General features: G+C 54.7%; 80 protein-coding genes and 1 pseudogene. 47 read left to right on the top strand and 34 right to left on the bottom strand.

Annotated features, from left to right (window positions below; genetic code table 11):
* The 5 genes from D1646_RS07260 to D1646_RS07240 form a co-directional block, all read right to left on the bottom strand.
* A partial coding sequence (locus tag D1646_RS07260; RefSeq protein WP_160635831.1) for a glycoside hydrolase family 3 C-terminal domain-containing protein occupies positions 1 to 2,348 on the bottom strand: 2,348 nt, incomplete at its 3' end.
* Between the two features lie 69 nt (positions 2,349 to 2,417).
* The gene (locus D1646_RS07255; protein WP_160635830.1) at positions 2,418 to 5,342 is read right to left on the bottom strand and encodes a glycoside hydrolase family 3 C-terminal domain-containing protein; all 2,925 of its coding nucleotides are present in this window, start codon (positions 5,340 to 5,342) and stop codon (positions 2,418 to 2,420) included.
* 141 nt (positions 5,343 to 5,483) lie between these two features.
* Entirely contained in the window at positions 5,484 to 6,185 is a 702-nt protein-coding gene (locus D1646_RS23140) for a DUF4405 domain-containing protein (RefSeq protein ID WP_160635829.1), read from the bottom strand.
* Positions 6,161 to 6,652 carry a flavodoxin gene (locus D1646_RS07245; protein ID WP_160635828.1) on the bottom strand — a complete coding sequence of 164 codons (492 nt, stop codon included), beginning with the start codon at positions 6,650 to 6,652 and terminating at the stop codon, positions 6,161 to 6,163. Before D1646_RS07245 ends, D1646_RS23140 begins: the two co-directional genes overlap by 25 nt.
* A gap of 150 nt (positions 6,653 to 6,802) precedes the next feature.
* Entirely contained in the window at positions 6,803 to 7,687 is an 885-nt protein-coding gene (locus tag D1646_RS07240) for a LysR family transcriptional regulator (protein WP_160635827.1), read from the bottom strand.
* 186 nt (positions 7,688 to 7,873) lie between these two features.
* Between D1646_RS07240 and D1646_RS07235 the strand changes: the two genes are divergently transcribed.
* The 15 genes from D1646_RS07235 to D1646_RS23915 all read left to right on the top strand — a co-directional run bounded on the left by D1646_RS07235 (position 7,874) and on the right by D1646_RS23915 (position 24,710).
* Positions 7,874 to 8,962: a cyclophilin-like fold protein gene (locus D1646_RS07235; protein ID WP_160635826.1), complete on the top strand. Its 1,089-nt coding sequence runs from the start codon at positions 7,874 to 7,876 to the stop codon at positions 8,960 to 8,962.
* A 17-nt stretch (positions 8,963 to 8,979) separates the two neighbouring features.
* A complete protein-coding gene (locus D1646_RS07230; RefSeq protein ID WP_160635825.1) occupies positions 8,980 to 10,566 on the top strand; it encodes a cyclophilin-like fold protein in 1,587 nt (528 codons plus the stop codon).
* A 13-nt stretch (positions 10,567 to 10,579) separates the two neighbouring features.
* Positions 10,580 to 11,350, top strand: coding sequence for a flavodoxin (locus tag D1646_RS07225; protein WP_160635824.1), 771 nt, complete (start codon positions 10,580 to 10,582; stop codon positions 11,348 to 11,350).
* 191 nt (positions 11,351 to 11,541) lie between these two features.
* A complete protein-coding gene (locus D1646_RS07220; RefSeq protein ID WP_160635823.1) occupies positions 11,542 to 12,078 on the top strand; it encodes a flavodoxin family protein in 537 nt (178 codons plus the stop codon).
* Positions 12,079 to 12,096: 18 nt separating this feature from the next.
* On the top strand, positions 12,097 to 14,037 hold the full coding sequence (locus tag D1646_RS07215; RefSeq protein ID WP_160635822.1) for a flavodoxin: 1,941 nt from the start codon (positions 12,097 to 12,099) through the stop codon (positions 14,035 to 14,037).
* A 26-nt stretch (positions 14,038 to 14,063) separates the two neighbouring features.
* Positions 14,064 to 15,227 (top strand): flavodoxin, encoded by a 1,164-nt coding sequence (locus D1646_RS23920; protein WP_160635821.1) that lies wholly within the window; start codon positions 14,064 to 14,066, stop codon positions 15,225 to 15,227.
* Positions 15,228 to 15,301: 74 nt separating this feature from the next.
* Positions 15,302 to 16,777, top strand: coding sequence for a flavodoxin (locus D1646_RS07205; protein ID WP_160635820.1), 1,476 nt, complete (start codon positions 15,302 to 15,304; stop codon positions 16,775 to 16,777).
* Between the two features lie 45 nt (positions 16,778 to 16,822).
* Positions 16,823 to 17,587 carry a hypothetical protein gene (locus tag D1646_RS07200; RefSeq protein ID WP_160635819.1) on the top strand — a complete coding sequence of 255 codons (765 nt, stop codon included), beginning with the start codon at positions 16,823 to 16,825 and terminating at the stop codon, positions 17,585 to 17,587.
* A gap of 475 nt (positions 17,588 to 18,062) precedes the next feature.
* Entirely contained in the window at positions 18,063 to 18,677 is a 615-nt protein-coding gene (locus D1646_RS07195; protein WP_347565155.1) for a flavodoxin, read from the top strand.
* A 4-nt stretch (positions 18,678 to 18,681) separates the two neighbouring features.
* Positions 18,682 to 19,716 carry an FAD:protein FMN transferase gene (locus D1646_RS07190; RefSeq protein WP_160635817.1) on the top strand — a complete coding sequence of 345 codons (1,035 nt, stop codon included), beginning with the start codon at positions 18,682 to 18,684 and terminating at the stop codon, positions 19,714 to 19,716.
* A complete protein-coding gene (locus tag D1646_RS07185; protein WP_160635816.1) occupies positions 19,703 to 20,065 on the top strand; it encodes a NusG domain II-containing protein in 363 nt (120 codons plus the stop codon). Before D1646_RS07190 ends, D1646_RS07185 begins: the two co-directional genes overlap by 14 nt.
* Before the next feature lie 13 nt (positions 20,066 to 20,078).
* The gene (locus D1646_RS07180; protein ID WP_160635815.1) at positions 20,079 to 20,600 is read left to right on the top strand and encodes a Gx transporter family protein; all 522 of its coding nucleotides are present in this window, start codon (positions 20,079 to 20,081) and stop codon (positions 20,598 to 20,600) included.
* Between the two features lie 40 nt (positions 20,601 to 20,640).
* Positions 20,641 to 21,972 carry an MATE family efflux transporter gene (locus D1646_RS07175; RefSeq protein ID WP_347565154.1) on the top strand — a complete coding sequence of 444 codons (1,332 nt, stop codon included), beginning with the start codon at positions 20,641 to 20,643 and terminating at the stop codon, positions 21,970 to 21,972.
* A 22-nt stretch (positions 21,973 to 21,994) separates the two neighbouring features.
* Complete coding sequence (locus D1646_RS07170; protein WP_160635814.1) at positions 21,995 to 23,113, top strand: aldo/keto reductase; 1,119 nt, start codon at positions 21,995 to 21,997, stop codon at positions 23,111 to 23,113.
* A 25-nt stretch (positions 23,114 to 23,138) separates the two neighbouring features.
* Entirely contained in the window at positions 23,139 to 24,710 is a 1,572-nt protein-coding gene (locus D1646_RS23915; RefSeq protein WP_160635813.1) for a flavodoxin, read from the top strand.
* A 120-nt stretch (positions 24,711 to 24,830) separates the two neighbouring features.
* Here D1646_RS23915 and D1646_RS07160 read toward each other — a convergent pair whose 3' ends face one another.
* Positions 24,831 to 25,361, bottom strand: coding sequence for an SLOG family protein (locus tag D1646_RS07160; protein WP_160635812.1), 531 nt, complete (start codon positions 25,359 to 25,361; stop codon positions 24,831 to 24,833).
* A gap of 116 nt (positions 25,362 to 25,477) precedes the next feature.
* Here D1646_RS07160 and D1646_RS07155 point away from each other — a divergent pair, with 116 nt between their 5' ends.
* The 4 genes from D1646_RS07155 to D1646_RS07140 all read left to right on the top strand — a co-directional run bounded on the left by D1646_RS07155 (position 25,478) and on the right by D1646_RS07140 (position 26,730).
* Entirely contained in the window at positions 25,478 to 25,696 is a 219-nt protein-coding gene (locus D1646_RS07155) for a helix-turn-helix transcriptional regulator (protein ID WP_160635811.1), read from the top strand.
* A gap of 117 nt (positions 25,697 to 25,813) precedes the next feature.
* A complete protein-coding gene (locus tag D1646_RS07150) occupies positions 25,814 to 26,104 on the top strand; it encodes a hypothetical protein (RefSeq protein ID WP_016317916.1) in 291 nt (96 codons plus the stop codon).
* Positions 26,105 to 26,181: 77 nt separating this feature from the next.
* Positions 26,182 to 26,529, top strand: coding sequence for a hypothetical protein (locus D1646_RS07145; protein ID WP_016317915.1), 348 nt, complete (start codon positions 26,182 to 26,184; stop codon positions 26,527 to 26,529).
* 39 nt (positions 26,530 to 26,568) lie between these two features.
* Positions 26,569 to 26,730, top strand: coding sequence for a hypothetical protein (locus D1646_RS07140; protein WP_160635810.1), 162 nt, complete (start codon positions 26,569 to 26,571; stop codon positions 26,728 to 26,730).
* 33 nt (positions 26,731 to 26,763) lie between these two features.
* Here the strand turns inward: D1646_RS07140 and D1646_RS07135 are convergent, their stop codons facing one another.
* From D1646_RS07135 to D1646_RS07075, 14 genes are all read right to left on the bottom strand, one after another.
* Positions 26,764 to 27,111: a hypothetical protein gene (locus D1646_RS07135; protein WP_160635809.1), complete on the bottom strand. Its 348-nt coding sequence runs from the start codon at positions 27,109 to 27,111 to the stop codon at positions 26,764 to 26,766.
* Positions 27,112 to 27,116: 5 nt separating this feature from the next.
* Positions 27,117 to 28,031, bottom strand: a complete 915-nt coding sequence (locus tag D1646_RS07130) for a ParM/StbA family protein (protein WP_160635808.1) — start codon at positions 28,029 to 28,031, stop codon at positions 27,117 to 27,119.
* Positions 28,032 to 28,162: 131 nt separating this feature from the next.
* Positions 28,163 to 29,326 (bottom strand): hypothetical protein, encoded by a 1,164-nt coding sequence (locus D1646_RS07125; RefSeq protein ID WP_160635807.1) that lies wholly within the window; start codon positions 29,324 to 29,326, stop codon positions 28,163 to 28,165.
* The gene (locus D1646_RS07120) at positions 29,326 to 29,526 is read right to left on the bottom strand and encodes a hypothetical protein (RefSeq protein ID WP_160635806.1); all 201 of its coding nucleotides are present in this window, start codon (positions 29,524 to 29,526) and stop codon (positions 29,326 to 29,328) included. The genes D1646_RS07125 and D1646_RS07120 overlap by 1 nt, the downstream gene beginning before the upstream one ends.
* Before the next feature lie 15 nt (positions 29,527 to 29,541).
* Positions 29,542 to 30,249: a PcfJ domain-containing protein gene (locus D1646_RS07115; protein WP_160635805.1), complete on the bottom strand. Its 708-nt coding sequence runs from the start codon at positions 30,247 to 30,249 to the stop codon at positions 29,542 to 29,544.
* Positions 30,239 to 30,523, bottom strand: a complete 285-nt coding sequence (locus tag D1646_RS07110) for a hypothetical protein (protein WP_160635804.1) — start codon at positions 30,521 to 30,523, stop codon at positions 30,239 to 30,241. Before D1646_RS07110 ends, D1646_RS07115 begins: the two co-directional genes overlap by 11 nt.
* Entirely contained in the window at positions 30,523 to 31,344 is an 822-nt protein-coding gene (locus D1646_RS07105) for a Cas9 inhibitor AcrIIA9 family protein (RefSeq protein WP_160635803.1), read from the bottom strand. The genes D1646_RS07110 and D1646_RS07105 overlap by 1 nt, the downstream gene beginning before the upstream one ends.
* A gap of 85 nt (positions 31,345 to 31,429) precedes the next feature.
* Complete coding sequence (locus D1646_RS07100) at positions 31,430 to 31,681, bottom strand: hypothetical protein (protein ID WP_160635802.1); 252 nt, start codon at positions 31,679 to 31,681, stop codon at positions 31,430 to 31,432.
* Complete coding sequence (locus D1646_RS07095) at positions 31,668 to 32,804, bottom strand: CHC2 zinc finger domain-containing protein (RefSeq protein ID WP_160635801.1); 1,137 nt, start codon at positions 32,802 to 32,804, stop codon at positions 31,668 to 31,670. The genes D1646_RS07100 and D1646_RS07095 overlap by 14 nt, the downstream gene beginning before the upstream one ends.
* Positions 32,805 to 32,841: 37 nt before the next feature.
* A complete protein-coding gene (locus D1646_RS07090) occupies positions 32,842 to 33,747 on the bottom strand; it encodes a hypothetical protein (RefSeq protein WP_160635800.1) in 906 nt (301 codons plus the stop codon).
* Between the two features lie 69 nt (positions 33,748 to 33,816).
* Complete coding sequence (locus tag D1646_RS07085) at positions 33,817 to 36,105, bottom strand: ATP-dependent RecD-like DNA helicase (RefSeq protein WP_160635799.1); 2,289 nt, start codon at positions 36,103 to 36,105, stop codon at positions 33,817 to 33,819.
* A gap of 13 nt (positions 36,106 to 36,118) precedes the next feature.
* Positions 36,119 to 36,505 carry a hypothetical protein gene (locus D1646_RS23910; RefSeq protein ID WP_347565153.1) on the bottom strand — a complete coding sequence of 129 codons (387 nt, stop codon included), beginning with the start codon at positions 36,503 to 36,505 and terminating at the stop codon, positions 36,119 to 36,121.
* 2 nt (positions 36,506 to 36,507) lie between these two features.
* Complete coding sequence (locus D1646_RS23905; RefSeq protein ID WP_347565152.1) at positions 36,508 to 36,876, bottom strand: lambda-exonuclease family protein; 369 nt, start codon at positions 36,874 to 36,876, stop codon at positions 36,508 to 36,510.
* Positions 36,854 to 37,006 carry a hypothetical protein gene (locus D1646_RS07075; RefSeq protein WP_160635798.1) on the bottom strand — a complete coding sequence of 51 codons (153 nt, stop codon included), beginning with the start codon at positions 37,004 to 37,006 and terminating at the stop codon, positions 36,854 to 36,856. Before D1646_RS07075 ends, D1646_RS23905 begins: the two co-directional genes overlap by 23 nt.
* A 794-nt stretch (positions 37,007 to 37,800) precedes the next feature.
* On the opposite strand from D1646_RS07075, the gene D1646_RS07070 reads away from it, so the two are divergent.
* From D1646_RS07070 to D1646_RS07060, 3 genes are all read left to right on the top strand, one after another.
* A complete protein-coding gene (locus tag D1646_RS07070) occupies positions 37,801 to 38,007 on the top strand; it encodes a helix-turn-helix domain-containing protein (RefSeq protein WP_160635797.1) in 207 nt (68 codons plus the stop codon).
* A gap of 27 nt (positions 38,008 to 38,034) precedes the next feature.
* Positions 38,035 to 39,198 carry a site-specific integrase gene (locus tag D1646_RS07065; RefSeq protein WP_160635796.1) on the top strand — a complete coding sequence of 388 codons (1,164 nt, stop codon included), beginning with the start codon at positions 38,035 to 38,037 and terminating at the stop codon, positions 39,196 to 39,198.
* A gap of 331 nt (positions 39,199 to 39,529) precedes the next feature.
* A complete protein-coding gene (locus tag D1646_RS07060) occupies positions 39,530 to 40,303 on the top strand; it encodes a CAP domain-containing protein (RefSeq protein ID WP_160635795.1) in 774 nt (257 codons plus the stop codon).
* Positions 40,304 to 40,842: 539 nt separating this feature from the next.
* On the opposite strand, the gene D1646_RS23115 is transcribed toward D1646_RS07060, so the two are convergent.
* Complete coding sequence (locus tag D1646_RS23115) at positions 40,843 to 41,235, bottom strand: alpha/beta hydrolase (RefSeq protein WP_347565151.1); 393 nt, start codon at positions 41,233 to 41,235, stop codon at positions 40,843 to 40,845.
* Between the two features lie 555 nt (positions 41,236 to 41,790).
* Between D1646_RS23115 and D1646_RS07050 the strand changes: the two genes are divergently transcribed.
* From D1646_RS07050 to D1646_RS06990, 14 genes and pseudogenes are all read left to right on the top strand, one after another.
* Entirely contained in the window at positions 41,791 to 42,018 is a 228-nt protein-coding gene (locus D1646_RS07050) for a helix-turn-helix transcriptional regulator (RefSeq protein WP_160635794.1), read from the top strand.
* Positions 42,019 to 42,040: 22 nt separating this feature from the next.
* Positions 42,041 to 45,628: a Druantia anti-phage system protein DruA gene (locus tag D1646_RS07045; RefSeq protein ID WP_160635793.1), complete on the top strand. Its 3,588-nt coding sequence runs from the start codon at positions 42,041 to 42,043 to the stop codon at positions 45,626 to 45,628.
* Between the two features lies 1 nt (position 45,629).
* The gene (locus D1646_RS07040; RefSeq protein WP_160635792.1) at positions 45,630 to 47,123 is read left to right on the top strand and encodes a hypothetical protein; all 1,494 of its coding nucleotides are present in this window, start codon (positions 45,630 to 45,632) and stop codon (positions 47,121 to 47,123) included.
* Positions 47,116 to 51,870 carry an FtsK/SpoIIIE domain-containing protein gene (locus D1646_RS07035; RefSeq protein ID WP_160635791.1) on the top strand — a complete coding sequence of 1,585 codons (4,755 nt, stop codon included), beginning with the start codon at positions 47,116 to 47,118 and terminating at the stop codon, positions 51,868 to 51,870. The genes D1646_RS07040 and D1646_RS07035 overlap by 8 nt, the downstream gene beginning before the upstream one ends.
* 21 nt (positions 51,871 to 51,891) lie before the next feature.
* Positions 51,892 to 52,575, top strand: a complete 684-nt coding sequence (locus D1646_RS07030) for a DNA/RNA nuclease SfsA (protein ID WP_160635790.1) — start codon at positions 51,892 to 51,894, stop codon at positions 52,573 to 52,575.
* 109 nt (positions 52,576 to 52,684) lie between these two features.
* Positions 52,685 to 53,538: pseudogene (locus tag D1646_RS07025) on the top strand (IS256 family transposase); the annotation flags it as partial.
* A gap of 432 nt (positions 53,539 to 53,970) precedes the next feature.
* Positions 53,971 to 54,912, top strand: coding sequence for an IS110 family transposase (locus D1646_RS07020; protein WP_347565150.1), 942 nt, complete (start codon positions 53,971 to 53,973; stop codon positions 54,910 to 54,912).
* On the top strand, positions 54,822 to 55,199 hold the full coding sequence (locus tag D1646_RS23900) for a transposase (protein WP_347565149.1): 378 nt from the start codon (positions 54,822 to 54,824) through the stop codon (positions 55,197 to 55,199). The genes D1646_RS07020 and D1646_RS23900 overlap by 91 nt, the downstream gene beginning before the upstream one ends.
* 497 nt (positions 55,200 to 55,696) lie before the next feature.
* Entirely contained in the window at positions 55,697 to 55,909 is a 213-nt protein-coding gene (locus D1646_RS07015; protein ID WP_160635789.1) for a helix-turn-helix domain-containing protein, read from the top strand.
* Complete coding sequence (locus D1646_RS07010) at positions 55,906 to 56,340, top strand: helix-turn-helix domain-containing protein (RefSeq protein ID WP_160635788.1); 435 nt, start codon at positions 55,906 to 55,908, stop codon at positions 56,338 to 56,340. The genes D1646_RS07015 and D1646_RS07010 overlap by 4 nt, the downstream gene beginning before the upstream one ends.
* Before the next feature lie 470 nt (positions 56,341 to 56,810).
* Positions 56,811 to 57,161 (top strand): hypothetical protein, encoded by a 351-nt coding sequence (locus D1646_RS07005; protein ID WP_243154062.1) that lies wholly within the window; start codon positions 56,811 to 56,813, stop codon positions 57,159 to 57,161.
* 119 nt (positions 57,162 to 57,280) lie between these two features.
* Positions 57,281 to 57,577, top strand: a complete 297-nt coding sequence (locus D1646_RS07000) for a DUF6809 family protein (protein ID WP_160635786.1) — start codon at positions 57,281 to 57,283, stop codon at positions 57,575 to 57,577.
* Positions 57,578 to 57,580: 3 nt separating this feature from the next.
* Positions 57,581 to 58,786, top strand: coding sequence for a site-specific integrase (locus tag D1646_RS06995; RefSeq protein ID WP_160635785.1), 1,206 nt, complete (start codon positions 57,581 to 57,583; stop codon positions 58,784 to 58,786).
* Complete coding sequence (locus tag D1646_RS06990) at positions 58,744 to 60,165, top strand: site-specific integrase (RefSeq protein WP_160635784.1); 1,422 nt, start codon at positions 58,744 to 58,746, stop codon at positions 60,163 to 60,165. The genes D1646_RS06995 and D1646_RS06990 overlap by 43 nt, the downstream gene beginning before the upstream one ends.
* A gap of 354 nt (positions 60,166 to 60,519) precedes the next feature.
* On the opposite strand, the gene D1646_RS06985 is transcribed toward D1646_RS06990, so the two are convergent.
* The 6 genes from D1646_RS06985 to D1646_RS23110 form a co-directional block, all read right to left on the bottom strand.
* On the bottom strand, positions 60,520 to 60,930 hold the full coding sequence (locus D1646_RS06985; RefSeq protein ID WP_160635783.1) for a HEPN domain-containing protein: 411 nt from the start codon (positions 60,928 to 60,930) through the stop codon (positions 60,520 to 60,522).
* Positions 60,923 to 61,264, bottom strand: a complete 342-nt coding sequence (locus tag D1646_RS06980; protein WP_160635782.1) for a nucleotidyltransferase domain-containing protein — start codon at positions 61,262 to 61,264, stop codon at positions 60,923 to 60,925. Before D1646_RS06980 ends, D1646_RS06985 begins: the two co-directional genes overlap by 8 nt.
* Positions 61,265 to 61,455: 191 nt before the next feature.
* Positions 61,456 to 63,867, bottom strand: a complete 2,412-nt coding sequence (locus D1646_RS06975; RefSeq protein ID WP_160635781.1) for a glycoside hydrolase family 3 protein — start codon at positions 63,865 to 63,867, stop codon at positions 61,456 to 61,458.
* 52 nt (positions 63,868 to 63,919) lie between these two features.
* The gene (locus tag D1646_RS06970; RefSeq protein ID WP_160635780.1) at positions 63,920 to 64,762 is read right to left on the bottom strand and encodes a carbohydrate ABC transporter permease; all 843 of its coding nucleotides are present in this window, start codon (positions 64,760 to 64,762) and stop codon (positions 63,920 to 63,922) included.
* Positions 64,762 to 65,658 (bottom strand): sugar ABC transporter permease, encoded by an 897-nt coding sequence (locus D1646_RS06965; protein ID WP_243154060.1) that lies wholly within the window; start codon positions 65,656 to 65,658, stop codon positions 64,762 to 64,764. Before D1646_RS06965 ends, D1646_RS06970 begins: the two co-directional genes overlap by 1 nt.
* Positions 65,585 to 67,126, bottom strand: coding sequence for an extracellular solute-binding protein (locus D1646_RS23110; RefSeq protein WP_160635778.1), 1,542 nt, complete (start codon positions 67,124 to 67,126; stop codon positions 65,585 to 65,587). The genes D1646_RS06965 and D1646_RS23110 overlap by 74 nt, the downstream gene beginning before the upstream one ends.
* Before the next feature lie 235 nt (positions 67,127 to 67,361).
* On the opposite strand from D1646_RS23110, the gene D1646_RS06955 reads away from it, so the two are divergent.
* Entirely contained in the window at positions 67,362 to 68,132 is a 771-nt protein-coding gene (locus D1646_RS06955) for an AraC family transcriptional regulator (protein WP_160635777.1), read from the top strand.
* Here the strand turns inward: D1646_RS06955 and D1646_RS06950 are convergent.
* The 5 genes from D1646_RS06950 to D1646_RS06930 form a co-directional block, all read right to left on the bottom strand.
* Positions 68,125 to 70,530, bottom strand: a complete 2,406-nt coding sequence (locus D1646_RS06950) for a N,N'-diacetylchitobiose phosphorylase (RefSeq protein WP_160635776.1) — start codon at positions 70,528 to 70,530, stop codon at positions 68,125 to 68,127. The two genes, D1646_RS06955 and D1646_RS06950, sit on opposite strands and share 8 nt — an antisense overlap.
* 12 nt (positions 70,531 to 70,542) lie before the next feature.
* Positions 70,543 to 73,185 carry a cellobiose phosphorylase gene (locus D1646_RS06945; RefSeq protein ID WP_160635775.1) on the bottom strand — a complete coding sequence of 881 codons (2,643 nt, stop codon included), beginning with the start codon at positions 73,183 to 73,185 and terminating at the stop codon, positions 70,543 to 70,545.
* Positions 73,178 to 73,972 carry a glycoside hydrolase family 16 protein gene (locus D1646_RS06940; RefSeq protein WP_347565147.1) on the bottom strand — a complete coding sequence of 265 codons (795 nt, stop codon included), beginning with the start codon at positions 73,970 to 73,972 and terminating at the stop codon, positions 73,178 to 73,180. The genes D1646_RS06945 and D1646_RS06940 overlap by 8 nt, the downstream gene beginning before the upstream one ends.
* A gap of 5 nt (positions 73,973 to 73,977) precedes the next feature.
* Positions 73,978 to 74,595, bottom strand: coding sequence for a DUF624 domain-containing protein (locus D1646_RS06935; RefSeq protein WP_160635773.1), 618 nt, complete (start codon positions 74,593 to 74,595; stop codon positions 73,978 to 73,980).
* Between the two features lie 233 nt (positions 74,596 to 74,828).
* Entirely contained in the window at positions 74,829 to 75,797 is a 969-nt protein-coding gene (locus D1646_RS06930; protein WP_160635772.1) for a DUF6076 domain-containing protein, read from the bottom strand.
* 168 nt (positions 75,798 to 75,965) lie between these two features.
* On the opposite strand from D1646_RS06930, the gene D1646_RS06925 reads away from it, so the two are divergent.
* From D1646_RS06925 to D1646_RS06900, 7 genes are all read left to right on the top strand, one after another.
* The gene (locus D1646_RS06925) at positions 75,966 to 76,178 is read left to right on the top strand and encodes a helix-turn-helix domain-containing protein (protein ID WP_160635771.1); all 213 of its coding nucleotides are present in this window, start codon (positions 75,966 to 75,968) and stop codon (positions 76,176 to 76,178) included.
* Positions 76,175 to 76,564, top strand: a complete 390-nt coding sequence (locus D1646_RS06920) for a helix-turn-helix domain-containing protein (RefSeq protein ID WP_160635770.1) — start codon at positions 76,175 to 76,177, stop codon at positions 76,562 to 76,564. The genes D1646_RS06925 and D1646_RS06920 overlap by 4 nt, the downstream gene beginning before the upstream one ends.
* A complete protein-coding gene (locus tag D1646_RS22635) occupies positions 76,534 to 76,764 on the top strand; it encodes a hypothetical protein (RefSeq protein ID WP_201754582.1) in 231 nt (76 codons plus the stop codon). Before D1646_RS06920 ends, D1646_RS22635 begins: the two co-directional genes overlap by 31 nt.
* Positions 76,765 to 76,971: 207 nt before the next feature.
* The gene (locus tag D1646_RS06915; protein ID WP_160635769.1) at positions 76,972 to 77,379 is read left to right on the top strand and encodes a hypothetical protein; all 408 of its coding nucleotides are present in this window, start codon (positions 76,972 to 76,974) and stop codon (positions 77,377 to 77,379) included.
* Positions 77,379 to 79,133 (top strand): MobP3 family relaxase, encoded by a 1,755-nt coding sequence (mobP3, locus tag D1646_RS06910; RefSeq protein WP_160635768.1) that lies wholly within the window; start codon positions 77,379 to 77,381, stop codon positions 79,131 to 79,133. Before D1646_RS06915 ends, mobP3 begins: the two co-directional genes overlap by 1 nt.
* Positions 79,134 to 79,259: 126 nt before the next feature.
* Positions 79,260 to 79,556 (top strand): DUF6809 family protein, encoded by a 297-nt coding sequence (locus D1646_RS06905; RefSeq protein WP_160635767.1) that lies wholly within the window; start codon positions 79,260 to 79,262, stop codon positions 79,554 to 79,556.
* 3 nt (positions 79,557 to 79,559) lie between these two features.
* On the top strand, positions 79,560 to 80,714 hold the full coding sequence (locus D1646_RS06900; protein ID WP_160635766.1) for a site-specific integrase: 1,155 nt from the start codon (positions 79,560 to 79,562) through the stop codon (positions 80,712 to 80,714).
* Between the two features lie 478 nt (positions 80,715 to 81,192).
* Here D1646_RS06900 and D1646_RS06895 read toward each other — a convergent pair whose 3' ends face one another.
* Entirely contained in the window at positions 81,193 to 81,399 is a 207-nt protein-coding gene (locus tag D1646_RS06895) for a hypothetical protein (protein WP_160635765.1), read from the bottom strand.
* A gap of 175 nt (positions 81,400 to 81,574) precedes the next feature.
* Here D1646_RS06895 and D1646_RS06890 point away from each other — a divergent pair, with 175 nt between their 5' ends.
* The 3 genes from D1646_RS06890 (at position 81,575) to D1646_RS06880 (ending at position 82,332) form a co-directional block, all read left to right on the top strand.
* The gene (locus D1646_RS06890; protein WP_243154057.1) at positions 81,575 to 81,718 is read left to right on the top strand and encodes a protein phosphatase; all 144 of its coding nucleotides are present in this window, start codon (positions 81,575 to 81,577) and stop codon (positions 81,716 to 81,718) included.
* A gap of 123 nt (positions 81,719 to 81,841) precedes the next feature.
* Positions 81,842 to 82,111, top strand: coding sequence for a hypothetical protein (locus tag D1646_RS06885; protein ID WP_160635764.1), 270 nt, complete (start codon positions 81,842 to 81,844; stop codon positions 82,109 to 82,111).
* On the top strand, positions 82,108 to 82,332 hold the full coding sequence (locus D1646_RS06880) for a hypothetical protein (RefSeq protein WP_160635763.1): 225 nt from the start codon (positions 82,108 to 82,110) through the stop codon (positions 82,330 to 82,332). The genes D1646_RS06885 and D1646_RS06880 overlap by 4 nt, the downstream gene beginning before the upstream one ends.
* Before the next feature lie 278 nt (positions 82,333 to 82,610).
* Here the strand turns inward: D1646_RS06880 and D1646_RS06875 are convergent.
* Positions 82,611 to 82,883 (bottom strand): hypothetical protein (locus tag D1646_RS06875; protein WP_160635762.1); only part of this gene is annotated, 273 nt, incomplete at its 5' end.

The raw sequence follows: 82,883 nt of genomic DNA, 5'->3' as shown, positions 1-82,883 counted from the left end.
TTGAAGAAGTGGCCGTTCACAACAATAAGAATGCCCTCAGCCATTTCCATAGTACACATACCGCCGGTCATCTTGGCGATGCCCCGGAAGGGCATGTTGTAGTTGAACATCAGATTCAGGTTGGGCTCGCCCTTTTCCATGCTCTTGTTGAGCAGGCGGGTCAAAATTTTGTAGACCAGTCGGGCCAGGCCGCTTTTGGCGTAGTACATCTGGCACAGAGCGTCGTTCATGGTGAGGGTGCCGCTCCAGTTTCCATTCGGGATAGAGCGGCCCAGCAAGGCCGCAAATTCGTGCTCAGGAATGGTTTTGATATTGCCGGTGTAGTAATCGGACAGCAGCTTGCTGTCGTAGGGGTTGGGAGCACCGGTTCCAGCTATGGTCACACCGCTAGACAGCTTAATATCCGCCACGGATGCGCCGACGAGCACTTGGTATTCGCCGCCCTCGATCTCAAACTTGTTGGTCTTGACATTGAAATACCGGAACGCCTTGTCATCCAGGGGGATGGTGACAGTTTTGCTCTCGCCGGCCTTGAGGAACACCTTCGCAAAGCCTTTCAGCTCCTTGGCGGGGCGGAACACCTCGCTGGACAGTTTGGAGACATAGAGCTGTGCCACCTCTGCGCCGTCCACCTTGCCGGTGTTCTTGATGGTGAAAGTAGCCTCTTTGTCGGTGACTTTCAGGTCGGAATACTCGAAAGTGGTGTAACTCAGGCCGAAGCCGAAAGGGAACAGGACGGGGACGTTGGCTGTCTCAAAATAGCGGTAGCCGACGTAGAGAGCCTCCCGGTACTCCGCATTGCGCTGCTTGGCGGGGAAGTAGGGAGCGGAGGACACGTCCTCATACTTGACGGGGTAGCTCTCCGCCAGCTTGCCAGAGGGGTTGATTTCTCCCATGAGAGCTTTCAGCATAGCGGAAGCTCCTGCCTGGCCGCAGAGGTAGCCGTGGATGACCGCCTTGCACTTGTCCAGCCAGGGCATCTCCACAGCTGATCCGGCGGACATCACCGCCACCACATTGGGGTTGACGGCGGCGACAGCCTCCAGCAGGTCCACCTGATTTTGGGACAGCTTCATGTGGGCACGGTCCAGGCCCTCAGACTCGCTGATCTCGTCCAGACCAATGTACAGCAGGACAATGTCGGCTTTTTTCGCCAGCTCCACCGCCTTGGTCTGCATGGAGGGGTCGCCCTTGCCGGTACGGGGATAACCCGGCTCAAAACCGGCCACGTTCAGGTCGAAGTTGCCGATGATATCCATAGCGTTGTCCACCTTTGTGGCGTTGACCACCGAGGACCCCGCCCCCTGATACCGGGCCTTCTGGGCGAACTCGCCAATGACAGCAACCTTTGTGCCCTTTTTCAGTGGCAGGATGTTTCCCTCATTTTTCAGCAGGACGATGGATTCCCCGGCGGCCTTTGCGGCCATCTTGTGGTGGGCGTCGATGTCGAAGGGCTTACCCTCCAGCGGAGCAATCGCCTTGGTGACAGAGAAAATCACGTCAATGATCTCGTCCACCCGCTGATCCAGGAGGCTGACACTCAACCGTCCGTCCTTGACGGCCTGAATCAGCTCCAGGTCGGAGTCGCCGCCAGTGGTGGGCATCTCCAGGTGGGAGCCGGCCCGGACGCCCTCCACATGGTCGTTGGACGCGCCCCAGTCGGAGACGACGAAGCCGTCAAAGCCCCACTCGTCCCGGAGAATTTCCTGCAAGAGGTGGTAATTTTCGTTGGCGTAGACCTCGTTGATCTCGTTGTAGGAGGACATGATGGATTTGGCGTGCCCCTCCTTGACGGCGATCTCAAAACCGGTGAGGTAGATTTCCCGTAGGGTCCGCTCGTCCAGAACGGAATTGGAGGCCATACGCCGCAGTTCCTGGGAGTTGACGGCAAAGTGCTTGGGACAGGCGGAAACGCCGTTTTTCTGGATTCCCCGGATGTAACCAGCGGCCATTTTTCCGGCCAGGTAGGGGTCCTCGGAGAAATACTCAAAATTCCGACCGCACAGGGGACTGCGCTTGATGTTGAGGCCAGGTCCCAGCAGGACGCCCACGCCTTGACTGGCGGCCTCCTCACCCAGGCACTCGCCGATCTCCTCGCCCAGAGCCGGGTCCCAGGAGTTGGCGATAGTGGCGGCGGTGGGGAAGCAGGTGGCGGGCAGAGAGGGATTCAGCCCCAGCTGGTCCCCGGAGCCCGCCTGTTTGCGGACCCCGTGGGGGCCGTCCGACAGGGTCATGCTGTGGATGCCCAGCCGCTCCACGCTCCGGGTCTGCCAAAAGTCTTTGCCGGAGAGAAGAAAGCACTTCTCTTCCAAGGTCATCTGGTCGATGATCTTCTGATGTTTCAACATAGTTCAGCACCCTCATCAAACATTTTATAAACGCCCCCCTCCCCCAGGCGGGAGAGGGGGGACAACAGTTTACTGTTCCTTCTTGCGCAAACTGCGGATGACCAATACCTCGGCCGCGATCAGAATCACAGCCAGAGCAGCGTCCACAACATAGGTCACTGTGATCCAGCCGGGAGTGGCCAGGGCCGCCTCGTAGTTCTCTTGTGTATAGGTGGAGGAGTTGACCACAGTATACAGCACGTTCTTGGTGGCCTGACGCATAGCCAGCACAGAGGTGGCGCTGGTCTGGTCGGTGAGGATGGCGTCGTTACCGGCGGTGCCCAGCATGATATCGCTGCCGCCGCGGATCGCCTTGTCCGCGTCCATGTAGCCATAGTTGCCGAAGTAGTCGGTGAGGATCATGCCGTTATATCCCCACTCGCCCCGCACGATGTCGTTGAGCAAGGCAGAGCAGCCGCCGTCCCAGGTAGTGCCCACATAGACATAGGAGGACATAATGGCCAGCGCCTGGCCCTCGTTGGCCTTGACGCAGGCCTCAAAGGGTTTTAAATACAGTTCCCGGGCGGACTGCTCGGTGAACCAGGTGCACAGCAGAGCGTTGCGGTTGGTCTCCTGTTCATTGAAAGCCAAGTGCTTAATGTAGGGGTATACGCCGTGAGCATAAGCAGCCTCGCACTCCTGAATCCCCATTTCGGCGCTGAGCAGAGGATCCTCGGAGTAATACTCAAAGTTGCGCCCGGCGAACGGGGAACGGTGGAGGTTCATGGAGGGGGCGTACCAGCCGTCCAGGCCGAAATCCTCAAACTCCTGACAGATGCCGTCGCCCATCTTATAGGCCAAGTCAATGTTCCAGGTCTGAGCCAGCAGAATTTCACCGCAGTAGCCCATTCCGAACAGGCCGCTGACGGAGTAGTTCACGCCAGCAGGGCCGTCGCTGTCCAGGGTGGCCACCTTGTTGATGGAGGGCATCTCTACCGTGGCAAAGCCGCCGTAGGCAATGAGGTTGACCATCTCGCTCACAGTCACCTCGTCCAGCAGATCCTCCCACATGGGGTCATCATAGTTCTTACCCCGCAGGTCCATCAATTCAATGCCGTTTTTAGCCCCGGTGGTGGGCATCACATCGCTGGCGTTGTTCAGGGCAGTTGGGTCGTAGGTGCCGTTGCCGCTGATTTCATAGACTGTCCGATCCAGAGTGTAGCTGGCGGGGGCGGCGGTGACGCTGGCGTAGTTGGCAAAGCCGTCGGCCCGGGACAGGTACTCGATGGAGCCCTCCGCAAAGGCCAGCTTGCTGTCTGCTACCATCAGGTCGCCGTTGTGGGGATTGCTCTCGTTGTAAACGGTAGTGGAAGCTTCGGTGAACGTGAAGGAATCCACCACGGTGTGGGCATCGGTGCGCAGGGAGACCTCATACTCTCCCGCCTCCAGCACATAATAGCCGGTTCCGTGGGTGTCAAAAGAAGCCATATCCTCCTTGTCGAAGGTCAGTTTCACCGTCTCCGACTGGCCCGGCTCTAAAATGCCGGTCTTACCGAACGCAGCCAGGTTGACCGCCGCTTTTTCGAGACCGCCGTTGGTATAGGGAGGCGTGAAGTACAACTCCACCACGTCCTTGCCCGCTGTGGTGCCCGTATTGGTGACGGCCACATCCACCGTGACCGTATCGCCGGCGGAGGAGGAGTTTACAATCTCCTGGATGAAGCTGGTGTAGCTGAGTCCAAAGCCGAAGGGGTACATGACTGTGGAATTGTAGTCAAAATCAAAGCCGTTTGTCTGGGCCTCCTCATAGGCCGTTTCATAGAAACGATAGCCCACATAGATGTTCTCCACATAGTTGACAAAGGAGACGACACCGTCGGCCCGCTCCCAGGCGGTCAGAGCTGCGGAGGTCACATCCTCCACATTGTCATAGACAAAGTGGCCGATGTTGTTGTGGGTGGGGGCGAGGGTCACATCCCGCAGCCAGGTATCCACTGTCTTGCCGGAGGGATTGACCTCTCCCTTCAGAATCTTGCCCAGAGCGTTGAAGCCGGTGGCGCCAGGGCTGGCGCACAACAGTACGCCCTTGATCTGGTCATACTCCTCAGTCCAGCCCATCTCCAGGGGATTAGAACCGTTGTAAACGATGATCACGTTATCAAAGTTGGAGGTGACCAGATCCACCAAATTCTTTTCGGTCTGGCTTAACTCCAGATAGGTCATGCCATCGGAAAAGTCGTTGTAGCTGCCGTTGTTGGTATAGGTTGCCCGGGTGTACTTGGTACCTTGGTCATAGGTGCCGCTCATCACCGTACCCATGTCGTGGGGCAGGTCGGCGCCCTCGCCGCCGCAACGGGCAATGACGATCAAGGCGGTGTCGGAGAAGGACTTGGCGTTGTTCATCAGTGCGTCGTCATAGCTGTCGGCGGTGGGTTCGGGCAGGGTCCAGTCCTGGCCGTTGTTGATGGTGATGGCCGGACGGTCGCCACGGTAGGCGGTGTACTTGTCCGAAAGCTCGGTGTTCAGCGTAAAGCCGGCGTTCTCCAGACCGCTGAGCAGGGTGACGGCGGTGGAGGCATCCACGGTGCCGGAGCCGGTGCCGCCGTAAACCGGATTGGTAGAGGCCCAGCCGAACACATTCAGGTTGGTCGTGCCAGACAGGGGCAGCATCCCGTCGTTCTTGGTCATGATGATGCCCTCGCTGGCGATTTCTTCGCCGATGTCTCTGGAATTTTGAACGGTCTGCTCACTTAATGAGCCAGTCTTGGCCAGCACACTGGAGAGCAGATCCCGCATGGGGCCAAGCAGGATGCCGTTGACCAGAACGGCGATGACCAGAACACCAGCCAGAACGGACTGGGCGCGGATCATGCCCGCTTTGGACTTGTTAATCTTCCCGGCGAAGATCAAAAGCACGATCACGGCCGCCAACGTGACACCAATACCGATCAGCCACCCGCTGATCTGTCCCACGACGCTCCATACATCTTCCCATGCAATTTGAATACCTGACATATATGCTCCTCCTTTTACTTTTTCGGGGACGGCCTCCCCTTTGGGACTATTTTAGACATAAATAAGTTCAAATGTCCAATGCTTTGATTGCATGATGTATCATGCCCAAACCGAATAATATCACTGCAGTTGCAGCACGAATCACCCATGGGTTTCTCTTACCCTTTTCCAGGTCAATCGCTGGAGCAGATATCCCGCCAGCGTCCACAATGCAAACATTGCAGCCAGTTCCCACATTACCAGTAGGGGGGATTTCTCGTAATCAAAGAACACAAAATCTACTCGCAGAAACATATAGTCTGCGATGTTCTGTCGGACAAAGCACACCCCGCCCCACACTGCTACCGCGACCGCTGCTATTCTCAGGGCCCAGCGCACCGCCGGGGCGAGGGGCCGCCCGCCCCGCAGTTTCCGGCCCAGGCCCAGGAATATGCCCCAATGCAGGCCCAGGTGGAGCCCCGTCAGCAGGAAACTCCAATACCCGCAGGCCAGGTGAATCCGCCGGGCGGCGGCGATAGAAATAGGGACTTCCAGAAATGGCAGGACATGGCGGGCCATGGCAAGGCCGCTGACGATCTGCGCCGCCATGCTGACAAACAAGAGCAACACTGTTTGCAGGATTCTCCGGGGCGTGTACCGGCCCCTGACCAGAGCCTGAAACCACTTCCAATTCAGTCCGTGGTGCAGAAGGAACAGCACCAGCATTCCGACCCCCAGCCACTCATGGATCTCCTGCTCGGTGATGAAGTAAGCCATCAGGAACAGCAGCAGGAGCGCCATAGCCAGATCAGTCAGGCGGCGCAGTACCTGCCCAGCATTTACCCTCCGATTCTTTTCAGCCACTGGTCCACCAGCCTTTCCGCCCGGCTTCCGCCGTCCTCCTGGACGGCCAGCAAAGGCAGTACATCGCAGCCGATGCAGTATTTCGCGATATCTTGGGCGATGTGCCCCCCGCCGCCCCCGCCGTGGGTGCAGAAGGGAACAATCACTTTATCCGTGGGCATAACCTCATGGAGGAAAGACGCCACCGGCGGGGCCATGGTAGACCACCAGTTGGGAGTACCCAGGTAGACGGTCTCATAGGCGCTCCAGTCCATGTCGATGGGGCGCAGAGCCGGGTAATGACGGGCTTGAATTTCCCTCTTTGCCTGTTCGACCACTGTATTGTAGTTGGATGGGTACGCCCGCTCAGGTACAATCTCCTTCCAATCAGCCCCGGTTTTTTGGGCAATCAGTCGGGCGATTTTCCGGGTGTTCCCGGACCAGGAGTAAAATAAGACAAGATTTCTCCTGCCTTCTTGTTCACTCATAACAAATACCTCCTACTTTCATTTTGTAAACAGAAAACCGGCAGCGGGCTTCCCCGTCTGCCGGTTTTGTCTGCCCTTGTGCTTATCATAAGGCAAAGGGCCACAATAGTCTAATGCTTTGATTGTATGATATATCATGCCTAAACCGTATCATTCTGCCGCTTCTGTCTCCCGGATATAGTCCCGGAACCGGCTGGCCGCCGAGTGAAAGACCCGGTTTTTCTTCCAGGCAAACACATGGCCAGTCGTGCGTTCTGGAGTGAATGGAACAAACTTCAGCCTCTCGCCGCCCCGTATCTCAAAGCACCCGCCGGTACACACCACACAGCCCAGCCCCTCCTCCACCAGCAAGGCGGCGTTGTTGATGAGGCTGTGGCTGGCAAAGATGTTCAGCTGGCTTCGCTCTACGCCAAACCAGCCTGCGATATGATCCTGGACAATCTCCCATTGGGGCATAATGAGGGGCCGCGATAACAGGTCCTCCTGATCCAGGCTGGACTTTTGGGCCAAAGGATCGTCCCGGCTCACCAGCATCCCCCACACCTCCTGATAGGGCAGGCGGAAAAAGTCGTATTTGGCCACCTCCACTGGCTCCACCAGGATGCCGAAGTCCAGTTCCCCCTGGTCCAGTTTCTCCCGGATATCATCCCCGATACCGCTGTAAAGATCATACTGTACCTTGGGATACTGGGCGGAGAAACCCTTCAGAGCCTTAGCCAGCATCCGGGAGGCCCGTGTCTCTACACATCCGATGGACACCGTGCCGCCCAGCAGGTCATCCAGGTCGGACACGTCCCGAAGGGTCTTTTCCATCAGCGCGACAATCTCCTCCGCACGCTGCTGGAACAGCACCCCCGCCTCAGTCAGCGTCACCTGGCGCTTACCTCGGATCATCAGCGGCGTGCCCACATTCTCCTCCAGATCCATCAGCTGGCGGCTGATGGTGGGCTGGGTCACGTGGAGCTGCTCCGCCGCCCGGGTGATGTTCCCCTGCTTCGCCACCGCCAGATAGTATTCCAACAGTCGAATATCCATATCATACCCGCCTTTCCATGCTTATTCTCTATTTTGATTATCCAAGATAGCGGAGAAAAAGTCAAGCGTGCATTCTGATTTTATCATACATAATAGGCATGATAAATTATCCAAACTAGGCATTTTACATTTTAAGGCTTTCCATGTAAAATCAAACCACCCAGCAGCAACAAGGAGGAACCATAGATGAAACGAATCCTGTCACTTATCACAGCGGCCATGTTGATCACACTGACCGCCTGCGGCGTACAAACGCAGAATCCAGCCGCCAGTACCCCGCCGCCTGATACGTCCCCGGTTACCCAGCCGTCTGATTTAATTCAACTTCCGGAGCAGAAGGAGGAATCTCCGCAAGCGGAACACATCCTGATTGCTTACTTTTCCCTTTGGGAGAACGCCTCCTGGGGTGAGTACACGGACGCCAATACCTCCGCCAGTGTGGTGGTAGATAACCTGGGCGCTGTGGGAACCAACGCTTATGTGGCACAGATGATCCAGTCTAAAGTGGGCGGCGACCTCCATGCCATCATCGCCGCAGAGCCTTATCCGGCGGATTTTGACCAGGTAAGGGACATCAACCATCAGGAGAACAGCCGGGCCATCTCCAGCACAGTGGAAAATATGGAGCAGTACGACACGGTGTTTATCGGCTATCCGGTTTGGGCTACCACACTGCCCCAGGCGGTGCGGACATTCCTCACTGAGTATGACTTTTCCGGCAAGACGGTGATTCCCTTCTGCACCCATGACGGCTATGGGGCAGGGCGCAGCTTCTCCACTGTGGCGGAGCTTGCCGCCGGTGCGAATACACTGGAGGGACTTGCTATCCATGCCCCGGAAGTCACAGAGTCAAAAGACGATATCAAACAGTGGCTTGGCGCCCTGGACCTGGATACGGAGCGTGGCCAAGGTGAAACGGCTATCCGTATCACGGTTGGGGACACTCAGCTGGATGGTGTACTGTATGACAGCGATATGGCTCGGCAGTTTATCGCCCAACTCCCTCAGACCATCTCCATGAGCAACTACGGAGACCGGGAGGTCTACGGCGGCATTGACCAGGAAATCACCGTGGAGGGCGAGGGTCAGCTCCGCTTTGAAGATGGTGATATTACCTACTGCCCCAGCAATAATACCGCCGCAATCTTTTACAGTCAGTCTGACCGTCCTGACCTGACTATGCGCATCTATCCCATCGGCAAGGTTACATCTGATTTGTCCATCTTCCCCGATCTGCCCAGCCGGGTGGATATTACCTTTGAGATTATGGAGTAAACAAGGAGGTTTTTGAAATGCAAGGATTGAAAAAGACGCGGATTTTTGCTCTGACGCTCTTGTTGGCACTGAGCATTGCCGTCCCGGCCTTTGCCGCCGTGGAGGATACTGGCTTTTCCGATGTGGATGCCGGTTCCTGGTACGCTGAGGCCGTCATGTACTGCCGGGAGCATAATCTGATGGCTGGAATCGGCAACAACCAGTTTGCCCCGGAGAGCAACCTGACCAGGGCGCAGCTTGCCGCTGTTCTCTATCGGATTGAGGGTACGCCTGCTGTAACAGGTACAGACGCTTTTACGGACACGCCTGACGGCGCATGGTACAGCGACGCCGTTTTGTGGGCCTCTCAGCAGGCGCTGGTCAGCGGCTACGGCGGCGGGCTGTTTGGCCCCAACGATCCGGTGAGCCGGGAGCAGATGACCACCATCCTCTGGCGGTATGCGGGAAGTCCTAACCCGACAGGAACGGCGGCCTTTACAGACAGTTCCTCTGCTGCCTCCTATGCTTCTGCCGCTGTCAGCTGGGCCGGTGTCAACAGCATTGTTCGTCCGACTTCCGGCAATATGTTCGCTCCCAAAGAGAACGCCACCCGCGCCCAGGTTGCGGACGCACTGATGAACTATGACCGCAGTACGCAGTCAGCGCCCTCTGACACTCCAAGCGGCGGCACCAGGGTACTGGTGGCCTATTTCTCCCGCTACGGAAATACAGACTATGATAACGATGTAGACGCCACTACCTCCGCCAGTGTAGTGGTGGAGGACGGCCAGCGGCAGGGCAGTACAGAGCGGATCGCCCGCATGATTGCAGAGCAGACTGGCGGTGATCTCCATCTGATCGAAACCGCAGATGCCTACCCCACTGATTTCAACGATGTGGTGGAACAGAATCACCGTGAGATTGCAAACGGCATCCGGCCTGCTCTGTCCTCCCATGCGGATCTGGAAAATTATGACGTGATTTTTATTGGCTATCCAGTCTGGTCTTCCACCACCCCCACCCCGGTGCTGTCCTTTTTGGAGGAACAGAACCTGTCCGGCAAGACGGTGATCCCCTTCTGTACCCATGACGGCTATGGCGCAGGCAGCAGCTATTCCGCAATCCGCAACTCCAGTTCTGGCGCCGCGGTAGAGCAGGGACTGGCGGTTGATTCCAGCCGGGTGTCCTCCGCACAGAATACGGTCACGGATTGGGTATCCGGTTTGAATCTCTCTGCCGGAACCACCCCAGCCCAACAGGGGGAAACTGCTGTCCGCATCACCATTGGAGACACCCGATTGGAGGGTGTGCTGTACGACAGCAATATGGCCCGGCAGTTTATCGCCCAGCTCCCCCAGACAATCACCATGAGCAACTACGGAGGCCGTGAGGTCTACGGCGGTATCGACCAGGCCATCACCGTGGAAGGCGAGGGCCAGCTCCGCTTTGAAGATGGCGACATCACCTATTGCCCCGCCAACAACACCGCCGCCATCTTTTATAGTCAATCCAGCAATCCCAATCTGACCATGCGGATATATCCTATCGGAAAGGTTACATCTGATCTCTCCATCTTCCCCGATCTGCCCAGCCGAGTAGAGATTACCTTTGAAATCGTTCAGTAAAGGAGCTTTTACCATGAAAAAATCCCTCTCTTTTTTATTGGCCCTTGCCCTTTGCTGCGCTCTGACCGCCTGTGGAGGCGGTCAGGGTGCGGCGGGCAGCGACACTCCCTCCACGCCTGTAACATCTCAGCCTGAAGAAACACCCGACAACTCTCAGCATCACGAGTCGCCCAATACTTCCACCCCTGCGGATACCCCTGAAACAACTGAACCGGAGGAGGATGTCGGAAACGGTGTCCTGATCGTTTACTTTGCCTATGGTGAAAACGCCCCTCTGTCTGACGGCGTGGACGCATCCACCTCCGCCAGCATCCAGTATCGGGGTGATGAACTGACCGGAAATACTGGCCTTGTGGCGGACATGATCGCAGAAGCCACTGGTGGCGATCTGTTCTCTATCCTGACGGCGGAGCAGTATCCAGACAACTACAACGACACCATTGACGTAGGGCAGACGGAGAAGGGATCCAATGCCCGCCCGGAGTTGTCCACCCAGCTTGATCATTTGGACAGCTATGATACCGTGTTTTTGGGCTTCCCCAACTGGTGGGGAGATATGCCTATGGCAGTTTACAGCTTTTTGGATGAATACGACCTCAGCGGCAAGACCATTGTTCCCTTTGTCACTTCGGGTGGCAGCGGTTTTGCCGGCACGATTCAAGCTATTGAAAATGCTGAACCGGATGCCACAGTGCTGGAGGGCCTCTCACTGCGTGACAGCCGTTCCCCCCAGGCAGAGGACGATGTCGCGGACTGGCTGGCCCGGCTCGGACTGGCCGGTTAATATAACTTCCTTTCTTTGCAAATGGTACGACAGCTATCTTCTGGTAGCTGTCGTATCATTTCTTATCATGCAGAAAAGGCATGATAAATAATCCAAATTAGGCATTTTACATTTATGTAATTCTCAGTTACAATGAAACCGTCAAGGAGAATTCTTTCAACAGGAAATCCATATCTGATAGGGAGGTTGACATGAAAGTAACTGTTATTACTGGAAGCCCTCACAAAAAAGGCACTTCCGCTCTGCTGGCGGATGAGTTTATCCGGGGCGCACAGGAGGCCGAATGGGAAACCTTCCGCTTCGATGCCGCCTTTGAGCAGGTTGCTCCCTGTCTGGGCTGTGACCGCTGCGGGATTGGCGCGGCTCCCTGCACCCAGAAGGACGGAATGCAGAAGCTGATGCCGGAACTGCTGGCCTCCCAGGCGGTGGCGCTGGTCACGCCGCTGTATTACTTTGGCTTTTCCGCCCAGATCAAGACAGTAATCGACCGCTTCTACGCCAACAACTACAAGCTGACCGGCGGTAAAAAGGCATTCCTTCTGGCAACCGCCTATGACAGCAACGACTGGACCATGGAGGCGCTGACAGCCCACTACGAGACGCTGTCCCGCTATCTCCAGTGGGAGGATGCCGGACGGGTCCTGGCGGTGGGATGTGGTGTCCGCTCCGACATTGAACGCACCCAATTCCCCCAGGAAGCCTATCAGCTTGGCCTTTCCCTCAAATAAAGACAAAAGGGAGACAAAATGATGAGAAACTTAAAACGATTTGGTGCGTTGTTCCTGGCCTTGGTTCTGGCACTGTCCCTGGCTGTCCCAGCCTTTGCCGCCGTGGATGATGCCGGCTTTTCCGATGTGGATGCCGATGCGTGGTATGCCGAAGCTGTCATGTACTGCCAGGAGCATAACCTGATGGCCGGAATCGGCAACAACCAGTTTGCCCCGGAGAGCAATCTGACCCGTGCGCAGCTTGCCACCGTCCTCTACCGGATCGAGGGCACTCCGGCTGTGACTGGTACGGACGCCTACACAGATACGCCTGACGGCGCATGGTACAGCGACGCCGTACTGTGGGTGTCTCAGCAGAGCCTCATCACCGGCTATGGCGGTGGTCTGTTCGGCCCTAACGACCCGGTGAGCCGGGAGCAGATGACCACCATCCTCTGGCGGTATGCGGGAAGTCCCTCGGCGGAGAGGGCCGCAGACTACAATGACGAGGCCGCGATTGCCTCCTATGCCGCCGCCGCTGTGGATTGGGCCAGTGTCAACGACATTGTGGCACCTCTCTCCACGGGCGTGTTTTCTCCGAAAAGCGATGCAACCCGCGCCCATGTTGCCGCCGCTCTGATGAATTACAGCCGCCAGCAGACGGGAACCACTCCTGTACCTCCTGCCGCTAACAATGAACGATTTGTGCGGATAAACGGCGGTACCTTCCAGATGGGAAGCCCGACCAATGAGCCGGAGCGCAGTTCCGATGAAATTCAGCATAACGTGACTGTGAGCAGCTTCTACATGGCACGAACGGAAGCGTCCCAGGCGGAATATCAAGCGGTGATGGGAAACAACCCCAGCGAAACCAAGGGGGACGATCTGCCTGTGACGAACATCACTTGGTACGATGCCATTGAATACTGCAACAGGCTCAGTGAAGCCGAGGGCCTGACATCCTGCTACACCGTCTCCGGTACGACAGTCACTTGGAACAAGTCTGCCAACGGCTATCGCCTGCCCACGGAGGCCGAGTGGGAATACGCCGCCCGCGCCAATACCTCCACTCCATTTAGCTTTGGAGATTACGTTCACAACAGCGACGCCAACTGCTACAACGCCTACGGCTACAACAACGACGCCAGCGGGAATTGGGTGAACGGCTCCGATTCATATTTGAGAAGGACTGTGGAAGTAGATCAGTATGCCGCCAACGTCTATGGCCTATATAATATGCACGGCAACGCCGCCGAGTGGGTGTGGGACTGGTACGGCGCGTATGAGTCCCAGGTATCCAATGATCCCACCGGCCCGGAGGGCGGCAATGCCAAGATTGTCCGGGGCGGCGGCTGGAATGACCACCCCAAGCACATTCGCTCCGCCTACCGGGGCGCTCACCCTGCGGATGTTTCTCTTTACAGTATTGGTGTACGCCCGGTTCGGAACGCCGAAACCACCACAGGTCAGGTTAGAAGCGTTTACAGCACCCAGGCGGAACAGGGAACCGGCAGAACCCTGATCGTCTACTTCTCCCAGACCGGGAACACCGAGGGGTTAGCGAACCTCATCCACGAGATCAGCGGCTTTGACATCTTCCGTCTGGAGCGGGCCACTCCCTATGCCTCCAGCAGCAACGGCCCGGTGCTGTACGGCGAGGCTTTGAATGAGCTGCGCTCGGAAGCTGTCCCAGAACTGAAGGAGTATCCGAACATTGACCAGTATGACACCATTCTCTTGGGCTACTGCAACTGGTGGTCCTCTATCCCCGCCTGTGTGCGCACCTTCCTCACCCGCAACGACCTCAGCGGCAAGACCATCGTTCCCTTCTGCTCCATGGGCGGCGGACACTTTGGTCAGACCATCAGCGCGATTGCGAAGCTGGCTCCTGACAGTGTGATCAAGGAGGGCCTGGAGGTTACTTATTCTTCCTATGACCGGGCGGAGATTCAAGAATGGCTGAACAACTCGGTACAGTAAAAACAAACCAACAAAAAGGAGACAAAATGATGAAAAACCTAAAACGATTTGGCGCATTGTTCCTGAGCGTGGTGTTGGCGCTTGCCTTGGCCATCCCGGCCTTTGCCGCCGTGGACGATACCGGCTTTTCCGATGTGGATGCAGACGCATGGTACGCCGAAGCTGTCATATACTGCCGGGAGCATAACCTGATGGCCGGTACCGGCAACAACCAGTTTGCCCCGGAAAGCAATCTGACCAGAGCGCAATTTGCCACCGTTCTCTACCGGATCGAGGGCACTCCAGCTGTATCTGGAACGGATGCCTTTACGGATACGTCTAAAGGAGCATGGTACAGCGATGCCGTACTGTGGGTGTCTCAGCAGAATCTCATCACCGGCTACGGCGGCGGTCTGTTCGGCCCTAATGACCCGGTGAGCCGGGAGCAGATGACCACCATCCTCTGGCGATATGCGGGAAGTCCTGTGTCTGACGGGGCTGACGATTACACGGACGAGACTTCGATTGCCTCCTATGCCGCCGCCGCTGTGGATTGGGCCAGCGTCAACAACATCGTGGTGCCTGTATCTACGGGTGTGTTTGCTCCGAAAAGCGAGGCCAGCCGCGCCCATATCGCCGCCGCACTGATGAATTACAGCAGAAGCCAGCAGACTGCGCCCACTACCCCCACCGAGCCTGATCCCGCTCCCAGCGAGGGAACCAAGGTGCTGATCGCATACTTCTCCGCTACCAACAATACAGAGAGCATCGCCAATCACCTGGACGCCATTCTGGACGCCGACCTCTATGAGATCACGCCGGAGCAGCCCTACACCGCCGCCGACCTGAACTACAACTCGGACTGCCGTGCTAATGACGAGCAAAATGACCCCAGCGCCCGTCCCGCTATCTCCGGCAGTGTGGACAACATGGAGCAGTATGATGTAATTTTCTTGGGCTATCCCATCTGGTGGGGACAGGCTCCGAAGATCATCTATACCTTCCTGGAGAGCTATGACCTCAGTGGCAAGACCATCGTTCCCTTCTGCACCTCCGGCAGCAGCGGCCTCGGCTCCAGCGCCACAAACCTCCATAGCCTCGCCAGCAATGCCACATGGCTAGACGGCCAGCGGTTCAGCGGCAGTGCTTCCCGCTCCACGGTGGAGTCTTGGGTGAATGGCCTTGGGCTGGCTCTGACCCCTGCGGCCTGAATAACGGATGCTGAAGAAGCCCCATCCCGGCTGGGGTGGGGCTTCTTCGTTCAAAATTGGAGTTGATAAACACGATGAAACGGATTTTTAACTCGGTTTTGTGTTTCTCGCTTGTGTTTGCTTTGACGAGCTGCGCCAGCACAGAACAACACCCCTCCTCTACGCCCTCCGAATCTACACAAATACCGAACCAGACCATCACCGCACCAGCAGATGACACATCTCCTGAGATCGTCCCGCCAGAGGACTTTGTGCTGATAAGCGGCGCGACCTTCCAGATGGGAAGCCCGGAATCGGAGGCATGGCGTGTGGAGGATGAAACCGCCCACATGGTTACAGTCAGCGATTATTACATTAGTAAATTTGAAGTCACCCAGGCTGAATACAAAGCGGTCATGGGGGAGAATCCCAGCTTCTTCACCGGGGATGATCTCCCGGTAGAGAGCATTTCATGGATGGAAGCTATCCAGTATTGCAACACCCGCAGCACCCAGGAAGGACTGACCCCGGCCTATGCGGTAGACGGTCAGAACATTTCTTGGGATCGAAGCACCAACGGCTACCGCCTGCCTACCGAAGCCGAGTGGGAATACGCCTGCCGTGCCGGGACAGAAACGCCGTTCAACACAGAAACTTCTATCAGCGCGGATGAGGCCAACTATTGGGGCCACTACCCCTATCTCATCGAGGATAACTACTTCTCCCAAGGGAACCTGGAAACCAAGCCCGGTGTTTACCGGCAGACAACCGTGGCGGTTGGCAGCTTTGGACCCAACGCATGGGGTCTCTACGATATGCACGGCAACGTAGGCGAATGGGTTTGGGACTGGTATGGAGCCTATGAAACCGGGAAGCAGACGGACCCCACCGGCCCCGCCAGCGGCACCCTCCGGGTGTACCGGGGCGGTGGATGGAACGATTTTGCCAAGAGCCTCCGCTCGGCTTACCGGGCCACCCTCCCCCCGGACAGCGCCAGCTTCAATATCGGACTGCGGCTGGTGCGGAACGCGGGGACCGGCAGCGGGAATGTAGAATCTTCCTCTGCGCAGTCCAGCGGACAGACCGGCGGCAATGTTCTGATCGCTTATTTTTCCTGGGGCGGCAACACCAGAGGAATTGCCGAGGAAATTCAGCGTCAGACCGGGACCGAGCTGTTTGAGATTGAAATGGTGACCCCCTACTCATCCGACTATAACACGGTTCTGGATCAGGCGCAGGAGGCTCAAAACAACCAGGACCGTCCAGAGCTGTCCACCCATGTGGAGGATATGGACCAATATGACATCATCCTCCTGGGCTACCCCAACTGGTGGGCCTCCATCCCAATGCCTGTCGCATCCTTCCTGGAGGAATACGATTTTTCCGGCAAAACCATCATCCCATTTTGCAGTCACGGAGGCGGGCGGTTCGGTCAAAGTCTGACGGCGATTACAAAGCTGGCGCCTGACGCTGTGCTGGGCGAAGGGCTGGCCATCTCTTATTCCGGCGGTTCTGGTTTATCTGGTGACGTATCCGCTTGGCTGGAAGAAAACGGTATTTCAGCAAAATAATTGGAAAGAAGAATAGATTTTCTGATATAGAATGAGAGGATGTATTTGAAAAGAAAAATCTCTATACTTTTGACAGTTTCCGTGTTCCTCCTTTCGGCGGGTTGCGGAGAAAACGCCCAAAATGATGATTCTGCCATTCAAACAGACGTGCCCCACACCTTTGCCGGTTATCCTGTGGTTTACCTGACGGCAGACATTTCCGCCCAAGGCTTGCTTTCCGCCTATGAAGCCTTAGAACCAGCAGAGAATGGAACGGTCGGAATCAAATTGTCAGAAACATTGTCAGATGGTTTCTCCTGGCAGGATTTGACGGTGGAGTTAGTGCAAGCGGCAAACGCATCCATAATAGAAAACAATGGACCTGAAACAGAGCTTTCCGGCTACGAAAACATCGTTGTTTTGACCCATCTTGAACCGCATGACACAGTGGGGTTTTATGGAACCACAGCGCACATGGCCTCTATTTCCACACAGCAAGAAGATTTGGACCGCTTTGCAAGCGACCCGGATGGGATGCTGCAGTATCTTGCCGAACAGGGAAAAGCAGCGGCAGAAAGCGTAAGCGGTCCGATTCTCTACATTGCCGTGTTGGATCAATGGAGTGTTGGCGACCCCGCATATGGTGGAAACATTCTGGCTTCTTATGATCCGGTATCCTTGGATCAAGCCTGTGTGGATCTCATCAATATGACGGAGGAATGCCAATCGCTGGCGGCGCATATTGCGGTCTGCAAAGGCATCTACACGCTGGTAAACGCCGAGCAGATGGGATGGGGCAGCCGTACCTATGCCTTTTTGAGTATTGACTAAATCAGACGTGAAAAATAGAACTGTGAGTTCCCCCCCCCTTTTTTTGCCCAATCATACGATAGCCGCCCCTGAAGCGGCTGTCGTATGATTTCATTCGCAACCATACATATTGAGCATGATAAATAATTCATATTAGGTATTTTACATTCATTTAATTCTCAGTTACAATGGATTCATGAGAAAGGGGAGATAAAAAATGAACCATAAACGATTCATACTTGCGATATGTGCAGCTTCTATTTTAACTTTGTCTGCCTGTGGAAACACGAATACAGCACCTTCCACCGAAATGCCCTCACCGCCTGTATCCAGCACTCCTGTCCCAGAAATCCCGGATACCTCTGTCCAGCAGGATGGCGATTCAGATGCAGCGGGAACGGATTCTGAAAAGGAATCTCAGGACATGGAGCCGGAGGATATCAGCTTGCCTCCGCAAACGCCTGAAGTGCCAGCCCAATCGGAGGAAAACGTTCCTGTGACAACCGAGCCGGAGAACCCGTTGGTACCGCCAGAAAATGCGGAGGAAAAAAGCACAAAAACCCTGATCGCCTATTTTACCTGGGCGGAAAACACGGTGGTAGACGATCCCTCCGCTGTAGATGTAGACGCCACCACCTCCGCAAGCGTTCTGGCTCCCGGTCATGTGGCACAGATGGCCGCATGGATACAGGCAAAGACCGGAGGCGATTTGTTCTCAATTATCATGGCAGACCCCTATTCCAGTGACTATGATGAATGCTTGGACCGGGCCGCTGATGAAAAGGCGGACAACGCAAGGCCCATCCTGTCCGGCTCTGTGGGGAATATGGACGAATATGATGTGGTATTTCTGGGCTACCCGGACTGGTGGGCTACCTGCCCCATGGCGGTATTTACTTTTTTAGACAGCTATGACTTCACAGGGAAAATGGTGATCCCATTCTGCGCCCATAGAACCAGCGGCCTTGCCTCCAGTGTGAGGGACATCCGCGCAGCTCTTCCCGATGTTACGGTGTTGGATGCGGTGGGCGTTCAGAGGCCGGGGATGGATACCCCGCTCAGTACAGCGCAGGACACAGTGGAGACATGGCTGGAAGGTTTTGCATACTGAGGCCATGCGTAAAAAAGTGATTTGCGTAATCACCGCTGTGCTTATCCTGTTATCCTGTGCTGGCTGCGGAAAACAGGAGGAAGCGGCAGACCGGAGCTTCTTCGCCTTGGACACCTACATCACCATGCAGGCCGTTGGACCGGATGCGGAGCAGGCTCTGGAAACTGCGGAGGAATCCATCCGGGAACTGGAACGGAAATGGTCTGTTACCAGCCCCGGCAGTGAGATTTACACGGTAAACCAAAGCGGCGGGAACCCCACAAGCATCAGTGAGGATACTGCGGAGATTCTCCGCTTTGTGCTGGATATGGCGCAAGATACAGACGGCGCACTGGACCCCACGATCTATCCGGTTTTGACAGCCTGGGGTTTTACCACTGACAGCTATCAGGTTCCCTCCCAGGAAGAATTGGATACCCTGCTCTCCTATGTGGACTATCAAAGTATTCAGCTTACAGGCGGCACGGTAACAGTGCCGGTGGAATGCCAGATTGACTTGGGATCGGTGGCCAAAGGCTATATTGGTGATCTGGTGGCCGATAGCCTTCGGAAATGCGGCATCACTTCCGCCCTGATAAACCTGGGCGGTAATGTTCAGGCAGTCGGCGCAAAAGCGGATGGCTCTCCCTGGAGGATAGGCGTGCGTGACCCTATGGCGAATGGGAACTTAGGCGTTTTAGAGATAACGGACCAAGCGGTTGTCACCTCCGGCGGCTACGAGCGGTACTTTACGGATGCGGATGGAAATGTTTACTGGCATATCCTGGACCCGCAGACCGGCTATCCGGCCCGGAACGGCCTTATCTCCGTCACGGTGGTTTCCCCAGAGGGAAAGCGGAGCGACGCTCTCTCCACGGCGCTGTTCGTCATGGGTATGGAACGTGCCATTGAGTATTGGTGCGCACATGGCAACTTTGAAATGCTACTGGTGACAGAGAATGGAACGGTTCTGCTGACCGGGGGCTTGGAGAACGCATTCACCCTGGATGAAGAACAGAACGGCAGAGAGGTCACGGTGATCCATCATGAAGCAGAGTAAACTCTGGGTGGTTCTGTGTGCGGCGATTTTGCTGCTGGGGGTGGCTGGATGCCTTTGGGTGCTGCGGCCAACCGGCGGAGATACCGTAGAAATTTTACAAGACGGAAAGCTGCTCTACACGCTCGACCTGTCGAGGAGCGAAGATCAGGTGATTGAGATTCCTTATACGGGAAGCTCCAATATCATCCAAGTGCAGGATGGGAAAATCCGAGTGCTGGAGGCGGAGTGTCCCGATCAAATCTGTGTTCACATGGGATATTTATCTGACACGGGACTGCCCATTGTCTGTCTGCCCAATCGTCTGGTAATTCAATATCAACAGGCCGGAACGGACGGAGCCACAGGCTGAAGGAGGGAAAACCATGCAAACCAAAAGGCTGACAGAATTGGCGCTCCTGGCGACCATCGCCCTGACCATCTTCATGGTAGAAAGCAAGATACCCAATCCAATCCCACTTCCCGGCGTGAAACTGGGACTGGCAAATATCGTAACAGTCTACGCGGTGTACCGCTTCCGGCCCAAAGAGGTGATCCTGCTCCTGACCACTCGGATCATCCTGGGCGCGGTTTTCGGTGGAAACATGATGGCCCTGTTATACAGCGCGGCAGGCGGGGCGCTTTGCCTGTTGGGGATGCTCCCGCTCCACCGCCTGATCCCGGAAAAAGCGCTCTGGATCAGCAGTATTTTGGGGGCGGTATTCCACAATATCGGGCAGATGACAGCGGCAATTCTTGTGATGAAAAGTCTTGGAGTTGCTATGTATTTCCCATTTCTGTTGGTTTCCGGGTGCTGTGCGGGGTACTTTACCGGACTGTGCGCACAGTTTCTGCTCCAGCGCAAGCCCCACATGATGAACCCTGCGCAGACGCTGGCAGAACGATGATCCCGCAGCCATTAAATTCAAGAAAACGAGGCGTATTGCAGTGTTATTCTCCAATCGTGATCTGAAAAAGCTCCTGCTCCCACTGGTCATTGAGCAAATTCTTGTCATGCTGGTGGGTATGGTGGACACGGTAATGGTGTCCAGTGTGGGGGCGGCGGCGGTGTCCGGTGTGGCCTTGGTGGATATGGTAAACTTTCTGGTCATTACCGTGCTGACCGCCCTGACCACTGGAGGCTCGGTGATCCTGTCGCAATACTTAGGGAACCGCCAACCGGACAAGGCTGCGGTTTCTGCCGGACAACTCATGACGGTTTCCGCTCTGTCCTCTGCCGGAATCATGGCCGTGTGCGTCCTGCTTCGAGTCCCCATCCTCCATCTGTTCTTCGGCGCGGTGGAGCCGGATGTGATGGACGCTGCCCTGACGTACTTCCTTGTGACGGCCTGTTCCTTCCCTTTCCTGGGTGTCTATAACGCGGCGGCGGCGCAGTTCCGCAGCATGGGACGCACCAGCATGACCATGTACGTCTCCCTGATGATGAACGCGGTCAATATCGCGGGAGATTTTATCGGGGTATCCCTGCTCCATGCCGGAGTGCTGGGGGTGGCGGTCCCTACGCTGGTCTCCAGGGGGCTGGCGGCGCTGGCCATGTCGGGGCTGGCTTTTCAAACGGAAAATCCGCTCCGTCTGTCGTGGCGGAACATTCTGACATGGAAGCGGGAAACCGTTGTCCGCATCTTGCACATTGCTGTTCCCGGCGGAGTAGAAAACGGATTGTTTGCCCTGGGAAAGGTGCTGGTCACCAGCGTGGTGTCTCAGTTTGGTACAGTGCAGATCGCCGCCAATGGTGTGTCCAACAGCATCAACCAGATCGCCATCATCGTGGTAAGCGCCGTGAATCTGGCGGTCATTACCGTGGTGGGCCAGTGCGTGGGCGCACGGGAGTATGAGCAGGCGGAGTATTACACCAAAAAGCTGATGAAGGTTTCCTATATTTCCACAGCCATTCTTGGCGGCGCTGTCTGCCTGTCCCTCCCCCTGATCCTGCGGCTCTACCGCCTGGAACCGGAGACCTTGCAGCTTGCCGCGGTCCTCATTGTCATGCACAATCTGCTGGCCGTTGCTCTCCACCCCACATCCTTTAATCTGGCCAACAGCCTCCGGGCGGCAGGAGATGTGAAATACACCATGTATGTGGGCGTACTCTCTATGGCCGTGTTCCGGCTGGGGTCGGCCTTTCTGTTCGGAGTCGTGCTGAATTGGGGCGTGATCGGCGTGTGGATCGCAATGGGTATGGACTGGCTGGCCCGTTCGATGTGCTTTGTTTGGCGCTACCGCCGGGAGGTCTGGCGGACAGCCAGCGTAATCGCTTAATAAAAAAGGAGGAATGTCATTTATGGAATACCGCAAACTCCCCCACGGGGAGGAACAGCTCAGCGTTCTGGGGTTGGGCACAAGCTCCATCGGTGCGGCAGGTGACAAGGAGATCGAGGCCACTATGGGTTTGGCCCTGGAGGCCGGAATTAACTTCTTTGACATGGCCTCAGCTGATACAGCCCCTTTCTCTGCCTATGGCCGAGCCATTGCCGGGATGCGGGAAAAGCTCTATTTTCAGATCCATTTTGGAGCCGACTACACCAGCGGGAAATATGGTTGGACTACCAATTTGGACACCATCAAACGCTCCATTGATTGGCAGCTCACCGCGCTGAAAACGGACTACATCGACTTTGGCTTTCTCCACTGTATTGATGAGGAATCCGATCTGAAACTGGCCGTTGAGAGCGGCGTATTGGACTACATCCAGTCGCTGAAGGACCAGGGGACAGTCCGGCACATCGCTCTGGGTTCCCACACCCCCAGGCTTGCCAACAAGGTGCTGGACATGAAGGTCATCGACCTGCTGATGTTCAGTATCAATCCCGGCTACGACTACCGGGGCGGCTCCTCTGTGGACTTGGGCAGTGAGAACTACGCCGTGGGCGGCGTGGACGAACACCCCACTCTGTACCGCCGCTGTGAGGCGGAACGGGTTGGTATCTCAGTCATGAAGCCCTTCAGCGGGGGCCAGCTGCTCAATGACCGGACTTCCCCCTTCGGCAAGGCCCTGACGGAGTACCAGTGTATGCAGTATGCCCTGGATAAGCCGGGGGTGCTGGCCGTCATAGCCGGGGTACGGAACCGGGCCGACCTCCAAAAGCTCCTGGGCTATTTCAGTGCCGCCCCGGAAGAAAAGGACTACTCCATCTTGGGTACCTTCGCGCCCCAGGACGCGGCGGGAAAATGCGTCTACTGCAACCACTGCCAGCCCTGCCCCGCTGGGTTGGACGTGGGTATCATCAACAAGTATTACGACCTGGCTCGGACCGGGGATCAGCTGGCCCGTGGACACTATGCGAAACTGGAGAAAAAGGCGGGGGACTGTGTGAAATGCGGCCACTGCGACTGGCGCTGTCCCTTCCATGTGCCTCAGTCCCATCGGATGGAGGAAATTCAGGACTATTTTGGTTCATAAGCAGAATAAAAAGGAGTGTGCGACTATGAAAAATCTGAAACGTCTGGCCGCTTTGATGATGGCGGCCATCCTGACCCTCGCTCTGTCAGTCACAGCCTTTGCCGCTGTGGAGGATACTGGCTTCTCTGATGTAAGCGCCGATTCCTGGTATGCAGAAGCCGTCATGTATTGCCAGGAACGCGGACTGATGTCCGGGATTGGAAACAGGCAATTTGCCCCGGAGGGCAACCTGACCCGCGCCATGCTGGTATCCGTCCTCTGGCGGCAGGCGGGCAGCCCGGCGGTCAATTACCTGATGCAGTTTTCCGACGTTCCCGAGGGCCAGTGGTACAGTGAGGCTATCCGCTGGGCAGCCAGCGAGCGGCTGATCCTGGGGTACGGAGATGGCCGCTTTGGAACAAACGACGCCATCACCCAAGCACAGTTGAATATCATCATGAACAAGTACACTGATCGGCCCATTACGGACAATATTCCTGGTTTTACTGGCGAAAATACTCCCGTCACCCGCGCCCAGACCGCCGCCGTCATGTGGAACCTCGCGCGCAGTCAGGACACCCCCAACGGCGGAGCCAGGGTATTGGTTGCCTATTTCTCCGGCACCGGCACCACCAGAGGCGTGGCGGAGAACCTTGTGACTGCCCTTGGTTCTGATGTGGCTGTCCTGCATGAGATTGCGCCGGAACAGCCCTATACGGCGGCTGACCTGGACTACACCAATTCCAACTGCCGCTCTGTTACCGAGCAGCATGACCCCAGCGCCCGCCCCGCCATTGCCTACAGCGTGGCAAACCTGGAACAGTATGACGTGATTTTCCTGGGCTATCCCATCTGGAACAACGATGCACCCCGTATTATCTATACTTTCCTGGAAAGTGAAAATCTCAGCGGCAAAACCATCGTACCTTTCTGCACTTCCGGCGGAAGCGGCATTGCCAATAGTGTCTCCAATATCCGTGGTCTGGCGGACGGCGCTGCCTGGATGGATGGACGCCGCTGCTTCAGCAGCGACACCACAAATACCCTTTCCAACTGGGCCAACGGTTTAGGACTTGATTTTACCCCTGCCGCTGCCCCTACTCCCACACCGGCTCCCGCCGATGAAACCAAGGTGCTGGTAGCCTACTTCTCCGCCACCAATACCACCAAGCCTCTGGCGGAGTATATTGCCGATTCCCTAGGCGCGGATATCTACGAGATCGTGCCCCAGACCCCCTACACCTCCGCCGATCTGAACTATGGTAACTCCTCCAGCCGGACCTCGATAGAGATGAATGATCCCAATGCCCGCCCCGCTATCTCTGGAAGTGTGGAGGATATGGAGCAGTACGATGTTGTATTCATTGGCTACCCCATCTGGTGGGGAGAGGCGCCCCGGATTGTCAGCACCTTCCTTGAGAGTTACGACTTCAGCGGCAAGACCATCGTTCCTTTCTGCACCTCCAACAGTAGCGGCATGGGCTCCAGCGCAAGAAATCTGCACAGCCTGACCAATGACGCTGATTGGCTGGATGGACGGCGCTTCGCCGGTGGGACCTCCCGCAATACGATGGTGGAGTGGGTAAACGGTCTGGGACTGGACATTAACGTGAACTGAAAACCACATTCTGAAATATTAAGCTGGGGGCTGGAGTATAACACTCCAGCCCCATTCTCCTACTAACACAATGAAACTGTATAGAATATTGTAAACTTATCTTATAGCGCAAATCTTAACTTATTGAAGCCATACCATTTCCATAATATCTGGGTGTATCAAAATAACCGGCACTTTCTTTTTTTTAGCATAATTTACTGTCATACCGGTACCGCTCCTTATGGATCGCTCATTATCATACACAGCCAAAAGGCAGTCAGCATGGCCAACCAGATACCTGTTTCTTTGGATAAAGCTATCTCTCCACGCTTTCTGTCCCACTGTAATATGCTCTGTACTATGCTCAATCAAGAACGCCAGTCGCTTTTTGCTCCGTTCATCCCACCGTTCATCATGGCCAGGGTAGGGAAGCACTACAACCAATTCAATATCCTTGTAGTCCGGCTCCAGCTTCATTTTCAGCAGAATCTCCCCGCTCCACATATCCACACCAAGGGCTCCACCTACCAGGAATCGCCGGACGCCTTGATCGTATAACTCAACAAACTGCTCCCGCAGCCGCCTTTTTAGGTGCTTGCAGCGGGAGTCGTTTTCATTGTATTTGAATTTGAATCTGGTCGGCCGATGGCCTGTGATCGCACATATATACATAATAAATTCTCCTTTCTGTTTCGCCTATTATATACGTTATTGCTAATTTAATCTATCTATAGTCTATTAAATTTTTTCGCCATAATGGATAAAATATTATCCATGGGAGTGGTGAAATGGAAAACTTGCTGAAAGAAATGGGAAAACGGTTAGTTGAGCGGAGAAAACAGCTCAGGCTTACTCAGGAAGAGGTCGCAGAACGCGCAGATTTGACAACACAGACAATTTCTACTGCTGAAACAGGGAAGAAAGCATTACGCCCAGCAAACATTATTAGTATCTGCGCTGCCCTTGATATCAGCCCAGACTATCTGCTGCTGAGATGTATTGTGTAAAGGGTGGTTTCACCATCCAAATACACATTGGCTGATGGTTCATTTGTGGCAAAATGACACAGGCTGGAAAGGCGGTGATCAACCAGCAGGAGGGAACCGAAGCGGGAGCGTCTGGGGATGACCTGGGCGCTCCGTTCTCTTTGCCGACCCTCTCGAAGAGCGCACTTACCCACCACCCGCAAGCGGGTGGTGGTACTGCCTGCGGCAGTCGTGCGCTCTCCGAGGGGCGGCCCGCCGGGCGTCCCCTCCCTGCCCAGTATGGACAGGCCAGCAGACGCCACCGGCGGCTTGTGCATCGGGCGGGGCTGCGCCGATGCACCGGGAGTTTGGGGGCCGTCGACCCCCAACAAGCTGCGCCGGGTATATACCGGCGCATTGCTTGCCGCTACTATCAGTGCCGATAATTGAGAGTTGAACGGCGCTTGCAATTGTGGTATACTTTGCTCATATCAATTTCTTAAACTCAGAATTTGAGGAGGGGAGATATGTTTAATGAGATATGTATATATGAAGCGAAATTAACTAAGATAGATGAAATTGAAGAACTGATGAAAGAAGTGTCTGAATTTTATTTGGAACAAGATGGTGTTATTGATGTGCATTACATAAAGCGTACTCACCGACAAAAAGATTTTAGTGCAGTTAAAGAGGGCGAATTACCTATTCGCCTTACAAGAAATATTGGTAAAGTAACATATGTGCTATATTGGGTATTGGAAAACGAAGAGGTCCATGCAAGAGTATCTAAGCTTGGTATCGAGAAATTTTATAAGCGTTGGAATCGTTGTTTAACTACAATGCCCAAAATAATCCTAGGTGAGAATGTCGTCTAATATACTGCTTCCATTTTATTCAAGGGGGATTTCATCTTTATGATGAAATCCCCCTTGACAAATGTTCTCTTGGGAAGAATCTCTGGGGAAGATCGTTCTATCCTCTCCCAAAAAGTTTCACAACTTTCCCCGGAACAATACCGCCACCTGGAGGATGTGGTAGACAGTTTTATCGCAGTGGCAATTCCAAATGAAAAATAAGGCCTAGCAGCCACTCGACTGCTAGGCCGTGTTTTATTTCTGTTGAAATGCCTCTAGTGTCTTAAAAATCGCATCCCTGTCCTCGTCTTCTGATGGGCTGGCTGGTATCTGGGCCGCTTGTTTGACCTCCTGTTGTAGGGCGGGGGTTGTCTGCTGCTGTGCAAGAACATGGCGTACAATACGCTCTATCTCCGCGCTGTCTGTCACCGTACTTTGTATCTTTGGTGTTTGGGAGCAATGGATATAGTGTAAAATCGCATTGGTGAGGAACTGCGCCTTGTACCGCCCCTGCTGATTTAGGATTTCAATTACTGTCCTTTGTTGTGGGTCAGCGGCGTTGAAACGCACGGTGAATTTGCCAGGGTCCTTTTTCTCGCCCATTCCCGTCACCTGCCGTCCACTGCATACTGGTACAGCATCTCATAGCCCCTAACGTTGGCTTGGATGTCCTCAATGAATAAGGGATTTCCCACTTTTCCAGACGCCTCAATCTGTCGGCGCAGCAAAATCGCTCCTCCACCTACAAAGACCACTGTACCGGATTTCAGCTCCAGGCCCCGCTCCCGCAGGGTGCTGAACAGATCGTTGACAAATACCTGGGCCTGCTGCTCCACGATCTCCGCTACCTTGTCCGGCACATGCTCGGTACGCCCCATCAGAACAGCGTCGATTTCAGATTCCTCCATCAGAATATCAAGCTCGGCGCTGATCTTGGACTTGATCTTGTTATAGAGGGTAATCGCCCCGTACTCCAGGGAGTCGCAGACGGACAGGTCGCCCACCCCATCCTTCAGGAGCAGAAAGTCCGTCGTCATGCCGCCCTGGTCCACGACCAGCGCCTTGGGCTTGTCCCGCAGCGACTTCAAAATCGTCACAGCGGCAGCGTAGGACTGGGGGAAGCACATGGCCTTCTCGATATAGATGGAGTAAGGCCGCTTCTGGTATTCAAACTGGACTACGCCCCGCCCGGTGAAGTAACCAGTAAAGCTCTTGTGCTGGGCGCCGTAGTGGGCCGGGGGCAGCCCTACCGCAAGTTGGATGCGCATGACGTTATGGGAGTAACCGCCCGCCGCCTCGATCTCATAGGCGATGGCAAACAGAGAGAGGATAAAGAATCGCTCATCCTCCGTCTTGTCCCGATGGTAGGGAATACGCTTCTCAGAAAGTGTGTAGTATTTCCCCTGGTACTTCAAGGTTTCGCCTCCAAAAGGCGGTACATCACTCTCCTCCAGACCGGAGGTAAAGGGCTCATGATTGGGAACTTTGATCAATTTATTGCCGTGGTCGATTGCGATTAACATAGCTTCACGCCTCCTTACTCTTTTTATACGAATATAATACGTCGTTTTCAACAGGATTATCAAAAAAGGGCGGTCTGTCAAAATGACAGGCCGCCCTACAGGTATGTGTGGAACAGAGTAATACGCTCTTTTCAAATCATCTCTCCAACTGTTCCCGCAGCTCCATCCAGCGACACCAGTTTTTCTTCGTCCTGAAACCACTGGCAGATACTTTCTTGCAGCGCCGCATCGACGCTGGGAATCTGGCTGAAATCATATCCGGTCATAACCGCTTCCTCAAAATCGTCCAGGTTGTCACAGAAATGCAGAGCCAGGGAGAGAACTTCATTCATCCCAAGCTCAGGGATGTTCATGGCTGCCAGGCAGTCCATAAAGGGAGGGCGCCGGTCGCACTCGCCTCCAGTCTTAAATATAAGAATATCCTGGCCTTGCGTCTGCGTTTTGGAAACAACGACATCATTGTAGGCGAACAGGATACCGTCAAGGGGCAGATCCTGCTTCTGTGCATACTTTGGCAGTTTTTCAAGTGCCCCGTTCAAATCCTCACTGGATAGGGTGCCCCTGCTTGCCAGGCCGTCGCTGCCGCAAAAACCGTAGCGCCCTAACTCCTGGAGCCGCTTTGCTTTTGTCTCCAGCATCACAAATCCCTCCAGAACGTGGAAGGGCATAAAGGTGAGCCGCCGGTCCCGGCACACAGCGGATTCCAGCAACCGGACAGAGTCCTCTGCAAAGTCCCGTCCGCTGGGGTAAGGTTTCCCATCGCCGCTTATCAGTGTGTTCTTCAGCTCCTCAAAATCACTGGGGCGGATGAATACCTTGCCCAGCACCACCAGCCGCTCCTGACAGGTGATTTTTGCGGGGATACCGCTGATTGCTCTGGCATTGTGGGTGATATCCTCACCCTTGCTGCCATTGCCTTGGGTGGTCATCTCGATCAGTTCTCCGCCCTCATAGGTCAGTTTAACGGTCGGGCCGTCCAGGTACAGCAGAATCAAAACCTTCTGCTCGCCCGCAAAGTTGGCAATATCCTCAACCCGGGCAGCCACCCTTGGGATGGGGAACGGAATGGTGTGGACCACCTGTTTCAGCTCCTTTACCGAGGGGTAGCCGATTTTCCAGGTGGGGGAATCCGCCATACGGGTCCCGATGGTCTTCTCCAATGCAGTCAGGTCTCCCAAAACCCGGTCATACTCCTCGTCGATCACGCTGGGGGCCTTCAGGTCGTGATACTCATGCCGGTAACGGTTAAGCCGCGCGGTCAAGTCCCGCAGCTGCTGAAAAGTTGTCAGTACCATCACGCCGCCTCCTTCGCGTATTTTCCAAAATTCAATTCGTGGACGATACGGCTGATTTCTGCGTCGTTGTCCCAAGCGGTATGTAAGACCTCCCGCTCCGGGCCGGAGCCGACATAGACAGTTACCTTACCACCATAGACCTGCATCAGCGCCTCGGGACGCCGGGCACAGACGATTGCCAAATTACCAAGCTGTTTCATAATGAACCTCCAATTCTATGCAGCTTCTTTCAAATGTTTTTTCTTCTTCCACTTGTCCAAAAACGCGGTGACCTCCGGTACAGGTGCGCGGTTGTTAGAACCCCGTACCTGGCGAATTTTATCACCTTGTACCTCTACCGTGAAAAACGGTTTGTTCCTTTTAGCTTCCTGCCGGATGAACAGAATGATACATCTCTTTTCGGCCATGCTCTGCGCATATCCGCCGACACAGTGGTGCAGCTTTTGACCCTCGACAACGATTTCCCGCGCGGAATGGGGCGGCAGCACGATAAGACCGTCAGACTTGAATTGATACCGATGCTTCAACTTCTCCTGCATGGAGGCGATCTGCGGGTCATACTGCTCCACTCGATGCTGCTTTACCAAATCGTTGGCCTGATCATGCGCCCTCTTGAAGTTTTTGGGGAACAGGATAAATTCATTTTTCAAGTCGTATCCCAACTGCTCACAAAAGCCCAAATAATCTCTGTAATCGGACAAAACTCCAGCGCATCCCCGATAAGTACTGTTGCCCAATTTTGCGAACAACTGATCCAAGTAACGCATCAGCTTGTGTGGGGTAGTATTATGCAGAGCGCAGGTTAATTGATCCATTTCTGTAAGTTTATTGGTATTCACCCAGGTAAAGATTGCATCGCCCGGTTGATGTCCTGCCGCCCGAAGAATACGGAGCAGCCGCAGTTCACGGATATCAGTTCCCACCTTCTGGAGACACGGCTTTTGTGTCTGTCCCATGGTTATAGGTAATAAAGCTGTCGCTGGCCTGAAACATGGTATAGGTCAACTTCGGTTTGTCGCCAGGGGTATTCCCCCTGGCATACAGACACAAAATCAGCAAGCGCCGGTGACCGACAATTTTCACCGCTGTGCAGATGATGTATTTCAACTTGGGAAAAAGGAACAGTCCACAGTCAGAATTGGGGGTCCGACCAGGCTCCAAAAACTGGCGGCAGGCTTTTTTATCAATTCCGTCCATTACGCCACCCCCAGTAAACTGAGCTGGCCGTCATCTCCAGTTGGCTGGGATTCCGATTTGGGCTTATCAATTCCCTTCTTTTCAGTTTTTTTCGTTCCAGCTTTCTTTGCGTTACCCTTTGACTTGGCGGATTTACCGATATAAGGCTTCGGAACAAACTGCTCGTCCTTTTCTTTGTCCTCTTCGGCATCCGGATCATTGAAGTAGTCCACAGCCCATTGATAACAGAGATCGTCCGGAACATCACTGCCATAGATACCATTTTCCGGTTTGATATCGTTATCCTTCATCTCTTGCTCAACAAACTCCTTTGCCTTTCGATTGATGTACCAGATACAGTGGACCATGCTTTTGCCGGGGTGCATGACCTTCCGGGCAAAGGCAGGGTTGTCCAGGCACAGGGTCTGAATGTGCTCTGACACACAGTCCTTCATATTGCGCCGGGTCAGCTTTTCAGTATCGGCGCTCACCTGCTTCATGGAGGCGACCATCACCTCATCATCGCTCATGGCGGCCAGACGATCCAGCTTCTCCTGCATGGCAGCTTTTTTCTTCTGCTGTCTGGCCTCCCATTCGGCCTTGCGTTTGGCCTCAGCGGCCTCATGCTCTTTCCGCTTGGTCTCCTCGTCCTTGTCCTCAGCCGGGGCTGCGTCTTTGTCTTGGCTGTCGGCGACCAATTGGGTCTCGGCCGGCTCCGCTTCAGAATCGGATTCAGCCGGCGGCGGAGATTCCACCAGCGAAATCTGCGGCTGTTCAGTTGTCTCATGTTGGAGCTCATCGCGGCTCTCCTGTTCCACATCAATCTCAGAAAAAATACCCATCTCTATAAAAACCTCCCAAAATATTGAAATGAAAAGGACGCAAGCCGGCTGTTAAACCGATATTGCGTCCTTCCCTCATATTTGCTCAAACCGCATAGACCAGTGTGCTGAATGGATCGAAGCAGTAGCACACCAGGTCAGGATATTGAGCTGTCTGTCGTTGAATCTGATGCTGGACGGCCTGGGCGGGCCCCTCGTTGTAGGGCTCATCCCAGCCATCCCAGACCATTGCGGTGAAGCAGCCATGCTCAGGGCGGTACCGCACCTCGGCGCCCAATTCCCGGCAGGCCGTGCACAGATGTTCAAGCTGTTTCAGCTTTTCCTCATTGTTCCTCATTCTGCTGCTCTCTTCGATGAAGCGCCAGCTGCCAATCGTCAATCCCCTTGTACTGGGGGTCCCAGATCAACTGCCGGCACGCCATCCCGTGTTTGATTGCAACCTGATGTACCTTTGCCGCTCCCCGGTTGACCGCCGGGTTGCGATATTTGTCCATATCCTCCGCCTCGATGATTTCCTCAGTGCCATTTCTGCTTAAAAAGGCAAACAGCTGGTCCAGCCCGGCGGTATTGTTGGCCCCAATCGTGGCCGCAAAGGTGCGGCCTGTCAGGGTGTGGGCAATATCCGCTTTCAGCGCCCCCTCCGTCACATAGACCACACGGGAGCAGGGGTCGCCCACAAAATGGACCGGGCTTTTAGATGTCGTACCCATCTTCTTGCCTGCGGAGGACAGTGTGAGGTACTTGATCCCCTCTTTCTCCGGCGGGTCGTCCTTGTCCCGGATGGGCTTATCCAGACGTGTCTGAAGGCCGCAGAGCAGTCCATCCACGCTGTGGATGGGAATCAGTATCCCAGAGGTCCGCTGATGGAATTTGACAGTCAGCTTTCCATAGTCGTCTACATAGAAGCCCGGAACGCCCTGTACTGTGTAACCCCGTTCCGCCAAACGCCTTGCCAATGTGCGGCAAAGCTGCGGGGGAGGGGTGCTCTTGAAGCCAAACTGTTCAATCCCAGCGTCCGTCAGCCCCCGCTTGCCACGTAAGTGCTCCCGATGGGCCGGGGTCAAGGTCAGGGCGGACATCATCGCGGTAAAGGTGCGGTGAATTTCCTGCACGCTGGCCCGTTCCGCCTGTGGGATCTCATTGGAGGAAGCGGCCGCATAGGGAACCGTATATTCCGGGGCGGCGCTCCCGGTCTGCAAGGCGTCACAAATCTCCTGGTAGGCCGCCGAACTGCTGACCCCATAGACCTTTGCGTACAGGGCCAGCATTCCGCCGCCCTCACCGCAGTAGTTGCAGCGCCAGACATTTTTAGTCAGGTTGAGATTCATCTTTCCGCGGCGGTCGCCACAGATCGGGCAGTCCGCATAGACATAGTCCGGTCCCCTCCGCCTGATATTCAGGCGGAGAAAGGCGGCCACATCCAGTATCGAAAAGGGAAAATCCGCCGTACCTATAGCCACCAGCTCCTTTCCTTCCCATCAGGCACACGACAGAAACTTACCCGGCTTTTTTCACCCCCAGTTCTTCCATCAGCATGGAAGCGCCGGCCTTCACGATGTTGTCGGTTTTGGCATACAGATACCACTTCAGGCTGGCTCTCCGCTCCTCGGCCACCCGGCCCAGGGTCAGTCCCGCGCAGGAGCCCAGGGGGACGATGATTGCCTTGGCCTCATCCAGGGTCATAAGCGCCCGAATCTCCTCCACCGTCATGTCGGCGGTATAGCGCGGGGGTTCCTGAGCGGAAGGGGCCTCGCTTACCGGCTGCGGAGGTGTTTCCGCAACAGGGGCAGCCACAGGCTCTGCGGCCGGGGCAGGCGTCTGCTCGTGGGCAGGCATGGAAATCACCTTGGACGCTGTCTGGGCGGGCGTCTCCTGAACGGGCGGCGACGCTTCCACTTGTTTGGCTGGCTCTACAGGCGGCTGGGCCTCGGGGGCGATGGAAGCAGGCTCCACCGCCGTCTCAGAGCCGGGCTGTTCCTGCGGGGTCTCGGTCTCGCCACTGTTGGGCACTTCACACAGCTGGATGCCGAAGCCGGCGTTGTCCAACGCTGTGTTCAGAGCCTCGTCCTGGGCCTTGCAGATGTACTGGACACCGGACCCATCCTTTGCCAGCTGTGTGGAGGTAAAGCTGGAGATCAGAGAGGCGTCGTCCCGGTTGGCGTAGAGCCGGGCCTCGAAAATCGCCATCTGGTCGGTGATCCGCAGAGGATTCAGCAGCATCCGTCCGTCGGGGCAGGCCAGCCGGAACCACAGCCGCTTGTAGGGCAGGTCCAGCTTCAGGGCCGTCTCGCCGGTTTTGGCCGCCGTCCCGCGAACAAATCGCATTGGGTCAAAGCCCGGCACATTCCGCAGCTCCCGGGCGGCGGGGACGGTTTCGATCAAAGTGTGGTTCTGTTCTTTCATTTAGATATTCTCCCTTCATAAAATTAAATAAGAGATACCAGCGCTTTTTTCTGCGCTTGCATCTCATTTTTAACTGGCGTCTTTCAGTTTTGTTTCGCCGTCCAAAGCAGCTGGAACAGCCTTGTGCGTCAGAGCACGCTGGTAAAGTGTAATACGCTCTCCCAGAAGTGTGTTGCGCCGTCCATTGCTGCTCTTTCCAATCGCCATGTAAAGCGCCTTTTTATGGCCGACCAAAATTACCCGCCTCTTTGCACGGGTAATCCCTGTGTAGAACAGGTTTCTGGACAGCAGAATCTTGTGGGCCGGGAGCATGGGGATGATCACCACCTCGTACTCGCTGCCTTGGGCCTTGTGGATGGTGGTAGCATAGGACAGGTCCAGATCTCCCAGGTGCGCCAGAGAATAATCCGCAAAGCGGCCGTCAAAGTTGACAGTCACTGTGCTGGACCGGATGGCAGATATCATACCCGCCTCGCCGTTGAATACACCTCTGGAAACAGGCTCGTTATTCTCGTTATGCAGGATGATATCACTATCATTCTTAACCTGCATCACTTGGTCATGCAGCCGGAACAGCTTGCCGCCAAAGGTGATCTCCGGTTTTCCCGGTTCCGCCGGATTGATCTCATCCCGGATGGCCTCGTTCAGCCCGTTGGCCGACGCCGCTCCCTCTGAGCGGAAGGGGGTGAGAATCTGCACCTGCCTCACGCTGGTGTGCTCCAGCTCCTTTCGATAAGTGGTGCGAATCAGCTCTGCGGCCTCCTCCTGGGAATCGGCCTGGACAAAGCTGAAATCCCGGCCATAGTACAGCTCACATTTGCCATCTTTAATCAGTTTCGCGTTGTGGGCGATCAGACTGTCCCTAGCCTGGCGGAAAAGCTGGTCCAATACTGTAACCGGAACCAGACCGCACTGGATTAGCTCCCGGAACACACTGCCCGCGCCGACACTCTCCAGCTGGTCAGCGTCACCCACCAAAAGCACTTTCGTACCCGCTTTCAGCCGGGAGAACATCTGGTAGGCCAGCCACATATCCATCATGGAGCACTCGTCCACAATCAGGAAATCGGCCTCCAGGTCCTCTGGTTTCTGCCATCCGGCATCTTCCCCATGCAGCTTCAGCAGGCTGTGCAGGGTCTGGGCCTTAGTCATGCTGGTGGTCTCCGCCATGCGGCGGCTGGCCTTGCCGGTGGGTGCCCCCAGCAGAATGGTGTTTCTGGGGTAGAGCTGTCGGTACGCCGCAATGACCGCTTTCAAAACGGTACTCTTGCCAGTACCGGGGCCTCCGGTGATAATGGACAGGTTATGCCGGAATACCATTTCCACGCCCTCAGACTGCTTGGGAGACAGCTTAATCCCCAGCCGGCTTTTGATCTGCTCCATCACAGGAGCAAGCCGGACCGGCTCTGGTCTCTCCAGAAGCATTTGGACTACCTTGCAGGCCGTCTCGCTCTCCTGGGTAAACACATGGGGCAGATAGATGTTGCCCTTGTTGGCCACCATCACGTCGGTCATAATCATGGCCTTCAACTCCTGCTCCACCTGCTGGCGCTCCAGCCGCAGGTCCAGCTGTGGAATCTTCTCGTTCAGAAGCAGGAGAGCTTCCTTGACCAGCGTCTCCGCCTCCATATAGAGGTGGCCGCCCTCGGTCCGGGACTTCTCCAGGGTGTAGAACAGCGCCCCCTGGACCCGCATGGGGTCGTGGAGATCGCCGCCCGACTTCTGTACGATGGCGTCAACCCTCTTAAAGCCGAAACCGGAAATCTGGCACAGCCGAAACGGGCTTTTCCGCAGCAGCTCCACACCATTTGAGCCCAAATGCTCATAGATTTTCATGGCTGTGGTAGGGGTTACCTTGAAAGGGGCCAAAAGAGTCATCAGGTCACGCATGGCCTTGCTTGTGGCATAGCCATTCTTGATCTCCTCCAAGCGCTCCTCTGTAATGCCTCTGATCTCCAGCAGCTTTTCTGGCTGGTGCTCCAGCACATAGAGAGACTGGATGCCGAACCGCTGAATAATGGCCTCGGCCGTTTTAGGCCCGATCCCTTTCAGCAGCCCGGGGGTCAGATAGCCCCGGATACCCTCAATGGTGGGTGGTACGATCTCATGCCAACGCTCCACCTGGAGCTGGCAGCCGTACTTGCCGTTGGACCAGATGCCCTCCAGCTCCATCTTAATGGAATCCGTCTGGGGCAGGTCGTAGCCCACAGCCACAAAACGGATCAAGTGGTCACTGAATTTGTAAGTGCTTCGGGCGTCCTCTGGAACCATCAGGTCCGCAGTTTTCAGCCGCAGGACGCAGTATTTGCTGGCCTCATTGTAAAAGAGTGTTTTGTCAAAGGCCGCGACAATGCTCATTACTTTCACCTCTCTACGCCGCATCTGAGGCGGCATATTTTATGCTGAATCGTCTGCTCTCGGAGACTGAAACATATTCCGTATAAATGTCCGGGTGGCTTTCCTTCAGCCGAAGCAGACTGTCCTTCAAAATGCTTTCCTTGTAGCTGGGATGGAATGTCACGGTGTAGCTGCCGCTGGCATCCTCATAGACTGCTGTGCAACTGCCCCCCATGTCGGCCAGAATAAGGGCCTTCATACGGTCCATCTCGGCCTTGAGCCGCTTGGCTTCAGCCTCCAGACGGCCCTTTTCCTCTTTCAGTTCCAGGTAACGGAATACCCTGGCGGACTGTGGCTGAGTCAATGCAACTGGAGGGGCATCCTTAATGGACGGTCCCATCAGCCGGCGCAGGCTCTCCAAAATCAGCTCGCCATTATTCTCGATATAACCAGGTAGTCCAGATCGGCCAGCATCCAGGGGTGATCCGGGTGCTGAAACATGGATTTGCGCTGGTAGACCGTCAGCCCGGTCTTTTTTGCGAAGATACGGGCCACCAGGTCCTCCAACAGAGTTCCGACCTCCATAGCGACCCAGTTGCCCCCGTCATCCTCGATGGGACGGTTCAACTTGTCGTAGTAAAGGTCTACAGAGGTCCGAAACGGGGAGATGCCCAGAACGGCCGCCGCGTCGCTGCCGCCGATCCCCTGACGGCGGTATGCCAGCCAATCCTCTCTGGAGAGGCTGGTGGTATCCACCAGTACCAGAGGGTCACGCCGGGATGTCTGCGCCAAAGGTGTTCACCCCCTTTCTGTGGGCTGTGTCTGTGCGTCTAAGCCGCTGGTCTTTTCTGCGGTTCAGACGCATGGAGCCGATTCCCCGTCTGGGGCGGCCTCCTGCTTTCCAAAGTCGTTTGCGTTTCATGGTCTGCGCTCCTTTCATCGTTTGATTTATCCTCAAAGCCTTGCGGCGTTTGGGCAACAAAAAAAAATGGGAATGACTGTACTCTGACCAAAGGCCAGATCACCACCTGGTTGGTGGCATCAGTCATTCCCGCTGTTCGCGTTGGGGTGATTCCCCATATGAAAATAAAAAATCAGCAGATACCCGCCATAAATGGGCGCAGTAATACCGCTGACAGTCCGTACAATCACCGGAAAAGGCTGCCTTGGTATCAAGCCTTTCCCGTAACGTGTGCAATGCGAAACCCTTCGCCCCCAGACCTGACGGCCTGCCCTCAAAAAAGAGGAACGCACATAGAATCAATTACAAGGAGATATTAGCACAATATATTGTGTGTGTCAAGGAATAAATACCACATATAGAAAATAAAATTTTTTCTCTTCTGGTGCAGAAAAAAAGGGGGCCTGTCTCTATTTATTATGCAGAAGCCCCAAATCGGACACATACCTTGACAAACGATGAAGCGGCCATAAGCGCCAGTACATCCACACCCTGTCCCGGAGGTTATACAGGAGCGGCGGACAGTGTGCCTCTGCACACCCGCCGCTGAAATGCCGCACAGCGGCAGCCTGACAATACGCGGTCTGGAATGAGAGCGCAGGAAATGGGCCGGGAATAGGAAAAATTCAAACAATAAAATTTTCTTGGCAATTCGTCAGGTATGCTATATAATGTTCCTACCCTGCTAAACAAATTCAGAGAGGAGGCATTTTGCATACCTGTTGTAGTTGCCGAATTGCAAAAGGAGTCCTGTTATGGATAAATCTACTTGCAGCGGCACTGTTCAGCGTACCTATACCGCTGAGCAGGTAGCTGATATCCTTGGTGTGAGCATTCGCAAAGCGTATTATCTCTGCGAACATACAAGCGATTTCAAAGTCATCCGGCTTGGTAAGCGGTGTCTGCGCATCCACAAAGAATCGTTTGACAAATGGTTCAACGAGGGAGGCAGCGCCACTTAAATCACACCATAGAGAGGACGATCTGTTGTGGCAACCTACACCATTAGGGGATCTTCCCATAATGTCGTTTATACCTATCAAACCTCCGATGGCATCCGTAAACAGCAATGGGAATCCTACAATACCGAATTAGAAGCGATCCAGAGAAAAGCGTACATTGATTTTCTGCAAACGCAAAAACGCCCTGATGATATCCGGCAAGCTGCACTGGACTACAAAAGGAAGCGTGCCATTGAAAAATCCGCGCAAAGAATCTCCCAGGAAAATCCTGATGTGAAAGAGCTTCCGACTGCTTCCTGTCAGGAGGACAATACCCATAGAACATACCGTGAGTTTATGCAGCGGTTTCTACCCGTACACGCCAGGAATAAGGGGTTTTCACCCAAGACCTACGACAGCTATGTGCAGAATTTAGAGGCCCACATTTACCCCTATTTGGGCGATTGGGTCATGAGCTCCATCACACCACAGGCCATTGACGACTTCATTGATTATCTCCGCAGGAAGCCTTGTCGCGGAAGTAAGAGCTACGGAAAGAAAGCCTCGGAAATTCCCACGCTCAGTTCTCCGACTGTCAAGAAATGCTACAACATTCTTATGCTTGGCTTTCCAACCGCCAAACGATGGGGCTATGTCACGGAGATTCCCGAAACGACTCCACCCTCGGAAAAGACAAAGAAACGGAAGGCCTGGGAGCCCAAACGAGTTCTGGATGTGCTGGACAGCATTGAGAATGACCCTCTGCTGCATTTGGCAGTCCACCTCGGCTTTATTTGCTCTCTCCGCTCCGGTGAGGTTGTTGGCCTTGAGGCAGGCAGTATCAACTTTCGGGACCGCAGTATGTGGATCACTCAGATTGTGGAGCGTGTCTCCGATGACGCTCTGCGTGAACTGCCAGAAGAAAAAATTATTAAGGTCTTTCCGAAACAGGTCTCCACTTCCAAAAGCAGGCTGATTCTGAAAGACCCCAAAACCGATGGCAGTGTACGCAAACAGTACCTGACCACACCGCTGCTCCATGAACCGAAAGGCAGACTGGAGGAGATCGCCGCAAACAAGGCTTTCTTTGGCGAGGAATACCAGGATTACGGTCTTCTTTTCTCACCGATTTTTTACAGCAACCACAAAATAAAAAAAACCGCTATCCCTTGCGGGACAACGGGTTTCTCTGGAGCTGCTACCCAGATTTGAACTGGGGACCTCATCCTTACCAACTGCCATAGCAATATTTTTTACATATTTTTTGTCTATTTCTAGCCGTTTCCGTTCCATTCCATTTGCTTTCCGACACTCTTTGAATACAGTGTTTCCGTGTATTCCACACCTGTCTGTGGCTGGTTATGTGGTCAGAAAGATTGTCGTAACGAAAGGGCTCCTCCACATGGACAGCAAAGCACTGTATAGTTTGCTTACTTTTTGCCTCTGAATTTCTCCGTTTGTCCCTATCGACTTTCATCTTCTGTTTCGGTATTGTGTTGGTTGCAAAAGCCCCACAAAATGCTGAAATTAGGAGGAAAAGCAAATGATTAGTATAAAAAAGTATAGCGCTGCCGCACTGACAGCAGGCATCCTCGCAACCGCCCTCACCATCCCCGCCACAGCGACAGTAGCGCCAGACGAATCCATCCAAGTAAGCAGCTACAAAGGCAGTACCTTGGAGGTCGGAGAGCGAAGCGGACTCATCATTGGCCCCAGAGGTACGGAGTGCACCGTCACCTCCAGCGCATCGGACATCGTGGCGGTGGAACAGGTGCTGACCTTCTGGGTTGCCATCGCCAAGTCAGAGGGATCAGCGGAGATCACCGCCTCCAACAGTGCCGGGGAGTGTGGAAGCATGACGCTCACGGTCGGTGCCACCGTTGACCCCGCCCCTTCCGTTGAGAATGACAATACCAGCCTGACAGACTGCATGGAGATACGGCTGGAACTGATACGGCTCATCAACCAGACCCGCAAGGCCAACGGTGTGTCAGAGCTGCCGGTCAACGATGCCCTGATGAACGCCGCCCAAATCTGCTCCAACCGGCGGTACACCTGGCATCACTCTCCGGAGGAGAGCAAGGCCGCTGTCGACGCCGGTTACCCCTACGGCTTCGGTGATAACCTGACTGTGTTCACCGGTACAGCCGATGCTGCTCAACGTGCCGTCGACAATTGGATCAACTCTCCCGGACACTTCCAGACGATGATCGATCCGAGATGCGACTGCATCGGTGTGGGCGTGACCCAGTACGACGGGATTACATACTGCTATATGTTTGTCGGAATACCCAACAGCGTCAACTTCTACGCATAGCCAAACATGAAACAAAGCGGTGCATTCCACACTACCTGGAACGCACTGCTTTCTTTATTGATTAGGAGAACTATCCTGTCAAATATTGCGTACCAGTAAACAAGGAATAAACCCCAGAACGGATTGCAAATATTTTTTCGAACGTAAATACATAAATGTCGAAAACGACACAGCGAATCGCCTTCTCTGCCCTCCAGCCTTTTTGAGAGTCATCTCTTCAAGGTGCTAGATGACGCTCCCATGACAGAGCCCGTGGAGATTGTCCGGCAACCGGAGTACGGCAAATGAATTCATGTTTGTCCACCGGTTTTGCCATGCCAAAGTAACTGTAATGCCATCCCCCTCATAAAAAATGACATTACACGCAGGACATAACACATCTCGAAGTCTGCGAAAAAGTCGGCTGTATGGATGTCTGAATATATTGCGCCGACAGAGCAGAACAGAAGGGCACCCCCAATGTGTGAACCGCTCCACAGCCCTTTCATTTATCCCCGCCGCTGGGCGATGAAGTCCACCACAGCCTCCACCGTCCGGGTCTACTGTTCCTCTGCTGAGATGACGGCGAGCGCATCCCCCTTCTGGGGGCCGTAATTGCCGAACTGGGCGTGGTTGTCACCCTCGATTTCCACCACATTCTCGGTACAGTCAATCTTGTCCTCCTCGCTCTGGTTCAAGGAACCGTAGATGGTGAGGGTGTCAGCAGGCGGGTAGTCGCTGTAGAGGTAGGCCCTCAGCAGGACGAGGCCGGTGTCTGTGGGGTAGGACGGGGAAAGGCCGATCAGATTGTCCCGCACCGTGACGCCGCTGTCCAGGGCCGCTTTTCGATATACCTCAGCCAGCCGCCGAACCATCTCGTCATAGGCCCAGCCCTTGGCGGCCAGCTTGGCTCCACCCCGCTGATACGCCCAGGTGGCGAACAGGACCGGCACGGCCCCATTTTCCGGATCGGCTCACAGAGCCGCTCCACACCGGCAAAGAAGCTCTTGAGCACGGTGATGGGGCCGTGGCTCATCTCCAGGAGCACCACATAGTCGCCAGTGCAGCCTGGGTTTGGACACCCAGCCTGGTGTCAGGGTTCAACTGTTCGGACCGCCACACCGCGCCCTGCCCCGGGTGTGGCAGACTACCTCCCCGCCGATGAAGGTAGCGAGCATTTGGGGCATCTGATTTGCAGATGTGAAGCTACTACCCAGCATGAGAATGCGCATGGCACCGACTTCCCTGTTCGTTTCATCTCAACACTTTATGTCCTGAGCAGTATGGACAAGAATATCAAAGCTCGAGAAGACAATCAAGCTGCCATTCAAGACTTCAATAAAATATTTTGGCGAAAGTGGAAAAATATAGACGAAAGCGCAATTTTGTGATAGAATATTTTCGTTTTCAGACCGAGGCATCAATTTTCGGGCGATTAGGGGCGCTGGCCAATAATTGCCCAACTGGTTTGTGCCATTGATTTCGCAAATAACAAGGGGGGGAGTGTAATGGATACCCATGCCGGTAAAAAAGGACGTTTCAGCTACAATAAGCTGTTCAAACTGCTGATTGATAAGGGAATCAAGAAAAAAAGCCTCTGCGAACTGGCTGAAATCAGTGCGACCTCTCTTGCAAAGCTCGGTCGCGGCGGAAGCACCAATACCGAGATCCTTTGCAAAATCTGTTGCGCCCTCGACTGTGATGTAGGAGACATCATGGAACTGGTGAGAGAATAATCGGAGAGAGAGGTCTTCATTCATGCTGACTCGGGAAATCCCTTTTAGGCCAAGGCTCGAAGGTGATTTTCGTATCCGGTTTTACAATGCGGTATCCAGAATAACTGAGGACACGACTCTGGCCGACATCGAAAACATTGCGGATGAGGAAATCAAGTGGGTAACTTCAGAATGCACCTTCAATCTTAATCAACGAAAAAAATACAGAGCAGTTTGGTTCCTCTTCCGGGATCTTATCCATGCCTCGTGGAAAGCGTTTTATAGAGATGGCGTCCTTTACATGAACCTCCCAACCCTCAACGGGAATTCCCCCCATGATGGGTCCGCCCCCGAGGTAAAGCAGCTGCTACGGAGTTGGATGCGTGAAAGTCGGCATGAGCGTCTGCTTACTTTTACCGACTTTATCAAGCATATGGAGGCTCGGAACTCTGTCGGACACGATATTTCCGAACTTATTGCAGACGGCCCCGAACTTGCCAATCGGTTAGAACAGGCGCACGCAGGAAGGATTAGTGTTAAGCAGGCAATCCAGCCATATCTGCAACTCGTTACGGAAAACGAACGAGACCAGTTTACCGGCCTTAAGATATCAGAGATTTGGAGATATTTCCGGCTGACATGGTCGACGCCTTCCGAGACTACTCCCGGAAGAACAATGCAATATCTCATCAGGGATGCCGCCCACCCCATGCATGCAGTCATGGGAATAGCATCTCTGGAAAACTGTGCCGTGCAGATTACTTGTAGAGATGACTATATTGGCTGGAACCAGTATGCTTTTATCGAGAATATCCTCACACTGCCCGGCGATGATGCTCGTCTTGAGCTCCAGCGCCTGCTGGGATATATCGAGGATGGTATCTCCGGCATCGACTATTCCGAGCTTTGTACGGAAATGACGGTCAGGAACCCAACGAATGAAGATATCCGTATGCTTCTTGATTTTGCAGCAAATGCAGAGCAGCAGCGTCAGGATTCGCTCAGAAATTCTTCCGAAAACGGATACGACGATGATGAACGAAGCGAACTCGGAAGCATATCTACAAAAACAGAGCAAGCCCTTTACAACAGGAAGCGGGCCGAGCAGCTTGCGAGATTACTGATCGCCAAGAAAACGCTTACCGACGTTGTAAACGATCCTGATTATGATGAGAACTGGATTAATTTCTGCAAAAGCGAAACTGGTAGTTCTGTAATTCGCAATGCCCTCGTTGCTCAAAAGACCAAGCATATCGGCTCCAGCCTCATGGAACTGAATGTTTGCGGAGCAATCCCTCCGTACAATGAAATCTTAGGTGGAAAACTCGTTGCTCTGCTTGCCACCTCTCCCCAGGTCGTCCATGACTATAAAACCCGATATGAAAACAAAGCCAGCGAAATTGCCAGCAGACTCAAAGGCCAGCCAGTGTGTCGTCCAGCGGAGCTTGTCTATGTCGGCACTACGTCCTTATATTATGTTGGCTCAAGCCAGTATAATCGGCTTAAAATCCCCAGCGAGGTGTTTGGATCGGATTTTGATGTCGTTTGGAAACGGCTCGGAATGACAATTGGCTTCGGTACGATGCATATCAGCAAGGCCACAACTCTTAGTCTCACTGAGGCGACAAGCGACGGATTTAACCGGATTAATCATGTGTTCGGCGAGGGGGCCAGCCCCAAAATGCGTCTTCTCACAATGGCAATCCGGGAACTCCTTGAGGCCACAAATGAGGACTCAAAGGATTTCTCAAAGCATGCCATGTCGAGAATCGTATATGGAGCCTGTCTTGCAGCTAATACATCGGATTACCTGTTGGGCAAAGCTGATAGACCGCACTACTACACCGATATGGAGCAGTATAAGGCTGGAACGCAAAAAATTATAGATTATTGGTCTGAGCGATGGCTCTCCAGCAGGCTGAATTATGAACCGATCTATGAGCGGATACGGGCGTTTGATAAAAACGCATTCATGGTCGGAAACCAAATAGATGGAGAAAAAGAGTGGAGCTTTCCCCAATTGGAGGTGGCACAAATGCCGGCGAATGACGAAGCAAAAGCAGGACTCCAATTCGTTCGTGACTTCTATCGTGGTTCAAGTGGGTATGCGGATCACATTGCTCCCGAACGTCTATCTCTCATCCACCTGAAAACAAGACTCGATTCTGCGATTATAGACGCAGCAAAGAACGGGAAAGACATTGTCCTTACGGGCAATCCGGGCGACGGCAAGACACACATTATCAGAATAATGAAGCCCGAATTAGAAAAATTGGGTAAGCCCATCGAAATCGTTCTTGATGCCAGTACACTATCAAATCGAGAGATTTTTGATGGCTGGGTCAATGCTCACGATAACGGGAAAGCGTTTGTCATTGCGATTAATGCTGCTATACTCTACTCCGTGAATAAGGAGTACGGTAGTGCTTTTGCACCCATTGCCGAAGCATACCGCGCAATGACATCCTCAATCGTTTTTCATAACGAGGAGATCAATCCTGATAGTGTGGTCGTATTTGATCTCAGCAAACGCGAGGTCCTTACTCCGGAGGTGCTTGCCCAGGCGATTACTAAGCTCACCTCCAAGGAGCATTATAAAGAGTGTGACGGATGCCCGTTGCACGATGACTGTGTCGTAACAAGAAATCGCGCTTTGTTAAACGGTGCTCTGTTCCAGAAACGGCTGTCTATCGTCTTGGAACGAGTGGTTCTTCAGGGGTATCACGCAACACTGCGAGAGGTGCAAAGTCTTATTGCTTTCCTACTCTTTGGCAACCGCACCTGCAAACAGTTGAATCAGACGGCTGGTAATGATGAATATGATATCGCCAATCTGGTCTATGCGGGTAAGGGTGGACTGTTTGACGCAATAAGGCGCAGTATCGATCCGGTCAAGATCTCGCACCCACTTTGGGATGAGAAAATCATTCTGAATGATCTTGAGGCAGACTCATGGGCGGAGAGTTACAAGGTTCCTGCCGAGGCCATCGCCTACGATAATGATGAGTTGTTCAGGCTCCGCAAAAGACAGTTTTATTTCTTCAATACCCATGGTGAGGAACTCCTAAAGATACTTGATGATGACGCCTCTAAGTTCCAAGCCTTCCTGCAGCAGAACGACAAGAAAATCGCCAAGGAACTGATTCGAAAAATTAACGCATTCTTCGGAAGCGCAAAACCATCGAACTCCGAAATGAAGATTTGGTCTGGACACAGGTTTGATAATGAACCGCGCAAGGTGCTGATTTCCATTGGCACCCAAAAAACCAGCAGTTTTCGTATCGGTAGACCCACGCTCCAAAAAAATATGCAAGCCGGAATTGAAATGATCCCGAACTATGTGCGCTTTGAGAAAAAGGACGCAGCGAACATTTTCCTGAAAATTGACTTCGATATGTATCTGCTGCTTTCAGAAGCAGAACGCGGAGTTCCCGTCCTTTTCCTCGAATCCGATCTCGTAAAGAAGGTCTGGCGTTTCATCGAACAGTTGCAATCCTTTAATGGGATTGAGGAAGATATCGTAAATATCAATCTGCTCGATATCCAGAACAAAAAGCGAATTGATGTCATGATTGACCGTGAGGATAAAAAGTATCTCTCGGTGAACAGTTCAAGAACGGAGGAAGCATGAAATGGCAGAGCAGATTTTTCTTAGCGACAGCAGAACGGCTGTCGATAGAAAATATGTCGGCTTCACTCCGAATGGCGGCTCCATCAAACCTGTCCATGTTGCGGGTGGTGTGTTGAGAAGCATCTATGGTAAATACAATACTACCATGAGCATTAAGCGGCTGGCACTGGTTTCTGATGCGAAAGGCGTGGTGCCGAAGGGAAATGAACTCGACACCATTTATGACTCGATGAAGGAGAGAGAGAAAATCGAGGAAAGCGTCACACCGAATGCTCTGGAATCTCTCCGAAATGTCATGCAGAGATTACTTTCCGCCGATAAGGGCGTTTATGTCGTAAAGGGTCTCAAGGATGACATGATTTCCTATACCGCTGGATCAAGTTATTTTATCACTCGGCGCTCAATGTACGAGGACACCGGCGAGTTCATTGGCGGTCTCATCAAGGAGTATTGTCCTGATCTGGCAAACTACATAAAGGGTGTGCTCTCCTCTGCAAATGACCCGATTTCCTTGTTGTTCGAGCCGGTAGTAGAAAAAGACATGGAAGAGTTTCAGGATGTGAGTCGCCACGAAGAACTACCGGCTTTCCAGAATATAAACGAGAATACAACATGGTTCTTGCAGGGAATCAAAGAGAGTGGCCTTTGCCTTCTTGAAAATTTCAAGGTGCATCCTAATACACTTACCCAACTTCGCTTGTTCAACTTTTTCTGCATCTTCCATCTGATTCGGTATATGGCCATGCTCGAGGCATTCTACTGCGGTGAGCAGATTAGGCCGATTCTGCTGGATTTCTCTGGAAAGGCCCCGAGTCAGAGCAGCGTTGCCAGAGCATCCGAAATGTCGTATACGCAGATGCACAAATCAATCAACCGTTTTTATGCATGGGGTTACTCTCGGTGGCTGGAGGAGAACGGCTTTGATAAAAGGGGACTGCTCGAATGTAGTGTTCCGACCTATAAGAAGGATAAGAAGATTTCCAGCACCAGCAAGGACGAGTTGGAAACGCTTTGGTCTCTGGCAAAGGAACGCGCTGAGAATGCCGCCTCCGAGGATGATGCGCGTCTGACCTTTGGAGAAACGATGTATGACATGCTGGCGCTTGAAGCATCTTCACATCCAGTTAACTGCCTGAAGGTTTTAGGAACCTCCTCTGGTATTCTCTATCCACCGGACAAGTTGCATCCAAACAAACGATTCGTTCTTTCACAGGATGTCTTGGAGATGATGCTTCGCTCTTGTGTGGGGGCGGATGAGGTGCTGAACGGTAAGGAAATCCGTGAACGTCTATGGGACCGCTTTGGCATCATCATCGGTGGGAGTCAATTTGAGTTAGACAAGATCCGTCAAAGCGGCATGATCATGCAGGTCGATGAAGATGCACTGGAAGCAAACTTCACCTCGTTTGCTTCGGCGCTCGAATCAATGGACTTTGCAGAGGAAATGGCAGATGGCATTCTGCAAATCAGATTAGGAGGGCTGAGCAATGATTGATAAACAGCAGATTGTTGTTGATCTTCTGAATGAACGCTTGCCCCAAACTAAGGTCGGAATCATTGTCAAAGGCGTGAATTCTATCGATGCGGATAAGATTATTGCCTCTGTCGCCGAAAGCACAGGTCAGTATATTTACGCCGCAGCGGTAGGTTACCCGCTGGCCGATACCGGCGAGAAGAACAACTATATTCTCTCTGACTCCATTGAAAAAGCAGTGCTTTGGCGTAGCATGCCGGAGCGTGCAGGGCATATTGTAGTGTTCATCAGCAACGACACAGATAAACTCCATTCTCTCGCGGAGTTCGATGTGGTGTCTGTAAGAGACCTGTCGCAGCATCTGATTGGTGCACAAATTAAGAACGACAGCAATACGCCGACACACAATTTCTGGACGGCTCTTTTGGACGCCTCCGATTATTTTTCCTTTGAAGCGATAAGTGATTTTGTTGCCGCTGTTGGCGAAACGAACGAACAATCTGCGGCCATCCCGGTCAATATGTGGAGGTTGAATCTTCTCTCTGATCCTGATATCCTCAGTACGAAAAACAAGCCAGAGGATCGGTTGCGCCGGAACCGCGAACTCATAATCGCTATCGGACAGCTTAGTGAGGATTCCCGGAAGAAACTCAGCCGCTCACTTGCCCGAACTAAAACAAAGGATAAGAATCGGCTCCAGACAGCATACCGCGCACTCCAAAATTTCTATAAGTATGCGCAGAAGAGTACGCTACAGGAACTCGATTTTTCAACCGTACAGGAGTTATTCTCTGCGTCACAGAAAAAAGAGCAGCCGAAAAAACCGAAGGTTAATCCAGACGATTCGCCTATCGAAGAGTTAGATGTTGCTCCCAACCCCATTGCGCCTATCCGTCCAAAGGAACTGGATGCACTTATCTCGGATGCCGTTGTTTTTGGCGGCGAAGATGATTTCGAAAATATTAAGGAACTGCTGGCGGCATTAAGAAAACACTACGATACAGAAAATGACGAAAACGAAGGGGATTTGCCATTAATCGGCGGCATCTTCGGTGACAGACCTATTGTGCTGGAGAATAATCAGACGGATCTCCGCAAACTCGTTGGGCGTGTTTGCAATGACAAAACATGGGGTGCATTGATTGAAACTGAGGAAACCGTTCTGAAGGATGCTATCTCTGCAGATATCAAAGAGCAGTATAGCTTCAATCCGAAGGACGAGGAATCCCTCGTCGCCTTTAAGGGCGGGATTGATGGCGGTCAGGCCCTGTTTGATTTTCTGACTCAGTTTGATTCTCAATTTACCGAAAAGCAAATTGAGACGGCAGAACCCTTTTTGCCAATTATAAAAGAACTGACCGAGCATCGAAACACCCTGTGCCGTGAACTGGATATGATCATGTATCATCCGGTTCTGTTGTTTGGCTCTGATGAGAAAAGCCGAAATCTCCTGATTAACTACATCCGGGCGTGGGAAAAATTATATCATGCTTTTAATGTCAACGAACCCACAATGCGCCAGATTAGTACGGGAGGAACTGGCTATGTCGCCCGCGCACTGTTGCTGCTCGATGTACTTTACATCAAGACACCGAAGGAATGGAAGGCGATTCTGCTCCCGCTTCATCCCATTTATCTCTGGCGGTACTATGAGGTTTTCCGCAGTCTGCCGGGAAAGAAAGCCACGCTGAGTAACGAGGATAAGGAAGCGTTAGCAAAGGTTCTCTCAAAACTGCCACAAATTCTGAGCTTTGTTATTGCCAATCGAGTTGTGACGGGGACAATGGATGATAAGGTGCTGCCGTGCTCCGGCAATATTGAAATGCTACCAACCTTTGAAAACAAGACTAACCGTTACCTCGGTGATGATGGAACGGCTGCTGTCGGCGAAATTCTCTCTCGCTGGATTGGTTTTGCTCCATACACCAAAGAAGAGGTAAGAATCTGCTCTGTGGACGCACCCGAACTGACCGGGATCATCCGGCAGATCAAAGCCTTCATGGATAAAAACGGATGCAGACGAGTCGTGTATGATGTCTATCTCACGCGCAATCAGAACGGCAACACGGAACTTTCCAAACTCGATTATTCAGGCAAGGATTATGAGATCGGCGAGTACCTGAGAACGGGTAAGATAACGATCAGCATAAAGAATGTTGCATCGGCAGGCGAAATAAAGCAGATACTCAAAGATAAGCCTGTTCATGTCGCATTCTATTTTGACCAGTCCGCATACGCTATTGAGTTCGGCCCGAACAGCCAAAACCTTTACATTAACCCGCTTGTTATCACTTATGATTATGACTTTGATGAAATCCAACACAAGGGCAGCATTTTCCCCTCTACTGAGATGGATTCGGGATTAATCGGCGATTATCACAAACTGATGAAATCCGCTGATGTTATCAGCAATAACATGAATCCGCGCACTACCTATAATGGAAACGCGGACATGACGGATGTTGTTTCGACGATCCATGATATGCAGGTACAGTGGTTGGTGGTGGCAGATCGGGATACGAATAACTACCAACCCGAGGCTTCCATTCCCATCGGGGAAATGCAGTACGACAAGCGAATGGTCAATGTTTGGGCATCTAGCCATTCGCGGATTATTGCGCAGTACATCACGCTCCTTCGCGGTTACAATCTTTATCCGAAAGAGAACATCCTGATTAATCTGCTGAAGCAATTCGGCCATATTGCCTCCAACGGTCTGATTAGTATTCCACGCTTTGGGAGCAATACGCAAGCCATCGAGAACAAGAAAAAGGGGCTAATCGGAACCCTGCTTGCCGCTTCGTGGTATACGAGACAGCATGAGGATTCGTTGGTCGCTTCGCTTGACGATGATAAGGCGAGACTCTGGCTCTCAAACAGCAAATACGGAAATGAGCGGGCGGACCTTGTTGGACTTTATTACGAAGAAGAAAAGAATACTCTCCATATCCAGCCCATTGAGGTAAAAACTCGGGACGATTCTTCTGATTCTACCATCACAAAAGAGGATGGGAGTTCTTCCTTTGCAATCACAGGTCACGCCGCTAATCAGGTCGCTTCTATCGCAGAAATGTTGAAGGAAATCTTCTCTGCCGACGAGGACACAACCGATATGTTTACGTCGGCGCGGCGAGAAGTCCTGAAATATCAGATTGTCTTTGAATGCTTTAGAAATGTCCATGATGCACAATGGCAGAAAAAGTGGTACGACATTCTGAAAAAGGCATTCGGGAATGGCAAGAGCAGTAACATTCAGATTGATATTTCCGGCATTATTCTGCACATCAAATTAAATGAAGCGACTGGCGGTGAACACATCATCTGCCATAATCCCGAGTTCGAAGATGTTAGAATCGATTTCTGGAAGTTGACATCGCATGAAATCCAGCGGGATGTTCTCGGCGATGATGTGGTCGTGAAGACTTCTGTTACGATTGATTTCGATGAGAGCGAGGAACCCGTTGCAACTTCTCCCGAGGACGAGGATATGAAACGGGCTGGAGAGGTAATTGACGAGTTTGTCGTAACTGCCGATGACGCCACCTCAAAAACCACTTCTGAAAAAGCATCCACGATGGAGGAACCGCTTTCTCAGTTGGAGGCGGAACCCGAAAAAGCACCTGTAACCATTTCTACGCCGCAATCTGTGCCGAAACAAATTCCAGTGAGCGTTAGCCCCGAGGAAATTGAGCAGTTGGTCAAGGATTTCAAACGGTCCTGCAATGATTATCGTGTAAACCTCAAGGAATGCAACGCCGGTGACGCCGTGGTTGGTCCGAGCGTAATACGCATAAAGTTCAAATTGGCGAGAGGGCAGGCATTGCAGGGCTTAACCAGCCATATCGAGGATATCGGGCGTGAAATGAAACGCAGTGGCGTTATCGTTCAGCCGGTTCCCAACTCCGACGAACTACTGCTCGATGTTCCCCGGCTTCAGCGGGAGAAGGTATTGTTTAGTGATGTGATTGAGAATTTACCGCCGGTTACTTCACCAGAACAGCTTTTCTTCCCACTCGGGCGCACACCGAATGGCCGCGACCTGATAGAAGATTTGGGGCAAATGCCGCACATGCTGGTCGGCGGTAGTACTGGATCTGGCAAATCTGTTTTCCTGTTTACGATGCTCGCTGCACTACTGATGACCCATCCGCACAAGGAGGATTTACAGTTGGTGTTGTCCTCGTCCAAGTTGGAGGATTTCATCCATTTTGAGGGACTTCCGCATTTGTATTCTGGCGCAATTATATCCGATGCGACGGAGGCCACAAATGTTATCAAGAATGTAATCTTTGAAGAGTCGGAACGCAGAGGCAGACTGTTGGCTGAGGCAAGGGTGGCAAATATCATAGAGTACAACAAAAAAGCCGAAAAGAAACTTGAGCCGATTGTGGTGGTCATTGATGAGTTTGCTGATCTGGCTGACCAGTTGGAAACGAAAAAGGAGAAGGATGCGTTTTTCAAGCCTGTGCAACGGATTGCGCAGGCCGGGCGCAGCAGAGGCATTCACCTTGTGATCTGCACTCAGCGGCCAGAGGCAAAGCTCGTTCCTCCGACCACAAAGGCGCAGCTTAACGGGCGCGTGGCTCTCCGGGTCAATGATGGAATTTCCTCGCGGATGATCATCGAAGCTTCCGATGCGCAGTATTTGCAAAAGCATGGTGATATGATTTATCGCAACAGCGATACACTGGAGCGCGCCCAAGGATATCTGATAGAGATTGCAGAGCTTGATGAGATTGTGCAGCACGTAAAGGACAAAAATAAATGATCGGACGACGGGGTGTAGCAAATGACTGAATCGCAAATAATCTATGGAACCTTCAAGGAGGAGACCAAGAACCGCTTTCTTTGTCAGGTTACCATAGACAATGAGGATGTTGAATGCTATATCCCGTCCTCCTGTAGATTGGGTAACTTTATCGATATGAAAGGCCGTACTGTTCTTTTGAAGCACAATCAGGCCAAAGACGCACGAACAAAATATGCAGTCTATGCCGTGAAAATCAAAAACGAGTTTATTCTTCTGAATCTATCTCAGGCAAACAGGATTATCGAAGTGGCACTTCCTAAACGGCGTTTTTCATTTCTTGGCTTACGAAAGCAGATTGTCCGAGAAAAGAGGATTGGAGACTATAAAAGCGATTTGTATATCGAGGACACAAAAACTCTCATAGAAATCAAAAGCATCCTCTCATTCCAAAAGACCGCCCTGTTCCCAACGGTGTATTCGGAACGGGGAATCAAACAACTAGTCCAGTTATCCTCTCTTTTGGATGAAGGCTTCAAGGTTTGTTATCTCTTTGCATCGTTTAGTCACCACGTCAGAGAGATACAGATTAACAATGGTATTGAAGAATACGCCCGCTTGTTCAATGTATGCTTAGAAAAAGGAATGACGGTTTATGGGATTACACTGAAAATGAAAGACGGCTGTCCGCTCATTCATTCAACTATCCCGGTATTGGTTGGATAATAGCCTCAATTTTTTCCGAATCTATTGAAAGCGGGCCGCAAGGCTCGCTTTTAGCATAATTAGGATAATTACCCTTGCTGGATTAAGGGAATTCTTCCTTGACTTTGACAGCGTGGAGGAGATCCTGATTGAGATGTACCCAGTCGGCATATCTGTACTGCGTGTGGAGGACATTACTGAGGCACTGTGGGGCAGCAAAGTATCTCTGGCAACCATCAGCGAGTTGAACAAGAAAGCCTACGTCCATATTGAGGCTTGGCGCAACCGGCCCCTACAGGGGGGGTATCCATATGTCTATGTGGACGGGATATATCTGCGCCGGAACTGGGGCGGAGAGCATGAAAATATGGCCATTCTGGTGGCGATCACAGTAAACGAGGACGGATATCGCGAGGTTTTGGGTGCCGCCGAGGGTATGAAAGAGGACAAGGCCAGTTGGGTCAATTTCTTTCAGTGGCTGCGCGGCCGCAGCCTGGACGGGGCGAAACTGGTGGTGGGAGACAAGCACCTTGGAATGCTGGAGGCCGTGGGAGCGGTGTTCCCAGAGGCCAAATACCAGCGGTGCACCGTCCACTTTTGCCGCAATGTATTTTCAGTGACGTCTCGCTCTAAAGTGAAACTGGTGGCGAAGATGCTCAAGGTGATCCGTGCCCAGGAGAGCAAAAGACTGCCCGGGAAAAGCGAAAGCCGCGGTTGAGGATGGGATTGAGGAGACGCTTACCTACTGCGATTTTCCCCGGCGAGCACTGGGCTCGCATCCGTACCAACAATGTTATTGAATGGCTCAACCGGGAGATCCGCCGCTGCACCAGGGTGGTGGGGTGTTTCCCAAATGGAAACTCCGCCCTCATGCTGGTCTGTGCCAGGCTGCGTTATGTGGTCGGTACACAGTGGGGCAACAAAAAGCACATGAACATGAAGCACCTGGAGGACGCTATCGAGGATGCCTCTATTGCTGGATGATCCCATTGCTCCAGAGTCTGTAAACTTATTTGCGAAGGATTTGACACTATCCCGTCAGCGCCTCACTGTCGAGATTCAGAACATCCGTTATGAACTGACCCGGCGGAAAAGCTGCTCCGTCCAGAAACACAGTGTCTCCGGTAAAGAAAACCGCTTCAGATCTCCCTAACCGTGTGCCTTCAAAAACTGTTTCGCCTAAACAAACTTCACGCGCGGAACTCGCACCACGAAGGACGAAAACCGGCGGATATGGTAGACTGGAAGCGCACGGTAAAAGGCCGGTTTTTCTATGCCGCCATGAGCGCGCTAAACAAACTGGTATCATGCTCTCCCGTTGAACCACAAATTGTCCGGCCCGATTTAGGCAAGAGGACGCATAGTAAAGTGAAGCCGTAGGAGAGCACACCGTGACAACAAATGAGGAGGCTCATTATGGAAGTTGTCTATCGGTGCTGTTGTGGGATCGACGTGCACAAGAACCTCATCGTGGCCTGTCTGAGAAAGGGCGGCAGGCAGGAGCTGCGGGAGTTCGGCACAATGACTGGCGAGATCAAGGTGTTGGCCAACTGGCTGACAGAGGCAGGGTGCGAAATGACGGCCATGGAGAGTACGGGGCCGTACTGGAAGCCCCTGTACAACCTGTTCGAATTGCTGGGCTTGGACACCATGATCGTTAACGCCGCCCACATGAAGGCGGTGCCGGGACGCAAGACAGATTCGAAGGACGCGGAGTGGATTGCGGAGCTGCTCCAGCACGGCCTTTTGCGGGCCAGCTTCGTCCCCAGCCGGGAACAGCGGGAGCTGCGGGAACTGACCCGCTACCATAAGAGCATCATCGAAGAGCGCAGCCGGGAGCTGAACCGTCTGCAAAAGGTGCTGGAGGGCGCCAACATCAAGCTGGGCAGCGTAGTGGCGGACATCCACAGTAAGAGCGCCCGGCGTCTGCTGGAGCGGCTTGCTGCGGGAGAGACAATGGACGACAGTGAGGAGATCTCCAAGCTTCTCCACAAGAGTCTCCTGTCCAAGCTAGACGAGATCGTGGCGGCTCTGGATGGGATCGTCACGCCGCTGCAGCGGGCTCTGCTGGCGCAGATTCTCGACCACATCGACGACCTGGACAAACGCATTCAGGAGCTGGACCGGATGGCGGAAACGTACATGGCGCAGTTCCAGCCGGCCATTGCGGAGGTTTGCCAAATGCCCGGGATCGCCCGGCGCAGTGCGGAGGTCATTCTGGCGGAGACGGGCATCGATATGAGCCGCTTCCCCTCCGCGGCACATCTGTGCTCCTGGGCTGTGGGGTCTGCCCGGGCAACCACCAGAGTGCCGGGAAGTGGTATCACGGCAAGACACGCAAGGGGAATCAGGCGCTGAAATCCATGCTGGTGCAGTGCGCCAAGGTGGCCGGCAGAGGAAAGGGCTCTTATTTTGCGGCCCAGTATCAGCGCATCGCAGCCAGACGCGGAAAGAACCGGGCGACCATGGCCGTGGCCCACTCCATGCTCATCGCCATCTACCATGTTCTGAAGGAGGGCGTTCCATTCCGTGATTTGGGAGCGGATTATTATGACGGTTTCCGCAGAGAACATAAAATTCGGAACTACCTGAAACGGCTGCAAGCCTTGGGCTGGACGCCGGAGCTTTCCCCTATTACCGCCTGAAATATGCGATACTTCCTGCCCGGCACGGAAATCTGCGGCGGGCAGCTTTGCTGCGCCCCGACAGAGATTGGTTTTCATAATAAAGAAGTACAGCCCCGTCATTAGACGCCCCTTGAATCTTCCGATGCGGTTACCCGTCAGACTTGATTCTGACGGGTGATTTTTTACTGCAAATTATTTTTCCTCTGCTGTTTCGTTTCCAACGGAAAATGTACAATAAGAAAAGTAGGGGAACTGATGTACTGCAAACCTCTCCCTGCCCATCAGCAATGGTACTGTGGCAAAAAAATTCGAAAATGAGATGTCGCTTTTGGACTCTGGAGGTTGTGGTATAGGGATGAGGGATCCTGCGCTCTGAATCGGTAAATATTTTGTAAACTCGATTATAAAAAAGTTCCGTTTCAGCCGCTGCGGGTTGTGGTAGAAAGGTGAGGAGGGCCAACGTAAAAAGGCAGAGAAGAAAATTATGTCATGAAGAAAAGGAGGTCAAGCGCAGCATGAAAGAATCCAGCTATAAGAGCTACGACGAACTGCCGCTGTTCCTGAACGCGGCAACAGTGGCAAAGGTGCTGAGTGTCTCACCGTCCAGTTGTTACGAGCTGATGCACGAACCGGATTTCCCGGTACTGAAAATCGGCAGCAGGATGGTGGTACCCAAGGAGCAATTCGTGGAGTGGGTGTTGCGGCACACCCAGGGAGGTGCGGAGTGAAATACAAACCGTGGCCCAAGCGTGATCCGGTCAAGAACTACTTCCAGCTGCCCAACGAGATATTCCTGCTGGGCCTGTCACCCGGCGCGCTGGCCGTCTACTCTTATCTGATCTGCTGTGAGAACCGAAACACCTACCAATGCTGGCCCAGCTACAAAACTATCGGCAGAGCGGTGAGGATGAGCGCCAACACCGTCCGCAAGTATGTGTGTGAGCTGGAGGAGCGCCAGCTCATCAGTACAGAAAGCACGACCGTCACCACCAGGGATGGTCTGAAGCGCAACGGCAACCTGCTCTACACCATCCGTCCAATCCAACTGGCGCTCGATCAGTTCTACAAACAGCAGCTGACGCAGATGGACATGGCGGCTGAACGTCAGCGAGTCACAACGGCACTCGCACTCCGCAGCGATAGCGCGCACTCAGCGTGACAGCCTGTGCGCCGCTGTGTGGCCTCGCTGGTACCCAGAGGGTAACAAGCCGCCGCTCACCGCAGATGCGGTTGTGTCCAAAGCGTGTGGCCTGTGTGCGCCATCCAACAAATTCAGCACAGCCGAAAGTGGCAGGTGAACCGGGGGGGCGAAAAATGTGCAGGATAAAGGCAGGTGGTCGCTTACGCGCCCCCCTGCCAGCCACACCGCCCCGCAACGCGGGTCGGGGATTTTCCATAGGTGGTCGGTTTTACCCCCTGTTGGCTGTCCCAGGTGGTCGGAATGAAGAAAAACAAAGGGAAAACCGCCCTGTTTCAACCTTTTCCAAGGTGGCTGTGACAGGTGGTTTTCCAACCAAAAGGAGGAATTTTCCAATGAGCAAAAATACGCACATTTCGGTGGAACCAAACACACCCGCAGAAGTTAAGACGCGCATCCCCGTCTGGCTGTACCCGTCCACGCTGGAAGTGATGGACAGAGCTATGAAAATCGCGAACTCCAAAAGCCGCAGTGAGTATCTGGAGAAGGCCGCGCTGTTCTACGCCGGCTACGTCTCCGGTCAGGACGCTACCGCCTATCTACCACCCGCACTGGCGTCCGTTCTGCGCGGAACGGTGCAGGACACGGAGAACCGAATCTGCCGTCTGCTGTTCAAGCTGGCGGTGGAACAGGACATGGTGATGAATGTGCTGGCGGCGGGGATGGAGATTCCCGATGAGCAGCTCAGGGCGCTCCGGGGTCGGTGCATCCAGGACGTGAAAAAGACCAGCGGCAGTATCTCGCTGGATGACGCTGTCCGCTATCAAAGGGGTGGCCTGTGATCATCCATCCCCCTCTCAGATTCTGCGCCGCAAAACAAAGAATAAAAGTCCTCGAAAAAAGTAGTAGCTATATTCCTCAAAGTGTGGTATGTGTTGGTGTTGCAAAGGAGGTAGTAGATATGAGAACGATCCTGGAAGATCTCTACTATGGCAACATCATACCCAACGAACAGCAGATGACACCTGGCTCAGAACTGAAGCGGGCAGTAGACCGTGTCGCCAAATATGAAAAGCAGCTTATGGAACAGCTGGAGGAAACCGAGCAGGAGACTCTTACAAAACTTATCCGCTCCCAGCATGAGATCAACAGTATCACAGCAACCGAGAATTTTATCCTGGGTTTCCGATTGGGTGTCAGGCTGATAGCGGAGTGCATGGACGAAAACGACGGTGATATTCGGACTGGAGGTGAATGACAAATGGCAAAACGCAGACCGTCTGGCGACGGCATGGTGCGTAAGCGAGACGACGGTCGCTGGGAGGGCCGCATCGTGGTGGGCCACAAGGAAAACGGAGACTCTATCTTCCGCTACGTCTACGCTGATAATCAAAAAGAGTTGACTGCAAAGCTCCGCCAGAATATCGATGCCTACCAAGGCATTGACCTGACGGAGCAGAGCAGGATGACTCTCGGGGAGTGGCTGGACACATGGCTGGAGCAAATGGCGGTCACCCTCCGACCTGGCACACTGGAACACTATCGCCGGGATATGGAAAACCACGTGAAGCCCCGCCTGGGAGCAAAACCGCTCACACAGCTGACTGCGGCTGATCTCCGAAAACTCTATGATACCTTGAAGCGAAATGGCAGAATGAAACCTCGCTCCAGTCAAAGTTCCGGACTCTCCAGCACCACTGTCCACGGAATCCACACCACGCTCCACCATGCGCTCAAAGCGGCGAGAGATCAGGGGCTCATTCCTATCAATCCCGCTGATGAGGTGGAGCCGCCTAAGGTAATTCACCAGCCTATGAAGATTCTAACCGAGGAACAACTGAATATTTTCCTGACAACGATCAAAGCCGATGAATTCTGGTATGACTTCTTCTACACTGAGTTGACTACTGGTCTGCGCAGGGGTGAGATCTGCGGACTCATGTGGACCGACCTCGATGAGCGTGGCGGCACCCTGAAGGTCTGCCGTACTCTTCATCGGGAAAAGGGCGGTAGGCTGGTGGCAGGAGATACCAAGACCTACGCCGGCACACGGAAGATCGTCCTACCGCCCAGTACAGCGGAACTACTAAAAGAACGAAAACGGAAATCCTTCTCTCCCTGGATCTTTCACGATCCACTTCGTCCAGAGGCTCCTATGAATCCTGACAGTGCCTACCGGCAGCTGAAAAAATTTCTGACAGAGGCTGGATTGCCAAATATCCGCTTCCACGACCTGAGACACACATTCTCAACTCATGCGCTGTCCAGCGGCGTGGACGCCAAAACCCTGGCGGGAATCCTGGGCCACACCAAAGCGTCCTTCACTCTGGATACCTATACCCACACCACTGGCGATATGCAGAAGCGTGCCGCTGACATTGTCGGCGACTTTCTGACTGATTACCTTGGAGAGGAGATGAAACCATGGCAAAACGCAGAAAACGGGGAGACGGCGGCGTCAGCCTGAGAAAAGACGGTCGCTGGGAAGGGAGGGTAGTCGTCGGCTACGACGATAAAGGCCTCCCCGTCACCAAAAATGTTCTGGCAAAGACCAAGTCGGACTGTATCGCAAAACTCAGGGCACTGAGGGACAGCATCCAGGCTCCTGCTCCCGAACAGCCTAAACCTGGAATCCTCCTGGGGGATTGGCTGGATCTCTGGTATCAAACCTACAAGAAATCCAATCTTCGGCCCAACACCCAAATGTCTTACGAACGCCGCATCTACCAGCACATCATTCCGGCGCTGGGAAATATACAGATAGACAAGCTGACCACCAACGACATCCAGCAGTTCTACGCTAAACTCCAGCAGGGCGGCAGACTCCTCCGCACAGAGTTATATGGGGAGGGACTATCCGATCAGACTGTTCGGGGCATCCACACTACCCTCCATGCCGCACTGGACAAGGCCGTTGCGGAAAAGCTCCTCTTCCGCAATCCCGCCGATGGCTGCCGTCTCCCCTCCGCCAAAGCCAGAGAAATGCAGGTGCTGACTCCAGAGGAAATCCAACGTCTGCTGATCCAAGCCAAAGAGGACAGTTGCTTCGAGCTTCTCCTGTTGGAGCTCTCCACTGGACTGCGGCGGGGCGAGATATGCGCCCTCCAATGGGATGACCTCAACCTCCGCACTGGAGAACTCCGAGTACAGCGACAGGTCCATCGGGTCAAAAGCAGGCTGGTGGCCTCTCCGCCCAAAACCAAGGCTGGCAACCGCAGCGTGATCCTCCCCGCACCTGTGGTGAATGTCCTTAAGGCTTACAAGGGAACCGTGAACTCCCGGTGGATGTTTCCCTCCCCGGTCAGCGAGGACTCACCCAGAGACCCAGCCGCAGTTCGTAAAAGATTACAGACCGTTCTGGAACGGGCAGAATGTAAGAAAATCAGATTTCACGATCTCAGGCACACATTTTCTACCACTGCCCTGGAGCATGGGATGGACATCAAAACTCTGTCCACTATTATCGGCCACGTCTCCAGCAGTACCACACTGAATATCTACGCTCACGTTACCGATGAGATGCGCCGTACAGCGGCGGTAAAGATCGACCAGGGCATCGGCAAAGCGGAGATTCAACCGGAGAATCAGGCAGTCCTACGAAAGCCCGCTCCCAGTACATTCCAGGCCCACAAAGGCCGGCGGCGTAAAGCGGGAACCGGATGCGTCACCCAGATCAACGAAAAACTCTGGGAAGGCCGCTACTCTCCTATCTGGCCGGACGGCAAAAAGCACCCCCGGAACATCTACGCTCACAGTGAGGAAGAGTGCGAAAAACTGCTGGCAGAGATGATAGCAGAAACGAGAACGGAAATTGCCGCTGAAAGAGAGCATCTGAAAGCAGGTTAATGAAAATCCACGGCTCACCGAGCGGGATATCCCCTCGGTGAACCGTTTTTCTCTGTCTGTGGCTGGTTGTGTGGTCAAACCCAAATCCACAAATTCATACCAGCAGGAAAAGTTCTGAAATACAAGAAAAGTCCAGCCTTTTCAAGAGAAAAAACTGGACTTTATGGAGCTGCTACCCAGATTTGAACTGGGGACCTCATCCTTACCAAGTGATTGGAAGCTCTGGGAATGCCGCTGTTTGGCACTTTCAGGGCGTTTTTGTTTGGGAAAGGCATGCTCTTGGGCCATTTCCCGTCCACTGACTCCGTCCGCTTTTTTCGGCGTGTGGGTCACGGTGTGGGTCAACCCGCAAACCTATAATTCTGTACGGTACCGCTGTTCCAGATACTCGCCTACATCTCCACAGAAAGTCACCGCACCGGAAAATAGCGCATTGGTATCTGCGACAGAGCAGATATAAAAATCCTCGTAATCACTGCGGTTTCGAATTAGTGAGGCATTAGAGATCAATTTGCTGTACTCTCTGGGCAATATTTCAGGTTTCAAATAATTCAGGGTAAACCGGGCAATCACCGCCGAGTGCTTCCTGAAGTCTTCGCCATCCAGAGCCAGCACCGCCCGCATCGCATGAAAAATCGCATAGTACGCCCGGTTGTTGGCGGAAGCATAATCCCTTGCTTCCATATCCCGTTTGGCAGATGCCAGCATTTCCTCGGCTTTCTGAAAACGATACCGTGATAGGTCAACTTTTGTGATATTAGGCACTGATCCTCACTCCCTCACGCTCAATACTGCGGTAGAATGGGAACAGCTGCAAATTTTGGTTGAAATACTCCCGGTTTTCCACAAGAGGTGACACCGCAATACCGTGATCCAGCAAGAGCTCAGCGGCCAGGTCTCCCACCTGCCAATTTCGGTCTGAGATATCCTGGCGGGAGGCATCTACCAAAATCAGCACATCAATATCCGACCCAGGATCAGCGTCTCCTCTGGCATAAGAGCCAAAAAGGATGGCCTCTATTTTATCCTGCGGAAACAGCAGGGCGATCCTGCTGCACAATTCCGCAACAATCGTGGTCACTTCCTGCCTGGTACGCATAGGATGCCCTCCTCTCTCCAAGCAAGGTTTTTTGACACTATGAGTGTAACACAATGGGCAGTAAAATACAAGCGGACCTCATGCAGAAATTGCTACGCAGTAAACAACAGGGAAGCTGTAGGCGCTGTGTAATTCGCTTTATTTTTATCTCTGCATTTCTTCATTGCAAATCACAGTTTCCTATAGGCCATTTAATCGACTTTCAAAATCAGCTCTAATACCCGACCGGCGCAAATCTCCAGGTCACGGTGGCTGACTGCCCCCAGCTTCATGGCCTCCTGTACCCGCTCCAGGTAGCCGTTGGCCATTTTCAGGTCATTGCCGGCCAAAATTTCTTTGTAATGCTCTCCCCGGGTCCACCAGTCGGTCATCACCATGCCGGTATAGCCCCAGTCACCCCGCAGGATATCCGTCAGCAGCTCCCGGCTCTCGGAGGCGCGGCGGCCGTTGATCACGTTGTAGGAGCTCATAATGGCCCAGGGTTTCGCCTCCCGGACGATGATTTCAAAGGCGCGCAGGTAAATTTCCCGCAGGGCCCGCTGGGACAGGCGGGAGTCGCTGTGCTTGCGGTTGGTCTCCTTGTTGTTGCAGGCGAAGTGCTTCACCGTGGCGGCCATGTTTTGGCTCTGAATGCCACGCACCTCGGCCCCGGCCAGCTTTCCGGTGAGCAGCGGGTCCTCGGAGAAGTACTCAAAGTTCCGGCCGCACAGGGGATTGCGGTGAATATTGACCGCCGGGGCCAGCCAGACAGAGATATTGTTCTCCTTGACCTCCGCCGCCGCGGCGGCGCCCACCCGGGAAACCAGCTCCCAGTCCCAGGTAGCGGCCAGCAGAGTGGCGCAGGGCCAGGCGGTGGTACACACCCCCACCTCGGGCCGAATCCGCAGACCCGCCGGGCCGTCGGCGGTAGTCAGGTTGGGCACGCCGTACTCCGGGAGGTTGCCCAGTCCAAAGGTGTTGGACACTCCCACGTTGGGCTGTCCCCCCAGCAGGTGGATCAGATCGCCGTCGCTGAGCTGGGCCACAAATTCCTCCAGGGTCAGTTTCCCCTCCGCCACGGCGGAGAGGGGCTGTACGCCCTCGGCGTAGGGTTGGGTCAGCAGCCAGCGCCCCCGGCCAGGCGTCGCGGGGGCAACCGCCTCGGCCTGACCAGCGTGGATGGGCCGGAGCAGATTGATGTCGGTGTCCGCTACCGGGGCGGCGGGCAGCTCCTCCCAGCCCCCGTCCGCCAGCAGGCGTTTAGGAAGGTGGGACGGGGACAGGCTGTCGCTGACCGTGCGAGTAACCTCCGTTTCAACCTGCTCCCAAGCCCAGTCCAGCTCTGCCGCCTCCCGCACGGAGGTCCCCACATATAGGGCGTAGCGCCCCTGCTCCAGCACCCAGGCGGAGGGGGCGATCTTCCCCAAATCGTCGAAGCTGGCCATATCCGAGACGGCAAAGGTCAGCTCTACCGTTTCACTCTCGCCGGGCCCCAGCAGCTTCGTCTTCTGGAATGCCGCCAGACAGCGTTTCGGCTTCTGGAGCAGCCCCCAGGGGGCCCGGTAGTAGAGCTGGACCACTTCTTTCCCCGCCCGGCTTCCGGTGTTGGTCACCCGGACGGCAACCCGAATTTGACCGTCCGACCCTCCGGCGTTCACCGTCTCCAGGGCAAAGGTGGTGTAGGACAGGCCGTAGCCGAAGGGGTAGCACACCCGCTCCGCCACCCCGGGGATGGTCTCGAAATACCGGTAGCCCACATAGATATCCTCGGTGTACTCCACATAGTGGGGGGAGTCGTGAAAATGCTCCGTGGAGGGGTAGTCGGACAGGTCCCGGGCGAAGGTGTCGGGCAGCTTGCCGCAGGGGTTGGTCCTGCCGGTGAGCAGGGCGGCGACAGCCGCGCCCCCCTCCATCCCGCCCTGATAGGCCAGCAGGACGGAGGGGATGCGGTCATCCTCACAGAACCAGGAGACATCCATCACGCCGCCCACGTTGAGCACCAAAACCACCTGCGCAAAGGCGGCGCAGACCTGCCGCACCATATTCTGCTCAGCGCCAGTCAGATAGAAATCCCCCTTAGGGAAAATCGCTTTTGCCTTTTGGGGCATCACCAACTCATCGGGCCAGGGATAGTCTGGCTCCTGGTACAACACCGGCTCCCGGTCCCAGCCCTCCCCGGAGAAGCGGCTGAGGACAATCACCGCCACGTCCGTATTTTCCTTTGCCCCGTCCACCAGGCTTTGGGGCAGCTCCGGCTCGGCCATCAGGCCGGGCACGTCCCCGGCCTTGTACCGCCCGGCCACATAGTCCCGGTAAAAATCGGACAGGGGCTCGCAGAGGGGCACCCCCTCTCCTTTTAGTCCGTCGTACAGGTTCCGGACATAGGCCACGGTCACGTCGCCGCTGCCGCCGCCCCCCTTCACATAGTCGAAGCTGCCCTTGCCGAACAGGGCCACCCGGGTCTCCGGAGCCAGGGGGAGCAGTCCCCTGTCGTTTTTCAGCAACACCATGCCCTCCTGGGCCGCCTGCCGGGACAGGGCGACGTGCTCTGGACTGGCCGTTACACGCCGGTCCCCCTCCAGGGGCAGATTGGGCTGATAGCGGGCGCGAATCCACTTTTCCATAATTTCCTCCTTGAAAAAGCGCCGTCAAGCCGACGGCGCTTTGTGTGTTGATTTACTCCTTGACGCCGCCCAGGGTGACGCCTTCCACAATAAATTTCGACAGCAGCAGATAAATGATAATGATGGGCACGATGGCGATGGTAATCATCATATAAATTTTACCCATGTCAAAATTCATGTAGTCCGCGCCCCGGAGGGTGGCGATCATGATGGGCAGTGTCTGCTTGTTCTTGGAGGTGATGACCAGGGCGGGAATGAAGTAGTTGTTCCAGGAGCCCACGAAGGTGAAGATGGCCTGCACCGCAATGGCGGGCTTCATGATGGGCAGCACGATGCGGTTGAAGGTGCCGAACTCTTTAGAGCCGTCGATCCGGGCGGCCTCAATCAGCTCCCTGGGCAGGGAGGACTGCATATAGCTGTGCATGAAGTAGAACACGGCGGGGGAGGCGATAGAGGGGATAATCAGAGGCAGCAGGGAGTCGTCCAGCCCCATGCTGGTAATCAGGCGCAGGAAGCCCAGAGCGGTCACCTGGGTGGGCATGACCAGGATGGCCATGATGAAGGTGAAGGCCGCGCGCTTGAGCTTGAAGTCGTAGGCATAGATGCCGTAAGCCGTCAGGGCAGAGAAGTAGGTCACGATGGCGGCGCAACAGCCGGAGACAATCAGGCTGTTCTGGATGCCCTTCAAAATGGGGATGGCAGGGTCGTTGATAACACTGTTCAGGTTGGTCAGGAAGCTGGAGCCGGGCAGGAAGGAGAAGCCCAGCTGGAGCTGCGCATGGGACCGGGTGGCGTTGATAATCAGGATGTAGAAGAAGAACAGGCACAAAAAGGCCAGGATGATCAGCACCACATGGGCTAAAATCGTCCGTCCGTTGGATTTTTTGCTCTCCATTATGCCTTGCCTCCCTTCCTGGCCCGCCTGGCCGCGGATTTGGAGCCGTCCGGGTCGCTGTCGGTGTTCATCTTAAAGACCATCCAGCAGAGAATGGCGCTGATGATGAACAGGAAGACGGACAGGGCGCCGGCGATGCCGTAGTTCTTGGCCTGCAGGTGCTTGTTCAGGTACATGATCAGGGTCATGGTGGTGCGGTCGGGGGCGCCCTTGCCGGCGGTCAGAATCTGGGGCACGTCGAACATCTGGAGGCCGCCGATGAGGGAGGTAATCAGGGTGTAGGTCAGCAGGGGCTTGATCTGGGGCAAGGTGATCCGGAAAAATTTCTGAATGTGGGTGCAGCCGTCCAGCTCCGCCGCCTCAAAAATGGAGGGATTAATGCCCATAATGGCCGCCATAAGCATAATGGTGGTGTTGCCGAACCACATGAGGAAGTTCATCAGCCCCACCAGGGTGCGGGCGCCCAGGGTGGACTCCATAAACCGGATGGCCTCTCCGACGATCCCCATGCGCAGCAGGATGCTGTTGATAGGCCCGGCGTTGGAGAACAGAGCGAAGAACAGCATGGCGAAAGCGGAGGCCATGATCAGGTTGGGCAGGTAGATGACCACCTTGAAGAACTGCTTGCCCCGGATTTTCAGCCGGGCGTCGGTGAACCAGGACGCCAGCACCAGGGAGATGATGATCTGGGGCACAAAGCCCAGCACCCACATCACAAAGGTGTTCCAGGCGTACTTGGGCAGATCGGAGGAGAGCAGCGAGATGTAGTTGGACAGCCCCGTCCAGTTGGGGCCCACGGTTTTCAGGCCGAAGGCGTAGTACTCATAGAAGCTGTTCCGGATGGTGTCCGCCAGCGGGATCAGGGAAAAAATGGCGTAGGACAGGAAGAAGGGCAGGATGAAGATATAGCCCCACTTGGCATAGCTGACGCTTTTGATTATATTCTGTTTTTCCATAAAAAGTCCCCCTCTCTCTCATTTTTATGGCCATTCCACGCCGCCGCCTACCAGCCAGGGGTAGCGCGATGGACATCTCAAAGTTGGCCTTGGCCTTGTCCAGGCTGATCTTGCCGTTGAAGTAGTCGCCGAAGGTGTTTTGGAACTCCTCCACACAGCCCTGGTCGTAGGAGGAGATGTTGGACAGGTCCACCGTGGCCGCCACGTCGGAGAGCACGCCGATGTAATTCTGTCCGCCCAGCAGGTCGATGCCGAAGTCGGGGGACTGGGCCAGCTCCTCCATCAGGGGCTGGTCGTTGCTCATCTCGCCGTAGTTCAGTGCCAAGGTGCGCAGGAGCTCCCGATCGGCAGTCATGGTCAGCATGATGTCCCTGACCTGGGAGGCGTTGTCGGTGCCGTTGGCAGCCACCAGCCAGGTGCCGCCCCAAAAGAAGCTCTGGGGGCTGGGGCAGACGGCCCAGTCCTGGGCGGCGGCGGTGTCCTTCACGTTGGGGGCGATGCACACGTCCAGGCCCCAGGCGGGGAGGAAGAAGCAGAACACCTTGGAGTCGGGGCCCATGTCCTTGTTCCACTCGTCGTTCCACTGGCCCGGCACGTTGTGGCTGACGCCGCTGGCGATGTCCTCCATGGAGCGCTCCACCCAGTTCATCATGTTGGGGTCCACCACCACGGTCTTGTCGTTCTTCACCCAGGGGGCGGAGACGTTGTTGGAATACACCCGGGCGGTGTCGGCCCGGCCGGAGTACATATAGTAGCCGGCTTCCTTCATCTGCCCGGCGGTCTCGTAGAATTTGTCCCAGTCGGCCACGGCGGCGCCCACGACCTCCGGGTCGTCGGTGCCCAGGACGGCCTGGGCGATGGAGCGGCGGTAGACCAGCATGCCGGGGGTGGCCTGGTAGCTCAGGCCCCTAATCTCCCCGTCGGAGCCGGTCATGGCCTCCAAGGTGTAGCGGTACTGGTTGGCGATGTCAGCGTCGGTGATGCCCAGCTGAGAGATGGGGAGGGCCACGTTGACCTCAGGGTCGACGTACTTCAAGGCGTAGTCGGCCTCCACCAGAAACATGTCCACCCGCTCGTCGGCGGCCGCCCTGCCCTGCTTGAGCAGCGCCTCATCCAGCTTCTGCTGATAGACGCCGTCCTGGGTGGGGTTGACGATCCAGTGAACCTCGGTGCCGTCTTTCAGATAGGCCACCGACTTGTCGTTGGACAGGCGCTCTACTTCGGGGTAGTTCTCGTTGAACTTGCCCTGGAACTCCTCATTCCACACGTAGATGTTCAGGACCTTGCCGCCGTCGCTGGCCTGCGTGCCGCTGAGCAGGCCGCCGCTGCCGCCCCCTCCGCAGCCGCTGAGCAGCCCCAGAGCTGTCACGGAGGCCAGCGCCAGGCCCAGGATTCTCTTTTTTCTCATGTTCCACTCCTCCTGTTCACAGTTTGCGTAGCCCGCGGGCCGCCGTATAATCAAAATTATAGGCGGGCGGGCGGCGACCGTATATAAAAACCAATAGACAAATATCAAATCCATGACAGCTTTTGGATACTGTCCCAATTTTTCTCCGAATTTTACGCGTAAACCGCCAAGCTGCCTCTTGATAAAATGTCAGATTCATGATATATTTGTTCCAAAATTTCAGGGAGGTGCCATCATGGACGGACAGAAGAACTGGCAGCCCGTTCTTCCGAAGGAGGACGGCGAGGTCACCAGCCACCGGGAGCCGGGGGAGGAATTTCTCTTCTACCGCTCGGTGGCGGCGGGGCTCATCGACGCCGTGCAGGAAAACTGCAGCCGGGGGGCCTTTGAGAACATGGAGGGTGCGGGCAAGCTCTCCGACAACCCGGTCACCAATCTGCGCTACCACTTCGTGGTCACCGCCGCCATGCTCACCCGCTTCTGCATGGAGGGCGGGATGCCCATGGAGGAGGCTTTCGGCCTGAGTGACGAATACATCCGCAGGATGGACTGCTGCAACAACATGGCGGAGATTGTCTACGTTCACGACCAGATGGCTCTGGACTTTGTGTGCCGGATGCGCCACCTGCGGAAGAACATCGCCTCCTCCAAGCAGGTGGCCGAGGCCATCGACTACATCTACGTCCACATCATGGACCGGATCACAGTCAACGAGCTGGCCGAGGCCGTCGGCATCTCCCCCACCCACCTGTCCCGCATCTTCAAGCAGGAGACGGGCGTCGCTGTCAGCGAGTACATCCGCCAGCGGAAGATCGACATGGCGAAAAATCTCCTCCGGTTCAGCAATTACGACTTTGTGGAGATCGCCGTCATGCTGTCCTACTCCTCCCAGAGCCACTTCATCCAGCACTTCCGCTCCCAGACGGGGATGACCCCCAAAGCCTACCGGAAACAGAACTATCTGAACAACTGGAATGTCAACCGGGAGCCCGCCGGCATTACATAGTCAGCACGATCTCCGTGGTCTCGGTCAGCAGGGCCTCCGGCACGTAGTCCCCGAGCACTTCCCGGCCGTTGACCGTGAGCCCCGCGCAGCCCGTCTCCTTCCCGTCGGGATTCTCGATCCGGATATGCAGCTTCTTCCCCCGGAAATCCTTCCAGATCTCCAGCGCCTTCCACTCCTTGGGGATGGAGGGCGCTATTTTGATGCCTCCCAAATCGGGCCGCATCCCCAGAATGCCCTCCACACAGCCCACCATCACGGTAGAGGCCGTGCCGGTAAGCCAGTGGACGTGGGACCGGCCGGCGTGGGGGCTGGCCTTCCCCTCGGTGAACTGGCCGTAGCAGTAGGGCTCGATCTTCCGAATTTCCGCCCGGTCGTTCTGCATGGAGGGGGCGTTCTCCTTGAAGTAGGCAAAGGCCCGGTCCCCGTGGCCCAGCAGCGCCTCCGCCAGGATCAGCCAGCCCTGGGACTGGGAGAACACCCCGGCGTTCTCCTTCACCCCCGCATTGTAGATCACCGCCAGCGCCCCGTCGAAGGCGTGGGCGTGGTAGGGCGGGTCCATCAAAATCGCGCCGTAGTCGGTGTTCAGCCGGGCATAGACGTTGTCCATAGCCAGCTCTGCCTGTTTGGGGGCCGCCAGGCCGCTGATGACCGCCCAGCTCTGGGGGTTGAGCCACAGATTGGCCTCGGGGGCGCTGTGATGGCCAATCACCTCGCCGGCCTGGGTGAAGCCCCGGATAAAGCGGTCCCCGTCCCAGCACAGGTCGTTAAGCAAAGCCCGGAGTTTTTTCTGTTCCCGCTCCAGCCACTGGAGATAGGCGGCATCCTGCTTCTGAGCGGCGAATTCCCGCAGGACGGTAAAGGCGTAGTAGAAGTGGAAGGCCACAAAGGAGGACTCCCCGTTGGCCCCCAGCCGCAGGCAGTCGTTCCAGTCGGCGTGGAGTCCGGCGGGCATCCCGTGGGGGCCCAGATGCTTCAGGGAGAAGTCCAGCGCCCGCTTCAGGTGCTCGTAGACGCTACCCTCGTCCCGGTTGGCAAAGGGGATTACCTCGTCCAGAAAGACGGTATTCCCCGTCTCGGCGATGTATTTGTACACCGTGGGGAACAGCCACAGGGCGTCGTCCGCCCGATAGGCGGGGTGGCCGGTCTCCCGGACATAGGACGCGTCCTCCGGGGTGTCCTCGTGGCCGGGGCTGTGGGTGAACTTCACCAGAGGCAGGCCGCCCCCGTGGTCCACCTGGGCGGAGAGCATGAAGCGCAGCTTCTCCGCCGCCCCCTCCGGCTCCAGGTGGATGATCCCCTGGATGTCCTGCACCGTGTCCCGGTAACCGTAGCCGTTGCGCAGGCCGCAGTAGATGAAGGAGGCCGCTCGGGACCAGGTGAAGGTAATAAAGCTGTTGTAGGCGTTCCAGGTGTTGACCATGGCGTCAAATTCCGGGCAGGGCGTCTTTACCTGGAAATGGGACAGCCGTCCGTGCCAGTGGCGGATCAGGGTATCCAGCTCCCGCCGGCACACCTTGTGAGGCTCCCGATAGGCGTCCAAAAGGGCGGCGCTGTCCTTGTTGGGCTTCTCCCCCAGCAGGAAGGCGACAACCTTACTCTCTCCCGGCTCCAGGGCCACAACGGTGGACAGAGCTCCGCAGCTGTTGCCGTTGTAGTTGAGGGTGCCCCCCAGGTCGCCCCGCTCCACCCCCACAGGGTTTCCATACCCATGGTAGGGGCCAAGAAACTCCGCCCTGTCGCCGCAGTAGGAGGATACCTCCCCCCCGGCCAGGCCGAAGAACCGCTCAATCACTGCCTTTTCGTCCACTTCGCTGTCCTGGGCGTCCAGATTGCCGTGAATCTGCTGGCGGATGCGGTCTCGGTCAAAGATAGTGCGGGTGATGAACTGAGAGTACTGCAAATTCACCTGGTCCTGCTCATAGTTGCCGTTGCTGGTGAACTCTGCGTAGCCTGTCAGGGTCAGCTCCCGCCGCTTCTCCGACTGGTTGGTCACAGACAGCAGCCAGACCTCGTGAGCGGCGTCCAGGGGGACATAGTACACCGCCTCGCTGTGAATACCAGCGTAGTCCGCAATCATCTGGGTGTATCCGGTCCCGTGGCGGCACTCGCTTTTGTAGACATCCAGAGGCTTGCCCACTGGCTGCCAGGAGGCGGACCAGAAGTCCCCCGTCTCGTTATCCCGGAGGTAGATATACCGCCCCGGCTGGTCAAACTGGTTGAACACATAGCGCAAAATTCTCCCGTTGGCCCCGGACTTGACAAAGCTGTATCCCCCCGCGTTGTTGGAGATCAATGCCCCGTACTCCGGGGACCCCAGGTAGTTGGCCCAGGGGGCCGGGGTGTCGGGCCGGGTGATGACATACTCCCGGGCCTGATCATCGAAATATCCGTACTGCATTCCATCCGCTCCTTACATCAATTCAATCGTGATTGTATTCCCGTCTTTCGGCAGGGTATCTACCACTTCCCGGCTGAGCACCTTCTTGACAGGGAGGTACTCCCCGAAATCCTTCTCCAACCGGTTGACAATCACCACATGGAAGCTCTTCCCGGCAAAGGAAAAGTCGATTGCCGCCTCTCCGGTTTCGTCAAACTGTTCCCGCACCAGCTTGGGCTCGATCACCAGATCGCCCCCCTCGCCGTGTACGCCGAACACCTGAGTGATCACCGTCAGCATGTACCAGCTGGCCGCGCCGGTGAGGTAGTGGTACATTCCCCGACCGTCGGCGTTGAAGTATTCGGGGATACCGGGAAAAATTTTACTGGTGGGGAAGTCCATCGCCGTCTCCGCCAAGGTCTGGAGGGCCTTGTACCCCTTCCGGACAAAGCCCCTGCGGTAGAGGGCGTTGGCGTACATCACCGTCATGTGGGAGAACACCGCACCGTTCTCCTTCTCCCCATAGGCAAAACCGAACATCCTGCCCATATCCAGTTTCAGCTCGTGGAAATCCGTGTTCAGCCGGTAGCCTCCCGCCGCTTTCTTGTAGAGATAGCGGTCCGCACTTCGGACGATTGCCCTCACCTGCTCCGACCTGGCCGTGCCGCTCATAATGGCGAACACCTGCCCGGTGAGCATCATGCGCACGCCCTGCTCTGTGATCCCCTCCAGGGGCTGGCAGTGGTCGTCGTAGTAGCTGTTGAACCAGCCGTCCTCTCCGTCTTTGATCCATTCCTGACGGCGGATGTGCTCCATCAGCCAGCGGGCCTTACCCTCCAGGTCCTCCGCCAGGGCGGTGAGGGGAACCGCGACAGTCTGCCCGCTGACCTCATGGATACAACGCCGGGCGTACCCCTCCAGGACCGCTGTTTTGCGGGAGGTATCCTCATAGACCTCCGGGCCAGCCTCCAACAGCTCCTGAAGCTCCGCCAGCAGCTCGACTTTATCCTGCCGCTCGGCCAGTCGGCGCAGCAGCCCGGCCAAATCTAGGAGGTTCCCCGCGTAGGCACAGGTGAAGGCCACGCTCTCCCCGTTTTCAGCGGCCATATCCAGGGCGTCGTTCCAGTCGGCCCCCCGGAGGCGGAAGATGTTGTGGGCTCCCACCTCATAGAAGGCGGCCAGGTGCTGAATAAGCAGGTGCTCCAGAATGCTGCCGGTGTACACCGCCCCGGACTGGCTCTGCTGCCGGTTCCCGTACTCCTCATTCCAGAGCGGGTCGATTTGCGTGCCCCGCATGGCCTGGGGGTCTTTGAAGTAGGGGGCGGGTTCCAGGAGAATATCCAGGTCTCCGGTCTGGTCGATATACAGCCTGGTGGTCATCAGCGGCCAGAGGGCGTGGTCCATCCATACCCGAGCGATGCCGTTGCGGTCGGCGATGAAGTTTCCGTCTCCCGCACCGATGATGGTGGCGTTGGTGCCGTCCACCCGGACGCCGCCGAAATTTTTCCGGATCATCTCCCCCACGTTCTGGGGGGCCATGAGCAGCAGGGACAGACAGTCCTGCCACAGGTCCCGCCAGCCCCGGCCTCCCCGGCCATAGTCGTGGTGGGGGAGGAAGGAACAGCCGTAAATCCGGCGCAGGAAGGGCTGAAAGCTTACCCACCGCATCCAGCGGTCGAAATTGGGGTTGCCTGTATGGTAGCGGACGTTCACCTGTTCCTGCCAGTGGGCCTTTGTCTCGGCCAAGGCCTGCTCCACCTGCTCCACCGTAGAAAAGGTGGACAGGACCCGGTCCATCTCCAGCCCGTCCTCTGCAATGCCCAGCAGCAGGATATACACTACACTCTGTCCCGCCTCCAGCGTGACAGCCGGGAATCGGATACCGCCCATGGCCTCCCGTCCGTCGATCTCGGTCCCGGCGGGGACGCCCTCCGCCCTCTCGTAAACCGCCCGGGGGTGTAGGAATGTGCCGCCCTCGCCAAGGAAGCCCTCCACCGTGGGGTAAAAGGTCTCGGGAGCTGTTCCGTCCCCGGCGGAACCCAGCACATAGTAGATTTTGTGGTTCTCCCGGTGGCCCTTCTCGTCAAAGGACATGGCGGGCTTCACCAGGACCCCATGCTCTGTGGTCCGGGTCCGATGGAGCATGGAGGTCACGTTCCGGTGGTCCCGCACGTTGTCCGCACTCCGTCCGTAGATGGGGACGGCCGCTACACAGGTCAGCTTCCGGGAAGCGGCCCCGGTATTGGTGATTTTGACCTCCATAATCTCCACATTCTCCCGAACGGGAACAAAGGAGATAATCTCCGACTGGAGGCCGAAACGCTTGGACTCCCGGCTCACTTTCTGCCACATCAGGCCGGCGATCAAGGTGCTCTCGTCCTGCTCCGGGGTGAAGCGATCCGCCTCCTGCTCCGCCGACGCCCCCGTGGCCGACCAGCAACCATCCTCCATGACGCACCAGAAATTCCGGGTGCCGCGGCGGCTGTGCAGGTCCTCCGCGCTCACCGGCTCCAGCAGAAAGGACTCCTGATCCAGTTTGCTGTCGCCCCCCAAGTTAGGAGTAATGGCGCTTTTTAGCCCTGTTTCGCTGGCCAGGGGGAAATAGAGCCCGCTTACATTTTCCGGGTTATTGAGCGTAAATGTTCCGTTTTCATCCAAAAAACGAATGTTATCCATGTGCCGTCACCTCCGTTGATGATTGTATTTTCTGATAGACCCGCACATAATCCACCTCAAAAGCGGCGTGCTCAAAGTCTGTGGTCTCGTCCGGATACCCGACCCAGCTTCCTCCCACGGCCAGATTCAGGATGAGGTACATATCGTGGTCAAAGGGGGCGGGGCAGGGCTTCTTCACACCGTCCGCCCCGGCGGAAAACCACTCCCTTGTCTCATAGAAGGACCTACCGTCCACATACCATCGGAGCAGCCCCGGCTCCCAGAGCAGGGAGAAGTTGTGAAATTCCTCGGCAAAATCGCCGTTTTCCAGGGCCACCGTCCCCTGGCTCTCCCGGTGGGGCAGGCCGTAGTGGATGGTCCCGTGGTTTTTCCCCGTATGACTTCCCCATATCTCCATGATGTCGATCTCGCCGCACTCGGGCCACTGGCCGTAACGGTCCTCGTCGGTAGTCATCAGCCAGAAGGCGGGCAGAAAGCCCTTCCCTCTGGGCACCTTCAGCCGGGCCTCAAACAGGCCGTAGGTAAAGTCGTACTTGTGCTGGGTGGTGATCCGGCCGGAGGTGTAGGAAATTGTGCCGTTTTCGTGGACCGTTTTCACCGGGCGGATCAGCAATTTTCCGCCCCTGACGCTGATGCTTTCTGGGGAGTCCACATATTCCTGCAATTCTTCATTGACCCAGCCCGGCTCGTGCAGCTCCACGTTCCAGCGGCTCCGATCCAGCTCAGCTCCATCAAAATTGTCCTCAAACACCAGGCGGCAGCCCTCATAGGAAAGCAAATCCTCCACCGTTATCAACCATCCTCTCTGCTTTCAAATATCCGATTCAAATAAAAGGAATTGATCCAGGCCCCTGCCGCGAAGCCGAACAACAGCCAGAAGGCAAATACGACTCCGAGCAGAGCGGGGAACAACAAGCCAATCAGCAGGGGCAGCAGATTGACCGTGGTCATCAGAACAGTGACGGGCAGATTGGCCAGGGACAGCCGGATTGCGTTGCTCAGATGATGGGAAAAGGTATTCTCAAAGCGGGCCAGCAGGGGAAACAGGTAAGACAACAGGGCCGTCAAAAATACGGCGAGGATGGCCAGCATAACGAATACCGCCGGCGGCATCAGCAGCGTCTCGGCATAGAGCACACTGCGCAGGACGGCCAGAAGGGTCACATCCGCAAGGAACAGAATGGTGGCGAAGGACGACGACAGAAAATTTTCCCGCAACGCCCGGAGAAACCCTTTGACTGGGTCGCAGTCCTGCCCCCGCATCAATTTCAGCGTCATGGAGTAGAGCGCAGTAACAGCGGTTCCCGAAAGGACAACGGTGCAGCAGGAAAGAACCAGCGCAATATTCAGAAGCAGCAGATCACAGATCCTTGCGAGAAATCGGATCAGACAACTGTCCGGATGAAACATTTTCGCCAGCCTCCCTGCAAATCGTTTTATTTATTTTATCTCTAACCGCCTTTGAGGATATATCATTGCCATGACTGAAATATCAAAATGCTTGCAGGCAAACTTCTGGACCATGAATTATGCCGGGGGGATAATAAAACTCCGTCCGGGCGTCCTTACCGGGCGGAGTTGAAAGCAATCAACACATTCAAGACAAAAGTCAACATCATTAAAGCAAAATAAGGCGATCTTTTTCAAGAATCCCTTAACCAGCAACTGAACTCATCCAGCGTGATATTCCCAGCCTCGCACTCCGCTTTTCTCTCTCTGGCTTTCTCGCTCCAGGCGTAGAACTCGTCCTTCGAAATCTTACCTGCCCTGATCCAGGCAAAGCGCTTCTTGTACTCTCGGCGGTAAATCTTGAACACCTCGTCCTCGCTCTTACTCTTCTCCCAGACCCGGAACGCTCCGATCTCCTTGCAGGTGCGGCCTTTCTCATCAAAGGGACGGTCGCAATACTCGACGCCGCCGTGGCCCGTCACCGCAAAGAGACGTCCGCAGTTTTTGCACACCCGCATTTTGATCTCCCGCTTCAAGCACTCCCGGAGATGGTAGTCCACTAGATCATAAACCGTCTCAGGACATAAAACCTCCGCGAAGGTCTCCTGATACAGCAGCTCGTAGCTCATCCGCTGCGGACGAAAGCAAAACAGTTCTTTCCCCGCCTGCTCCGCCGCAAGGTAGCAGGCGGTCATTTTTTCATCTACCGATTTCTCGCTGGTGTCCTTGACCCAAATCTGGGTGAGCAAGTCCAGTGCCTGCCGCTGAAGCGTCAAAAGTCTATCTGGCATCTCGTCCAGATACTCCACCTGCAAAAAGTTCTGCGGAAACTCGTAGCCCATATACCGCGCACGATCCAGGCGAAACTTCCAGTCCAAGCGAAGCAGCTCAAAGTAGACATGAACATCCGCCAAATCACAAAAGAGCCTATAGACCCGGTCTGATTCCTCTCTGCTTTTTTCTGAAATGACTCTGCGCACTCCGTCAGACAGGCGTCGAAGGGTCGGTCTCATCTGCTCCATGTCCAAGTACAGAAAGGAAATCAGGCTCTCCGGAAACATCGCATTCCTCGTAGACATCCAGCGGTCATTCAGCTCTTCCTCCACAAACGCATAAAGCTCCTTGCCGTTTGTGATGCAGGTTTTGAATTGATAGTTAAGCATAACGGCTCCTCCCGTCTTAGACATAATTATATTTGTTTTCAGATAGGACTCGACAAGTGATTGACGCAATGTTACACTACAAGCAAGAAGGACATATCGCCCGCCTGTTTTTATTCAGTCTACATCGTACCCGTTAGAAAGTCAAGTAAAGTTTGAAGGAGGATCAAAATGAAAGAGTCGGTCTACAAGACCTATGAGGAACTGCCGCTGTTCCTCAACGTAGAGGTGGTTGCAAAGGTGCTGGGCATTGCGCCGTCCAGCAGTTACGAACTCATGCACGAAGTCGACTTCCCTGTACTGAAAGTCGGCAGCAGAATGGTGGTCCCCAAGGAGAAATTCATCCAGTGGGTAGAAGATCACACTCAAGGAGGTACACAGTGAGTAAGACGGGCAAAAACTATTTCCCCACCCCCAACGAAATTTTTTCTCTGGGATTATCCCCCGGTGAGTTTGCGGTGTACTCCTACCTGCTCCGCTGTGCAAATCGGCGCACCCGTCAGTGCTGGCCCAGCTACAAAACCATTGGTGCAGCAACTCAGTTGAGCGTCAATACGGTGCGCAAGCACGTCTGCGCTCTCGCTGACAAAGGGCTCATCAGCACAGAGGACACCATCGTATTCACCAGGACCGGTCTCAAGCACAACGGCAGCCTGCTCTACACCATCCGTCCATTCCATGAGGTGCTGGATGCGCATCAGCAGAACGAACTGCGCCGACTGGAGGTACAAACAGCAAGATGGAAGTATGCAAAAACTGCGTCGCTGTAAACAAGAGAAACCCCTCCGTGACGGCCTGTGGATCGCTGTGGATGCAGAACGCAGTCGTGTCCAAAAACGGCAAACGGAATATGACCACCGTCACCCCAGAGCGGCCCTGTGTGCCCTGGCTCCTGCTCGGGCAACATCTGACCCAGCCCCACCCACGCGGCGAGCTGTGCGCCCGTTGGGAGGTGCAAGGCGAGCGATGAGAGGGAAAGCAGGAGAAAGCGCCGGCGCTTTTGCTGCGCCGGTGCGGTCACAACCGCCCACAGTGCGGGCGGTTTCAGAGACGGAAGCTGACGCTTTTCTGCGGGCTGACATCTTCGATTGACGCTGATCCTTTAAAAAGCAGAGAAAAACGCCGTTATTGCAGAGTTTGCAATGACGCTATTACAGAGTAAGGGAGGTTTTACACAATGAATAAAAACAAGGACCGCCACACCGTCTGGCTGACAGATGAGGCCTGGGACAAAGTCAAGGATCACTACCGCACCGATAACTGCTCCACACAGAATGAGTACATCGAGAAAGCAATCCAGTTCTACTCCGGCTATCTCGATGCCGAACAGGCCGACAGCTACCTGCCCCGTGTGCTTGCAGAAGTGCTAGAGGGTAAGTTGGGTGCGCTGGGCGGCCGAATCGGGAAACTGCTGTTCAAGCTGTCAACGGAGGAGGCAATCATGGCACAAATCGTTGCCTACGGGTTCAATGTGGATCTGGACACGCTGAAAAAGGTACGGGTCAACTGTATCAAAGACATCAAAGAGACGAACGGCGAAGTCGATTTTGAGGCCGCCTACAAATATCAAAAGAGGCTCGACTGATGCAGGGACTGATCCAAAAGAGCGGCTACATCAAGCCGGGCGGCGGCGCCGGGAACTACGCGGAGTACATCGGTACCCGTGACGGTGTGGAACTGCTGAACGCCGGCGACCAGTACCTAAAGTACATCGCGGAGCGGCCCCGCTCTCACGGCCTGTTCTCCAACGTGCAAAATACTGATTTGGAAAAGACGATGCAGGAGGTGAACAGCCACCCGGCTTCCGTCTGGACGTTCATCTACTCCCTCAAGCGGGAGGATGCTGTCCGGCTGGGGTACGACTCCGCTGAGAGCTGGCGGAAGCTCCTCCTGGCTCACCAGACGGAGCTGGCGGAGGCGATGAAGATACCGCCTAACCAGTTCCGCTGGTGCGCCGCCTTCCACGACGAAAAGCACCATCCCCACATCCACCTGATGGTCTGGTCAGCAAACCCGAAGCAAGGTTATCTGACAGAGCAGGGTATCGAGATGATGCGCTCCAAGCTGACCAACAATATTTTTCAGGACGAGTTGCTGCACCTCTACAAACAGAAGGACCTGTCCTACCAGGAAGTGCGCGATACGGCGCAGGAGGCAATGCGCAATCTGATCCGAGAGATGAAGTCCGGAATCTGTGACTGTCCTGTCATTGAAGACAAGCTGTTCACCCTGTCCGAGATGCTCCAGGACGTCAAGGGCAAAAAAGTGTACGGCTACCTGACGAAACAGGTCAAGGCTCAGGTGGACGCCATCGTGGATGAGTTGGCCCAGCTCCCGGCGGTGGCGGAGTGCTATGAGGTCTGGAACAAACTGCGAGATGAGCTGGAGAACTACTACAAGGACAAACCCAGGGAACACCTGCCGCTGTCTCAGCAAAAGGAGTTCAAGTCGGTCAAGAATATGGTCATCCGTGAGGCGGAGCGGATTCGGTTGGACGAGATCACATTCGAGGACGAGCAGATGGTCGATGAATTGGATGAGGAGGAAGAAGTCCTGAACATCCACCCTCACTGGCGAGTGGTGAACGCATATCGGGAAGCCCGGTATGTCCTCTGCGATGACGATTCAACTTGGACAGAACAGGAGAAGGCCGTCCAAGTCCTGGAACAGCTCTGGGATGCTGGTTTCGCTGTGGCAGCGCATCAGTTGGGTAAGTGCTGGCGGGATGGCTTGGGTGTCTTGCCAGATGACGACAAAGCGGAGCTGTGGTTCCGCCGCTCCGCTGAGGCCGGGAATGATTTCTCCCAGTATGCGCTGGGCAAGCTGCTGCAAAGTAGGAAACGGGTTGAAGAAGCTGTCAACTGGTTTGAAAAAGCCGCCACGCAGGGCAACCAGTATGCCAGCTACCGGCTGGGGAAGCTCTATCTCCTGGGTGATGGTGCTCCAAAGAATACGGAAAAAGCCATCGAATACCTGACCCAGGCGGCTAAGAGCGGCAACCAATATGCGCAGTACGCACTCGGCAAGCTGTACTTGGACAGGCAAGATGTGGAACAAGCTCACTACTGGTTCACTCAATCCGCTACACAAGGAAACGAGTACGCTCAGTTCTTCCTGGATCGCTGGGATAACCTGAAACCTCCCTCGGTCATGCTGTCGGTCACTCAGTTGCTCCACCACATAAGTGAATTTTTCCAGGATAACTCTATTCCTCCTCAAGCCCCAGCAGGACAACAGGTTGATCGAAAGCTGCGGCTCAAAATCGGAGAGAAGAAGATTGCTATGGGGCACAAGGCAGATGATCACGAGGAGTACAACGGGCCGTCAATGTCCATGTGAGCACTCAAAAACTGCTGCGCAGTAAACAAGAGCAACCTATTAAATTTCTGATAACTCTGCTCAAAAGGGATGGCTATTCAGTTGCGATTGGGGTATTGTGTGTTGCTGCAAAGGAGGTTGATGAAAATGAGAAAAACTCTGGAAGATCTCTACTATGGCAACATCACACCCAATGAACAGCAGATGACTCCCGGCTCAGAAATGGAGAAGGCAGTAGCCCGTGTCGCCAGCTGCGAAAAGCAGCTCTTGGAGCGGCTTGAGGAAACTGAACAAGATGCTCTCACAAAGCTCATTCGGTCGCAGCATGAGATCAACAGCATCACAGCAGTCGAAAATTTCATCCTGGGCTTCCGGCTGGGCGTCAGGATCATGGCCGAGTGCATGGATGAGAATGACGGCGACATAAGGAACGGAGGTGGATAAGCGGTGGCAAAGAAACGAGCAAACGGTGAGGGCAACATCCGCAAGCGCAAGGATGGTCGCTGGGAGGGCCGGTACACTGCCGGCTACGATTCAGAAACCGGCAAGCGGATCATCAAGAACGTCCTCGGCAAGACGCAAGCCGAGGTCAAGGAGAAGCTCGCCCAGGCGCAGCAGGAGACATCTGGTCTGGATGTGGGCCGCAGTGAGGACTACACAGTGGCTACCTGGCTCCGCAGCTGGTACGAACTCTATGCCAAGCCCAACGTCAGGCCGGCCACAGCGGACCGCTACTACCTGATCATCGAGACCTACACCATCCCTCGGATTGGCAAAATCAAGCTCAACAAGTTAACCTCCCGTGATCTCCAAAAACTCTACAAAGACCTGATGGAGCGCGGCAGGATACAGAAGCGGAGCGGCAAGGGCAACCCTGGGCTGAGCAGCACCACTGTGAGAAGCGTCCACCTCACCCTCCACTGCGCTTTCGAGAGGGCTGTCAAAGAGAGACTGATTCCCCGCAACCCCACCGATGACTGCATCGCTCCCAAGGTGCAGAAGGTGGAAATGAAAACGCTCCTGCCTGAACACCTGAAAGCCTATTTAAACGCCGCAAACGCCAGAGGGGTACTCCCCATGTTCTACTTGGAACTGGTCAGTGGGCTGAGAAAAGGTGAATTGGTGGCGCTCCTCTGGAGCGACCTGGATGCAGAGCATAAGACGATCTCCGTCAGCAAGCAGTACGTCCGCAACCCTAGCGGCGCAGTGATGCTCTCCAGGCCCAAAACAGAGACATCTGTCAGGCAGGTATCCATCCCACAGGATGCAGTCGACCTGCTAATCCAGGAGCACGACAAACACCTGGACAATCCGTATATGTTCCCCTCGCCAGTGACCGGAGAGATGTACCACCCGGACTCAGTGGTAAAGCTCCATGAGAAAATCCTGAGGGACGCCGGCCTGGAGCACATTCGTTTCCATGATCTCAGACACACATTTGCGACTCTGGCCCTCCAGAACGGTGTAGATGTGAAAACCGTCTCCAGCATGCTGGGGCACTACGATGCGGGCTTCACCCTCCGCACCTACACCCACGCTACCCGGCAGCAGCAGAATCGGGCGGCGGAGACGATGGGAAATTTCATGGCACAGGTCATGTAAGCCAAAAAAGCGACGAAAACGCCAGACAGGAAAGCAGAACTTCCTGTCTGGTGCTCTCTGTCCCTCTTCGGGCATTTCGGCGTGTGGGTCACGGTGTGGGTCAACGAAAAGTCGCAAAAATAAATCGACCGAAAAAATTGAGAAAATAAGAGAAATCCCGCCAGAATCAATGGATTCAAGCGGGATTTTGGAGCTGCTACCCAGATTTGAACTGGGGACCTCATCCTTACCAACTGTCTTAACCATGTCTGTTGCATTTTAATGAAGCGCCGTAATCCTTGTGCGACAAGGGCTCCGCAGTTTTTATTTTTTGTATAGCTCCTTCAATTTCGCCGTTTCTAGCGTCCGTGGACGCTAAATGGACGCTAGAATCAGGGCCGCTCCAAGGGCGAGGACCGACGTTGCTTCTTGACCCAGGACGCTTTCACGTCCGGGGATTTTTTTATACCCTTTTCAAATTCGTAACCGATTGGGAATTTCAAGGTTTAGGATTTTCCCCGACCTCTCCATGTTCCTCCATAAATTTCTCCATAGCGGCTATGAAAATCGCATTCGGCGATGTACCATTCTTTTTACAGGCGACCTTGAACTGTTCGGCCTTGTCCCGCCGGACTTTGCAGCCCAGCACGGTCATATTGGCTGCATCCCACTTATTCCTCGACTTTTTCTGGCTTTCAGTCAGCATACTATATCACCCTAATATAGAATACCACAAGCTAAAACGGTTTAACAGTATCAAAATATCCAAAAGTTAAACCGTATTTTTGGTGAAGATTCCGATATTGTTAATACGGTTTAACCGTAGTATAATAACACTCGTAAGGCAGGGGCGGCCAGCCCCTTGCGAAAGGAGGGAGGATATGGACGAGATGTCAAACGCCGCTGAGGTCATTGAAAAGCTGGCACGGGAAGCCGAAAGGCTCCAGCTGCTCGAACTGGCCCGGAGCTGCAAAGACCTGGATGAGCTGATTAAAAAGCTCGAAGCGATGACAGCCAACAAGTAAAAAGGGTAGCGGAGCCCCTACCAAAGAGAACCGCTACCCAAACCCCAAAGGGGCAACCGGGAGCCTTACCCCGGCCGCCTCCATGATAACAGAGTAAGACAAAAAAAGCAAGGAGGCATTGACATGAAACTTTTGAAAAAGCGCGGCTACACCGGGACGGTTCGCAAAATTGTCACTGACAACAAGACCGAGGTGCTGGGCATCGTCGGCACCTTCAAAGACCTGATGGAGATTGGCGTTGTGGAGAGCGTCACGGATATCTCTCTGGACACCTGGCTCTGCATTCCCCATCCTGACCGGTGTTTTGACGGCCAGAATGGCATGGGTGCAACTCGCGAGGAAGCCATTCAGAACACCCTTTTTGTGAAAAAATCGTGGGAGGGTACTTTATGAAAGCAAAAGACGTTTTGAACATCTGGACCGGCTGGGATTCCCCTGATATCTTCGAGGTCCATGAAACGGCTCCCAATAGTCGATTCATTTCCCGTCACGATATGACGGGGGTGGAATTTATGGAAAGCCCTTGGGCAGAACGGAACCTGAAGCGGTTCGGGTCCCACGGAAAAGGAGCCGACGGAGTCTGGCGGCACTACATTGAGGTCGCCGCCAAGTAAGCCGAAACGGTCCGCCGACCCGTCGCTGGGAACAGCCCCATTAACAACCCGCAAGGCCGACAGCCACAGGCTGCCGCTGGTGCAAGTCCAGCCGCCCCCACTCCGGGGCGGGCGCTCATGGGTATACCCCACGGCACAGGGGGAGTCAATCGCCGCCCCTTTTACATATACGCACTTCGAAAACTGAACACAGAGCGGCAAATCCCCAAACACCTGAGAATTTGGCAAAAAAATCCCCCAATGCCAGAAGTCCAGCATTGGGAGCTGTTTGAGTGATATCACTTTTTCAGCGCGGCGGCCCGGGCCATAACGGCGGCCTCCTCCCGGGTCACAAAGTCTCGGGGACGGTAGCCGTCGGTGAGGCCCATCGCTTTGGCATCGACCAGCAGGTCGGGCATCCCGGCGGGCTGCTCCCGCAGCTCCTGGCGGTACCGCTCCATGAAGGCTTTCCACTCCTCATAGGTCACAGGCTTATCCTCCTTGTTGTAGTCTCTGGCGTCGACCAGCCAGTAGTTCCGCACCTCCTGGCGGAAGGTCTCCGGGTCTCCATT

The organism is Pseudoflavonifractor sp. 60 (genome assembly GCF_009911645.1).
Classification (GTDB): Bacteria; Bacillota; Clostridia; order Oscillospirales; family Oscillospiraceae; genus Lawsonibacter.
Note: the sequence above shows the minus strand (reverse complement) of the source record. Positions and strands in the feature narration are given on the sequence as shown.

Bases quoted from the DNA above. Each gene is read 5' to 3' on its own strand.
- D1646_RS07255 (WP_160635830.1), bottom strand. From the start codon at position 5,342: ATGTCAGGTATTCAAATTGCATGGGAAGATGTATGGAGCGTCGTGGGA.
- D1646_RS07245 (WP_160635828.1), bottom strand. From the start codon at position 6,652: ATGAGTGAACAAGAAGGCAGGAGAAATCTTGTCTTATTTTACTCCTGG.
- D1646_RS07240 (WP_160635827.1), bottom strand. From the start codon at position 7,687: ATGGATATTCGACTGTTGGAATACTATCTGGCGGTGGCGAAGCAGGGG.
- D1646_RS07235 (WP_160635826.1), top strand. From the start codon at position 7,874: ATGAAACGAATCCTGTCACTTATCACAGCGGCCATGTTGATCACACTG.
- D1646_RS07230 (WP_160635825.1), top strand. From the start codon at position 8,980: ATGCAAGGATTGAAAAAGACGCGGATTTTTGCTCTGACGCTCTTGTTG.
- D1646_RS07225 (WP_160635824.1), top strand. From the start codon at position 10,580: ATGAAAAAATCCCTCTCTTTTTTATTGGCCCTTGCCCTTTGCTGCGCT.
- D1646_RS07220 (WP_160635823.1), top strand. From the start codon at position 11,542: ATGAAAGTAACTGTTATTACTGGAAGCCCTCACAAAAAAGGCACTTCC.
- D1646_RS07215 (WP_160635822.1), top strand. From the start codon at position 12,097: ATGATGAGAAACTTAAAACGATTTGGTGCGTTGTTCCTGGCCTTGGTT.
- D1646_RS23920 (WP_160635821.1), top strand. From the start codon at position 14,064: ATGATGAAAAACCTAAAACGATTTGGCGCATTGTTCCTGAGCGTGGTG.
- D1646_RS07205 (WP_160635820.1), top strand. From the start codon at position 15,302: ATGAAACGGATTTTTAACTCGGTTTTGTGTTTCTCGCTTGTGTTTGCT.
- D1646_RS07190 (WP_160635817.1), top strand. From the start codon at position 18,682: ATGCGTAAAAAAGTGATTTGCGTAATCACCGCTGTGCTTATCCTGTTA.
- D1646_RS07185 (WP_160635816.1), top strand. From the start codon at position 19,703: ATGAAGCAGAGTAAACTCTGGGTGGTTCTGTGTGCGGCGATTTTGCTG.
- D1646_RS07180 (WP_160635815.1), top strand. From the start codon at position 20,079: ATGCAAACCAAAAGGCTGACAGAATTGGCGCTCCTGGCGACCATCGCC.
- D1646_RS07170 (WP_160635814.1), top strand. From the start codon at position 21,995: ATGGAATACCGCAAACTCCCCCACGGGGAGGAACAGCTCAGCGTTCTG.
- D1646_RS23915 (WP_160635813.1), top strand. From the start codon at position 23,139: ATGAAAAATCTGAAACGTCTGGCCGCTTTGATGATGGCGGCCATCCTG.
- D1646_RS07160 (WP_160635812.1), bottom strand. From the start codon at position 25,361: ATGTATATATGTGCGATCACAGGCCATCGGCCGACCAGATTCAAATTC.
- D1646_RS07155 (WP_160635811.1), top strand. From the start codon at position 25,478: ATGGAAAACTTGCTGAAAGAAATGGGAAAACGGTTAGTTGAGCGGAGA.
- D1646_RS07150 (WP_016317916.1), top strand. From the start codon at position 25,814: ATGACCTGGGCGCTCCGTTCTCTTTGCCGACCCTCTCGAAGAGCGCAC.
- D1646_RS07145 (WP_016317915.1), top strand. From the start codon at position 26,182: ATGTTTAATGAGATATGTATATATGAAGCGAAATTAACTAAGATAGAT.
- D1646_RS07140 (WP_160635810.1), top strand. From the start codon at position 26,569: ATGATGAAATCCCCCTTGACAAATGTTCTCTTGGGAAGAATCTCTGGG.
- D1646_RS07135 (WP_160635809.1), bottom strand. From the start codon at position 27,111: ATGGGCGAGAAAAAGGACCCTGGCAAATTCACCGTGCGTTTCAACGCC.
- D1646_RS07130 (WP_160635808.1), bottom strand. From the start codon at position 28,031: ATGTTAATCGCAATCGACCACGGCAATAAATTGATCAAAGTTCCCAAT.
- D1646_RS07125 (WP_160635807.1), bottom strand. From the start codon at position 29,326: ATGGTACTGACAACTTTTCAGCAGCTGCGGGACTTGACCGCGCGGCTT.
- D1646_RS07120 (WP_160635806.1), bottom strand. From the start codon at position 29,526: ATGAAACAGCTTGGTAATTTGGCAATCGTCTGTGCCCGGCGTCCCGAG.
- D1646_RS07110 (WP_160635804.1), bottom strand. From the start codon at position 30,523: ATGGACGGAATTGATAAAAAAGCCTGCCGCCAGTTTTTGGAGCCTGGT.
- D1646_RS07105 (WP_160635803.1), bottom strand. From the start codon at position 31,344: ATGGGTATTTTTTCTGAGATTGATGTGGAACAGGAGAGCCGCGATGAG.
- D1646_RS07100 (WP_160635802.1), bottom strand. From the start codon at position 31,681: ATGAGGAACAATGAGGAAAAGCTGAAACAGCTTGAACATCTGTGCACG.
- D1646_RS07090 (WP_160635800.1), bottom strand. From the start codon at position 33,747: ATGAAAGAACAGAACCACACTTTGATCGAAACCGTCCCCGCCGCCCGG.
- D1646_RS07085 (WP_160635799.1), bottom strand. From the start codon at position 36,105: ATGAGCATTGTCGCGGCCTTTGACAAAACACTCTTTTACAATGAGGCC.
- D1646_RS07075 (WP_160635798.1), bottom strand. From the start codon at position 37,006: ATGAAACGCAAACGACTTTGGAAAGCAGGAGGCCGCCCCAGACGGGGA.
- D1646_RS07070 (WP_160635797.1), top strand. From the start codon at position 37,801: ATGGATAAATCTACTTGCAGCGGCACTGTTCAGCGTACCTATACCGCT.
- D1646_RS07060 (WP_160635795.1), top strand. From the start codon at position 39,530: ATGATTAGTATAAAAAAGTATAGCGCTGCCGCACTGACAGCAGGCATC.
- D1646_RS07050 (WP_160635794.1), top strand. From the start codon at position 41,791: ATGGATACCCATGCCGGTAAAAAAGGACGTTTCAGCTACAATAAGCTG.
- D1646_RS07045 (WP_160635793.1), top strand. From the start codon at position 42,041: ATGCTGACTCGGGAAATCCCTTTTAGGCCAAGGCTCGAAGGTGATTTT.
- D1646_RS07040 (WP_160635792.1), top strand. From the start codon at position 45,630: ATGGCAGAGCAGATTTTTCTTAGCGACAGCAGAACGGCTGTCGATAGA.
- D1646_RS07035 (WP_160635791.1), top strand. From the start codon at position 47,116: ATGATTGATAAACAGCAGATTGTTGTTGATCTTCTGAATGAACGCTTG.
- D1646_RS07030 (WP_160635790.1), top strand. From the start codon at position 51,892: ATGACTGAATCGCAAATAATCTATGGAACCTTCAAGGAGGAGACCAAG.
- D1646_RS07020 (WP_347565150.1), top strand. From the start codon at position 53,971: ATGGAAGTTGTCTATCGGTGCTGTTGTGGGATCGACGTGCACAAGAAC.
- D1646_RS07015 (WP_160635789.1), top strand. From the start codon at position 55,697: ATGAAAGAATCCAGCTATAAGAGCTACGACGAACTGCCGCTGTTCCTG.
- D1646_RS07005 (WP_243154062.1), top strand. From the start codon at position 56,811: ATGGACAGAGCTATGAAAATCGCGAACTCCAAAAGCCGCAGTGAGTAT.
- D1646_RS07000 (WP_160635786.1), top strand. From the start codon at position 57,281: ATGAGAACGATCCTGGAAGATCTCTACTATGGCAACATCATACCCAAC.
- D1646_RS06995 (WP_160635785.1), top strand. From the start codon at position 57,581: ATGGCAAAACGCAGACCGTCTGGCGACGGCATGGTGCGTAAGCGAGAC.
- D1646_RS06990 (WP_160635784.1), top strand. From the start codon at position 58,744: ATGGCAAAACGCAGAAAACGGGGAGACGGCGGCGTCAGCCTGAGAAAA.
- D1646_RS06980 (WP_160635782.1), bottom strand. From the start codon at position 61,264: ATGCGTACCAGGCAGGAAGTGACCACGATTGTTGCGGAATTGTGCAGC.
- D1646_RS06975 (WP_160635781.1), bottom strand. From the start codon at position 63,867: ATGGAAAAGTGGATTCGCGCCCGCTATCAGCCCAATCTGCCCCTGGAG.
- D1646_RS06970 (WP_160635780.1), bottom strand. From the start codon at position 64,762: ATGGAGAGCAAAAAATCCAACGGACGGACGATTTTAGCCCATGTGGTG.
- D1646_RS23110 (WP_160635778.1), bottom strand. From the start codon at position 67,126: ATGAGAAAAAAGAGAATCCTGGGCCTGGCGCTGGCCTCCGTGACAGCT.
- D1646_RS06955 (WP_160635777.1), top strand. From the start codon at position 67,362: ATGGACGGACAGAAGAACTGGCAGCCCGTTCTTCCGAAGGAGGACGGC.
- D1646_RS06950 (WP_160635776.1), bottom strand. From the start codon at position 70,530: ATGCAGTACGGATATTTCGATGATCAGGCCCGGGAGTATGTCATCACC.
- D1646_RS06945 (WP_160635775.1), bottom strand. From the start codon at position 73,185: ATGGATAACATTCGTTTTTTGGATGAAAACGGAACATTTACGCTCAAT.
- D1646_RS06935 (WP_160635773.1), bottom strand. From the start codon at position 74,595: ATGTTTCATCCGGACAGTTGTCTGATCCGATTTCTCGCAAGGATCTGT.
- D1646_RS06930 (WP_160635772.1), bottom strand. From the start codon at position 75,797: ATGCTTAACTATCAATTCAAAACCTGCATCACAAACGGCAAGGAGCTT.
- D1646_RS06925 (WP_160635771.1), top strand. From the start codon at position 75,966: ATGAAAGAGTCGGTCTACAAGACCTATGAGGAACTGCCGCTGTTCCTC.
- D1646_RS22635 (WP_201754582.1), top strand. From the start codon at position 76,534: ATGGAAGTATGCAAAAACTGCGTCGCTGTAAACAAGAGAAACCCCTCC.
- D1646_RS06915 (WP_160635769.1), top strand. From the start codon at position 76,972: ATGAATAAAAACAAGGACCGCCACACCGTCTGGCTGACAGATGAGGCC.
- mobP3 (WP_160635768.1), top strand. From the start codon at position 77,379: ATGCAGGGACTGATCCAAAAGAGCGGCTACATCAAGCCGGGCGGCGGC.
- D1646_RS06905 (WP_160635767.1), top strand. From the start codon at position 79,260: ATGAGAAAAACTCTGGAAGATCTCTACTATGGCAACATCACACCCAAT.
- D1646_RS06895 (WP_160635765.1), bottom strand. From the start codon at position 81,399: ATGCTGACTGAAAGCCAGAAAAAGTCGAGGAATAAGTGGGATGCAGCC.
- D1646_RS06890 (WP_243154057.1), top strand. From the start codon at position 81,575: ATGGACGAGATGTCAAACGCCGCTGAGGTCATTGAAAAGCTGGCACGG.
- D1646_RS06885 (WP_160635764.1), top strand. From the start codon at position 81,842: ATGAAACTTTTGAAAAAGCGCGGCTACACCGGGACGGTTCGCAAAATT.
- D1646_RS06880 (WP_160635763.1), top strand. From the start codon at position 82,108: ATGAAAGCAAAAGACGTTTTGAACATCTGGACCGGCTGGGATTCCCCT.